The 115343-nt window shown below is 44.9% G+C and carries 122 protein-coding genes and 1 riboswitch (2 of these 123 only partly in view); of the genes, 98 read left to right on the top strand and 24 right to left on the bottom strand.

Features of this window, described 5'->3' with window-relative positions:
• The 7 genes from L3D05_RS14365 to L3D05_RS14335 form a co-directional block, all read left to right on the top strand.
• Window positions 1–249 carry the end of a DUF4269 domain-containing protein gene (locus tag L3D05_RS14365; RefSeq protein ID WP_239616841.1) on the top strand. The gene continues 366 nt to the left of window position 1, outside the view, so only the last 249 of its 615 coding nucleotides appear in the window; its start codon lies beyond the left edge, outside the window; the stop codon is at window positions 247–249.
• A 229-nt stretch (window positions 250–478) separates the two neighbouring features.
• Window positions 479–907, top strand: coding sequence for a hypothetical protein (locus L3D05_RS14360; RefSeq protein WP_239616839.1), 429 nt, complete (start codon window positions 479–481; stop codon window positions 905–907).
• A gap of 1032 nt (window positions 908–1939) precedes the next feature.
• On the top strand, window positions 1940–2671 hold the full coding sequence (locus L3D05_RS14355) for an RDD family protein (RefSeq protein WP_239616837.1): 732 nt from the start codon (window positions 1940–1942) through the stop codon (window positions 2669–2671).
• Between the two features lie 250 nt (window positions 2672–2921).
• Entirely contained in the window at window positions 2922–3251 is a 330-nt protein-coding gene (locus L3D05_RS26895; protein ID WP_239616901.1) for a low molecular weight protein tyrosine phosphatase family protein, read from the top strand.
• Between the two features lie 241 nt (window positions 3252–3492).
• Entirely contained in the window at window positions 3493–3822 is a 330-nt protein-coding gene (locus tag L3D05_RS14345) for a hypothetical protein (protein WP_239616836.1), read from the top strand.
• 148 nt (window positions 3823–3970) lie between these two features.
• Window positions 3971–4492 carry a hypothetical protein gene (locus tag L3D05_RS14340; protein WP_239616834.1) on the top strand — a complete coding sequence of 174 codons (522 nt, stop codon included), beginning with the start codon at window positions 3971–3973 and terminating at the stop codon, window positions 4490–4492.
• A 949-nt stretch (window positions 4493–5441) separates the two neighbouring features.
• Window positions 5442–5807, top strand: a complete 366-nt coding sequence (locus L3D05_RS14335) for a hypothetical protein (protein WP_239616833.1) — start codon at window positions 5442–5444, stop codon at window positions 5805–5807.
• 249 nt (window positions 5808–6056) lie between these two features.
• On the opposite strand, the gene L3D05_RS14330 is transcribed toward L3D05_RS14335, so the two are convergent.
• Window positions 6057–6530 carry a hypothetical protein gene (locus L3D05_RS14330; protein WP_239616832.1) on the bottom strand — a complete coding sequence of 158 codons (474 nt, stop codon included), beginning with the start codon at window positions 6528–6530 and terminating at the stop codon, window positions 6057–6059.
• A 329-nt stretch (window positions 6531–6859) separates the two neighbouring features.
• Here L3D05_RS14330 and L3D05_RS14325 point away from each other — a divergent pair, with 329 nt between their 5' ends.
• The 10 genes from L3D05_RS14325 (at window position 6860) to L3D05_RS14280 (ending at window position 14596) form a co-directional block, all read left to right on the top strand.
• Window positions 6860–7456 (top strand): DUF5071 domain-containing protein, encoded by a 597-nt coding sequence (locus L3D05_RS14325; RefSeq protein ID WP_239616830.1) that lies wholly within the window; start codon window positions 6860–6862, stop codon window positions 7454–7456.
• 260 nt (window positions 7457–7716) lie between these two features.
• Window positions 7717–8208 carry a hypothetical protein gene (locus tag L3D05_RS14320; protein ID WP_239616829.1) on the top strand — a complete coding sequence of 164 codons (492 nt, stop codon included), beginning with the start codon at window positions 7717–7719 and terminating at the stop codon, window positions 8206–8208.
• 250 nt (window positions 8209–8458) lie between these two features.
• Entirely contained in the window at window positions 8459–8932 is a 474-nt protein-coding gene (locus L3D05_RS14315) for a hypothetical protein (protein WP_239616827.1), read from the top strand.
• Window positions 8933–9046: 114 nt separating this feature from the next.
• Window positions 9047–9658, top strand: a complete 612-nt coding sequence (locus L3D05_RS14310; RefSeq protein WP_239616826.1) for a hypothetical protein — start codon at window positions 9047–9049, stop codon at window positions 9656–9658.
• Window positions 9659–9810: 152 nt separating this feature from the next.
• Window positions 9811–10446: a signal peptidase I gene (gene lepB, locus L3D05_RS14305; RefSeq protein ID WP_239616824.1), complete on the top strand. Its 636-nt coding sequence runs from the start codon at window positions 9811–9813 to the stop codon at window positions 10444–10446.
• 37 nt (window positions 10447–10483) lie between these two features.
• Window positions 10484–11098: a hypothetical protein gene (locus L3D05_RS14300; RefSeq protein WP_239616823.1), complete on the top strand. Its 615-nt coding sequence runs from the start codon at window positions 10484–10486 to the stop codon at window positions 11096–11098.
• A gap of 54 nt (window positions 11099–11152) precedes the next feature.
• Complete coding sequence (locus L3D05_RS14295) at window positions 11153–11632, top strand: DinB family protein (protein ID WP_239616822.1); 480 nt, start codon at window positions 11153–11155, stop codon at window positions 11630–11632.
• Window positions 11633–12089: 457 nt separating this feature from the next.
• Window positions 12090–12602 carry a hypothetical protein gene (locus tag L3D05_RS14290; RefSeq protein ID WP_239616821.1) on the top strand — a complete coding sequence of 171 codons (513 nt, stop codon included), beginning with the start codon at window positions 12090–12092 and terminating at the stop codon, window positions 12600–12602.
• A gap of 559 nt (window positions 12603–13161) precedes the next feature.
• Window positions 13162–13686 carry a GNAT family N-acetyltransferase gene (locus tag L3D05_RS14285; protein ID WP_239616820.1) on the top strand — a complete coding sequence of 175 codons (525 nt, stop codon included), beginning with the start codon at window positions 13162–13164 and terminating at the stop codon, window positions 13684–13686.
• 31 nt (window positions 13687–13717) lie between these two features.
• Window positions 13718–14596, top strand: a complete 879-nt coding sequence (locus tag L3D05_RS14280) for a hypothetical protein (RefSeq protein ID WP_239616819.1) — start codon at window positions 13718–13720, stop codon at window positions 14594–14596.
• Here the strand turns inward: L3D05_RS14280 and L3D05_RS14275 are convergent.
• Entirely contained in the window at window positions 14593–15060 is a 468-nt protein-coding gene (locus L3D05_RS14275; RefSeq protein WP_239616818.1) for a hypothetical protein, read from the bottom strand. The genes L3D05_RS14280 and L3D05_RS14275 overlap by 4 nt on opposite strands.
• Before the next feature lie 99 nt (window positions 15061–15159).
• On the opposite strand from L3D05_RS14275, the gene L3D05_RS14270 reads away from it, so the two are divergent.
• The 11 genes from L3D05_RS14270 to L3D05_RS14220 all read left to right on the top strand — a co-directional run bounded on the left by L3D05_RS14270 (window position 15160) and on the right by L3D05_RS14220 (window position 22464).
• Window positions 15160–15687 (top strand): DinB family protein, encoded by a 528-nt coding sequence (locus tag L3D05_RS14270; RefSeq protein WP_439647950.1) that lies wholly within the window; start codon window positions 15160–15162, stop codon window positions 15685–15687.
• A gap of 359 nt (window positions 15688–16046) precedes the next feature.
• Window positions 16047–16544 carry a GNAT family N-acetyltransferase gene (locus tag L3D05_RS14265; protein WP_239616817.1) on the top strand — a complete coding sequence of 166 codons (498 nt, stop codon included), beginning with the start codon at window positions 16047–16049 and terminating at the stop codon, window positions 16542–16544.
• 38 nt (window positions 16545–16582) lie between these two features.
• The gene (locus L3D05_RS14260; RefSeq protein WP_239616816.1) at window positions 16583–17032 is read left to right on the top strand and encodes a hypothetical protein; all 450 of its coding nucleotides are present in this window, start codon (window positions 16583–16585) and stop codon (window positions 17030–17032) included.
• A gap of 705 nt (window positions 17033–17737) precedes the next feature.
• Complete coding sequence (locus tag L3D05_RS14255; protein WP_239616815.1) at window positions 17738–18394, top strand: hypothetical protein; 657 nt, start codon at window positions 17738–17740, stop codon at window positions 18392–18394.
• A 49-nt stretch (window positions 18395–18443) separates the two neighbouring features.
• Complete coding sequence (locus tag L3D05_RS14250) at window positions 18444–18965, top strand: hypothetical protein (RefSeq protein ID WP_239616814.1); 522 nt, start codon at window positions 18444–18446, stop codon at window positions 18963–18965.
• A gap of 47 nt (window positions 18966–19012) precedes the next feature.
• Complete coding sequence (locus tag L3D05_RS14245) at window positions 19013–19519, top strand: DinB family protein (protein WP_239616898.1); 507 nt, start codon at window positions 19013–19015, stop codon at window positions 19517–19519.
• Window positions 19520–19760: 241 nt separating this feature from the next.
• Window positions 19761–20192: a hypothetical protein gene (locus tag L3D05_RS14240; RefSeq protein WP_239616813.1), complete on the top strand. Its 432-nt coding sequence runs from the start codon at window positions 19761–19763 to the stop codon at window positions 20190–20192.
• 37 nt (window positions 20193–20229) lie between these two features.
• Window positions 20230–20598, top strand: coding sequence for a VOC family protein (locus tag L3D05_RS14235; protein ID WP_239616811.1), 369 nt, complete (start codon window positions 20230–20232; stop codon window positions 20596–20598).
• A 43-nt stretch (window positions 20599–20641) separates the two neighbouring features.
• Window positions 20642–21070 carry a hypothetical protein gene (locus L3D05_RS14230; RefSeq protein WP_239616809.1) on the top strand — a complete coding sequence of 143 codons (429 nt, stop codon included), beginning with the start codon at window positions 20642–20644 and terminating at the stop codon, window positions 21068–21070.
• A 46-nt stretch (window positions 21071–21116) separates the two neighbouring features.
• On the top strand, window positions 21117–21761 hold the full coding sequence (locus L3D05_RS14225; RefSeq protein ID WP_239616808.1) for a B-box zinc finger protein: 645 nt from the start codon (window positions 21117–21119) through the stop codon (window positions 21759–21761).
• A gap of 19 nt (window positions 21762–21780) precedes the next feature.
• Window positions 21781–22464, top strand: coding sequence for a hypothetical protein (locus tag L3D05_RS14220; RefSeq protein ID WP_239616806.1), 684 nt, complete (start codon window positions 21781–21783; stop codon window positions 22462–22464).
• Window positions 22465–22507: 43 nt separating this feature from the next.
• Here L3D05_RS14220 and L3D05_RS14215 read toward each other — a convergent pair whose 3' ends face one another.
• Window positions 22508–22876 carry a hypothetical protein gene (locus L3D05_RS14215; RefSeq protein ID WP_239616805.1) on the bottom strand — a complete coding sequence of 123 codons (369 nt, stop codon included), beginning with the start codon at window positions 22874–22876 and terminating at the stop codon, window positions 22508–22510.
• A gap of 328 nt (window positions 22877–23204) precedes the next feature.
• Between L3D05_RS14215 and L3D05_RS14210 the strand changes: the two genes are divergently transcribed.
• The 4 genes from L3D05_RS14210 to L3D05_RS14195 all read left to right on the top strand — a co-directional run bounded on the left by L3D05_RS14210 (window position 23205) and on the right by L3D05_RS14195 (window position 25946).
• A complete protein-coding gene (locus L3D05_RS14210; RefSeq protein ID WP_239616803.1) occupies window positions 23205–23405 on the top strand; it encodes a DUF4177 domain-containing protein in 201 nt (66 codons plus the stop codon).
• 145 nt (window positions 23406–23550) lie between these two features.
• Window positions 23551–24075 carry a hypothetical protein gene (locus L3D05_RS14205; RefSeq protein WP_239616802.1) on the top strand — a complete coding sequence of 175 codons (525 nt, stop codon included), beginning with the start codon at window positions 23551–23553 and terminating at the stop codon, window positions 24073–24075.
• Window positions 24072–24926 carry a phosphotransferase gene (locus L3D05_RS14200; protein WP_239616800.1) on the top strand — a complete coding sequence of 285 codons (855 nt, stop codon included), beginning with the start codon at window positions 24072–24074 and terminating at the stop codon, window positions 24924–24926. The genes L3D05_RS14205 and L3D05_RS14200 overlap by 4 nt, the downstream gene beginning before the upstream one ends.
• Before the next feature lie 33 nt (window positions 24927–24959).
• A complete protein-coding gene (locus L3D05_RS14195) occupies window positions 24960–25946 on the top strand; it encodes a hypothetical protein (RefSeq protein WP_239616798.1) in 987 nt (328 codons plus the stop codon).
• Here the strand turns inward: L3D05_RS14195 and L3D05_RS14190 are convergent, their stop codons facing one another.
• Complete coding sequence (locus L3D05_RS14190) at window positions 25947–26381, bottom strand: hypothetical protein (protein WP_239616797.1); 435 nt, start codon at window positions 26379–26381, stop codon at window positions 25947–25949.
• Window positions 26382–26662: 281 nt separating this feature from the next.
• On the opposite strand from L3D05_RS14190, the gene L3D05_RS14185 reads away from it, so the two are divergent.
• The 20 genes from L3D05_RS14185 (at window position 26663) to L3D05_RS14095 (ending at window position 40798) form a co-directional block, all read left to right on the top strand.
• Complete coding sequence (locus tag L3D05_RS14185) at window positions 26663–27184, top strand: GNAT family N-acetyltransferase (protein ID WP_239616795.1); 522 nt, start codon at window positions 26663–26665, stop codon at window positions 27182–27184.
• Window positions 27185–27301: 117 nt separating this feature from the next.
• Complete coding sequence (locus L3D05_RS14180; protein ID WP_239616794.1) at window positions 27302–27853, top strand: nucleotidyltransferase family protein; 552 nt, start codon at window positions 27302–27304, stop codon at window positions 27851–27853.
• A gap of 106 nt (window positions 27854–27959) precedes the next feature.
• Window positions 27960–28586, top strand: a complete 627-nt coding sequence (locus tag L3D05_RS14175) for a nucleotidyltransferase family protein (protein WP_239616792.1) — start codon at window positions 27960–27962, stop codon at window positions 28584–28586.
• A gap of 46 nt (window positions 28587–28632) precedes the next feature.
• Entirely contained in the window at window positions 28633–29079 is a 447-nt protein-coding gene (locus L3D05_RS14170; protein ID WP_239616791.1) for a VOC family protein, read from the top strand.
• A gap of 198 nt (window positions 29080–29277) precedes the next feature.
• On the top strand, window positions 29278–29976 hold the full coding sequence (locus L3D05_RS14165; RefSeq protein ID WP_239616789.1) for an MBL fold metallo-hydrolase: 699 nt from the start codon (window positions 29278–29280) through the stop codon (window positions 29974–29976).
• A gap of 38 nt (window positions 29977–30014) precedes the next feature.
• Window positions 30015–30626, top strand: coding sequence for a transglutaminase-like domain-containing protein (locus L3D05_RS14160; RefSeq protein WP_239616896.1), 612 nt, complete (start codon window positions 30015–30017; stop codon window positions 30624–30626).
• 59 nt (window positions 30627–30685) lie between these two features.
• Window positions 30686–31141: an SRPBCC family protein gene (locus L3D05_RS14155; RefSeq protein ID WP_239616788.1), complete on the top strand. Its 456-nt coding sequence runs from the start codon at window positions 30686–30688 to the stop codon at window positions 31139–31141.
• Between the two features lie 28 nt (window positions 31142–31169).
• Window positions 31170–31712 (top strand): YfiT family bacillithiol transferase, encoded by a 543-nt coding sequence (locus tag L3D05_RS14150; protein WP_239616786.1) that lies wholly within the window; start codon window positions 31170–31172, stop codon window positions 31710–31712.
• Window positions 31712–31993, top strand: coding sequence for a hypothetical protein (locus tag L3D05_RS14145; RefSeq protein ID WP_239616785.1), 282 nt, complete (start codon window positions 31712–31714; stop codon window positions 31991–31993). Before L3D05_RS14150 ends, L3D05_RS14145 begins: the two co-directional genes overlap by 1 nt.
• 74 nt (window positions 31994–32067) lie before the next feature.
• Window positions 32068–32814 (top strand): YqjF family protein, encoded by a 747-nt coding sequence (locus tag L3D05_RS14140; RefSeq protein WP_239616783.1) that lies wholly within the window; start codon window positions 32068–32070, stop codon window positions 32812–32814.
• Between the two features lie 166 nt (window positions 32815–32980).
• Complete coding sequence (locus L3D05_RS14135; RefSeq protein WP_239616781.1) at window positions 32981–33427, top strand: GNAT family N-acetyltransferase; 447 nt, start codon at window positions 32981–32983, stop codon at window positions 33425–33427.
• Between the two features lie 27 nt (window positions 33428–33454).
• Window positions 33455–34276 (top strand): phosphotransferase, encoded by an 822-nt coding sequence (locus L3D05_RS26755; protein WP_239616779.1) that lies wholly within the window; start codon window positions 33455–33457, stop codon window positions 34274–34276.
• 22 nt (window positions 34277–34298) lie between these two features.
• Window positions 34299–34814 (top strand): DUF2569 domain-containing protein, encoded by a 516-nt coding sequence (locus L3D05_RS26750; RefSeq protein WP_369417976.1) that lies wholly within the window; start codon window positions 34299–34301, stop codon window positions 34812–34814.
• A 59-nt stretch (window positions 34815–34873) separates the two neighbouring features.
• Window positions 34874–35527 (top strand): cysteine hydrolase family protein, encoded by a 654-nt coding sequence (locus L3D05_RS14125; protein ID WP_239616777.1) that lies wholly within the window; start codon window positions 34874–34876, stop codon window positions 35525–35527.
• Window positions 35528–35539: 12 nt separating this feature from the next.
• A complete protein-coding gene (pheA, locus tag L3D05_RS14120) occupies window positions 35540–36352 on the top strand; it encodes a prephenate dehydratase (protein ID WP_239616776.1) in 813 nt (270 codons plus the stop codon).
• A 35-nt stretch (window positions 36353–36387) separates the two neighbouring features.
• On the top strand, window positions 36388–36957 hold the full coding sequence (locus L3D05_RS14115) for a GNAT family N-acetyltransferase (RefSeq protein WP_239616773.1): 570 nt from the start codon (window positions 36388–36390) through the stop codon (window positions 36955–36957).
• 20 nt (window positions 36958–36977) lie between these two features.
• Window positions 36978–37853: an alpha/beta hydrolase gene (locus tag L3D05_RS14110; RefSeq protein ID WP_239616771.1), complete on the top strand. Its 876-nt coding sequence runs from the start codon at window positions 36978–36980 to the stop codon at window positions 37851–37853.
• Window positions 37854–37966: 113 nt separating this feature from the next.
• Window positions 37967–38287 (top strand): DUF4870 domain-containing protein, encoded by a 321-nt coding sequence (locus tag L3D05_RS14105; protein ID WP_239616770.1) that lies wholly within the window; start codon window positions 37967–37969, stop codon window positions 38285–38287.
• A gap of 291 nt (window positions 38288–38578) precedes the next feature.
• Entirely contained in the window at window positions 38579–39094 is a 516-nt protein-coding gene (locus L3D05_RS14100) for a hypothetical protein (RefSeq protein WP_239616769.1), read from the top strand.
• 135 nt (window positions 39095–39229) lie between these two features.
• Window positions 39230–40798 carry a family 10 glycosylhydrolase gene (locus L3D05_RS14095; protein ID WP_239616767.1) on the top strand — a complete coding sequence of 523 codons (1569 nt, stop codon included), beginning with the start codon at window positions 39230–39232 and terminating at the stop codon, window positions 40796–40798.
• A 69-nt stretch (window positions 40799–40867) separates the two neighbouring features.
• On the opposite strand, the gene L3D05_RS14090 is transcribed toward L3D05_RS14095, so the two are convergent.
• Complete coding sequence (locus L3D05_RS14090; protein ID WP_239616765.1) at window positions 40868–41731, bottom strand: alpha/beta hydrolase; 864 nt, start codon at window positions 41729–41731, stop codon at window positions 40868–40870.
• A gap of 179 nt (window positions 41732–41910) precedes the next feature.
• Between L3D05_RS14090 and msrA the strand changes: the two genes are divergently transcribed.
• The 3 genes from msrA (at window position 41911) to L3D05_RS14075 (ending at window position 45035) form a co-directional block, all read left to right on the top strand.
• Entirely contained in the window at window positions 41911–42876 is a 966-nt protein-coding gene (gene msrA / locus L3D05_RS14085; RefSeq protein ID WP_239616764.1) for a peptide-methionine (S)-S-oxide reductase MsrA, read from the top strand.
• 151 nt (window positions 42877–43027) lie between these two features.
• Window positions 43028–43960, top strand: a complete 933-nt coding sequence (locus L3D05_RS14080) for a manganese-dependent inorganic pyrophosphatase (RefSeq protein WP_239616762.1) — start codon at window positions 43028–43030, stop codon at window positions 43958–43960.
• Between the two features lie 79 nt (window positions 43961–44039).
• On the top strand, window positions 44040–45035 hold the full coding sequence (locus tag L3D05_RS14075; protein WP_239616761.1) for an LLM class flavin-dependent oxidoreductase: 996 nt from the start codon (window positions 44040–44042) through the stop codon (window positions 45033–45035).
• Between the two features lie 75 nt (window positions 45036–45110).
• On the opposite strand, the gene L3D05_RS14070 is transcribed toward L3D05_RS14075, so the two are convergent.
• Both L3D05_RS14070 and L3D05_RS14065 read right to left on the bottom strand, forming a co-directional pair.
• Entirely contained in the window at window positions 45111–45713 is a 603-nt protein-coding gene (locus tag L3D05_RS14070) for a hypothetical protein (RefSeq protein ID WP_239616760.1), read from the bottom strand.
• The gene (locus tag L3D05_RS14065) at window positions 45710–46201 is read right to left on the bottom strand and encodes a hypothetical protein (RefSeq protein ID WP_239616758.1); all 492 of its coding nucleotides are present in this window, start codon (window positions 46199–46201) and stop codon (window positions 45710–45712) included. The genes L3D05_RS14070 and L3D05_RS14065 overlap by 4 nt, the downstream gene beginning before the upstream one ends.
• 109 nt (window positions 46202–46310) lie before the next feature.
• Here L3D05_RS14065 and L3D05_RS14060 point away from each other — a divergent pair, with 109 nt between their 5' ends.
• From L3D05_RS14060 to L3D05_RS14045, 4 genes are all read left to right on the top strand, one after another.
• Window positions 46311–46817: a metallophosphoesterase family protein gene (locus tag L3D05_RS14060; RefSeq protein ID WP_239616756.1), complete on the top strand. Its 507-nt coding sequence runs from the start codon at window positions 46311–46313 to the stop codon at window positions 46815–46817.
• Window positions 46818–46886: 69 nt separating this feature from the next.
• Window positions 46887–47765 carry a radical SAM/SPASM domain-containing protein gene (locus L3D05_RS14055; protein WP_239616755.1) on the top strand — a complete coding sequence of 293 codons (879 nt, stop codon included), beginning with the start codon at window positions 46887–46889 and terminating at the stop codon, window positions 47763–47765.
• A gap of 121 nt (window positions 47766–47886) precedes the next feature.
• Window positions 47887–48975: a M42 family metallopeptidase gene (locus tag L3D05_RS14050; RefSeq protein WP_239616753.1), complete on the top strand. Its 1089-nt coding sequence runs from the start codon at window positions 47887–47889 to the stop codon at window positions 48973–48975.
• Window positions 48968–49486, top strand: coding sequence for a DinB family protein (locus L3D05_RS14045; RefSeq protein ID WP_239616752.1), 519 nt, complete (start codon window positions 48968–48970; stop codon window positions 49484–49486). Before L3D05_RS14050 ends, L3D05_RS14045 begins: the two co-directional genes overlap by 8 nt.
• 431 nt (window positions 49487–49917) lie before the next feature.
• Here the strand turns inward: L3D05_RS14045 and rsgA are convergent, their stop codons facing one another.
• Window positions 49918–51027 carry a ribosome small subunit-dependent GTPase A gene (gene rsgA / locus L3D05_RS14040; protein WP_239616750.1) on the bottom strand — a complete coding sequence of 370 codons (1110 nt, stop codon included), beginning with the start codon at window positions 51025–51027 and terminating at the stop codon, window positions 49918–49920.
• 518 nt (window positions 51028–51545) lie between these two features.
• On the opposite strand from rsgA, the gene L3D05_RS14035 reads away from it, so the two are divergent.
• Both L3D05_RS14035 and L3D05_RS14030 read left to right on the top strand, forming a co-directional pair.
• Complete coding sequence (locus tag L3D05_RS14035) at window positions 51546–52970, top strand: MDR family MFS transporter (protein WP_239616894.1); 1425 nt, start codon at window positions 51546–51548, stop codon at window positions 52968–52970.
• Between the two features lie 88 nt (window positions 52971–53058).
• The gene (locus tag L3D05_RS14030) at window positions 53059–54303 is read left to right on the top strand and encodes a DUF445 domain-containing protein (protein ID WP_239616748.1); all 1245 of its coding nucleotides are present in this window, start codon (window positions 53059–53061) and stop codon (window positions 54301–54303) included.
• A gap of 3 nt (window positions 54304–54306) precedes the next feature.
• Here L3D05_RS14030 and L3D05_RS14025 read toward each other — a convergent pair whose 3' ends face one another.
• Window positions 54307–55170 (bottom strand): AraC family transcriptional regulator, encoded by an 864-nt coding sequence (locus L3D05_RS14025; RefSeq protein WP_239616747.1) that lies wholly within the window; start codon window positions 55168–55170, stop codon window positions 54307–54309.
• A 138-nt stretch (window positions 55171–55308) separates the two neighbouring features.
• On the opposite strand from L3D05_RS14025, the gene L3D05_RS14020 reads away from it, so the two are divergent.
• From L3D05_RS14020 to L3D05_RS13995, 6 genes are all read left to right on the top strand, one after another.
• Entirely contained in the window at window positions 55309–56139 is an 831-nt protein-coding gene (locus L3D05_RS14020) for an amidohydrolase family protein (RefSeq protein ID WP_239616745.1), read from the top strand.
• On the top strand, window positions 56136–57632 hold the full coding sequence (locus tag L3D05_RS14015) for a tagaturonate reductase (RefSeq protein ID WP_239616744.1): 1497 nt from the start codon (window positions 56136–56138) through the stop codon (window positions 57630–57632). The genes L3D05_RS14020 and L3D05_RS14015 overlap by 4 nt, the downstream gene beginning before the upstream one ends.
• On the top strand, window positions 57629–59122 hold the full coding sequence (locus L3D05_RS14010; RefSeq protein WP_239616742.1) for a UxaA family hydrolase: 1494 nt from the start codon (window positions 57629–57631) through the stop codon (window positions 59120–59122). The genes L3D05_RS14015 and L3D05_RS14010 overlap by 4 nt, the downstream gene beginning before the upstream one ends.
• A complete protein-coding gene (locus L3D05_RS14005; protein ID WP_239616740.1) occupies window positions 59122–60060 on the top strand; it encodes an aldo/keto reductase in 939 nt (312 codons plus the stop codon). Before L3D05_RS14010 ends, L3D05_RS14005 begins: the two co-directional genes overlap by 1 nt.
• Before the next feature lie 20 nt (window positions 60061–60080).
• Window positions 60081–61094: a zinc-binding alcohol dehydrogenase family protein gene (locus L3D05_RS14000; protein ID WP_239616739.1), complete on the top strand. Its 1014-nt coding sequence runs from the start codon at window positions 60081–60083 to the stop codon at window positions 61092–61094.
• 191 nt (window positions 61095–61285) lie between these two features.
• Window positions 61286–62566 (top strand): ArsB/NhaD family transporter, encoded by a 1281-nt coding sequence (locus L3D05_RS13995; protein WP_239616737.1) that lies wholly within the window; start codon window positions 61286–61288, stop codon window positions 62564–62566.
• A gap of 8 nt (window positions 62567–62574) precedes the next feature.
• Here L3D05_RS13995 and L3D05_RS13990 read toward each other — a convergent pair whose 3' ends face one another.
• Window positions 62575–63486 (bottom strand): DMT family transporter, encoded by a 912-nt coding sequence (locus tag L3D05_RS13990; RefSeq protein ID WP_239616736.1) that lies wholly within the window; start codon window positions 63484–63486, stop codon window positions 62575–62577.
• 292 nt (window positions 63487–63778) lie between these two features.
• On the opposite strand from L3D05_RS13990, the gene L3D05_RS13985 reads away from it, so the two are divergent.
• Window positions 63779–65029 carry an MFS transporter gene (locus tag L3D05_RS13985; protein WP_239616734.1) on the top strand — a complete coding sequence of 417 codons (1251 nt, stop codon included), beginning with the start codon at window positions 63779–63781 and terminating at the stop codon, window positions 65027–65029.
• A 27-nt stretch (window positions 65030–65056) separates the two neighbouring features.
• Complete coding sequence (locus L3D05_RS13980) at window positions 65057–65266, top strand: hypothetical protein (protein WP_239616733.1); 210 nt, start codon at window positions 65057–65059, stop codon at window positions 65264–65266.
• Window positions 65267–65268: 2 nt separating this feature from the next.
• Here the strand turns inward: L3D05_RS13980 and pdxR are convergent, their stop codons facing one another.
• Window positions 65269–66726, bottom strand: a complete 1458-nt coding sequence (pdxR, locus tag L3D05_RS13975; protein ID WP_239616731.1) for a MocR-like pyridoxine biosynthesis transcription factor PdxR — start codon at window positions 66724–66726, stop codon at window positions 65269–65271.
• Window positions 66727–66854: 128 nt separating this feature from the next.
• Window positions 66855–68468 carry an S-layer homology domain-containing protein gene (locus L3D05_RS13970; RefSeq protein ID WP_239616730.1) on the bottom strand — a complete coding sequence of 538 codons (1614 nt, stop codon included), beginning with the start codon at window positions 68466–68468 and terminating at the stop codon, window positions 66855–66857.
• 172 nt (window positions 68469–68640) lie between these two features.
• Here L3D05_RS13970 and L3D05_RS13965 point away from each other — a divergent pair, with 172 nt between their 5' ends.
• The 4 genes from L3D05_RS13965 (at window position 68641) to modB (ending at window position 72871) form a co-directional block, all read left to right on the top strand.
• Entirely contained in the window at window positions 68641–70590 is a 1950-nt protein-coding gene (locus tag L3D05_RS13965; RefSeq protein WP_239616728.1) for an ATP-dependent DNA helicase, read from the top strand.
• A gap of 88 nt (window positions 70591–70678) precedes the next feature.
• The gene (locus tag L3D05_RS13960; protein ID WP_239616893.1) at window positions 70679–71224 is read left to right on the top strand and encodes an NADPH-dependent FMN reductase; all 546 of its coding nucleotides are present in this window, start codon (window positions 70679–70681) and stop codon (window positions 71222–71224) included.
• 178 nt (window positions 71225–71402) lie between these two features.
• Window positions 71403–72179: a molybdate ABC transporter substrate-binding protein gene (modA, locus tag L3D05_RS13955; protein ID WP_239616727.1), complete on the top strand. Its 777-nt coding sequence runs from the start codon at window positions 71403–71405 to the stop codon at window positions 72177–72179.
• Between the two features lie 29 nt (window positions 72180–72208).
• Complete coding sequence (modB, locus tag L3D05_RS13950; protein WP_239616725.1) at window positions 72209–72871, top strand: molybdate ABC transporter permease subunit; 663 nt, start codon at window positions 72209–72211, stop codon at window positions 72869–72871.
• Between the two features lie 73 nt (window positions 72872–72944).
• Here the strand turns inward: modB and L3D05_RS13945 are convergent, their stop codons facing one another.
• Window positions 72945–73913, bottom strand: coding sequence for a substrate-binding domain-containing protein (locus tag L3D05_RS13945; protein ID WP_239616724.1), 969 nt, complete (start codon window positions 73911–73913; stop codon window positions 72945–72947).
• Window positions 73914–74118: 205 nt separating this feature from the next.
• Between L3D05_RS13945 and L3D05_RS13940 the strand changes: the two genes are divergently transcribed.
• The 5 genes from L3D05_RS13940 (at window position 74119) to L3D05_RS13920 (ending at window position 78125) form a co-directional block, all read left to right on the top strand.
• Window positions 74119–74580, top strand: a complete 462-nt coding sequence (locus L3D05_RS13940; RefSeq protein ID WP_239616722.1) for a MarR family winged helix-turn-helix transcriptional regulator — start codon at window positions 74119–74121, stop codon at window positions 74578–74580.
• On the top strand, window positions 74567–76051 hold the full coding sequence (locus L3D05_RS13935; RefSeq protein WP_239616721.1) for a DHA2 family efflux MFS transporter permease subunit: 1485 nt from the start codon (window positions 74567–74569) through the stop codon (window positions 76049–76051). The genes L3D05_RS13940 and L3D05_RS13935 overlap by 14 nt, the downstream gene beginning before the upstream one ends.
• A 175-nt stretch (window positions 76052–76226) precedes the next feature.
• Entirely contained in the window at window positions 76227–77147 is a 921-nt protein-coding gene (locus L3D05_RS13930; RefSeq protein ID WP_239616720.1) for a glycerophosphodiester phosphodiesterase, read from the top strand.
• A 29-nt stretch (window positions 77148–77176) separates the two neighbouring features.
• Complete coding sequence (locus L3D05_RS13925; RefSeq protein ID WP_239616718.1) at window positions 77177–77833, top strand: PIG-L deacetylase family protein; 657 nt, start codon at window positions 77177–77179, stop codon at window positions 77831–77833.
• A 16-nt stretch (window positions 77834–77849) separates the two neighbouring features.
• On the top strand, window positions 77850–78125 hold the full coding sequence (locus L3D05_RS13920; protein WP_239616717.1) for a YqkE family protein: 276 nt from the start codon (window positions 77850–77852) through the stop codon (window positions 78123–78125).
• Here the strand turns inward: L3D05_RS13920 and L3D05_RS13915 are convergent.
• A complete protein-coding gene (locus L3D05_RS13915) occupies window positions 78122–78304 on the bottom strand; it encodes a uracil-DNA glycosylase (RefSeq protein WP_239616715.1) in 183 nt (60 codons plus the stop codon). The genes L3D05_RS13920 and L3D05_RS13915 overlap by 4 nt on opposite strands.
• Before the next feature lie 123 nt (window positions 78305–78427).
• On the opposite strand from L3D05_RS13915, the gene L3D05_RS13910 reads away from it, so the two are divergent.
• The 5 genes from L3D05_RS13910 (at window position 78428) to L3D05_RS13890 (ending at window position 86563) form a co-directional block, all read left to right on the top strand.
• Window positions 78428–79147, top strand: coding sequence for a M15 family metallopeptidase (locus L3D05_RS13910; RefSeq protein ID WP_239616714.1), 720 nt, complete (start codon window positions 78428–78430; stop codon window positions 79145–79147).
• A gap of 95 nt (window positions 79148–79242) precedes the next feature.
• Window positions 79243–79758 (top strand): GNAT family N-acetyltransferase, encoded by a 516-nt coding sequence (locus L3D05_RS13905; RefSeq protein ID WP_239616712.1) that lies wholly within the window; start codon window positions 79243–79245, stop codon window positions 79756–79758.
• A gap of 68 nt (window positions 79759–79826) precedes the next feature.
• Window positions 79827–81566, top strand: coding sequence for an ABC transporter ATP-binding protein (locus tag L3D05_RS13900; RefSeq protein WP_239616711.1), 1740 nt, complete (start codon window positions 79827–79829; stop codon window positions 81564–81566).
• 69 nt (window positions 81567–81635) lie between these two features.
• Entirely contained in the window at window positions 81636–86117 is a 4482-nt protein-coding gene (locus tag L3D05_RS13895) for a DEAD/DEAH box helicase (protein ID WP_239616709.1), read from the top strand.
• Between the two features lie 92 nt (window positions 86118–86209).
• Window positions 86210–86563 (top strand): PH domain-containing protein, encoded by a 354-nt coding sequence (locus L3D05_RS13890; RefSeq protein WP_239616707.1) that lies wholly within the window; start codon window positions 86210–86212, stop codon window positions 86561–86563.
• Window positions 86564–86625: 62 nt separating this feature from the next.
• Here the strand turns inward: L3D05_RS13890 and L3D05_RS13885 are convergent, their stop codons facing one another.
• From L3D05_RS13885 to L3D05_RS13865, 5 genes are all read right to left on the bottom strand, one after another.
• The gene (locus tag L3D05_RS13885) at window positions 86626–87267 is read right to left on the bottom strand and encodes a transposase (protein ID WP_239616706.1); all 642 of its coding nucleotides are present in this window, start codon (window positions 87265–87267) and stop codon (window positions 86626–86628) included.
• 514 nt (window positions 87268–87781) lie between these two features.
• Window positions 87782–88423, bottom strand: coding sequence for a metal-dependent hydrolase (locus tag L3D05_RS13880; RefSeq protein ID WP_239616704.1), 642 nt, complete (start codon window positions 88421–88423; stop codon window positions 87782–87784).
• A 161-nt stretch (window positions 88424–88584) separates the two neighbouring features.
• Entirely contained in the window at window positions 88585–89736 is a 1152-nt protein-coding gene (locus L3D05_RS13875; RefSeq protein WP_239616703.1) for a Ger(x)C family spore germination protein, read from the bottom strand.
• A complete protein-coding gene (locus L3D05_RS13870) occupies window positions 89733–91214 on the bottom strand; it encodes a spore germination protein (protein ID WP_239616701.1) in 1482 nt (493 codons plus the stop codon). The genes L3D05_RS13875 and L3D05_RS13870 overlap by 4 nt, the downstream gene beginning before the upstream one ends.
• Entirely contained in the window at window positions 91211–92305 is a 1095-nt protein-coding gene (locus L3D05_RS13865) for an endospore germination permease (RefSeq protein WP_239616700.1), read from the bottom strand. The genes L3D05_RS13870 and L3D05_RS13865 overlap by 4 nt, the downstream gene beginning before the upstream one ends.
• Before the next feature lie 421 nt (window positions 92306–92726).
• On the opposite strand from L3D05_RS13865, the gene L3D05_RS13860 reads away from it, so the two are divergent.
• A complete protein-coding gene (locus tag L3D05_RS13860) occupies window positions 92727–93536 on the top strand; it encodes a glucosaminidase domain-containing protein (RefSeq protein ID WP_239616698.1) in 810 nt (269 codons plus the stop codon).
• Here L3D05_RS13860 and L3D05_RS13855 read toward each other — a convergent pair.
• From L3D05_RS13855 to desA, 3 genes are all read right to left on the bottom strand, one after another.
• The gene (locus tag L3D05_RS13855; RefSeq protein WP_239616697.1) at window positions 93529–94134 is read right to left on the bottom strand and encodes a response regulator transcription factor; all 606 of its coding nucleotides are present in this window, start codon (window positions 94132–94134) and stop codon (window positions 93529–93531) included. The two genes, L3D05_RS13860 and L3D05_RS13855, sit on opposite strands and share 8 nt — an antisense overlap.
• The gene (locus L3D05_RS13850) at window positions 94131–95276 is read right to left on the bottom strand and encodes a sensor histidine kinase (RefSeq protein ID WP_239616695.1); all 1146 of its coding nucleotides are present in this window, start codon (window positions 95274–95276) and stop codon (window positions 94131–94133) included. The genes L3D05_RS13855 and L3D05_RS13850 overlap by 4 nt, the downstream gene beginning before the upstream one ends.
• A gap of 100 nt (window positions 95277–95376) precedes the next feature.
• Window positions 95377–96447, bottom strand: coding sequence for a Delta(5) desaturase DesA (desA, locus tag L3D05_RS13845; RefSeq protein ID WP_239616693.1), 1071 nt, complete (start codon window positions 96445–96447; stop codon window positions 95377–95379).
• Between the two features lie 214 nt (window positions 96448–96661).
• Here desA and L3D05_RS13840 point away from each other — a divergent pair, with 214 nt between their 5' ends.
• From L3D05_RS13840 to L3D05_RS13820, 5 genes are all read left to right on the top strand, one after another.
• Window positions 96662–98935: an ATP-binding protein gene (locus L3D05_RS13840; RefSeq protein ID WP_239616692.1), complete on the top strand. Its 2274-nt coding sequence runs from the start codon at window positions 96662–96664 to the stop codon at window positions 98933–98935.
• Window positions 98936–99048: 113 nt separating this feature from the next.
• A complete protein-coding gene (locus L3D05_RS13835) occupies window positions 99049–99378 on the top strand; it encodes a metal-sensitive transcriptional regulator (RefSeq protein ID WP_239616690.1) in 330 nt (109 codons plus the stop codon).
• A gap of 17 nt (window positions 99379–99395) precedes the next feature.
• Window positions 99396–99596, top strand: coding sequence for a copper chaperone CopZ (gene copZ, locus L3D05_RS13830; RefSeq protein ID WP_239616688.1), 201 nt, complete (start codon window positions 99396–99398; stop codon window positions 99594–99596).
• A 169-nt stretch (window positions 99597–99765) separates the two neighbouring features.
• Window positions 99766–100149, top strand: a complete 384-nt coding sequence (locus L3D05_RS13825; protein ID WP_239616687.1) for a hypothetical protein — start codon at window positions 99766–99768, stop codon at window positions 100147–100149.
• Window positions 100150–100151: 2 nt separating this feature from the next.
• Window positions 100152–101870 carry an ABC transporter ATP-binding protein gene (locus L3D05_RS13820; RefSeq protein WP_239616686.1) on the top strand — a complete coding sequence of 573 codons (1719 nt, stop codon included), beginning with the start codon at window positions 100152–100154 and terminating at the stop codon, window positions 101868–101870.
• A gap of 49 nt (window positions 101871–101919) precedes the next feature.
• Here L3D05_RS13820 and L3D05_RS13815 read toward each other — a convergent pair whose 3' ends face one another.
• The gene (locus L3D05_RS13815) at window positions 101920–103092 is read right to left on the bottom strand and encodes an AI-2E family transporter (protein WP_239616684.1); all 1173 of its coding nucleotides are present in this window, start codon (window positions 103090–103092) and stop codon (window positions 101920–101922) included.
• Window positions 103093–103238: 146 nt separating this feature from the next.
• Window positions 103239–103379: riboswitch (cyclic di-AMP (ydaO/yuaA leader) on the top strand.
• A gap of 195 nt (window positions 103380–103574) precedes the next feature.
• On the opposite strand from L3D05_RS13815, the gene L3D05_RS13810 reads away from it, so the two are divergent.
• Together L3D05_RS13810 and L3D05_RS13805 are read left to right on the top strand one after the other, a co-directional pair.
• A complete protein-coding gene (locus tag L3D05_RS13810) occupies window positions 103575–104759 on the top strand; it encodes a KamA family radical SAM protein (protein ID WP_239616682.1) in 1185 nt (394 codons plus the stop codon).
• 184 nt (window positions 104760–104943) lie between these two features.
• The gene (locus L3D05_RS13805; RefSeq protein ID WP_239616681.1) at window positions 104944–106434 is read left to right on the top strand and encodes a PQQ-binding-like beta-propeller repeat protein; all 1491 of its coding nucleotides are present in this window, start codon (window positions 104944–104946) and stop codon (window positions 106432–106434) included.
• On the opposite strand, the gene L3D05_RS13800 is transcribed toward L3D05_RS13805, so the two are convergent.
• On the bottom strand, window positions 106413–107597 hold the full coding sequence (locus L3D05_RS13800; protein ID WP_239616679.1) for a hypothetical protein: 1185 nt from the start codon (window positions 107595–107597) through the stop codon (window positions 106413–106415). The genes L3D05_RS13805 and L3D05_RS13800 overlap by 22 nt on opposite strands.
• A gap of 121 nt (window positions 107598–107718) precedes the next feature.
• Between L3D05_RS13800 and L3D05_RS13795 the strand changes: the two genes are divergently transcribed.
• The 7 genes from L3D05_RS13795 to L3D05_RS13765 all read left to right on the top strand — a co-directional run.
• Window positions 107719–107949 carry a small acid-soluble spore protein H gene (locus tag L3D05_RS13795; protein WP_239616678.1) on the top strand — a complete coding sequence of 77 codons (231 nt, stop codon included), beginning with the start codon at window positions 107719–107721 and terminating at the stop codon, window positions 107947–107949.
• Between the two features lie 20 nt (window positions 107950–107969).
• Window positions 107970–108902: a VanW family protein gene (locus L3D05_RS13790; protein WP_239616676.1), complete on the top strand. Its 933-nt coding sequence runs from the start codon at window positions 107970–107972 to the stop codon at window positions 108900–108902.
• A gap of 98 nt (window positions 108903–109000) precedes the next feature.
• Window positions 109001–109819, top strand: a complete 819-nt coding sequence (locus tag L3D05_RS13785) for a DUF2935 domain-containing protein (RefSeq protein ID WP_239616675.1) — start codon at window positions 109001–109003, stop codon at window positions 109817–109819.
• A gap of 173 nt (window positions 109820–109992) precedes the next feature.
• Window positions 109993–111648 (top strand): GAF domain-containing sensor histidine kinase, encoded by a 1656-nt coding sequence (locus tag L3D05_RS13780; protein ID WP_239616674.1) that lies wholly within the window; start codon window positions 109993–109995, stop codon window positions 111646–111648.
• Between the two features lie 8 nt (window positions 111649–111656).
• Window positions 111657–112316, top strand: a complete 660-nt coding sequence (locus L3D05_RS13775) for a response regulator (protein WP_239616672.1) — start codon at window positions 111657–111659, stop codon at window positions 112314–112316.
• A 178-nt stretch (window positions 112317–112494) separates the two neighbouring features.
• On the top strand, window positions 112495–113121 hold the full coding sequence (locus L3D05_RS13770) for an FMN-dependent NADH-azoreductase (protein WP_239616670.1): 627 nt from the start codon (window positions 112495–112497) through the stop codon (window positions 113119–113121).
• Window positions 113122–113256: 135 nt separating this feature from the next.
• Window positions 113257–115343, top strand: partial view of a YhgE/Pip domain-containing protein gene (locus L3D05_RS13765; protein WP_239616668.1) — the 5' portion only. 100 nt of this gene lie beyond the right edge of the window; only the first 2087 of its 2187 coding nucleotides appear in the window; it begins with the start codon at window positions 113257–113259; its stop codon lies off the right edge, out of view.

The raw sequence follows: 115343 nt of genomic DNA, 5'->3' as shown, positions 1-115343 counted from the left end.
CAAAACAAACCAACGACAGAACAAAATGGATATTTACATATGATAATTGAAGATAGAATGTTGACCATGTATGGAAAGAAATTCAATGAACAAATTATACAGTTGAAATCGAAAGGATTGAAAACAGAACCAGCTTTTGCAAAGATATTAAAACTTGAAGGAGATCCTTATTTAAAGCTTATAGAACTTTATAACTGGACAGATGAAGAACTAAGAGATTTGTGGGTAGATTCAAACGACGTCGCCTAACACCATATTCACGCATCGGGGCGATGCCCCTCGGCCCGGTCGGATTTAGATGAGAGATCGAAGAGGTAATTGGAGTAGCAGGAAAGTGAATGCAGCCGGACACATTGGCACCACCTAACCGCATCGCGGCCGCCCTCGTTGGGGCTTAAGGTGGTGGGACGTCGTGAATATAAGAACGTTTTATGAAACTGCTGCAAAGCAAAGAAAAAAATAGGGAGTAGAGTGAATAGTGTCTAGCTCAGAATTAATTGGAATATGGTCCGTTGATGTTATGTATGGACCAGGAGCACAAAGTGATGAAAGAATAATTTTCACTGAAAATGGAAGTGGTTGGCTAGAGTTTTTGAATTGGGATATTATTCAAGTTGAAACTTTTGATTGGTCTCTATCAAGTGATAATAAGTTAAATATTAAGGGAAACGAAGTATATAGTATGTTTGATCCTACTAGAAGTAATTCAGATTTAAGCTTAAAGAACCTCACATATTTAGTGGAAATTAAAAAAACGCCATCGGGTAAAGAAATGAAGACTATAACTTTTTCTGACTCAGTAATACTTAATGACAATGAATTTGGTCTTGAAAAGCCTATTGTAGAATCAAATTATTTAATTGATAGATTAAAGATGATTGAAGACGGATATAAGGGCAATGAGTGAAATAGAGAGCAGATTCGAGGAAGACAGCAGCATTATATAACACAATATTCGCGCTGCGGGCCATTCGGCCCTTGATCTGCCAGGGGAGATTTCGAGGAAGTGGATTCAGGCAGATACATCCATTCCCCTAAGATAGGAGCTATCTAAGGGGAATGGACGTCGCGAATACGACAACGTTATATAAATGATTGGAGTCGCATAAGATGCGGCTTTTTTTGTAGAAACATGTCACTGTCCCTAAAGGAAATGAAAGGAAATTAAAGATTAGTATGGAATAAGTGAAGTGAAGAATCTAAAGAGCGATTCGATTAATACACTCAGGAACCTGAAGAGAAGGGAAGACGGGAAAGACGGGATACATGAATTACTTCTTAATATAGGCGTTGGAAGAATCGGAATGAATTTCGAAGTATTCACGCTTCGGGGCATTCGCCCCTCGGTCCGGCAGAAGCTTAAAGTGGATTGCTATTGAAATGATCTCAGATACAGGGAAGTAGGATCAGCCGGACACATCGATCTTCCTAAGATAGGAGCTTTCTAGGGAAGATCGACGTCGTGAAGAACTTTAAGCGAAATGGATTATTTAAAATCTAATCAGTTTGAGAGATATTTTGAGGAGGAATAATTAGTATGTTGAATATCAAGAAGATTCTCTATTCTATAGCAGTTTTTATTGTTTTATTAATTATTATTCAAGCGATTGTAAACGCGGTAATTTCATCAATCATTTCGGATGTTTATTTAAAGAGCCTTTTAACACTTTTGTTATCAGTGGGACTTTCATTTTATGTGACTAGAGGGATTATTAACAGAAAAACTCAAAAGAAATTGTATTAAATAAAATGTAATAAAACATCGAATGTGGGTTCTGAGACGCAATTGGCAGCAGCAGAGTAGTGGAATCAGCCGGACATATCCGCACCACCCAACCGCATCGCGGTCAGTCACTTCGTTCCTTTAGGGTGGTGGGACGTCGTGAATACAAGAAAGTTATGCGAAAGATCATGAAGAACAAACAAAGGATGGATTTCATTGGAGCAATTGCAAAAGCCATTTATTTTCAGAAGATTAGGTGCATTTTTCATTGATCATATTATTTTTTCTTTTCTTATAGTTATAGTGGCTTTCTTATTTATGAATTTTGATAACTTCGATTTCTCATCGACGTTTATTAGAATGATTATGTGTATGGTAGCTGCATTTATTTTATATTGTTGCAAAGATATCATTAATGGAAGAAGTTTAGGTAAAAGAATGTTTGGGCTTGCTGTCAGAGATGACAATTTTAATATACCTAAGATAAGTAAATTAATTCTCAGGAACATTTTTACTTTTTTATGGCCAGTAGAACTGTTGCTAATTCTGGTAAGTAAACAAAAAAGGAAAATTGGCGATCGTTTAGTTCACACAGATGTCTATTTGGTAAATAATAATAAGGGCATTATTGGAGTGATCATTTCTATTACTTCAGTGATTCTCGTTTTTATATGCATATTGATTATGGGGATAATACAAATTATTAAACAAAGTGATTCCTATAAGGTTGCTACTAACTATATTAAGTTAAGCCCTGAAATAAAAGAGATTGTGGGTAATGATATTACATTTGGCTATTTTCCCATGGGGGGTATCCAATATGAAAATGGCTATGGAAATTCTGAACTAACTATTAAATTAAAGGGAAACAAAGACACTATATCTGTACATATTGTTTTAAAGAAGAATCCAAATAGTAATTGGATTATTGAAGATGTTGATTACTAGAGGGCAATTTCAGGAAGTATGATCCTTCGTATAACACCACATTCACGCTTCGGGGCATTCGTCCCTCGGTCCGGCAGAAGTAAGATGAGGATTAGAAGATGATATAGGCAGTAGCAGGGAAGCGGAATCAGCCGGACACATCGATCATCCTAAGATAGGAGCTATCTAAGGTTAATCGACGTCGTGAACACATGAACTTTAGATGAAATCGGGATAATGCATCAAAACAATTAAAGGACAGGTGAAATAAATCAAATTACTTTTCGTTTGTAGCCGTAACAAGTGGCGTAGCCTGACAGCTGAGAAGATTTTTGACGGAGTAAACGGATATGAAGTTAGATCAGCTGGAACTGAAGAGGGCGCTAGAATTAAAGTGACAGAAGGACATATTGGATGGTCGGATATGATATTTGTAATGGAGAAGAAGCATCTAAGAAGACTTAGAGATAAGTTTTCAAACAAGATAAATTCAAAACAAATAATCGTATTGGACATTCCGGATGACTTTAAGTTTATGGATGAAGATCTTATTGAAATACTGAAATCAAGAGTGTCGGAACATATTGAAATACCAGAATGAAAATTGAGAGCAGTGATAAGAACAATGATAAGAAAATTGAAGGTAACTCAAGAGGATCCCGACATCATCTAACTCCGTATTCACGCTGCGGGGCTTTCGCCCCTTGGTTTTCAGATGTATAATCATGGAAGATATAGCAGACTACACACGACCCAGCCTAAGATAAGAGCTATCTAAGGCTGGGTCGTGTCGTGAATACGAGAGACGTTAAGTGACATTGCCTTAATTCTATGAAAATTAAATGGAAGTAGATGAGAATATTATTTTACTAATTGATTTAATAATTGAATTCTTTGCAGCGCTATTTATTAAGGACTCATCAAAAGATGAACCAAATAGAATAATCAAAATAATGATTAAAGAGCAAGAGTGGTTTGAACATTTTTATAATGATGAAAAGAATAAATTTGTTATTGATAGCGATGAGTCTATACGCTCTCTTTTATTAAACAAGGAATTTTTACATAAATTAAAGACTAAGGAGTCTGAAAGAATCTTTTTTAAGAGAATAGTCATAGATAGACATAAAGATATTTCTAGTTTACTCGAAGAAAAAAGCAACGTCACATAACACCATGTTCACGTATTGGGCCATTCGGCCCTCGGTTTGGAGGGGGTTAGGTAAGAGTTCGAAGAAGTGTTGGCATTAGCAGGGAAGTTGAATCAGCCGGACACATCGATCAGCTTAAGATAGGAGCTATCTAAGGGTAATCGACGTTGTGAACACACGAACGTTATGTGAAACCAGACAACAGCTTAAAGAAGTGAGTGAATACGTAATGAATATTAGAGAACCAATCAGTTTGCTTATTTTTATTTTAATTACTGTTTTAAGCATTACAGCATGCAATGCTAATACCTCAATCACTTCTCAAGAACTGGATAAGATCGACTTGAAAGTTATTAATAGATCTGAACTTCCTGAAGGTATTGCGTATACGATTAAATTAACAAACAACTCGAAACATTCAATCAAACAAAACATTGTATTTATTAGTTACACGATTAAGACCCAGAATGGATCAAAAGGAAATGAGTTCAAAGTAGAAGCCAAAGGTAACAAACTTAATATCAAACCACATGAAGAAGTTATCTTAAATGCTTTTACTCCTATAGAAGAATACCAAGGAAATAATAAGCTAAATTTGAAAGAAGGCTATCTTGATATACAGGGATACATTGATGAAGTAGAAGAGGCCAATCATTTCGGAAAAACCATTGGAATACACTTTGAAAGTTGATCTTCGAAGTGTCCGGCATCACATAACACCACATTCACGCTTCGGGCCATTCGGCCCTCGGTCCGGCAGAAGTCCGATGTGGATTCGTAGAGGCATTTCAGCTGCAGAGTTAGCCGGACACACCCGCTCCATAACCGCATCGCGGCTGTCCCTTCGGGACTTAAGGTGGTAGGGCGTCGTGAATACAAGAATGTTAGCAGAAATCCTCGGGAAGTCTTATTCCAATAGGTTGGAGTTGGTGGAATGCTTATGTATATAGTACTTATTGTTGGTTTTATATTTACGCTTATCACAGTTTTTGTTAGCTTAGAAGATAAAATTAGTGATCTATTGGTTTCATTAATTACCTTTTCACTTTTATACAGTATTGTGCGAATTAATAACTCTTTGAAATTTGTTGTATCCTTAAATACAATTCCAATAAATGTTGCAATACTCATAGCAATGATTTCTTATATGATTTTTCTATTTAGAAAGAATAGCATATGGAGAAAGTAAACCGTAGACCACTTGGATAAAAGCTAACAAGTCAGTTGAAAAAAGTTATTAAGATCGTTAAGCGCGTTGTCTATAAGACCATAGTCGGACACACCCACACTGGCTAACTGCGCAAGAGTAGACAACGACTTCGTCGCCTTAAGCAAATGGATGTCGTAAATATATGAATGTTAGCAGAAATCATCAAAGAGCATACAAGAATTAAATATTAGCAAGCTCAAAGAAACTGAAAGTTAAAGTATTGCTTGAAGAAATGGTTTATAACACCATTTAAATAGAGCGTATTTAAAGAGCATATTTTGCTTGTATGTCGTCTGCCGGGGGGGTTCTCGAGGAAGTTAAGTCAGGCATATACATAGATTCCTCTAAGATAGGAGCTATCTAAGGGGAATGGACGTCGTACAAGAACGTTATAAAATAAGTGAAAATCTAAAGCTTTAAGGAGATCTCAATGGAGCTAATGCAACTAAGATTGCCAGCAGGGTTTGCTGTAACCTACCACAAATTTTATGACATAGATCCAATTTTAGAATCAGACAGTGATTGGTTTATTGAGAACTGGGGATATTTCACTGAGGATTTGCTACAAGTTGTTAAGTTAAATGTTAAAAAAGGGACATGGTATATCCCAGGCAGAGAAACAAATAATTATGTATTGTTCGATTTAGGTTGGTATCCTGACTCAGATATTAACGGGCATTATACATTGGAAATTGTCGACGGGCAATGGAATGTAATAAAAAATATTTCAACTAAAGACCGTTATATTATTAAACAAAAGATAGAAGAATGGTTAGACGAATATCAAAGAGTTTGAAAGTAGCCCGAGAAGTCACTGACTTCACATAACACCATGTTCACGCATCGGGCCATATGGCCCTCGGTCGCAGGAGATAGATGATAATTCCGAGAAGTCATTGGCAGCAGCAAGGAAGCGAAATCAGCCGGACACATCCGCACCGACTAACTGCGCAAGCGCAGCCAGCGACTTCGACGCCTGAAGTAGGTGGGACGTCCTGAACACAAGAATGTTATCGGAAATCTCCAAAACAGATAAATAAACTTATTATTGCAATAAATCAATTATCTTTTTCACTGCTTTTTCAGCTGATCTTTGTTTTATTAATCCTTCTTTAGCAGTACCATAGATATTAATGGATGTGGAATTTGGACTTATTGGAATGAATTCTACACAGACTATGGTGGGATTCATATTCCCTGCCCCACTTCCAATAACTGCTGTTAAATGTGGAGTGGTTAATAGTTCAGAAGTATCAATAAGTTTTCCGTTTCTCGCCAGTATTTTCGCAACGTTTTCCATCGCTGATTGAACATCTTGATGATACAGCAGTTTATCATTATATCCTATTGACTTAAGTAGCTTTGCCCCCCATCTTGCTCCTAATTTCCCGCTTATTGATTGACTGATAATATTCAAGGAACTACCAGTAAGCATTCCAGCTATGGCACCAGAAACTTCTCCGATTTTACCGAGCTCATTAATTAATATTTGATCTTGAATACTCTCATCCAGGTTCATGCCAGTATTCCTCCTTTGGATTGAATTATTAATAAAATCATTCTATAGTTTGTAGTAAATAATTGTAAACAAAGAAATTGAATGTTTAGAGTGAACACTAACGAATATGGAGACTTCCGATAACACCATATTCACGTATCGGGGCATTCGGCCCTCGGTTCGGTAGGAGACTGATGTATTTCGATGAGGCAATTGGCAGGAGCAGGAAGCATAATCAACCGGACACATCGATCTCCCTAAGAGATAGGAGCTATCTAAGGTAGATCGACGTCGTGCACACTAGAAAGTTTTACTACATACACCGAAGTTCAAAGGAGAATTAACAAGTAATGATTAATGATGATCGACTTAAACACATTCTGAAATCAAATAATCTGGAAATATATATACCGGAGCTGCTTGAAGGTATTCAAGATATGAACTGGCCTAATGCAGAGCAAGTAGTAGAAATACTAAAACCACTATCTAAACAATCTATCCCACACGTAAAGGCCGTTCTAAAGACTAACGATACAATATGGATTTATTGGGTCTTAACACAATTGGTTTGTACTTGGCCAAAGGGAATAGTAAAAGAATTAGAATCTGAATTAATAAACCTAAGTAATAAGCTAGATAATGAAGATGAGCTCGATCTGGCTGCCCTTAGGATTTTAGTTGGAATGGATCTTTATAACAAAGCAGAATTATTAAAACTATTTGAGAGTAAATTGAAATCCATTACTAAAGAATTAGAGGCTTTTTCAGAAGAGCAAATTTCAGAGTTTTATGAGATAGAAGTCAAAAGAATAGAAATAATATTATCTAAACCCTCAGGGATCATGGAATTCATTAGAGAAAATTCAATAGTTTTAGAAATTAAAAATAACTATGAAAGGAATAGAAATTACTTAAATGGATTGATGGAGATTAAAGAACTATTCTAATGATAATTCGATGAAGTGGTATACGCCGTATAACACTATATTCACGCTTCGGAGCGTTCGCCTCTCGATCCGGACCGAAATAAGAAGTAGAATCGATGTTGTATATTCGGTAACAGGGAAGTAGAATCAGCCGGACACATCCGCACCACCTAACCGCATCGCTGCCGGCGACTTTGTCGCCTTAAGGTGATGGGACGTCGTGAATACTGAGAAGGATAGGCGAAAGTATTGAAAATGTAAGATTAAGTTAGGGGACTCAGATGGAGATAATCGGAAAGATTCAAAAAATTATTGAAGACGACAACTGTGAATATTCTGATGGTTGTTTGTCGGCATACTTTGAGTTTTTTGAGGTGCCAATAAATGATTCATTTCAATCTGATTTAAGAGCATTTTATGATCAAGAGGCAAAGTCTTGGCTTCCAACAGCTAAAAACGTGAACTATTTCAAACTTATTGAGATTATTAATTGGAAAGTACAAGTAAAATCTGAAATTAAAGATTTTTTTTATTTAAGTGAATATAGTAGACAACCAGAGAAATATAAAGAACAAATTAAAATGATAGTTTTTACAAGAGATCAGAGGATTGAAGGGCTCATCAATTTGATAGAGGAATTACTAAATCAACAAGAGTATGAAGTGTTTGAGTTACTTGTAAGTCTAGACGGATATTATGCATGCTATTCAAAAGATTATGTATTTAAAACGAAGAAAAGCATTTATTTATTGAGAGCTCAAATACATGATTGAGGGTAATTCAAGAAGGCAATATCTTCGCCTAACACCATATTAATGCTTTGGGGCATTCACCCCTCGGGCCCGGACCGGAATTGAAGTGGATTCAATTGTAGTAGTTTCAGATACAGGGAAGCGTAATCAACCGGACACATCCGCACCACCTAACCGCATCGCGGTCGGTCACTTCGTGATCTTAAGGTGGTGGGGCGTCGTGAATACCAGAGCGTTATCGGAAATTATTGCAAAAATAGGAGAATAAATTATGGGTACCATGACTCTTAAGCGTTTCAATGGAACTGAAAAATATAAACTATTAGAATCAAAAGCTTATGTTGTTCGTAAAGATGACGAAACAATAATGATGTGGTTTGAGACTGAAACAGATCCTCAAGCCATTATGTCGGTTGAAGATACTGCTATATTCGAAATAAACCCTAGTGCTGAAGTTACAATTTATCTTGATAAGTTAGTACTTGAAGAATTTGGGACTAAATTGTTTGAACTCTTGCAAGGATATAACGAAAATAATAGGGCTCTAGATGCTAGATTGTATTATTTTGAACATCAAGCTGTAGACGAAAACTTAATAAAATTAGAGTACAGAGGTAATGGGATCTTCTCCCTTCAATGGAGTGGCACAACAATAGATATTAGTTATTATGATGATAGTAAACCAAAGGCAATCCTTGAAATAGAAGGGGAGTTTTTATTAGAGGAATACATCTCGTGGGAATGATACCATCAATCTCCCTAGGATGGGAATATTTAAGGGAGATTGACGTCATGAACACACGAACGTTATAGGAAATTAACGCAATACATGTAAAGATCTCTTGTAGGAGCCTAGATGATGAACATTAAAATAAGAAATATGATTGTGTTTTTTATAGTCATTCTCGGGGTTGTTATAACAATAACTTGGAGAATCGGATTGCTGGGTTTATGGAGTGAAGGGATATCATATATAGCTAATAACACAAGGGATTATAGCGATAAAGATGGCAGTATAATTCAAGAAAGTTATACAATTTCGATTGATCTAGCAGATCTAAAAAGTAATATTGGTAAAGTGTTATACGATGATGGAAATCATAAGATTTATATCGCTTGGGTTAGCAATTCACGCAATATAAACTCGGGCGGCTATAGCATTGGTTTTAGATCAAGCGGTCAATATTCATTGTCAGGTGCGACACTGATTTCTGGAATACATCATATAACTTTAGGGGACCATTCATTTACTACAGAGATGTCAGCAAAAATGACGGCTGAATATAAATCCAAGAAATACTCCAGTTCTACATCTGGAATAAGTGGTTTGAACTACAAAGATGGGGATGATTTTTCATTTTATATATTTCCGTCAACGGCATATGAAGCAAAAGAAGTATCATTAAATGAAACCGGAGAAGTGGATATTACAATATCCAACCTCTTTAAAAATATCTGGATTAGAAGATAAAGTTAGAAATAGAAGTGAATTCGGATGCGCAGCGCATCCGGTGACTCCGTCGCCTTAAGTCGGTGGGGCGTCGTGAATACAAGAATGATATCGGAAATTGCTGAAAGGGTTTAAATGGAAATCTCTTATATCACTTTAAACACTGAGGTGTTATGAAAATCAGAAATTTAATAGGAGCTGTTTGTCTTACATTTATATTAGGTGGCTGTGCGAAAGAAAATGTAATAACCGATCCATATACTTTAGAAAAAATTGAATATGTAGATTTAGAGAGTCCGGATATTGTTATTGATCATAGGGATGATGGTATGGCCAGACAAAGCCTTGAATTTTCGGGTATCAAAGTTGTAGTAAATCCAAATTACTATGATGATCATGAAATCAAAAGAGGAGATATTAGCTTAATTGATATCCCTACTGAAGCAATAGTAGATGAGTTTCAGCAGAAAGAAGACATCATAAGAGTAATTGCATTAGAGGGTGAAAAGATTTCAATTAGAAACAGTCAAATTTATATTAATGGAAGTAGACTGAAGACTTTTTACGGAAAGTTACTTGCTTATGGTTTGGATAAGAATCAATACTCGAAGATAGAATACCCAGGATGTGAAGAAGAATGCCGAAAAAGCTATAGAGATTATTTTGAAACTGAAGTGAAAGAAATCGCTATCCCTACCGGATATATTTTTGTTTTAGGAGATAATTCATTTCGGAGCGTGGGGAGTCTGAACTTCGGTCCTCTTTCAAAATCTTTAGTAAAAGGTAAGGTTATAGGTTATCTCAAATAATAATAAGTAATCATTAGTGCATAAGGGAGACTCGTATATGACTAGTAAAAGCAGGCTTCAAATACTTTGGATATTTATTTTAGCATGCTTAATGTTGTCTGGATGTAATAGGTCAAGCCAGGCAAGCGGTCTGGGAATTGCAGATATTTCAGATGATGATCTTGATGTCAATTACAATGGAATAATATTAAATGATCAAATTTCACTTGAAGAACTAACATCTAATTTACATCTTTCAATTGAGGAGGACAACGAGAGTATATTTACAAGGGTAGCCGGTGAAGTTAATGGTATTGATTATGCTTGGTATCAAGTTTCCTATCCGAATAAAGAGCAAACAGATTTCATTTTTGATTACCTATACAATGCCACAAATAAATCAGGGCGTATTGTATCGATCGAATTAAAGAATGTACCAACAAAACGAGGAATAATCGTTGGAGACTCGTTGGAAAAAATCAAACTTACATATGGAAATAATCTAGTTTCAGAGACTGCGACCGAAACAACAAATGATATTAGCCTTTTAGTCAAAAATAAAGAAATCAGATTTACATATGAAAAGAGAACAGGAAATATAGTAGATATATTCATTGATTACGATTCAAATAAAGCAATGGAGGAAATGGATATTCCTAGTTTAGAAGATTAATAAGGCGGTCCGGCCGGAGTTAGAAGTGGATTCGGGATGTAAAGGGGGAAGATCATGAAAAGTCTCATCCTATATAACTGGGAAGTAAGAGATGAATGGTTTAAGGCTCTTAGTGGTTTGAGTTTTGAAGAGTTTGTAAAGGAGCAAAATGCCGGAGTAGAAACAATTTTACGGACATTATTACATATCATTGATGTTGAATATAGTTGGTTCAGGGCAATAAATAATAAACCTGATATTACTATTAATTTTGATGATTTCACTAAGCTTCAATCTATTATTGAGTTGTCGAACCAGTCTAGGAATGAACTAAAAGAATATTTGATTCAATGGACAGTTGAAAATGAAAATGAAATTGTTAAACCATCTTGGATGACAGAAACCTTTATGAAGGGAGAAATCATAAGACATTTAATTGCTCATGAAATTCATCACATTGGCCAGATATCAGTTTGGGCGAGAGAATTAGGCATTACACCCATTAATTCAAATTTTATTGGAAGGGATATTGAAGAAAAAGTAAAGAATTTGTGAGATAACTCGAGCAGCCGGCGACTTTGTCGCCTTTAGTCGGTGGGACTCGTGAATACAAGAACGTTATACGACATACCTGAAGTGCATAAATATCATAAAGGGAGGTAACAGGAATGTCCTTTAGTTGGTCTACTGTAATCATTCAGTTGTTAAATATAGGAATAATATTCTTGTTATTTTCCTGGTTATATCGGTTTAATAGAAAACGCAAAAGATAATGAAGCATAAATACTTTTTTTATGTCGCCTATAAAGCGACTTTTTTTTGTTTTTCATTGACAAAAATTGATTAGGAAGAGAAAGGAAATCAATACACTTATATGGAATTAAATTAGAATCGTCGTATTTACATTATAAGGCTGTGATTAGCAACCAATTTGAATTCGTTTAGAGAAAAGCGTAATGAGGAACACTTTTAGGTAAAACCCAATAATTGAAATTATAAGAGGTAATTAAACATGTATTTAGTTAAACTTCTTTTAGTATTTGCGTTCAGCCTGCCCTATACCGTTTCTCAGAAAAATTTGGCTGTGTATAAGGATTTTTCTTTTCGCATTGAGGATGAAGCTATTCAAGTTGGTGAGTTAGAGGAACATCTTGACTTAATAAATATACTTGGTAAGGCTAAATACATTGACGATGGAATCCTTGGAGAGGGTGCAGATACCTATGCCGGAATCTATTATAAGAATATTGATTATGAAGACTTGCACTTAGAATTTTTTGGTGGGTCATTAGTAACAGCTATTTTTAAATCTAATAAATATAAAACCTATAGAGGAATAAAAATTGGAGATAGTAAAGATAAAATGCTTTTGTATTATCCTGGGATAATTAATAGAGGCAATGTAACGGATGATCCTAATGTAATTGTATATGAACTAAAAATTAACAATCAGGATTATAGTCTTGATTTTAATGTTAAGAATATGAAAATTATAGAAATTAGAATCGATTATAATTATCAATAATGTGGGAATCGCCTAACACAGTATTCATGCTGAGGGCCATTCAGCCCTCGGTTCGGCAGGCAATATTTCTAGATAACGGGAGGTAGTATTTAGTTATGCAATGGATCAAATTTATGTATAGACAATTCATGAGAGAACCATTGTGGTTTAAAGTGTTTATTTCAGTAACTTTACTTACTTCAATAATATTTAGCAGTTCAAACTTTTCAACCGGGTATTATCATTCAATAGCTAAATTAGCTACAGCTATTTTCTTTTGTATATTCGGGATAAAAATGCGGAGGAATATCAAAGTTTCTGCTCTCTTCTTTGTTGCAGCCGTAATATGTGTTTATCTTTCTTGGAATAGTTTAAGCACTGCTCTAAACTAGCGGGGATCGGTAATTTAATATTTATGATGTTGTTTGTATTCCGAGGGAGCGGAATCAGGCGGACAACTCTGCGAACCTAACCGCGTCACGCTCACCCCGTTGGGGCTTAAGGTTCTCTAGGTCGTGAATACAAGATTGTTATGAGTAATAACTTAGCGCATTTAAGTCAAATTCTTTCGGAGGAATAAATGATACATCAAATACGTTTATTAAAACCAACAAAGGACTTAAAAAATGAGTATTTAGATTTTTATTTTGAATGGAAAGAAAGTGGAGAAGATATGGTTCCCTGGGTCATAAGTAAAGATCCTGAAGATTTTGAGGGAATGGTTAAATGGCTTCTCGATAATGAGAATGGAATAAACCTACGAGATGGATGGGTACCCGATTCGACTTTTTGGTTAGTTTCTGAAGAGAATAGGGTACTAGGAGCAGTGAATATTAGGCATGAATTGACGGAATTTTTAATGAACAGAGGAGGACATATAGGCTATGGTATAAGACCCTCCGAGAGAAGGAAAGGATATGCAACAAAACTTTTGAAATTATCTCTTGAACAAGCAAAGAGATTAGGAATAAATAAAGTACTTGTTGTATGTGATGAAACCAATGTAGCTTCTGAAAAAACCATTATTAATAATAGAGGAATTCCAGATAGTAATTTTATTGAAGAGAATGGGAACATCATAAAGAGATACTGGATAAACAATTGATAGTATAATGAAAAATCCCGGCGGTGAGGGTATGAAGTTAATTAGTATTTCTGTACTTTCAGTACTTATATTTTTGATTGGTTGCAACAGCAATAATACTTCAAATGGTTCAAGTTCACCTTCAAACTCTATGATTGAAACTGAAGAATCAAAAAATATTGATTCTAATAATAGTGAAGAAGTTAAATTGCCTATTATGCCTTACCGAATTAATTTAAACTTTAGTCCGTTGCAATTGGATGAAGTCCTAAGGGGTAAACCTCTACCTGAATGGAAGCATATTAAATCGATTCCATTTGGACGTATAGAAAATAGCAAAGCAGTATTAGATATTTATGAAGTCGATGAATCAGCTAATTCACATCAAAAAAATGGTATTTTAAAATTCAAAGACAATCAGATACTAATCCCGAATTTATCGGCTTCATTAGTTGAAAATGATCAATATAGTTGCCGTGAGGTATGTGTGTTTCAAAAATATTTCTCTAATCAAAATCGGTTTGAATTAATTGGAAGTATCGATGTGTCACTCAATGGCCCGGGCCTAAAAACTTATTTTATCTATGATGAGATCAATAAAAAAGTTATGTCTTTTGATTTATGGGGTGAGCCAAGTTTTATTGACTTAGATGGTGATGGGAATGATGAGTTTATTATCGAATTTGAAGGATTACATTTATCGTGGCCAGATCTATCAGTAATAAAAACAATCAATGGCGAATTGAAGTTAAGCTCATCAGTTTTTGATACAATACAAAAAATTCAAGGGGATTTTGCTAAACTCAAAAAAGATATGAACCCAATAGTAATTAGCCTATCAAATGTGCGTTCTGAGAATGAACCAATCTATGACTATACATATAAAGATGGAATTCTTGAAAGAATCAATAGTATGAATGATAGTCCTTAAGATTTCTTTTTAGTTTTATTGTATATTTCTGTTCCAGTTTCATTTTTGAAGGCGATCCATTGTTGGTTGGCATTTATATTGATTTTTCTTTTAATCCCAAGAGCTCCTGAAAACTCAAAAGTAGCATGGATGTCCATAGACATTCCACGATGTAATGAGAACTGGATTAATTTAACCGGTGGAATGGTAGAATCAGAATTCAACAGATAAAGAACTTTTTGAACAATCAGGTCTTGGTGTAAGTCTAGTCTAGCAGCATAAAAAGGCATGCTTTTTGGTATATTCATTTGTGTACGTTCAACTTCCCATTGAGTCATCTCAATAGCATTAATAATGGAATCTTTTGATTTTATATCGATTAGGGTATCTAAAGCAGCATTTTTTGACATCCAAAGAAACCAGCCAACAATTAGCAATATAAATAAGACCATAAGGAATAGCGTATTTGATTTTATTTTTGACATGAGAACTCCTGCTGGAATTGATATAATTCAATATTAAGTTACTTGATTCAGTTATAAAACGAATAAATTATTCCATTTGCGTATTCACGGAGGAAAAACATGATAAACATGAATAATATCTATCTTATTACCGATATACCTGGTTATTCGCCTCAAATTAGTCGTTTGCTGTCGATGATGAATTATGCAAGATTTACAACATTAGAATCCACAAAAAATTTAACTGTAGATCAATTAGATTTTTTATTAGATTCTGAAAGCAATTCAATAGGTGCATTGTTGTTACATTTCGCAGCGGTAGAATACGCGTATCAACTGGAGACTTTTGAAAAAAGAGAATTGAATGAGGAAGAGATGTCGATCTGGGGGGCTGCTTTGAATCTCGGCGAAGAAGGACGGGAAAAGATTAAGGGAAATGATCTGACTTATTATGTAGATAAATTAAATGAAATTAGAAATCGAACATATGAATTATTTAAAACCGTTGATGATGACTGGTTGTATAAAGAAGAAGAGTTCTGGTATAAAAAACAAGCTAATCATTATTTTATGTGGTTTCATGTTTTTGAAGATGAAATCAATCATAGAGGTCAGATTAGAATGATAAAGAAGAGATTGAAGGTTTAACAAAGAACATTGCAGAGTTGAGAAGAAAACCTGAGGAGATGTAGATCCAAGTGCGGTGGCTAATCATATCTATTATTATCGTTACACTCTTACTAAGCGGTGGATGCAAAAATAACCAAACTCAAATAATTGAATATACTTATGTTGTATTAAATAAAGATATTAAGAGCGATAAGTACGTTCTAGAGATATCAAGTAATGATGGACATATGTATATAGAAATATCTAAAGGGAACTGGAATCAATTAAACATAGGGGATTCAGTAACATTAAATAGTAAAGATGAGCTGATGAAAATAAATAACAAGCCCGTTCACTGATGTAAGTGACTTGTTAGTAATTTCAAAAGGGGGGTACATATGATCGAATCTGATCGTCTTATCTTTCGGAAGTATCATTCGGATGATCTGGATCAATTACTAACGATGGCGAGTGATCCTGATGTCATGAGATATATAGGTCAAGGGACAACTTGGACAAAGGAGCAAGCAAAGGAAAGTCTCGATAAATTTGTTAACTGGTATCAATCAGGCTTAGGATTATATATTGCCCTGGATAAAAGAAGTAACAAGATGGTCGGACATTCTGGACTAGTCCCCCAAACGATAGAAGGAAATAATGAAATAGAAGTCGGCTACTGGGTAGTAAAGGACTATTGGGGACAAGGATATGGACTTGAACAAGCAAAAGTTTGGAAACAATTCGGATTAAGTTCACTGAATAAGAAGAGATTAGTATCTATAATCCAACATGGAAATATTGGATCTATGAAAGTAGCGGAGAAAAATGGGATGAGCTATGAGAAGGATATTGTTTTCAATGGTAAAGAAGTAGCTCTTTACTCAGTGAATCAATAGTAACCACGTTGCAGTATAAAGAAATGGGGATCATTTCAATGAAGAGAAGTAGATACTTAATATTACTTTTAATTTTATGCATAGTGGGCTTGGTATTCAGTAGTCTTAAATACTTTGAAATCCAAAACAAAAACGAAGACCTGCAGAATTCAATTAATAGATCATTCAAATATCAACTTGGTAATGTGCTTAGCAGTTTTAGTATGGAAGTTAATGATTACAATTATCGATCTATGTTGGCTAGTGTTTCCAATGCAGCTTCATTATCGGAACTAACTACATATGAGAAAGACAATGACAGTTTAGATGTTTGTTTGTATAATTTATATTTTTCTTTGAGAGAGGATAAGTCTAAGGATCTTACTCTTTCAAGAATAGATGAATTAAGAGAAATATTCTTTTTACTAGTGCAAGAACCTACAAGTAAAGAAGCTACAGATAAGTTGTCCCAAATTACAAATGAAACCTTCTTTAAGACAGGAAACTAAATGAAAAGGGGGGGAACACGAAATCAAAGTCTCTTTTCAATCCATTTTATACAAGATTATTACAAACAAGATATTCATTTTACTTATACCCATTATTATATTTCTTAGGTTTGAGAGCGTAATGGCTACTTATTTTGATCTTAAGTTTGATGAGCTTGATTTATTATTTATTTATATGATTTCTTTTCTTGCTGGAATACTATTGGTAATCGGCTTGTTTCAAGCAATCTCTAAAACTAGAAAGTTAAATAGTAATGTAGAGAATCTTAATGCAAGCAATTTGAACGTAACTCCAATAAATATATATATCCTTATCGAGGTAATACCCATCGGAGTAATTTATTTTCTTTATCTCTTTATTTACGTCTTAGGAACAGCAATAACAAATGAATATAGGAATTTTTAACACCAAAGCACAGAACTAAATTAATCAACTTAGAAAGTGGTGTAATGAAAAGTCTCTGTCAAATTAATGAGGCGAATGTTCAAAAGTAAATTCGTTCTTCTTTAAGGCCGCGTGCGAATCTGAGGGATTGCGATCCTCTTGGCACCGTGGCTTTTTTTGTTGGTAATCAAAATTAGAATTATGGAGAATTGAAGAGCAGAATTAGAAAGGCTGGGTTATAATACCATTTAAGGTGTGGTTGAAGTTCTTTCTTGGAGTACCTATACCACTGGTTAACATTTATTGTCTGGGGGAGCTTTATGAAAAGAATGATAGGGATTCTGATAATGACTTTATTTATTATTACTGGATGTTCGAATATCCAGAATAGCTCAATAGAATTAAGCAACGATGTAGGTATTGATAACGATAGTGATGAATTATTGAGAAGTTCAATCGTAGAAGATAACAAATCATTGATAGATTGGAAACATATCGTGATCAAACAAGCTGATGGGCAGAGCGGAATGTTTTATCTCGGAATGACATTAAATGACTTAAACTCTTTGGACTTATATAATACTGACAATGAAATAACTGAAACAATTGAACTTGAAGATGGACAGACAGCAGTCTGGACGCCGATTTTGTGCTTAGTATTTAACAAAGAAGGGATTCTGTACAAAATAACCGTCAATGGTGACCTGCCAACTCCGATTGGGCTTAAAAATGGTGATTCAATAGATTTATTAGAAAGTCTACTTGGAAAAAGCGATAACACATATATTTTTGCATCATCAAACGTAGAAGAATATAACGTTGGAGATTTTTATTTTTATGCAAATATAAACGAGGAAACAGTAAGCCTTTGGGGCATTTCATCATATAAATATGATTATAAAGATGAGCAATCAATTGGACATAATTCCGAAATAGTCGAGAATCATTCAGAGACTACTAGCCAAAATAGAATGTAACGATGAAACCGTGGAATCTTCCAAATTAATATATAAAGATGGTGTTAGCATGATTATAAAAGCTAAAGAACTGTTTACTTCTTACGACGGTAATACACTCCAGATGTATCGTGAGGGACGATATGAAGAATACAAACAATATAATATCCCTAAGGAAATAGAAATTGAGTGGTTTAGAGAAATGATTGATCAATATTCAAGGGAACTATCAATCAGGGACTGGAAAGCAGTTTATCGATTAAGTTCAATTGCAAGCAATTATCAAGATGATACTATTCTCAAATGTGTTTTGTCATTTGCTTCAAGAAATGTGATGAGTTCTGACAGCATTGTTAAGCTTATGTATGCGGAAGGGATAATTGAAATCCTTATGAAAACTAAAAAACATTTGGATAACGCCCTTGTAAATGAAGCATATAAATCAACCTATATTATTCTCGAGGATATTATCAAGAAACCATTAATTATTGATCCAGGACATGAACTAGAAAATTACAACTTAAAAGACAAAAGATCATTAAATGATAGAGCCACAAGAAGTATAGAAAAGATAAGGAATGATCTTAGCTAATTTAAGGAAGCGGGATATCGCAAAAAATGAAAGAAAGGGAGTTTTTTATGGAACTTCAAGAAATCAAACAACAATTAAAAGAAACAAGAGACGAATTACTTGGAATTCTTAATGGTTTGAGTAGAGATCAATTAAACAAACAGAAAGACTCAAACAGTTGGAGTATTGGTCAAATATGCCAACATCTAATCAAGACTGAAGAATTATATGCCATAGCAATTAGGAGAGGATTAAAGAGCAAAGAAGAATCATTCATAGAGAAAAAGTCATTAGAGTTTCTACTTGATAGAAGTAAAAAGTTGATAGCACCTGACATTGCTCAACCAACTGATGAAATTTTAGAATATCCGGAAATTGTCGAAAAACTGAATCAATCAAGAGAGAAGTTAAATGAAATATTAAACTCAATTGAAGATCTATCAGTGTTGCATAGGAGACATTTTACACACCCAGTCTTTAAAGAGATGTTATTAATTGAATGGGTTAAATCAATATACTTGCATGAACAAAGACATATTAAACAAATTAATGAAATAATAGATGGGTTTCAGTAGGGCGTTACTTATGAATAAATATAAAAAATCAATACGCTGGTTACTTTTCTCGTCGGTAGCATTTGCATTAATCTCTAGCTCACAAGTATTCATTAATATTTATTATGAGAGTTAGAATTGATTCTAACAAAACGAACGGGTCAAATATTACAAGTCAACGTATCAGCGAATTCAAAGGGATGAACGACGAGAGTATATAAGAATGGTATCAGAAAATTTAGAGATTATTGGAGTTGGTTACATGAAAAAAGTAAGTACTTCCTTTGTATTTTTCACCATAATCTTAGCCTGTTTAGTTGGATGTAATAAAGCTGCTTCAGTGATAAATGAAGTAAATATTGAAGGACTCAATAAGAATGCCAAAATCTTTGTTGATAATATCAAGAACAGCAATGGGTTATATTTATTTTCGCCGATTGATGAAAAACAATACCTAATCGTCAGTTATTCAAACGTACTCCAAGGAGAAGAAGCCAAATTTCTTAGTTCGATTAACGCAGAAGTACAAGATCAAACATTAACTATTAATCTTGAAGAATTAGTTACACAGGATTACCAAGACAAAAGATTAAAGAAACTAACCATTTTTAATCTTGGTAGTGATCAAGAATATGAGAAAATACGAATATTCAAGAACGGAGAAGAGACTCATTTTGATTTAGTGGGTGGATGATGATCCTTGCTGATGTTGAGTGGACTGGAGGTAAGGAATGAAGGTTAAACGGATTGTTACCAACATAGAAACCCAAGATATCAATGCAGCTAGATGCTTTTACCATGACGTGCTCGGCCTCGATATATTGATGGATCATGGTTGGATCGCTACGTACGGTTCGCACGAAGAGATGAGTATCCAAATTAGTTTTGCATCGCAAGGGGGTTCTAACACGCCAGTGCCTGATCTATCCATTGAAGTCGATGATATCTATCCGGTGTTGGAACGTATGGAGAGTGCTGGGTTTCCGATAGAATATGGACCCGTGGATGAGCCTTGGGGTGTTCGGCGTTTCTATGTCCGCGATCCATTTGGCAAACTCATCAACATTCTTGCTCATGTGAATACAATTGACGCGACTTAGATGCCGGCATCAGTATAGGTTATTGAAAGCGAGTGAGTGATAAATGAAGAAAGTTTGCTTAGCTCTAACAATTTTGTCCTTGTTAGTGACCGGTTGTAGCTTGGAAGTTAAGGTAGATAAACAGGATAATGTTCTTGTTTACTTTGCAAAAGGGGAGACTTGGGCTTCAACTTATACTCTAATAGATGCAGGAGATACCCTGTTTGACTCCTTATATATTCAGCATATTGGGAATAGAGAGACGGAACTGAAACCAATCGAATATGTGCTTGAAGGAAACGGAATTAAATCAGCAAGTCAATATCCACAGAAGCTACAGGGAGTAAGAAGTTTTCAAGTTTCCTCTGAGTACAATAAGCAATTAATAGATTTAGAAGATAATGAAGATAAGGAATACAAATTAATAATTAAACAAAACGGAAAGACGGAAGAGCTGACTTTAAGATTAGTCGGAGAAGAGGGCAACTTCTGATAAGAGCCCTGACCAAGTAACAGACTTTGAACTTAAAGAGGTAATTATGAACTGTTATTATCATGAGACTATTGAAGCAACAAAGCCATGCATTCAATGTAAGAAGGCGCTTTGCAATGAGTGTTTTCATTCTGAATATCCGGAATACTGTTGGAGTTGTGGACTTGATCATGATAATAGACTAGGAAATGCGGAATTGGACTTCCAAATCCCCAAGTGGCTTGAAAATACAATTGTTTTTTATATTCTTCATAAATTGTTTTCAGCTCTTGGGTCTTGCTTTATTTTTTCAATTATTATGTGCGTAATATTTGGTTTTTTCAGATTTGACGCAATTCTATTATTCGTAGGATTACTGACTTCAAGTATTGTTTACACCTATGGGATCATTACTTCATTATTAATTGATTTTGCTGCACGATATATGAAAACAATGAGGGTATGGTACTTCAACGGAGGATTATATTTATTGTTTGGCCTGCTATTTCCGTTTATTGAGAAGTTGAATATTGTTATGCCTCTTCATGTGGGGATTGATAAACCTGTTAGTGCAGTTCTTGGAGGATTTGTAGCTTTATTATTTTTTATGCTGCAGACAATTAAAATGAATAAAAAACTAATCATTCTCGGTGGCTTAGTTTCATTTCTTCTATTAGCATTCTTCACAATGATGATACTTATTAATAGATAGAGCTAAAGGAGATTTGTGAATGGAATACATATTTCTTTTAATAAAACTCTTGATAGCTTTAAGTTCAGCTTTTATACAAACTAATACCACTCCATCAAATAAGATTATTCAGAGTATAAACGATTCAGATATTGACCAAGACGGTGAAATTGCTAAAATAATCCTCTTTTATAATACAACTCAAAAAGATGTTGAATTAAAAATTATGAATTCAGAAGTAAGTGTTATTAAAGTCGAAGATGAAAAACAAATATTCAATCCTGAGCCAAGTAATAAATATACATTTCAGATGATGACAAAAGGCAATAAGATTTTAGTTGGTTCTACTTATTCTTATACCAATAAATATGGGTCGACGTCTAAAGTGAATTGTTATCAGTATGAAGATGGAAAGATATCGAAGATATGGTCATCTGATGATGACGATGAAAAGACGTTTTTAGATTTTGTTAAATCTTCTAAGGATAACGGACAATCTAAATTGGAGATAACTTTGATAATTACTCCTGAGTTTAGTTTTTATGATTACAATCATGATGGTGATCAGGAACTCATAACAAAATCAATTATCAGTATTGAAGGAAGTTCAATTTCGAGTGTTTATTATTCAATTTATGAATTCTCTAATGAAGGAGTCAATCAAATTGAAGGCTGGTTTAGTGGTAATAATCCATCGTTAGAAAAGGAAATTCCGTTCAATTAAGGTATATCAATCATCTGGACAATTAAGAGGTGATTTTAATCAACTATTCCTGCATTGTATATAATGCTCTTCCCCAAATCCCAAATAATAGAAAGTCATTATGATCTCGAGATTCCCCATTACTATAAACGATTAATTGATTAGGTCCATCATTATCACTATTTGAATACCTTCCATTTTCGCATTGAACAAAACCAAATTTCATTCCGGGTTCTAATTTCGTGTTCATTTCCATCAACCTGTAACTTTTTCCAAGCCAGTTAAGAAACTTTGGCGGTGCATCACAAGAAGTGGATTTTCCAATGACTGATGGAACTTTTTCAGATATTGAGTCATTGTTTGAACTGCATCCAGTTGAAGCTATTAGGATACATAAAGCAAGATACATAATTAATTTATGAATTGCACTCACTTCCTCTTTAAGCATCTAATAAAATGGACGATAAACATTTTATTAAAGTTCAATCTTAGTATAGTCGAATTAGGTAGTGGGAAATCCGAACAGAATTTGCTATTAAAAGAACGGAAAGTGGATATCGAAAATAGTGGAAGTTAGAATAAACAAACCGTGACCCTTCTGGCGTTACGGCTTTTTTTATTGAAGAACTGAAATCATCATTAATGATAATAGAAGGCAGAAACAGAATTGCTGGGTTATAATACCATTTAAGGTTATGTTGTAAGGTGATTCTATTTTACCGAAGGTATTAACAAACAATAACGATTATGGAGGGTCAGTGATGGAGAGATGGGAGTACAAAACACTCAAATTCAAAATAGGCAGCTTTTGGGGTAGGGTGAAAGTAGATGAGAACGAATTCGAAACGGCACTTAACGCTGCGGGAGATCAAGGCTGGGAGCTAGTGTCCAGCTTGGATACCAATGAATATCAAGGGCAGTCTAAAGAATTAATCGTCATCATGAAAAGAAGGAAGGCATAAGTGTTGATCTGATCATTCCATTTAAAAACAGATTTTAGCGGAATAGATTGATTAAAAGGAACAAATTTACTTTCTAGAACGTCAAATATTATAGGAGAATTGCTATGCGTTCATAAAGAGTTTATGTATAAGGAATGTGATATTCATGCGTAAGAATCTGCTAACTCTGCTTGTCATACTACTCGTATGCGCAGGATGCATAGCGAAACAATCAACGCCGGATCAAGATTCGAGTAGATCATCAGAGTATACGGATGATTCTTTCAAAGTTTCTTTACGCTATCCCTCGGATTGGAATCAAGATACTTCCTATCTACCCTCAGTTAGATACGTTGGGAATGATGGTTTTTTTCAGATCGATGCCGGAGGAACCGGATCAATAACGATTGATGAATTCGCTTCAATCAATGCGAATCATACATTGAATCCTTTTGGGACCAAACCTGAAATCATAAGTTTAGAGATCGATAATCAAGATGCACGATTAATCAAACCATCGAATGATCAACCTGATGACATGAAAGATCAAGCCTGTTTGATTGTTAAATACCCGAATCCGGTAAAAATCGGAGATACACGATATAACTTTGTAATCCTTTACTCGGATTCAAAGTCAATCGAGAAAATCTCCGCTACGCTTACTTTCGATAATGAGGCGAACAACAAATGAGAGTTGAACCGAACATTCAAGAGATCAATGAGATCCTTCGGAAACACAATTTCAAAGATCAAATCACAAATATTCAAAAGATATCCGGAACAACAGATGGTCTCGTCTTGAAACTCGATGATAAGTACATTCTAAAGTTTGATCATCCTGATCAGATCGATTTAGCGGAACAATTGTTGAGTACTTATCAGAGCTCCCATCTGCTGCCAAGGCTTCTCTTTACTGCGTCTGATAAAACTTATTTTCTCTATTCGTATATCAAAGGTACTACTCATTATAATCGTGGCAGGAAGTTGGATTGGTTATCGCTCTTAGTTGAAGAATTATTCAATAAATATATCAAATACGAAAATGCTGACATCTGGGGAAGAATAGAGTATCCCCGTCAATCGTGGCTTGAATTCAATGCAATAAGCGTGGAGGAAGCTCGAACTCTTATTGGAAATACACTAACAACGGAAGACTACCTATATATAAAGTCATTAGTTAATAAGCTGTATGGAGAAAGTGAAGATCAAGGAGAAAGGTTCTTATTGCATGGAGATACTGGAGTACACAACTTTGTGTATGATCAGCATAAATTAATAGGCGTAATAGATCCGTCACCTATGGTAGGTCCTGTGATATATGATTTTCTCTATGCTTTTGTTTCCTCGCCGGATGATATCAACAGGGACACCTTATTTACTACATTTGATTTATTAAAACATAATCAGATGAGCAGGACTAGGTTAATGGAAGAAGCAGCTTTACAGCTTTATTGTCGTATCGGGCTTAGCCGTAAGCATCATCCCGATGATTTAGCTGAATACTTAATCGCATGGGAACGGTGGAAGGGATATTGTAAGTAAGAAGAGGCTTCATATTTGGGAAGGATGATTCAATTGTTAACGGCCAGATCAATACTAACAATACTGATCTTAGCGATAGCTGCTCAACTATCCTCCTGTACTTCTCACAGTAATACATCAGGAGATATGGAATCGCCCACCATAACTACAGAAACTAAACTAGTTGAAGAGACTGAACAAGATGACGACAAAGCAATTGACTATTTGTTCGAGACTGTGACAGAAGCAAGTGATTATCGTAATATGCTTGAAGCCAATAACGCTAAAATGATTATCATGAACAACGGAATTACAGACTTAGCTGACAAACCAGATAAGTACATTGAATTATACATAGGAGAAGATAAAGAAGCCTACACCGTTAGATGGCATACCTTCTATATTAGGGAAGATTACAAGGAAATATTAATTGATAATGTCGTTACGGGTGAAATATTGAGTCTTGAAAGTTGGAGACAAGAAGAAGCTCAATTCGAGTTGAAGGCTCCGCGTGCTGTTGGACAATCCATCTATGGACAATTGCTTATTGAACCGCAATCTGAAGAAAGTATTCATAAACTAGGAGCTCCTAGCTGCTACGGATTAGAAGAAGACTATAGTATCTCTGCTGATTATGAGGTCGTATTTAAGACGGGATCAACTCGAATTCCCATTCAACAATTAACAAGTATTGAAATTATTAATCCTAAAGACGAGACGTTACAGATAAAGAAAGTAAAGATGGGCGATACCGAATTGTTTTATTTTATCCCTAGATATACCGATTGTCATAGTTTAGAGTTCTACCTTTTTGCAATGGATGAACACGGAGCCTATCCAATTACATATCTTGTTGATGATAAAACAATTGATCAATATGTAATCTATCCTAAAGATGAACCGAAGGTCGTTAAGAATAGGTTTGTTTTTAGGGGGGGCTTCGGAGCCGGAATGGATACGGTTTCTGAGTACTCATTCAAATTTGATAGAGAGAATCATCAAATGATATTGGATACGGTGTTACAAGTGAAACCTAATTAATCATTGCAACCAGATATCGCTCAAATTATTCAATCTAATAAACTTCTGAGTGTCATAATCTAACTCAACGATTTTTTGTTTGTGATTATCTAGAAACAATAATGCCTTTGGCTTAATATCGTGCTCTAGGAATAAGTATATCTCGCTGACTTTTGTTGAATAAGAACGGTGAGGAATTTGTACTGGGGTTGTGAAAGGGATATGAACAACTAGTCCATTCGTGGGATTCATCGAAAAGCCCCCAAAAACAACTGGGCAAGACTGGAGAACCTCAAATACAGATTTTTTTAACTCAGGTGTTAAGGGCATGATTTTAGTCACTTTTTCTTGTTTAACATCAAATACAGAAACAGTGGGCAGTTCTTTGGATATAGCTGTTCCCTCCGTAAGAAGAAGAGAAATGACTGACATTAATAAAATTAATTTGAATTTCATAAAATTCACCTCAGGTGGATTATTTCCCGGAAGAGTGAATTTTATAAGCTTTAGGATTAGGTGGATCACGAACAGCACTATAAAATGAATACTTGGAGGGCGAGATGAAAATATTTTTTTAAGAAATATCTAATAAACTTGGAAAGTAAAAAATTCGCAATGGGTTTGCCTGTCTTTTCGACATCGATTACTGTAATGTATAGAGGAAGTAGGGTCGTCGATATTGATGGGAAACTTTCTACAGGAATAAAAAATAAGAAGATTAAAGGTAGGGACATCTAATGACTATTAGCATCCGAACGGAACACTCGAAAGATTATCCTCAAGTTCATTTTCTTAATTTCATTGCTTTTGGAAATCGGCAAGACGAAACAAGAATCGTTGAGAGGATTAGAAAATCATCCTATTTCGTCCGGGATCTCGCGCTTGTTGCCGAAGAAGACGGAGAAATCGTTGGCCAAATGATGATGAGCAAAGCCAAGGTCGTCGATGGTAATCAATCGCAAGAAGTAATCGTGTTAGCTCCGATTGCAGTAATACCACCCAAGCAAAAACAAGGCATTGGCAAATTGTTAATTAACGAAGGCATAAAAAGATGTAAAGAATATGGCTTCGATGTAATCTTTGTTATTGGCCATCCAACGTATTATCCTCAGTTCGGTTTTAAACCAGCAAGGCCTTACGGTGTGGATGTCAAACAATTCGAAGTTTCGGACGACGATTTCATGGTATGCGAGCTGACAGAAAACGCGTTAGATTCAATTAAGGGCGAGTTAGTATATCCGAATTCGTTCTTCGAGTAAATTAAGGATGCCGGCCGGTTTGAGATATTGCGTAAATAGCAATTGATCAAGCCGGTTTATTCCGAACGTTGCAGGATCAATCGACACTTTACTAAAGATTCGAAACAGGTGGGTTTAATGAGCCTTGAGAAGAAACTAATTAGGATATTGTCGACACATCCCAATATTCAGAGAGACTTAGAGCTGGTTACATCATTGAATTTGCCGAATGCGTATATTGCAGCAGGATACATAAGGAACTACGTTTGGGACTATCTTCATAACAACACTAACATCACTGCGTTGAACGATATTGATGTTATTTATTATGAGCAGAAAGACTTATCTGAAGAGACTGAACGCCGTTATGAGAGCCAATTGAAGACTAAGATAGGCGAATATAATTGGTCGGTAAAAAATCAGGCTAGAATGCACTTGAGAAATAACGAAGAACCCTATCTGTCCGTTGAGGATGCGATGAAGCGATGGCCGGAGACAGTAACCGCAATTGGCGTCACCCTTGACCCCGACCATAATTTGTCGATTATAGCCCCTCATGGACTGGATGACCTCTTTAGCTTAACCATTAGACGAAGTCCGAATTTCCAAGATCGTGATTATTATATTGCCAGAGTGAAGAGCAAAAAATGGATGAGTAATTGGCCAAAACTCTTTCAAGTGGATGAGTGAAGTGGTCCTGGCTAAGGCTGAGTCTTTATTTTGAAGAAAAGTTAAGTGTGATTTGAATTATTTCAATTTTCATTATTATCAATCTATTAAAGAAAGGCTACTAATCATGAGCTGGAACAAAGCGCTTAGAACATTTTGCGAACGATATTCTCAATCCAATTTGGATTGCAAATGGATCGTTGTTGGTTCTGTTAGTTCAGTATTGCAGAATGCCGAGATCATTCCGAATGATCTAGATATATATGTTCAGGATATAGAGGATGTGATCAAGATCGCAACCTTGCTCGAGCCGTTTAGTAGGGTAACGAGAAGCGAGCTTTCGTATTTTGACGCAGATTGGTTATCGTCGATCGATGAACCGTATTTTACGCAAACTTTTTCTTCCGGATTCACATGGACTAAAGGGAAATGGGAAATAGATGACTTTAGCGTAGAAGTCGTTCAAATATCAGACTCTGCTGGCATACCTGACTCCGTTACAGGTGATGGAATATGGGAAGGCGGTAAATATATTTGGACACATGCTAAATTTATTGATTTCGAGCATTATACGATTCCTGTAGTCCCGTTAGAAATTCAACTGGAATCCAACATGAGAAGGAATAGGCAAGATCGAGTGGATGCCATCGTGGATGCGTTAAGAACAAACGGGTTTGATAGGGAATTATTGAACAAAGTGATCTCCGACAAGAATTGTGAAATTAAGAACCGATTTAGTAGAGGTGGGTTATAATACCAGTTAGAGAAGGAATGAGCGAATATTCGAAAGGGGATTCGAAATGAGCGGATTGAGAATGGAGCAACAGTTGAAGATGGGAACTGCTTTTCAGGTACGGTTGGTTACCGATTTGAAGAAATCACAACAGTATTATCGCGATGTACTCGGATGTCACGTAGATGATTGGGGCCATGCAGAACGCGATGGATTGAAAATCATCTTGCAGCAAGCTTCCAATCCGGAAGACGTGCGACCCAATGCTCCTTCTCAGAAGCGTTCGGATTATCCTTCGGAATGGGAAGGTCCTGACTATGGTTGGGATTCTTTTGTTCATGTGACGTGGGATGAGTTGGATCTCTTGGTCGATGAAATAAGGGGCAGAGGCGGAAGGATTGCAGTTGAGCCGTTTACGGGTTCTCACGGCAATTGGGAGTTCAAGAACGTGTATATCCAAGACCTTGACCAATATCATATCGTGCTGGGCGCAATGCGTGAAATGGGTCGCTGATGTGGAAGAGAGGATAACGCTCATTGATATTCAGCAGATGGCCGAGTTGCCTAATTATGAAATCGAAGAAATTAAAGCCGTTGATAGATTGCCTGAAGGATTGAACTTTGGAGACATGTTTTACAACTTACATCGTAAATGGAACGAATATAAACATAAAAACACGCAGAGACAGAGTGTGGAAAGGTGAGAAGTTAGATGCAGCTATATGCGATTAAGTTCGGCGAATCCTCATTCAACTCCAAATACGCCTTTCGCGATGTCACTTCCGACGATAAAATGCAAATCTCATGGTCTTATTACTTGGCTAAATTTAACGATAAAACAATCCTATTCGATGTTGGTTTCCGGGACTCCCTTATTGCCGAAGAGTGGGGCATTACTCTAGTGAACGTCAATGAAGAGGTCAATCATTTAATCAACGATGTTCAAGTCGATACCGTATTCATTACGCATAGCCATTTCGACCATATTGATAATGTTGATCTATATCCGGACTCTCAGATCATTATTGCACACGATGATTTCCTAGATGCTCTGAATAACCGAACCCCAGAAGTTAAATCAAGGCTTCTCCGAGACAACGTAATAACGGTTAAAGATGAATACCTATACGATAATAAGTTCAGGTTCAAAGTCATAGGCGGCCATACTGTCGGCTCATCGGTCATCTATTTCGAACATGAGGGGAACAACTTCGTTATTACAGGCGATGAATGCTACAACCGCGATAATATGATTTCTAATAGACCCATTGGTGCTTACATGAATACGGAAAAAAACGAAGCCTTTCTCCAGGATGCGAATCACAAGGGGTACATTCCGTTGCCGTATCATGACCTCTCTGTTTTTCAATCCTATAAACTGGTTTCGAGTCATATTGTTCAGATCTTGTAAAGAGAATAGTAACTTTAGCCGGAAGGGATGCGGTCATGTTGAAGCTAGTATGCGAATCGCCCCATATGCAAGACTACTTAAACGAACTAGAGGAAGTAGATTTTCGTAACCCGAATATTCAACTTAAAATGCATGAACTGTTAGACAAGAAGCCTTTGTCTGAAATGGAGTATATTCGAAAGGCTTATGAGTTTGTCAGAGATGAGATCTCCCACTCCTGGGATATCCTAAGCACAAGAGTTACGAGAACGGCATCGGAAGCGCTTGAGCATAAAGAAGGAATCTGTTACGCGAAATCCAATTTGCTAGCAGCACTATTACGCGCGAATCGTATTCCGACTGGATTTTGTTATCAACGTTTGACTTTAGGGGATACGCCGGACACCGGTTATTGCATTCATGCCTTAAATGCCGTCTATTTATCCGAGTTGAATAGATGGGTTCGGTTGGATGCTCGAGGGAATAAAGCCGGCGTTCATGCTGAATTTTCTACGGATGTTGAACAGCTGGCTTTTCCGGTTCGTGAAGTGTATGCGGAGCAAGACTATCCGACAATTTATACCAAGCCCAATTTGCAAACGATGGAAGTATTGAAAAAGAGCAACGATTGCCAGTATATGTGTTTGAACGAGTTGCCAGTAGAGATTTAATCCAAGTGAATGCAAGACAACTTTCATGCTTATTTTTCTAACGAATCGAGGTAAACCCAATGGTTACGGTCAGAACAGAAGTCATCATAGATGCTCCATTAGAAACGTGCTTCGATTTAGCTAGAGATATTGAAGTTCATACGAGAACGGTCTGGAAACATACGAAGGAACGAGCGATCAATGGAACGACAACGGGAACGATCAATGAGGGAGAAACGGTAACCTTCCAGGCTACTCATTTCTTAATCAGACAGAAATTAACCTCAAGAATCACTGGATTTGAGAAACCCTATTATTTCGTTGATGAAATGGTAAAAGGCGCCTTCAAGAAACTGAGGCACGAGCATCATTTCGAAGATCACAACGGGAAAACGAGAATGGTTGATACATTAACGTTTACCGCTCCTTTAGGAGTTGTGGGATGGATCGTCGAAAGAGTCGTACTGAAGCGATATATGAGAAAATTCCTTGAGCACCGCAACATTCAATTGAAAAAAATTGCAGAGATGAGCTGACATCCAATTAACTAGGGGGAGTCGTGAAGTGGACAATATTCGATTTCCTATCGGCCCGTTTGAAGCCATTAATAAACCTACAGATGAAGACCGGGCCCATATGATCGATCAAATCCCGGAAATTACGAAATCGCTAAGAAATATCGTTAAGGATCTCACGCCGGAACAGCTAAATATTCCTTACCGTCAAGATGGCTGGACGATCAAGCAAATTATCCATCACTTAGCCGATAATGATATGAACGCTTATTTGAGGTTCAAGAGGGCGTTGACCGAAGAGGAACCGATGGGGAGCTCTTACCGGGAAGACTTATGGGCGGAGCTATGCGATTACAAAGATGTCCCTATAGAGAATTCCCTCGTCTTGCTTGAGACGCTCCATAGCCGTTTTCTGACCTTGCTTAAGGGGCTGAAGCCGGACGATTACAGAAGGACGTTAAGAACCCAAGTACTTGGAGCAATCTCCCTAGATGGTGCTCTCCAAAGATTCATATGGCATAACCGGCATCATATTTCGCAAATCGAATCTTTAACGAAAACCAAATTCATCCTCATGAAAGGAGTAGAATAATGAAATTCGCTAAAATAAAGAAGTGGTCGACTGTTGTTATTGTTGCAGGTGCTCTTATCCTTTTGTATGGATTATCGCAGTATTTGCTGGGCTCTTACTCATCCGATACTCCAGAGTCCGTATTCTGGGCCATAACATCAAGACGGATTGCGTTTCCGATATGCGGATTAATCTTGATCATAGTCGGTGTCCTTAACTTAAAGATCATTGATGGAATAGAGGAGGAGATATCTGAAGTCAGATACGAGATCAATAAACTTCGCAGTAAAATTAATGTCTAACTGCCAAAATTTATTGACCTATCGTCATTAGAGGGGTACACTTTTCCAATATTTATAATATTGGAGGTTTTGGCATGTCGTCTTTCATGAAAACGGATCATAGACCTTGGCCAATTCCGTCAAAGCCTTGGAGAATGAAGCAAACTTGGCTTAACTTGCTTTTCGCGCATTGGCCGATCGCGATAGATAAGCTTCAGCCATTCATTCCGAGTCCGTTACAACTCGATCTGTATGAAGGGCAGGCTTGGATCGCTGTCGTGCCTTTCGATATGAGCGGAATTCGATTAAACCACATGCCGGCTATTCCGTTTACGTCGAAATTCGCGGAACTAAACGTGAGAACCTATGTCACCATAGATAATAAACCGGGCGTTTATTTTTTTAGTCTGGATGCGACTAATTTTCTAGCCGTTAAAGGCGCTAGAGCCTTTTACCATTTGCCGTATTACCTGGCGGATATCGATTTGCATAAGGATGCTCAGACCATTACTTACCATAGCAAACGGAGTGGAGCCCGCGGTGATTTTCAATTCCACGGAAAGTACAAGCCCGTCTCGCCCCCCTATACGACCCAACAAGGCACTTTGGAGCATTGGTTAACGGAAAGATACTGCTTGTATACTTCCCATAAGGGACGAACGTATAGATGCGATATTTTACATGATCCATGGCCGTTGCAACATGCCGAAGCGGAAATCTACACCAATACAATGGCTAATTTCAATGGTTTACGACTTCCCGACGAGAAGCCACTTCTGCATTATGCAGAGAGACTAGATGTTTTAACTTGGGGACTGGAAGAAGTCACTCCTAATTATTAATGAAAGGCTGGAAAGCTAATAGGTCCAATGCTTGGACGGTAAAAGATTTGATTGAGATATGTAACGTTATGGTTTAATATGACAAAAATACGGAATAATCCCGTTCTTTCGTAATATGTAATTCAAGCATTCGCTATTCCCATTATTCGCGAGGAGAAGTGTTGGGATGGATTATTTAATACGTAAAGCCAACATCAATGACATCAAGCGCTTATCGGAATTATTCACCGAATTTATCGGAGTCGAATCCAATCCTATCGCTATGAAAGATCAGTTGAATCTCATTTCGAGCAATCCTAACTATTTCGTGGCGGTGGCCTGCGACGGGGATCAAGTCATTGGAACGGCAATGGCTGTTCAATGTTATGACTTGGTTGGGAATTGTAATCCGTTTCTGCTAGTCGAGAATGTAGTCGTCTCCTCCGCTTATCGAGGTAAGGGAACCGGCAAGTTGCTGATGAAGGCCATTGAAGATTTCGGGGAAGAGCGGGAGTGTAGCTACATCATTCTCGTGTCGGGTAATCAACGTATTCAATCTCACGATTTCTATAAAGCCCTGGGATATTCCAGTGAAAACGTCGGATTCAAAAAACGATTAAAACAAATAAGCTAGATCACCGCAGAAAGTAGGTCCCGATAAGTGACAGACGCAACGAAAAACGAGATCATTGCGTTAGGCAGAACTGCTGAAATCTATGCCTATGGCGAGGGACATATATTAAAACTGCTACGACCACAATTGCCCGAGCATGTCATGGATGAGGAATTCAAGATCAGCAAGACGATTTTCAGCTCCGGAATCCCAAGCCCCCAGCCTGTCGATCTTATCTATTACAATGGGCGTAAAGGAATTGTATATGAGAGAATTAACGGCAATACAATGCTCAAATCAATCTCTAGAAAGTTATGGACTGTGAATAAAGAGGCGCTCAGAATGGCCTCTCTACATAAGGCCGTGCACGAGAAGACGGTGGATGATCTCCCCAAACAAAGAGAAATTCTAAACTATCAAATCCAACATGCCCCTCTACTAACGATAGAAGAGAAAGATCAAATACTTAATCTCCTAAGTAATCTAAAGGACGATAACAAGCTTTGCCATGGCGATTTCCATCCTGACAATATCATTATCGGCGAGAGAGAATGGATAATCGATTGGATGACGGGGATGTCAGGTAATCCGGCAGGAGATGTCGCTCGCACGATATTACTTATTCAACATGGGAGTACGCCGGAAAAAACGCCTCGAATCGTCTTAAGCATCTTCTCTCGAGTGAGAAGACAAATTCTCAAACACTATATCCGGGAATATACCCGCGACTCAGTTATTGATAGGAAAGAGATTGACCAATGGATTATTCCTATCGCAGCAGCGCGATTAACGGAGTGGATACCCGAAGAAGAGAAACGGAAGCTTGTTGAATTGATCAGAGAAACGATTATTGTACCAAACCAATCATAACGATGAGAGAGTGTGATTATTCATGGAAAATAGTTCAGTCGAAAAAAATTCAGAAACTCAGAAATACTTGCCTTTAGGTATATCAGGTCTAGGCGGTTGGTTAGTATTGGTTCAAATTGGGCTCTACGCGACGCTTTTATTGCTATTTGTGCAATTTTTCAATACCACGATCCCTGCTTTTTCGCCGGATATTTGGGGAGTGCTGACGGATAAACAATCCGCAGTTTATGATCCTCTATGGGCTCCGGCACTTGTATATGAAGCGTTATATAATGTTCTTATGTTTGCGTTCTGTATCTATTGCTTGATTAATTTGTATAGCAAAAAAACGATTTTCCCTAGACTAATGATTATTGGGTACAGTTCAGGATTGATTTTCGGAATCATAGATTATGTACTCATTACTCAAATCCCGTTGGCTAACGAACTCGAGGACGGTAGCTTAATGAGGAGTATTTTACGAGCAGCTCTATCTTGTGCGATCTGGATCCCTTACCTTCTGAAATCGGAGAGAGTCCATAATACATTCGTGAGGTAATCAATCATAATAATTTTCCAATACGTTGATATGGCATTATGCAGGAGGTCGTTCAACTCATGACGGATAAATATACGAAACCCGATTTCAGTAAGTGCGCGGTTATCACCATAGATACCCAGAACGACTTTAGCTTGCCGGGCGCCGTCGCGGAGATTCAAGGAACCGATGAAGTCGTTCCTCGAATGAAGAGCATTTTAGAAGGTAGCAGAAGCCATTACATTCCGATTATTCATATTATCCGCATCTACAAGGAAGACGGATCTAATGTAGATCTATGCCGGCGAGAACTCGTTGAGTCAGGCGCCGATATCGTCAGACCGGGCTCCGTCGGGGCCGATCTTGTCGATTCCATTAAGCCGATTAACTCCGCGCCGTTGGACTATCAAGCGCTGCTGAACGGCACTATACAATTAATCGGCAGCTCCGAATGGGCCATCTACAAACCTAGATGGGGTGCATTTTACAAGACGGAGCTTGAACGCTTTCTCAAGGACAGAGATATCGATACGCTTGTATTTATCGGCTGCAATTTTCCGAATTGCCCTAGGACAAGCATGTATGAAGCTAGCGAAAGAGACTTTAAGGTAGTCATGGTTGAAGACGCCATTTCTGGAGTCTATGGCAAAGGATTGGACGAAATGAAAAATATCGGCGTTGAAGTGTACAAGACAGAGCAGTTCATACAAGAGATTGGTAGTCGAGAAAGGTAGGAGAAACCGTTTATGAAAGTGGCCTATCTTGGACCGCAAGGGACTTTCTCGGAAGAGGCAGCTTCCCGATATTTCACTTCTGCAGAAACAGAATTTGTAATGTTCGATTCCATTCCGGATGTTGTTGAAGCCATTGGCGAATATCAAGTTGACAAAGCCATCGTCCCTCTAGAGAACACGATAGAGGGTACGATTAATATGACGATAGACTCCTTGATCTCGTATGAGCAGTTATTCATCGAAGGGGAGTATATATTGCCTGTATCATTGCAATTGCTAGCGAATAAGGGGACAATTCGATCTGATATCAAGGAAGCTTGGTCCATCTCGCCGATTCTTACGCAATGCCGGAAGTACATAAGAAGCCTCAATATGAAGAGCGTGCAATACGATAGCTCAGCTTCGGCAGCAACAGCTCTGCAGCTTACGGGAAGAACGGATGCGGCGGCGATCGGGCCTCGCTCACTAGCCACCCTACTGGGCTTAGACATCGTCGAAAGCGATATTCAGGACAACCCCGATAACCAGACTCGGTTTATCGTCGTCAGCAACTATCGGAACATGGATACGGAAACGAAGAAGACGATGTTCATGATCACTCCGGGGCAAGACCAGCCAGGGGTATTATCCGCGATTTTGAATATTTTCACCGCTCTATCCATTAACTTGTCATGGATAGAGTCGCGTCCGACGACAAGGAAATTAGGTGTTTATCGTTTTTTTCTAGAAGCCAATCAAAGCTGTAGCCAAGCGACTGTACATAAAGCCGTAACGATCTTAGAAGCTTTAGGGCACGAGGTTCGTATTATTGGGAGATACCAATAAGTTTGATCAGAATGAATTTAAAGTGAGGAATTTTGATGTATCATTTTACCGGATTAGAGGGGGAAAGAGTCCGATTAATCCCTCTGGAAAGATCGCATGCGATCCCCTTATTCAATTGCTCCAGGGATCCGGAAATCTGGTCCAGCTATCCCGTCAAGATCAAAAGTCTTGAGGATATGAATAAGTTTATTGACAAAGCGCTGGACGGCCTTGAACGAAAGGAACAGTTTCCGTTCGCCGTGTTCGACAAGCTGCACAACGAAATCGTTGGCTCCACTAGATTCCTCAGAATATCAGAGGAGCATAACAACATGAATATTGGATCGACTTGGTATTCTTCGAAAGTATGGAGAACAAGCGTGAACACGGAAACCAAATACATGATGTTGAAGTATGCCTTTGAGACGTTAAATACCGATCGGGTCGAGATCGTAACCTCTACGGACAATGTCCGATCGCAAAAAGCAATCGAAAGGTTAGGGGCCGTGAAGGAAGGAATTCTGAGGAAGAAATATTACAATCTGGACTATGTCATTTATAGCATTATCCAGAGTGAATGGTCAGACATTCGGAACAAGCTTGAAGGTTATCTTAGCAGGGATTAATTCTTAATCGGGAGAATAAGATGAGAACAACTTTGACCTATAAACAAGTAAAGGATTGTACCCTATCCGCCGATGTCATTATTCATGAGAGGAAATCGCCTGTTCTCATCTATCTCCATAGCGGTGGACTCATTTTCGGCACGAGAAAATGGTTAAGCGAGGATCAAATCGACTTCTACGCAAATGCAGGATATAACCTCGTTGCCATTGATTATAGGCTGGCTCCGGAAACTAAACTGACGGAGATTATCGAGGATATCCGGGACGCTATAAATTGGGTTCGTACGAGCATTTGCCCGTCCTATGGTATTAATTCAGATCGTATTGCTCTCCTCGGTTGTTCTGCCGGTGCTTATCTTAGCTTGTTGATAGGGACGATGGACATACGTCCGCAGGCAATCGTGTCCTTCTATGGATACGGAGATATCCTTGGAGATTGGATTGCCAAGCCAAGCCCTTATTACTGTCAGCGACCGAAAGTTAATCCAACTCTTGTTCGCGAGCTCGTTGGGAAATCAGAGCTAACGGAAGGCGACTGGAGCCGTTTCGAATATTATCTCTATTGCCGTCAGAATGGGATCTGGCTTGAAGAAGTCACCGGCTTAGATCGCGATCGGGATGAATGGTTGTTGAATTCATTGAACCCGATCCATTTACTGACGAATCAGTTTCCGCCGACATTGTTCCTACATGGAGATCAAGATACGGATGTTCCCTATGAGCAGTCCGTGGCCATGAATCAAGCGTTGCAGAAGCTCGGCGTGGATTCCGAGTTGATCACGATTGAAGGCGCAGACCACGTTTTCGATCAGCATTTTAACGATCCCGCAGTCCGGGAAGCCTTCGAGCAAATCAGGCTTTTCTTAGACCGGGTATTTAACAAAGTAGGAACTTAGGACCTATCAGATCATGACAACTCATGTCCAAATCAATGACGAAAGTCACTAGTTAGATAGGCTTGCTTGGAATATACTGGTGATAATCAAAGCGAATGGATGAGGTGTTGATCATGCAACGACATGAAGTAACAAGCGAGAACGATATTCAGCAAAACAAAGGGATGGCTATCTTAGCCTATATTTTATTTTTCATACCTTTGCTTGCCGCGAAAGAATCTCCGTTTGCCCAATTTCATGCGAAACAAGGCTTGAACTTGTTCTTGCTCGGGCTCGCGATATATATCGTATCTGTAATTATCCCATTTCTTGGGGCGCTTTACTCCCTTGCCGATCTTGGGGTTCTAGCCCTGGCAATCTACGGTATCGTTAATGCCGTCAACGGTCGAATGAAGCCATTGCCGTTGATCGGGCAAATCGTGATATTGAAGTAATCTGTACAATAATAAAGAGAATGCCCTGACCCCATCGAAGGATGGGGTTTTGTTCTGATCGGATCTTGGGCAAGTTTAATAAGAATTTAACGATTGTAACAAGCCACCCTAGACTAAACGCTTCATTCACGCAATAGGCTATCGTATAGGCGTTGGAAGGGGATATGCAAAGGTTAAAAAAATTTAATTTTTGTACTCGGGACATGTAACTTTCCGTTTGGTTTAAACGTCTAATGGGTATAGGTTTTCGTAAAGGCTATGGGCACAAGCCCTGAAGGAGAGAATGCGGTTATGATTAACAAATTACTAGTCAGCTTTGTCGCCGTATTGTTAGGTATCATGTCTCTCGGAGATATTAAAGCCAATACGAATGACTATACGCCAGTTCCGCAAGATTCGAATTCGAGGGCTGCTTTCATTGACCGAATCTATCAACAGGATGGCAAAGATTATATTCAGGCGGATTTCATAGAATGGTACGAGGGAGAGGAAGCGAACAAAGTGTTCCGCGAGAGAGAGCCGGATTCAGGAATGACCGAAGCTCCGGACGGATACTATATCGTGAATGATGACTCTCAGCTCGAAACCGTAGAAATCGCCCAAGACGTGAAAGTCTACATGCAAATCTATAACCGCAATGGAAAAGTGGAAGAAGCAGACACCGTATGGAATGAACAGATTAGCTTGGATCAATTCGTCGCCATGATGTCAGATAACGAATCGGAGATGAATTTGAAGGAATTCCCCTATCATTTAATGATGGAAAAAGGCAAAATTATTAAGATTACGCAACAATTTATTCCTTAATGCGACATCTTTAAGCGTTTTCTCTATCGAGGAAGCGCTTTTTTTGCGTTTTACTGCAACTACTGCCCTATTAATACGTCTAATGGTTACAATGTTCTATTAACATGAGTACAGCAATCGCGGAGGAACTTGATTATGCGTGTCGGCAACAGGCTATTATTATTTTTGCTAGGAATTACACTTCTTGTATCCTTGTTCGGTCAAGCAGCGTCGGCTGCGAAGCCGTCTACGATTAGTATTTATCTGGACGGGAATAAGATCAACTCGGACGTTCCTCCATTCATTACGAAATCGAATGTCACGATGGTACCTCTCAGCGTCATCAGCAAAAATCTCGGAGCGGGAGTCTCGTGGGTGCAAAGCACGAAGACCGCTACGATTAAGTACGAGGGGTTGACTTTATCTATGACGATCGGGCAGCAATATGCTCTAGTGAACGGATCGCAAGTCGCATTAGACGCAACCGTACAGTCGATAAGTGGCAGGGTTATGGTGCCGATTAGATTCGTAAGCGAACAGATGAAATTGCTCGTCACGTGGGTTCAATCCGCGCAGACGATTAAGCTTCAAAGGCAAAACAGTCCAGAGGTTCCGTCGGACAAATCGCTGAGAGGCGCTTGGGTTTCGACCGTATATAACCTGGATTGGCCGTCCGACAAATCTTATGGAAAATCACAGCAGCAACAACTTGAGTACATACAATTATTGGATGAGTTGCAGGGGATGGGACTCAATACGGTGTTCGTACAACTGCGTCCGGCCGCGGATAGCTTCTATCCATCCGATCTCGTTCCTTGGTCTAAATACATAACAGGGAAACAAGGAGTAGCGCCGGACTATGACCCTCTGGCGTTCATGATCGAAGAAACCCATCGCCGCGGAATGGAGTTTCATGCTTGGTTTAATCCTTTTAGAGCGAGCATGGATGCCAAAATTGAGAATCTAGCCTCTAACCATGTCGCGATTACGCATCCGGATTGGATCGTCAAATCAGGCACGATTTCGTACATTAATCCGGGAATTCCCGAAGCGCGCCAACATATTATCGACGTCATTCTTGAAGTCGTTAACAAATATGAGATCGATGGCGTTCATCTAGACGATTACTTCTATCCTTCGAATGGCGTATTCGCGGATGATGCGACGTACTTGGCTTATAACGCCAACAAGCTGACGAATAAAGCCGATTGGCGGAGAGATAACATCAATCAGTTTGTCGAACAGTTAGGCAAATCCATACACAAGGCCAAACCACAGGTTAAATTCGGGATTAGTCCATTCGGCGTATGGCGCAATCAAGACGTCGATGCAACCGGTTCGGACTCGAAGGCAAGCGTAACCGCGTACGATAGCATGTACGCCGACGTTCGCACTTGGATCAAGAGCGAATGGGTCGATTACATAGTGCCTCAGATTTATTGGAGCATGTCTCTGAAGATCGCTCAGTACGATAAGTTGGTCGATTGGTGGGCAAACGAAGTGAGAGGGACGAACGTTGATCTCTATATCGGGCATGCCCCTTATAAGTTGGGCACCAAGGAAGCCGGTTGGGATAATGCGCAAGAGATTATCAACCAGTTGAAATACAATGAGAAGCTTGTCGAAGTCAAAGGAGATATTTATTTCAGCGCCAAGGATTTACGGAGAAATCCGTTGGGCCTCGTACCGCTCTTGAAAGCATATTATCAAGTAACAGGCTCTTAACCCTAATAGCTCTTTCAACCAACGAACCCCTGAAGCCGACATCGTGTCGATGCCATTCAGGGGTTCGTGTTATCCATTCATCTTGTCGGTTGTCTTGCCCAACTGATCGTTCAGCCAATCGCGAATGACCTGAAATACTTCTTCTCGTCCAATCTCATTCATGACCTCGTGCTTGAAGCCCGGCCATGCTCGCCAAGTAACAAGAGGGCCCAATTGGTCCGCGAATTGCTTGCTAGCATGCAAGGAAGTTACTTTATCGTCTCCGCCATGCATGAGGAGCAGAGGGATTTTCCACTCCTTGGCGTGCTTAAGCGCCCAGAGTCCCGCGCTTTGAACGCCGAAAAAAAACCTAGCCGTAATCTGTCCGTGTCCTAGAGGATCGTTTAAGTAACGTTCGATCATGACGGGATCCGTCGTTAAGCTGTCTGCCACCATGGGCCGATTATTGGTGTATTTCGGGTAAATCTTCTCAATGAATTTGCCGATAATCGCTTGCAAAGAAGGGGGTCTGAATGCCAGCTTCAGCCATGGTCCGGTCACGATCGCCCCGGCGATATCCGGTTGTCTTCGCAACACGTAGTTAAGCGTCACGTTGCCGCCCATACTGTGCCCTAATAAGTAGAAGGGAATATTCGGGTAATTCCGCTTGGCCTCGGTTACAAGCTTGTCAACGCCTTCCAGAAGTCCCTCGTACTCGCTTACGTGGCCTCGTTTGCCTTCCGTTCGTCCATGGCCCCTTTGATCGAATCCGATCACGGCGTAACCTTCGGCATTCAGCATCTCAGCAACATGAGAATATCGTTCCACGTGTTCGCCCATCCCGTGAACAATTCCGATTACGGCTTTAATGGCTACTTGGGATTCGGGGCGCCATTCGCAAGCATGCATCAGGGCGCCATCCGCGCATCTCCACTCCAACGTATTGCGGTTCATGCATTGATCCTCCTTAACGGTAGAACGATCTGTTAGCCATGCCCTTATCATAAACGATTTTATGCTATCGCACCGTATTTTCCGCAAATCAATGTGCTGAATTGGAATAGGAAGCGATTATTGTTTACAATAGAACGATAAGCAATTGCTTCGTAACAAGTAAGGGAAGGGGTATGAACATGAACAAAGACGATCAATCATCGTTACAATTAGCCACATTCGCGGGCGGCTGCTTCTGGTGTATGGTAACGCCATTCGAAGAGTTGCCGGGAATTCATGGAATCGTATCAGGTTATACAGGCGGTCACATCGTCAATCCGACCTATGAGGAAGTGTGCTCGGAAACGACAGGCCATGCCGAAGCCGTTCAAATCACGTATGACCCAGAGTTATTCCCCTATCGTAAACTGCTAGATATTTTCTGGCGTTCCGTTGATCCGACCGATGGAGAAGGTCAATTTCACGACAGGGGTTCATCCTATCGCCCGGCGATCTTCTACCACGATGATAAGCAACGCGAGGAAGCTCAAGCGTCTAAGGATGAGTTGCAGCTAAGCGGAAGATTCCATCAACCGATTGCTGTGACGATCGAGCCTGCCAGCGAATTCTATCCGGCGGAAGAATATCACCAGGATTACCATCAGAAGAACCCTCTTAGATATAAATATTACCGCCATGGCTCAGGCCGGGATGCGTTCCTTCAGCAGCATTGGAACACGCCTAAGGATAAGGAAGAGCTACGTAAACGACTGACTCCGATGCAATTCGAAGTTACGCAGAACAAAGGAACAGAGCCGCCGTTCCGCAACGAATTTTATAACAATACGGAGCCTGGCTTGTACGTGGACATTGTATCGGGCGAGCCTCTGTTCAGCTCAAGGGATCAATTCGACGCTGGATGCGGATGGCCTAGCTTCTCTCAACCGCTTCATGGCGGCAGTATACAGGAGCATCAGGACTTCTCTCACGGCATGTTCCGCGTTGAAGTGAGAAGCCGCGAAGCGGACTCTCACCTCGGGCACGTATTCGATGACGGCCCTAAGCCAGGCGGACTGAGATATTGCATTAACTCGGCATCGCTACGGTTTATTCCTAAGGATCAATTGGAGAAAGAAGGCTACGGCAAGTATTTATCCGAGATTTAAGCAGAGTTTCTGGCGCACGAATTCCGTTGATTGGAAGAGGAATTCGTAAACATTCTGTAAGCCTATCGGAATAGATTGTGGAATTCCTTGATTATGACTACTCTTTTGAGGTATACTTTTCTCGCCAAAATAATAGATGAGGAGCAAGAAAATGAGCAAAGTATTGATCTTCGGTCACAAAAATCCGGACACGGATACGATTTGTTCCGCAATTGCCTATGCAGATTTGAAGAAACAGCTGGGAGAAGACGTGGAAGCTGTTCGTCTGGGCGCTGTAAGCGGCGAAACCCAATTCGCGCTTGATAAATTCGGTTTTCAAGCACCGCGTCTCGTAGAGACGGTTGCTAACGAAGTAAAAGGCGTTATTCTCGTGGATCACAACGAGCGCCAACAAAGCGTATCCGATATTGATCAAGTTACGGTTCTTGAAGTCATCGACCATCACCGTATTGCCAATTTCGAGACTAGCGCTCCGTTATATTACCGTGCTGAACCTGTTGGTTGCACGGCTACTATTCTTAACAAGCTGTACAAAGAAAACGGAAAATCCGTTCCTAAAAACATCGCAGGTTTGATGCTTTCCGCGATCATCTCCGATTCGTTATTATTCAAATCTCCGACTTGCACGGCGCAAGACGTTGCTGCAGCTCGCGAGCTGGCAGACATCGCCGGCGTTGATGCGGACAGCTACGGTCTAGATATGCTGAAAGCCGGCGCAGACCTGAGCGACAAAACAATCGCGCAGTTGATCTCCTTGGATGCGAAAGAATTCCAAATGGGCAGCGCGAAAGTCGAAATCGCACAAGTTAACGCAGTGGACGTGAACGATGTTCTGTCCAAACAAGCCGAGCTTGAAGATGCGCTTACGAATATTATCAACGCTAAAGGTCTGGATCTGTTCCTGTTCGTCGTTACGGATATCCTTAACAACGACTCGGTCGGCTTAGCGATCGGTAGCGCTGCGGATGCGGTTGAACAAGCGTACAACGTGAAGCTGCAGGATAACAAAGCGGTCTTGAAAGGCGTTGTATCGCGCAAATCGCAGATCGTACCGGTATTGACGGACATTTTCAACAAACGTTAAATCGCATAGAGTGAGCCCGCGCCTTTGCGGGCTTTTTTTACATACAGAGGCAAACAGGGGAAGGAGAAGTAGGGGAGCTATGAAATTAAGCGTGCTGGAACATTCGCATGTCAATGAAGGTAGAAGCGTGAAGCAAACGCTGGACGAGACGGTCGCGCTGGCTCAGGAGACGGAGAAACTCGGATATACTCGCTTCTGGGTATCCGAGCATCATGGCTCCGCTGCGTTAGCCTCCTCTAGTCCGGAAATTCTGATCGGTCACATTGCTTCCCATACGAGTACAATTCGCGTAGGCTCCGGCGGCATTATGCTTGCGCATTACAGCTCGTATAAAGTAGCCGAAAATTTCAAGCTGCTCGAAGCTTTGCATCCTGGTCGAATCGATGTCGGTTTAGGGCGCGCCCCCGGAGGAATGCCTATTGCCACGAAGGCGCTACAGGAGCATAAACGCGTAGATATCGATCTGTACCCGCAACAAGTTATGGATCTGAACGCTTATCTTCACGATGATAATCCGGCTAACCATCGTTTTCCGGGGTTAAGGGCCTTTCCGCAAACGGAGAACGTACCGGAATTGTGGCTGCTAGGTTCCAGCGACGGAAGCGCGAATATCGCCGCGCAGCTCGGAACGCCATATGCATTCGCGCAGTTTTTCGGAATGGCTGGCGATGAAGCGTTACATCAATACTTTGCTTATTTCCGTCCATCGGAATATTGCAGTAAACCGGTTGCGCTAGCGGCCGTAATGGCGATCTGCGCCGATACGGAGGAGGAAGCCCGCCAATTGGCCAAGAGCAACGAGTTGTACTTCGTCAAGCTTCTATCCGGACAGGAACTTGGTTATCTTCCCTCGGTTAAGACGGCATCGGAGTATCCGTACTCGCCTATGGAACTTCAGATGATCGAGCAGATGAAAGCCCGCCGATTTATCGGCACGCCAGGCCAAGTCAAGGAAGCGCTTAAGCGTTACGCGGACCGCATGCATTTGGATGAACTAATGATCGTATCGCATATTCATGACTACGAGAAACGGACACGCTCCTATCGCTATATCGCCGAAGCTTTCGGTATATGAGGGATGTACTAACCACAACAAAACCGATGAATCGCGTTCGGGAAGAACGGAATCATCGGTTTTGTTGATCATTAATTAATTCAGAGTTTGTTCGTACAGAACATTCCCCTCAGAGTCTAAACCTTGCAACGATTTCCACGTGTATCTGATTTCGGCTTCGTTCCACAGAAATAGGAACATTCGGTCTTCCGTAATCGACTGCTTCAAAACCGTCATTTTTTGCGTATCGTCTTTCGAATCCGTTTGTTTGCCTTCGTTAATGACGTCCATGTTAAGAACGACCGAGGTGATACGCGGATCGGATACGTAACCGTAAAATTTGGCGATCCAACGCTCCTTCTTATAACGGGAGATTTCCCAACTGTAGGATACAGCTTTGCTCTTATCGATTTCAACGCCGCCGACTCCTCCTCCAGGAAACCATCTCCATCCCTTTTTGACCGAGGTGTCGGCTGAGAACCAGTTCTTGTAAGTGCTTAAGAAGATGACGATATCATTGCGATATTGAATTTCCTTAATGGTCTGGGATGGACCGTAATGATAGCTGCGCTCCGACCTTTCGTGCGCTTCGGCGGCGCTGCCACTGCCTATCGTGAATGGTCCGTCACTGAAGAACAAGAATACCAATAAGACGGCAAGGGCCCATTCCAACGTCATCACGATTGTTTTTCTTTTCATTGCTCCTCACCTTCCTTCTGGATAGGGAAAGTGAGCTCGATATTCCGGTCATACCAATCGTATACAAGCCTCATGCTCGTCGTAGGCTCTATCAAAGCGCTATAGTTGATAAAACCGGTCGAACCCCATGGAGTGCCGCTGCTAGAGGAACCGCTATAGCGTAACTCGTTACCGCTTGAATCGTATAATTTAAAGGCGTTTTCAGGTAATGACCAGCCAGCTGTGCCTTTCGGACGGTAAGTGTAGCGAAGGACGACTTGTTTAGGAGTCGAATAAATTTCGTTTACCGTAAATCGGTCTTGATCGAGCAACATCGACTGATGGATATCGTATTTGACGACGGGGCCATCCTTTTCCAGTGCTTTAATGTTTTCCTTGTCGCCCCTGTTGTCGGGTATTAACGTTAATATACGAGGAAGGAGCAGGATCGCGAACACAATGATGATGATCCTGCGAATGATCGTTGCGGCCAACTTGACGCGAATCACGGAATAACCTCCTTTTATATACATAACGTGATTTTTTATGGAAAGTTACTCTAATTCATCGAACATTTGGATAAAAATATAAAATCCTATAGAATCGAGGTCGGTGCGGATGAAAATCGTCGTCGTATCCGATACGCATATGCCTAGGATGAACAAGAAGTTGCCTGAGAGACTTATACGCGAGCTTGTGAACGCCGATGAGATCATTCATGCAGGCGACTGGACGAATCTGGCCGTCTACGAAGAGTTGGCTAAATATACTACGACCCATGGCGTCGCGGGAAACAATGATGGGGAAGACATCATTAAGCAGTTCGGCTATCGCAAGGTGCTTAAGTTCGAAGGCTATCGAATCGGCATTGTTCATGGACATGGGGCGGTTAAGAGAAAGGCAACGGAATCGCATGCTATCGACACCTTCAAGGGTGTGCGGTTGGATGCGCTTGTGTATGGCCATTCCCATATCCCCGTCCTGAAGCGTATCGGGGGACTGCTCGTGTTTAATCCGGGATCGCCGACGGATAAGAGGCGACAGTCCTTATATTCTTTCGGAATCTTGAGAGTCGAGGAAGGGCTATTATCCGCTAAACATGTGTTCTATTCAGACAAAACATGAGCTAAGCCCGCAGCCTGTGTTATACTAAAGGCATCATTGACTGAGCTAGACCGATTGGAGCACTCTAAATTGAAGAAATTCAAAAAATTTTACATCGAGATCACTAGCATCTGTAACTTAGCTTGCAGCTTCTGTCCACCGACTAAGCGCCAAGCGAATTTCATTAAAGTCGATGCCTTTACGAATACGTTGGATCAGATCCAGGGGCATGCCGAATATATTTATTTTCACGTGAAAGGCGAACCGCTGCTTCATCCTAAGATCGATGAACTGCTGGACATCAGCCATGCCAAAGGGTTCAAAGTGAATCTGACTTCCAACGGCACTCTATTGCATAAAGCCAAGTCCAAAATATTGGGGAAACCCGCGCTTCGGCAAATCAATTTCTCTCTGCATAGCTTCGACGGACATGAAGGCTCCGTAGATAAAGAAGGATATGTCTCGAGCGTGTTGGAATTTGCCAAAGAAGCGGTCGCAACTTCGAATGTTCTCATTTCATTGCGCTTATGGAATTTGACTCCGGACAATGAGACTAACTTGCAGAACGATCGAAACCGGGAAATTCTCGAACAAATCGAGAAAGCATTTGATCTCGACTATAAGATCGAGGAGCACTTTGTCCGTGGCAAGGGCATCAAGATTGCGGACCGGATTTACTTGAATCATGAAGAAGAGTTTAAGTGGCCGGACTTGAAGGAAGAGGAAGACGAGAGCAAGGGCTTCTGCCATGCGCTTCGCAATCAAGCCGGCGTGCTCGTAGATGGAACGGTGATTCCTTGTTGCTTGGACGGGGAAGGCGTCATTAACCTTGGCAACATCAACAACACTCCTTTCTCCGAAATTATCGAAGGCGAGAGGGCGACTAAGTTGTACGATGGATTTTCGAGAAGAGAAGTGGTCGAGGAATTGTGCAGAAAATGCGGCTATCGCCAAAGGTTCAACGCCTAAAAGAGATAAGCCTATGAACGAGTCGCGGAAACGCGACTTTTTTTGCAGGATTTTACTCGAAACGTTATGATCAATAGAGGATTTGTAATTTCGCATTTCTGAGTAAAGGAGATTTGTTGAAATGTCTGCAAACGTGAACTCTAGGTTCAATCGCGACTATATCGTCGAATTGCTTAAAGCCTTGTTAGCTACTCCGAGTCCTAGCGGATTCTGTATGGAGATCATGAAGCTGATTAGGGAGGAGACGTCTAAGCTCGGTTATGAGCTTGAGATGACGCCCAAAGGAAACGCGATTATCACGATTCCGGGAACGACAGGCGTAGCGGGAGACGGTGCGGAGAAGGTTATCGCTCTTACCGCGCATGTCGACACTTTAGGGGCGATGGTTCGTTCGGTTAAACCTAACGGGATGTTACGGTTTACACCCGTTGGCAGTTATGCGATGCATACGGTTGAAGGGGAATACTGCCTCGTACATACGCGCGAAGGCAAAACTTACGAAGGTACCGTATTGTCGACGAAACCATCTGTTCATGTTCACTCCGATATGCGAGAATTAAAGCGCGAGGAAGCGAACATGGAAATCCGTATCGATGAGCTCGTACATACGAAGGAAGACGCAGAGAAGCTTGGGATAAGCCCCGGCGATTTCGTCTCTTGGGATCCACGAACGCGAATTGTTCCTAACGGTTGGATTAAGTCGCGGCATCTGGACGATAAGGCTAGCGTTGCCGCATTGTTCGGATTAATGGAATGGATGAAGCGAGAGGGCAAAAGCCCGGTTCATACGGTTAAGGTGATTCTATCCACTTATGAAGAAGTAGGCCATGGTAGCTCTTATATTCCACCTGAGATTACCGAATTGATCGCGGTAGACATGGGGGCCATCGGAGATGATCTCACGACGACGGAGATGGACGTGTCGATATGCGCCAAGGACTCTTCCGGTCCGTACGATTACGAGATGACCTCGAAGTTAATAGAGCTAGCAAAGAGAGAAAAGATTGCTTATGCTATCGATATCTATCCTCATTACGGCTCTGATGCTTCAGCTGCCTTACGTGGAGGAAGCAACATCCGAGCCGCTCTTGTCGGGCCGGGCGTACATGCATCGCATGGCATGGAACGAACGCATATTGAGGCTATCGTGAATACGGCAGTATTGCTAAGTGCTTATATTATAGATCAGGGAGAGTGTACAAATGAATAATCGTCCAGCGCAAAATGAGTATGGTGCTTATTATCATCAATACGTGAGTTTGGTTCCGGATGGCGACATTCAGGATATTCTGGCGGGTTTGCTTGAGCATATGTCCGCGTACTTATCCGATATCCCCGAGACTCAGGGCAATTATCGTTACGCGCCGGGGAAATGGAGCATTAAGGAAGTCATCGGCCATATCAACGATAACGAACGCATTATGAGCTATCGGCTGCTGCGGATCGCAAGGGGAGATCAGACGCCGCTTGCCGGATATGATCAGGATGAGTTCATGCAAGGGGTCGACTTTGATTCCTCGTCCTTAGCCGATTTAATCGAAGATTACATCTCCGTGCGCAGAGCAACGCTCACTTTGCTTCGCGGATTGTCGGAAGAAGCGTGGACAAGAAGCGGGTCCGCCAACAATTGTGTATTATCCGCAAGATCGCTGGCTTACATCATCGCCGGACATGAGATTCACCACTTGAACATTATTAAAGAGAGATATATCGCGGGATAATTTTCTTCAAGTTCAATAGATCTTATTCGCACAAAGAGCATTAGTACCGCCTCGCGGTACTAATGCTCTTCATATTGACCGGAGGAATGGATTAGATTAGTGCCGTGAGGCGGTACTAATGAGCTGAAAAGCGCCATCTGGGATGAAATAGTGCCGCGAGGCGGTACTAATTAGCTGCAAAGTGCAATTTGAGATGAAATAGTGCCGCGAGGCGGTACTAATGAGTTGTAAAGTGCAATTTGGGATGGAATAGTGACGCGAGGCGGTACTAATGAGCTACAAAATGCAATTTGGGATGGAATAGTGCCGCGAGGCGGTACTAATGAGCTACAAAATGCAATTTGCGATGAAATAGTGCCGCGAGGCGGTACTATTCCATCCAGCCACTAGCCAAGTCACCCCCCGCCCCCCCGCCACATGGACCTAATTCATCACTCCTCCGACATAAACGCTTGCCGGTTCGGTCTAGTCTGCGACTTGTTCGATTTTGAGCGAGCCGTTTTTTTGCTTGCCTTGGCAGTGCCCAATTGATCTTTGCGGGCAAGGTGCGCAAGCTCACGAGCTGTTTTCTTATAATTTGCCAGTCGTTTCGGCTCCAGATTTCCGGCGTTTACCGCGTCGATGACCGCGCAGCCTTGATCGTGATCATGCTTGCAATCGCGATATCGGCATTGCGTAGCCAGCTCCTCGATATCGGCAAAAGCGTGCTGCCACCCGTCATTCGCATCCCATAGCTGAAGCTCGCGCATGCCCGGCGTATCCATCACGAGCGCCCCGTTGCCTAGCAGGAAGAGCTCCCGGTGAGTCGTCGTATGTCTGCCTCTTGCGTCGTTTTCCCGAATTCCTTGAACATGCTGGAGTTCCTTATCCGCAAGCCAGTTCAGCAGCGTAGACTTGCCAACGCCCGAAGATCCGGTGATGCCAATGGTGACTCCGGGCTTCAAGTAGGCGTTCAGATCGTCTTTGCCTTGACCTAGCAGAGCGCTAATGAAATGCACGGGTACGCCCGGAGCGACGGTCTCGACTTCCATGACGAATCTCGCCGGCTGCTCGCACAAATCCGCTTTCGTGAGCAAGACGACGGGCTGAGCCCCGCTTTCCCAAGCCGCGATGAGATATCTTTCGATTTTACGAACGTTGAAATCTTGATTAAGCGCGTTCACGATGAACAGATAGTCAAGGTTCGCGCCGATGATCTGATCTTCGATCACATTGCCGGCCGCTTTGCGGATCATCGCGGTTCGCCGCGGCAGCACGGCATGGATGACGGAACGGTTCTCGTTAGGAAGTCGTTCGACCATGACCCAGTCGCCGACTGCCGGGAAATCCCCGCGGCTGGTCGCGTTGAATTCGAACTTGCCCGACACGTTGGCGCTATGCTCGCCGGATTCCGTCATGACGTTATAGGAGTGGGAAAATTGCGCGACTACGCGAGCCGGCGACAATTGCTGGATATTTGATTTTTGTTGAGAGAGGGCTTGATCCCAATTCGGATTCCAACCATAGGCGTGCATAATTTCATTCGGACGTTCATTACTCAAAGTGGATAACCCCTTATTTTCGAATGGTGAGATAAACAAACAACCGCAGGGAATCCCTGCGGCTTTAATTGCGCGTTCGAGAAAAACGCGCACAAAAAAACCGCTCAGAGACACAACGGTCTCTGGCGGCAAATGACGAAGAGCGAGCGGATAGCGATGCTCGCTTATCCAATCCCGACTAACGTTACTGCACTACAATCCGTAGAGACCGTACAATATGCACTTGTGAACCCATCGATACAATCTGCATGTTCATTAAGTTAGACATATTACATCAGCCTCCTCGTTAATAATGATGTTATTATAAGGACTACGGAAATGGTTGTCAATAAACATACAGAAGGAAATGGGGATACGTCGCTAGACCGATATCTTAACCGCAATCGGTTCTGTAAAATAGAGTAAGCTAACGAGCATTTGAAGAAAATAATTTCGGATGCTATAGTGAATATCTACACATATTGAATTTTGGAGGTACATAAGTGAATCCCGCTAATGCAGCTGCGAGTCCGCAGCCTATGGATCTGGGGAATATTAAGCGCTTGCCGATCTTGATAACGCTTGTCATCGGCGCCTTTTTCTCCATCCTCAACGAAACTTTATTGAACATTGCTTATGTCGACCTGACGATCGATCTTAACGTATCGTACACGACGATCCAATGGTTATCGACGAGCTATATGCTTGTCGTAGGGATACTGATCCCAATTTCTGCGTTACTGGTGCAATGGTTTACGACCAGGCAGATGTTCTTAGGCGCTATGATCTTATTTTCCGCCGGGACGCTAGTATGCGCGCTCGCTCCTGAATTTTCGGTGCTGCTGATCGGTCGTATTATTCAAGCGTTCGGTACCGGATTAATGCTTCCGGTCATGATGAATACGATCCTCGTTCTGTATCCGCCAGAAAAGCGCGGAGCGGCAATGGGGAGTATCGGACTTGTTATTATGTTTGCACCGGCCATCGGGCCGACATTGTCCGGGCTCATTCTGGAATCGTTAGACTGGCGTTGGTTGTTTTATCTCGTATTCCCGTTCGGCGTTATTTCCGTTATTATCGCAGCCATTTATTTGAAAAATGTATCCCAAGTAACGAAACCTAAAGTAGACATTCTTTCGATCATTTTATCTACGATCGGATTCGGCGGCATCGTGTATGGATTCAGTAGCGCTGGCGGTGAGAACACCGGCTGGTCTAGCCCTGAAGTATATCTCACACTCATCGCCGGCGGAATAGCTTTGTTGCTGTTCGTATGGCGACAGCTGGTGTCTAAAATGCCGATTCTTGATCTTCGTGCGTTTAAGTTTCCAATGTTCTCGTTAACTACGATATTGCTCATCATCGTTATGATGGCGTTGTTCTCCACCTTAATGTTATTGCCCATTTTCCTGCAAAAGGGCCTACTGTTCACGGCATTTGCTTCCGGTCTCGTTTTACTTCCGGGGGGCATTCTAAACGGATTCCTATCCCCAATTACGGGCAAGCTGTTCGATAAATTCGGACCGCGAGTACTCGTCATTCCGGGAGCTGCGATTCTTGTCGCCGTCATGTGGTTGTTCACGCAGATCGATCTGGAGACGAGCAAAGGAACACTTATCCTGTACCATTGCATTATGATGGTCGCCATTTCCATGATTATGATGCCCGCGCAGACGAACAGTCTGAACGAGTTGCCTAAAAAATACTACCCTCACGGGACAGCGATTCTGAACACGCTGCAGCAAGTATCCGGTGCGATCGGCGTCGCCTTCTTCATCAGCATGATGTCGGCGGGGATGAAGGACTACTTGACTAAGTCCACCGATCCTTCAGCGCCAATCGAGCAGGCGCTCGCGTTAAATGCGGGTATTCATAACGCCTTCTACATCGGAATGTTTTTCGCGATCGTCGGGTTGGTTTTAACGTTCTTCGTTAAACGCTCGCACGCTCCGAAAGAGGAATAAGATCTGATATCTTGGAGTCAAATCAGAGAAACCGCTGCAGCTTATGCGCGGTTTTTCTGCCACCTATTACTTAACGAGGTTAACAATCATGAGAACAAGATATATAGCCGCTCTTTCCTTAGTCGTTATGGGCGTCGGATTCGTCACGACATTATTTCTGCCCGATCACCCGATCGTACAGCTGCTGAAGGGCGGGTTCGAAGCGGGACTAGTGGGCGGGTTCGCGGACTGGTTCGCGGTCACGGCATTGTTCCGCCATCCGCTAGGCATTCCGATTCCGCATACATCCTTGCTCTTGAAGAACAGGGATAAGATCTCCAAGTCATTAATCTCCGCATTAGAGAACGAGTTGCTCAACAAAGAAAGCATTACGCGCAAGCTCAAGCAGTTCCAACTGCTGAAGGTCGCCGGTTCCGCCGTGACAAGGTTGGTAAGCAAGCGGAGCAATCGGGTAGGCGCGTTAAATTTTGTTCGAACGTTATTGACTAAGCTTTCGCTGGATTCGATCGTTCCTCACATTCAGTCGGGAATCGTCTCCATGATCCGTCATATGGATGCTAAGCCCCTTGCGGAGAAATTGCTGCATTCGGCCGTGGAAGGCCGCTGGGATGAACGTGCGCTTGATTATGCGCTGAATCAGGGGAGGATTTGGGTAAGCAAGCCCGAAACCGGATATTTACTCGGATCGATCGCTCAACAGAAGCTGCAGGAAGCCAAAGTCGGCGGCCTGATGGGTTTTGCGGTACAAGCTTTCGCCGGATTCATGAACGAGGATAAGCTAGGGACGATGATCCAGCAGCTTCTGCTGTCGAGTATTCAAGATTTAAGCCGATCGGGTAACGCCAGCCGTGAGAAGCTGCTTGAAGAAATTCGTCATCAATTGCATCACGTCGCGGGCGATGAGGAGCTGCTGGGCCGCGGGAAGCAATGGCTTATAGAGAAAGCCTCTCATCCCGATAGCGGGAAGTTCCTGCAGGAGCGTATGGAGGATATTCGAGCTTCCCTGTTGACCGCATTAGAGAAGGAGATGGCTAGCGGAGGCCGGAAAGTCGTTACCGTTGTACGGTATGCAATCCGCAAACTACAAGCGGAGAAGGAGCTCGCGGATAATGCGGAGCGCAAAATCCTTTCCTTCGTCGTCGATTTCGTCGAGGCGAATCATTACCGCGTAGGTCTATTGTTGAAAGACAACATCGATCAGATGAATGATAAGGAACTGGTAAGGATGCTGGAAGAGAAGGTCGGCGGGGACCTTCAATGGATTCGCGTCAACGGTGCGTTATGCGGCTTCCTGATCGGATTAATTCTGACGAGCATCCAATGGCTGAGCTGAGGCTCAGCCTTTTCTTCTTTTATAAGCTCCTGGAGTTTGACCGGTAATTCTCTTAAAAATGCGATGAAAGTGAGGGAGGCTCTCGAACCCGCATTGTTCGGCAATTGAACCGATGCTTTCGTCGGTTTCGTGGAGAAGCTCTTTGGCTTGCACGATTCGTTTGGCGTTCACGTAGTCGGTGACGTTCATTCCGGTTAATTGCTTAAACACGCGCGAGAAATGGGCGGCCGTCACCGAGGCTTGCTGCGCTAACGCCGACAGCCCTAAGTCCTCATTCGGATGGGTCGCGATATAATTGAGAATTTCCTTCATCCACTGAGGTCCGATTCTTGAATCTTCGCTTTCTTCCGAATCCGTCGGAAACGCATAGCGGTTCATGCGAAGCAGCCATTGCTGAAGTTGGAGAGAGATCGCATGCCGATATCCAGGTATCTTTAATTCAAGTTCCGAGCGGATATCCTCCAATACGTTTTCGGTATAATTTTGGAGCAACTCTGTCGTTTCGAGCTTGTACTGTTTTCTTTTTCTGGCCAACTCAAAGCAACGTAAGTTGTTATAAGAATCATCGAGATTTTCGGAAGAGATCATACTCGGCGCGAAAAATACGGCCGTGGACGTAACCGGTTCATGCGGGTCCGGGAATGCCCGATGGATCGAGTTGCCGGGAATGAGGAAGAGATCGCCTTTAGCCATGTCGTAGAATTTCTGGTCGACAAACATCCTGCCTTTGCCTGCATATACATAGATCCATTCATATCGATCGTGAAGATGGTCCGGCAGCTCTCGTTCCGGGCTTTTCGTATCTTTAAATACCAGATCAAACGGAAATAACGGATCGTTAGAGAACGATTTGCGAACCGGGTTCATTCGGCATTCCTCCATCCTTCATTAGCTACCTCTAAAATATCAAAATAGAGTACAATCGTGCAAATATAAACTCTATTTATGTTGAAAATAGCTGATAAAATAGAAGCATAAGCTGAACGCAAAGGAGAATGCTCGGTTATGAGACTGGATGCCCATCAGCATTATTGGACCATGTCCCGTAAGGATTATGGCTGGATTACGCCCGAGCTGCCAACGCTTTATCGCGATTATTTGCCGGAGCACCTCGTTCCCCATTTGGCAGACCATCGGCTGGATGGAACGATTCTCGTGCAAGCCGCGCCTACAATAGAGGAAACGGATTATATTCTTAAGCTTGCGGATGAGTCCGATTCGATCGTCGGCGTCGTCGGTTGGCTCGATTTGAACGACCCGGACCATCGCACCCATTTCGAACGATTCCGTAAACATCCGAAATTCGTCGGTTTCCGCATCATGATCCAAGAGATGCCGGATGCTTCGGCGATTCTTGAGCCGCATTTCGTGAAAGCGCTTCGCTCCTACGCGGAGGAAGACTTTCCTATTGATCTGCTTGTCGTGGCCCATCAGCTCGAACCGCTCGCCGAGCTGCTCGATCAAGTGCCGGGTTTGAGAGGCGTCATCGATCATATCGGCAAGCCGCGAATCGCCGCCGGCGAGATGGAGCCATGGCTCAGCCAGATGAAGAGAATTGCCGGGCATCCTGGAATGTATTGCAAGCTGTCCGGAATGGTAACCGAAGCCGATCATCGGCAATGGGAGCCGGAACATTTTACGCCGTATATTCAACATGTGCTTGAATTGTTCGGATCGAACCGCGTGATGTTCGGCAGTGACTGGCCGGTTTGTTTGTTGTCCGCCACTTACGACCAGGTCGTCGACGTGCTTGAACAAGCGCTGCCGAATGGCTGGGGCGAACGTGAACGAGCCGCTTTGTTCGGATTAAACGCGAAGGAGTTCTATAAACGATGAAAACTTTAGATCGATCGGCGCTTCAACCTATAGAAGCACGACTGCTGGATGAGACATGCGCAAGCCCGATAACTGTACTGCAGATCGGCGAAGGTAATTTCCTGCGCGGTTTCTTCGATTGGATGGTTTACGAATCCCGCAAGCAAGGCTTATTCCAAGGAAGCGTAGCGGTGACGCAGCCGCGGCCATCCGGGAAACCTAAGATCGACACGTTAGCCGGGCAAGACGGCTTATATACGCTTGTCATTCGCGGACTGGAGAACGGAGCAAGCGTCGAACGCAAAGAAGTCATTTCGGTATTTGCCGATGCTTTCGATCCGTACAGCGAATGGGCTAGATTAGTTGAAATAGCGGAAAGTCCGGAATTGCGGTTTATCGTATCCAATACGACCGAAGCAGGGCTCGTGTATCGGCCTGAAGCGTTAACGGAAGGCACGCCTATCGTATCGTTCCCTGGTAAAGTCGCTTATCTGCTCTATCGAAGGTACTTAAAGTTCGAAGGGGCGGCAGACCGCGGGCTTATTCTGCTTCCTTGCGAGTTATTGGAGAGGAACGGGGACGCGCTTAAGGAAGCAGTCATAAAATATGCAACGGATTGGGAGCTGCCGGCATCTTTCTTGGAGTGGGTGCGCAACCATAATCGGTTCCTTAATTCGCTCGTCGATCGAATCGTAACCGGATATCCGGACAGAGAGCAAGCGGAACAATGGTTCTCGGAATGGGGATATCAAGACGACCTGCTGTGCACGGCCGAGCCCTATCATCTATGGGCGATAGAAGGCGAGTCCGAGCTGGATTCGGAGCTTCCCTTCAATCGTGCGGGTCTTAACGTACATTGGGTCGATGACCTGAAGCCCTACCAGCAACGAAAGGTGCGTATACTGAACGGGGCGCACACGTTAATGACCCCGATCGGCATCCTCCATGGGATTGAACACGTACGAGAGCTAATGGAGCATGAGTCGCTTGGTGCTTTCGTCCGGACGACGGTCGAAGAGGAGATCATCCCATCGTTGCCGTATCCGGAGCGGGAAATGAAAGATTACGCGGAAGCCGTGTTCGAACGATATTTGAACCCCTATATTCGCCATAGGCTCTCGGACATCGCGATGAATAGCATTAGCAAGTTCAAGACGCGTCTCCTTCCATCGCTTGCGTATTACGCGGAGCATGGAGAGCAAGTGCCAGCGGGAATGCTCCAGGGTCTTGCGGGGTTAGTGCGCTATTATAAAGTAATACGCAACGGCGAACAGTACGAGGGCCGTATGTTGAACGGACAAACTTATCTCGTTCGCGACGACGCGAAAGCACTGGAGACGATTGCCGAAATATGGGTGGACGCGGAGCTCGCCAGCGAGCCACTGATCGATACGGTGACTCGGATCTTGTCGGAGAAATCCCTCTGGGGCGAAGATCTAACGAGATGGAGCGGAGTCGCGGGTAAAGTAACGGAACTAATGATAGATTGGCAAGCGAAGGAGGAGCGGCAATGAGCGATTGGATAAGATTATCGGCTAACGATCAAGTGGTGATCGCCCTTAGAGAGTTTTCTACGGGAGAGGCGATTACTCTTGAGGACGGATTGACTATTACCTTGTCGGGCGATGTCCCTAAAGGGCATAAGATCTTGACCAAACCGGTCGCAGAAGGGCAGGACGTGCTCAAGTTCGGTTATTCCATCGGTAAAGCGAAGGAAAATTTATTGCCCGGCGTATGGATTCACACGCACAATCTTAGAACCGGACTTAAAGGTTTCTTAGAATATAACTACGAGCCGACCCCGCCTGTCGCGAAGGCACAGCATCCGCTTAGACAGACGTTTCAAGGTTATGTGCGTCCTAACGGACAAGTCGGGATTCGGAATGAAATATGGATCATCAACACGGTAGGCTGTATTAACAAAACGTGCGAAGTGATCGCGAACCGGGCTAATTCGCAGCATCGGGGCAGAGTGGACGGCATATATCATTTCTCCCATCCGTTCGGGTGTTCACAGCTCGGAGACGATCTGAAACATACGCAGAAGCTGCTTGCTTCGCTTGCCAACCATCCGAATGCGGCGGGCGTCTTGGTCGTTGGCCTTGGCTGCGAGAACAACCAGATTGATTCTTTCAAGCAAGCTATCGGCGATTTTGATCCGAATCGGATCAAGTTCATGAGATCCCAAGACGTGGAGGATGAACTCGAGGAAGGTCTCGCTCTCATCGAGGAGCTTGTCGATTACGCCGAACGGTTCGAGCGCGAGACCGTACCCGCATCTAAGCTGAAGCTAGGCTTGAAGTGCGGAGGCTCCGACGGGCTGTCGGGCATTACGGCCAACCCGCTTGTCGGGACGGTATCGGACAGGCTGATCGCTACGGGCGGAACGGCGATCTTGACCGAAGTGCCCGAGATGTTCGGAGCGGAGACGATACTAATGAACCGGGCGAAAGACGAAGAAGTGTTCGGGCGGATCGTCTCGCTCGTGAACGATTTCAAACAATATTTCATTCGGCACGATCAAGAAATATACGAGAATCCATCCCCGGGTAACAAGGCGGGCGGGATCAGTACGCTTGAAGAGAAGTCGCTAGGCTGCACGCAGAAGGGCGGACATTCGATCGTCACCGACGTTATCCCATATGGCGAAAGAGTTCATAAGGAAGGGCTTAACTTGCTCGAAGCGCCCGGTAACGACCTCGTCTCCGTTACGGCGCTGTCTGCCGGAGGCGCGCATATCGTTCTATTCACGACGGGCAGAGGAACGCCGTTCGGCGGTCCGGTACCGACCGTCAAAATCTCGACGAACAGCGAGCTTGCAGGACGCAAGAAAAATTGGATCGACTACGATGCCGGACAACTTCTGAACGGCAAAGGAATGGATCAATTAACGGATGAGCTATGGAATCGGTTGCTCGATATCGCTTCGGGCGACGTGCAAACGAACAACGAGGCGAACGGATTCCGAGAAATCGCAATATTCAAAGATGGAGTGATCCTGTAATGAAATATCGTTCGCTTGGCCAGACAGGACTGGATGTGTCCGTACTTAGCTTTGGAGCTTCCTCGCTAGGATCGGTATTTCGCGAGACGAATGAATCGGAAGCGATCCGTACCGTGCATGAGGCGTTGGATTCGGGGATCAATTACATCGATGTGTCTCCCTATTATGGGCTAACGAAGGCCGAGACGGTATTAGGCAAAGCGATTAAGGAGCTTGCTCGCGATCGATTTCTATTATCGACGAAAGCGGGACGTTACGGGGTAAACCAATTCGATTTCAGTGCAAAGCGGATTACTTCCAGCTTGGAAGAAAGCTTTGCTCGCCTGAATACCGACTACGTCGATATCCTTTACTTACACGACATCGAGTTTGTTTCCTCCGACATCATTGTGGAAGAAGCGATTCCGGCGCTGCAACGGTTGAAGGCGGAAGGGAAAATTCGTCACTACGGCATTTGCGGACTACCGATCTCCTTGTTCGAGTCGCTTCTTCCTCGGATCGAAGTGGACGCGATAATATCCTATTGCCATTATTCCTTGAACGATACCGCCTTGCTCGGTTTGCTGCCTTTACTGGAGCAGAAAGGGATCGGACTCGTGAATGCTTCTCCCTTGTCGATGGGGCTGCTTAGCACGAGAGGAACGCCGGACTGGCATTTGGCTAGCCCGGAATTGAAAGCGACTTGTTTACAGGCTGCACAATTATGCGCTAGCCGCGGCTTCGATATCGCCAAGCTGGCGGTACAGTATTCAACTGCCAACGCTCGGATTCCAACGACGCTAGTGAGTACGGCGAATCCTGATAATATTCGCAAGAACGCGACATGGACGGACGAGCCGATCGACGAAGAGCTGCTTAAGGACGTTTTGGCTATTCTTGAGCCTGTCCATAATCAAACTTGGGCAAGCGGCAGGACGGAATACAACAAAGGAATCTAAATTCGAAGGGGTGGTTATCGATGCGAGGAATCGTGTGCGAAGAGATCGATCGGTTTAACTTGGTAGAGCTTCCCGAACCTACTATCGTAGAGGGAGAAGCGATTGTACGTATTCGTCGCGTAGGCATCTGCGGAACGGATCTGCATGCCTTCAAGGGCAATCAGCCGTTCTTCACCTATCCGCGCGTGCTGGGGCACGAATTGGCAGGCATTATTGAACGGATCGGCGACAACGAAGCGGGGCTTGCGGTAGGAGATCAAGTTAGCGTGATCCCTTATATGCACTGCGGACAGTGCGTAGCATGCCGGAATGGCAAAACCAACTGCTGTACTTCGATGAAGGTGCTTGGCGTTCATATCGATGGGGGAATGCGGGAGAGAATTTCCGTTCCGGTTACTCATTTGATTCAAACGAACGGCTTGACGCTAGACCAAACGGCCGTTTTGGAGCCGCTTAGCATCGGAGCCCATGCGGTCAGAAGATCCGGCCTGCTTAAAGGCGAGACGGCTCTAGTCATCGGTGGAGGCCCTATTGGATTAGGCGTAATGGCTTTCGCTAAATACGCGGGAGCCCGAGTTATCGCGATGGATATTAACGATGAGAGGCTTGCCTTCTCCCGTTCGTGGGCCAACGTCGACGATACCGTCAATGCCTTGCATAATCCGCAAGAGAAGCTGGCGGAGCTTACGGGAGGGGATTTCCCGACGGTCGTATTCGACGCGACCGGGAATGCTCGCTCGATGACGGATGCTTTCGGCTGGGTCGCTCATGGCGGCCGGCTCGTGTACGTCGGATTAGTGAAAGCGGATATCGCGTTTCATGATCCGGAATTCCATAAACGCGAGCTAACGCTTATGGGAAGCCGCAACGCTACCAAAGAGGATTTCGCTAACGTCTACGCCGCCATGAAGAGCGGAGGCATCGACGTGGACAGCTATATCACGCACCGTTCATCGTTCGAAGATATGATCGGACAATTCGATACTTGGCTGAAGCCGGAATCGAAAGTCATCAAAGCGATGGTTGAGCTATAGACAACCGAACGTGAAATCAGCTATGATAGTCGAAGTGATGAACTAAATACGAACGACCGGAGGAGCCTGCCACCAGCAGGCTCTTTTTTGCTTTTTTTATAGTTACAATATGTATCGATTCTGCTGGTGAGCGCGGATGGCTCTGCCTAAATTTGGACATCATGAGGTCATTCATATTCTAGGAGGAAATTATGGGACAGCAAGCACTATGGGCAATCGGTATCTTTTTAGTCATTTACGCCCTTATCGTCTCGGAGAAAATCCATCGCACGATCGTGGCGATGATCGGCGGCATTCTAATGGTCGCCCTGGGGATCGTAGACCAAGAAACGGCGTTGCATCATATCGATTTCAATACGCTAGGTTTATTAATCGGTATGATGATCATCGTTAGCGTAACGGCAGAAACGGGTTTATTTAAAGCCATCGCGGTGTACGCGGCTAAGAAAGCGAAGGGCGAGCCTGTTCGTATTCTCGTCTCGCTAACTTTAATTACTGCAGTTGGCTCGGCATTTCTGGACAACGTGACGACCGTACTCCTGATGGTTCCTGTTACGTTCAGTATCACGAGACAGTTGAAGGTGAATCCGATCCCGTACCTGATCACGCAGATTATGGCATCCAATATCGGGGGAACCGCGACGTTGATCGGAGATCCGCCGAACATTATGATCGGCAGCGCGGTTAAGGAGCTTAGCTTCATCGATTTTATCGTGAACTTAGCGCCCGTCGTAGCCATCGTCATGATTGTCACGATCCCTATATTCATCTGGTTGTATCGCAAAAGCATCCGAACGACGGATGAACTCAAGCGAGGAATTATGGAGCTGGACGAGAAAAAGATGATCACGGATACTAAGCTGTTGAACAAGTGCTTGGTCGTTCTAGCCTTGACGATACTCGGATTTTTCACCCATCAGCTTCTTCATCTGGAGTCCGCAACGGTTGCTTTAACAGGCGCATTCTTACTGCTGCTTCTAACGGGAGAGCATAAAATGGAGGAAGCTTTCGCTAAAGTCGAGTGGATGACGATATTTTTCTTCGTCGGTTTGTTCGTGCTTGTTTCCGGATTAGTAGAGACCGGAGTCATCTCGCAATTGGCGGGGAAAGCGATCGAATGGACGGGAGGAGATTTGACGGCCACCTCGATGTTGATCTTATGGCTTAGCGCGATTGCTTCGGCTTTTCTCGACAACATTCCATTCGTCGCGACTATGATTCCAATGATTCAGGAAATGGGTTTGATGGGTATTGATAACTTAGAACCGCTATGGTGGAGCTTGGCGCTCGGAGCTTGCTTAGGCGGGAACGGCGCGCTGATTGGAGCTAGCGCCAATCTGATCGTCGCCGGAATGGCTGCTAAGGAAGGGTATCCGATTTCATTCATAAAATATTTAAGGGTCGGGTTTCCGATCATGATCCTATCGGTTATCATAGCGAGCATCTACATGTACCTAAGGTATTTATTGTAACCGATAGTCTAGGCGGCTTCGGCTTGCGAATCAACAACCGGCTTGGCGGCGTATTCCGTTCTCATATAGAGGAGCAGACCCACGATGATGAACGCGCCGCCCGCCAGTTGGAACGTCGTCACCATTTCCCGGAACAGAAGCATACCGAGTAAGCTAGCGCCAACGGGCTCCGCGAACACCGAGATGGATATCGTAGTCGGTTTGACGTACTGTAGCAGCCAATTAAAGATCATGTGTCCGAATACGGTCGGCACAATCGCCAAAGTCAAGAAGATAGACCACTCCCGGGCAGGGTACCCACCGAATTCGTAACCTACAACTAGGTTGTATACGGCAAAACAGAGAAATGCGATCGCGAAGACGATTAAGCTGTACGAATAGGAAGATACGCGGGTTAGAATCTGTTTGGCGATCAACATGTTCACGGCTACGGCGACTGTACCGAGCAACGATAGCATATCGCCCTTGAAAGCCGTACCGGATAAGCTAATGTCGCCCGATCCGACGAAGAATGCACCGATTAACGCAATCGTCAGTCCAATCAAGGCGATCTTCCCGATCCGGTCTTTGAAGACGAAATAGGCACCGATCATGACGAACACAGGTTCCAAAGCGAGAATAATCGTAGAGCTCGCGATTGACGTATAGTTAAGGGATTCCATCCACAACAAGAAATGTAGAGCCAAGAAGAATCCGGCAAGAGTTAGCAGTATCCAATCTTTACGAGAGATAGAGCGCATCGTTCTTAGCTGGCGGGTTCCGAATGGGAGCATGATGATAACGGTGAACAGCATGCGATACATGCCTTGAACGGCAGCTGGCGCATCTGAGTACCGAACGAAAATTGGAGCGAAGGAAATGGCGATCATGCCTACGATGAGGGGAATGAGCGTCGGGATAGGCGGCGATGATGGTTTCACGTGTAAGTCACTTCCTGTTCTAATGCGCAATTAAGCTATTGTAATGCCGAATATCGTAAAGATCAACCTGCGTAGGGGTGTGAAAATTTGACATCTAGAGACCATTATCCGACGTGTTAAACCATTCGTCCTCTTATAGATAATCAACATTAATACCCTGCGGGAATTTCCTGGTAGGGTATTAATGTTGTTCTTTAATAAATATTTTATAGACAAATACATTAATTGTTTATATATTAATAAACGTAAATACAATTTGTTTGTTTTTAAGTTAAGGGAGGAAGCTGTAAACATGTTCGCCAATCGTTATGTTCGAACGATCGTAATGTCGAGTTTTTTGCTGCAACTGGGAATCTGGGTTAGGAATTTCGCAATTCTGCTATACGTAACCGATATTACAAACGATGATCCGCTATATGTATCGTTGATTTCCGTAGCGGGATTCGCGCCTATTTTCTTGTTCGCAATCATCGGAGGTACTTTCGCTGACCGATGGAAGCCAAAGCGTACGATGGTTGCGAGCGATTTCTTGTCGGCCGCCTCCATTTTCGTCGTCATGTTGGTGGTTGCCTATGGTTCATGGAAAGCTTTATTCTTTGCGACGCTTGTATCGGCGATTATGTCTCAATTCTCGCAACCCTCCGTGATGAAGCTGTTTAAGCAGCATGTGCCGGAAGAACAATTGCAAGGCGTCATGGCTATGTTTCAATCGATGATGGCTTTTTTCATGGTCATCGGTCCGATAATCGGCGCGTTCGTCTACACTCATTTCGGGATTGAAGTTTCTCTAGGCGTCATGGGAGCGATGTTCATTGCCTCAGGGTTAGTTCTTACGTCTCTTCCGAAAGACTTGGAGGAGAAGAATGCGAAACAACGTCAAAGTTTTAAGCAGGATTTGAAGGATGGATTCCGGTATGTATTTAAGAACCGAGAGCTGAGAACGCTTGGAGGTACGTTCTTAGTGTCCGGTTTAGCGGTCGGGTTGATTCAGCCTCTCATGATTTTTATTACGATGGAGAATTTGGGTCAGGATAAAACGTACCTTCAGTGGTTGCTTACCGCGAATGGAGCGGCGATGCTAGTTGGAGGAGCCGTTATGATGAGTTTCGCGAAAAAGGTACAACCGCAATTTCTACTGATGGTCGGTTTGCTGGCGAGCACGCTAGGCACGTTTGTAATCGGGTGGTCGACAAGTATCATGCTGACTCTGCTGTTTCAGATCATTAACGGATTCTGTTATCCGATGATCCATATTGGGATGAACACGATGATTCTGAAAAACACGAGCGCGGAACTCATTGGACGAGTAGGGGGAGTGCTTACGCCGATGTTCATGGGTATGATGGTCATCGGGATGTCGCTGGGCGGTGCATGGAAGGAGGTATCGTCGCTCATGTTCGTATTTAGCGTAGCGGCGATCTTGTTTTTCGTTGGCGCATTGTTGACCAGTATGCTGCTTCACAAAAAAAGCCACGTCCTAGTCGGAGTGGATGGTTCGCAAATGGTTGAAATGGATGGTGTCAGATACGACCAAAAAGGTTAAAATGAGCACAAAGGGCGGTGCGAATTTATGACCACTAACATCTTGTTAATCTCGACGCTAATTATTATGGCCGTTGCCGTCATATTGACGATTAAGGTTGGTTCTTCACTGGGCAACAAGGAAGCTAACAATACCTATTCCGTTAATCCCGGGCGTAAGCTTGGCAGGCTGCTGTCCTATTATCTTATCGTAATCGTCGCTGTACTGATCGTGTTTATCGTCATAATGCGCAGTTAAATTCAGCGCGACGCGTTAACTGAACGCAATGAGCGGAAGGCTTCCGCGAATTTCCGGATACCTGGCGCGATCAGATGATCGTCCACCTTGCTGAAGGTAAGCCGAACATGGCCAGGCTGCGAGCCTAGCGTCGATCCCGGCGTGAAGACGACGCCATTGTCGATCGCCTTGTTGAAGAGTCGGAGCTCATTCCAGTCTCCCGGCAATTCACACCACAAATGAATTCCCCCGAGCGGGGCTTGGAAACGAACGTCGTCTCCAAGCTCCGCTCGCAGCGCGTTTACCGTCAACTCAAGTTTAACCTTCAATCCGATCCGCAGCTTCGTCAGATGGTTGTCCAATTCCTTGGAAGAGAGAAGCTGGGACGCTATCCACTGCGGGATATTCGAATGTCCGAAATCCAATTGCTGTTTAGCATCGGTCAGACGTTGGATAACCGATTGCGGGCCAGTAATCCAGCCGATGCGAAGTCCAGAGGATACGATCTTGGATAAGGAGCTCACATAGAGCACGGAACCATCCTGATCCATCGACTTCAAGGTGCTCACCGGACTGTGGTCGTAGCTTGTCAGGCTGTAAGGATCGTCCTCAACGATGCCAATTCCGTATTTGGTAGAAATCTCCAGAAGCCTTTTTCTTCGTTCGAAGCTCAAGGTCGTGCCGGTCGGATTATGGTATATCGGGCTCACGAACACCATCTTAATCCGGTGCTCCTTGTATAGCGATACGATTTGCTCGGGATCGATTCCTTCCTGTTCTATCGGCAATCGATACGTTCTAAGACCGGCGGAATGGAAAATGGGCAGGGAGTAAAAATAGGAAGGATCCTCGATCGCGATGGCGTCCCCCGGCTGAAGCAAACATTGAATGATGAGCTGTAGTGCCTGCTGAGCCCCTGACGTCACTAGCACGGATGAAGCGGTGGAAGGGATATTCCGATATTGCCGCAGGTGATCGGAGATGGTTTCCCTTAGCCTGAGGTTACCCTGAATATGCTCATAGCCTAAGTATTGGCTCAGTTCAAGCTGGCTGTGCGCTTCCTGCATGAGTTTAACCGGGAATAGATCGGGGCTTAGCTCGCCGATCGCAAAGTTGATGTAGGGCTTGTCCGTTCCGACGATCTTATGTATTTGCCTAGTGATCGGATCGTTGAGCTGCCTCATTCCGCCTTTGACGTATTCCTCCCAATTCGGCACCCGTTTCACGTTGCCTTCCTCCGAATGATGCAACGTAACAACGGTGCCGAAGCCTTTAATTCTCGTCACGATTCCAAGAGAACTCAATTGGTCATATGCGGATACAATGGTGCTTCGATTTACGTCGAGTTGAGAAGCAAGCGCCCTTTCGGACGGGAGAGAGCTTCCGGACGGATATTCGCCGTTCAGAATTCGAGTTTCGAAATAATTGGATATCTGTATGTAAACCGGGACTTGCAACGACTTATCTGGTTTCCACTCCATGCTGCGGTTGCGCCTCCTGATCCAAGTGCAATGTTCATATCCCATTGATTATAGCATATGAACGTGAGCGAATAACGTTGCCTTATCGCTACGTTCAAACATAGTGCAACATTATCCGCTTAGCTTCATTAGAATCGATAGTGCTCGAATTTCAACGCATTGCGCATACTAGTCCACATATCCAAGCTTTCTCCGCCCATATACCAATATCCGTAGCCTGCTACGGAATAGGACTCGCCAAGCCCGACTTTGCGGGTTAAAGATCTCCCGTCCTCCAGCCATATCCAGTGCTTAATGCCGTTCTTAGTATACGTGACCGTATATTGGCCTAGAGAATCGTTCCAGTTTAGTTTTAGTTTATTCGCTTGCACGAAGCTATTCTGCTGTATCAGGCTCCATTCGGCGGAGTGCATGCCGCTCGCATTCGAATACCAATCTCTTGTATATAACGGGAGCGCCAGTATCGTTTTGCGTGCAGGGACTTGGGAAAGCAAAGTCTTCAAGCCGGATTCGAGCCAGGGTAGGGAGGACACCGAGCCTGCTACCGATCCTCCGCCCCAATGCTCGTCATATCCCATCAGGACTATATAATCCGCGTATTTGCCAAGGGATGCATAATCGAATGCCTCCGTCCAATCCGTTCCTAGGTCGGGGGATACGTTAACCGACAGCACCGCTTGAACACCGTGAAGTGATGCGGCTAACTCTTTAATGAATAACGTGAATGTTTGTCGATCCTCAGGTCCGACATTCTCGAAATCGATGTTTAATCCGTCGATGCCATATCGTTTAACGGCGTCAGTTAGCTTAGTAATATAGCTGCTTCGCGATGCGGAAGTGTTCAACAAGAGATGGGTATTCGCCAGATCGGATCGGTTGCCTACCATCGCCCATACTTTATTGCCGCGCTGATGCGCCCATGTCAGGAGAGAAAGGTCGGTGCTGTCGTCCAGCGCACCGGATTTCCCGAGGAAAAACCAGCGGGGAGACAAGGTGTTGATCGCGGATGCCGCAACCTGTTGTTCGAACTGTTTGGTCGTTTGCCCGTATTGCCATCCGAGTTGGATGGTTGCGCCCGGTTGCTGTTGAATTTGTTGCGCCCATTGACCGTGCTGAAGGACGCGCTCCAACAATACGGCCGCTTCCTGTTTGGTGATTGGCGCTTGCGGCCGGAAATTTCCTTGTGCGTCTCCTTCCATCATAGCGAGTTGGTACAGACGCGAAACAAAGGGAGCCGCCCACGAATCGATCTGATCGCTATCCGCGTAGTAGTTCAAGGATTGATATTTGTCGGATTGCTTTAAGGCTCTGGCCATGAGTACGGCAGCCTCTTGCCTCGTAACCTTCTGGTTAGGAGCGAATAAGTTAGGCGAAATGCCTTGAACGATGCCAAGCTGGATGCCGGACTGTACCCAACCATAGAACCAAGCGGCCTTAGGAACATCCGAGTAGCCATTCATTGCGCTATTCACAGGAGCTATCGCGAATAACTTGTCGAGCATCGTAACGAACTCCGCCCTTGTGATCGCTTTTGTCGGTTCGAATTTCCGATTTCCCGTACCGTTGATGATATTCAGCTGAGAAAGATGAATAATGGCTTCTGTCGCGTAATTTTGCGTGATATCGTCAAAAGGTAATTCAGCTTGCGCTCCTGCCGCTGCCGCTACATCTTGCTGAGCGAAACTGGTCAAACTTATTATTAAGGCAAGCAGTAAGCTGCTTAAGGCTCTTAATCGAAGCATTGTTCTCTCGACTCGCTTTCATGAAACAATAGAGTAGATTCCATCCCTCTATCGTAATGAATTTCCGAGAACATACCTATCTTCAATTATTGGTAATCTCAATTTAACTTTGCTTTTAGAAGACGATCATGTAATAATGTCACGGACTACATGAAGCGGAGGCATCATCCTATTGAGCCGATATCCTTTTGAATACGAGCATTCGAAACCTTTTTTGCAGCAAGTGGGGGAATGGGTAGCGGATGTATTCTATGACATTCTGCCCGAAGCGGGCTTCGAAGTTCGTGACGAACAAATATATATGGCATTCCAGCTAGAGCGGGCGTTCGCGGAGAAACAGACCATCTTCGCCGAAGCAGGCGTCGGCACGGGCAAAACGTTAGTGTATTTGCTGTATGCAATATGTTATGCGCGTTATCACCGCAAACCGGTCATCGTAGCTTGCGCGGACGAGTCGTTGATCGAACAGCTCGTGAAGCCGCAAGGAGATATCGCGAAGCTTGCCCGGCATCTAGAACTGGCTATCGATGCGAGATTGGGAAAGTCCCAGGATCGGTACCTCTGTCTGGCGAAACTGGACCATGCACGCACGGATTATGAAGACGTCGAGGTCTATAAGGCTTTATTTGAAGAGTTACCTTCTTTCGTCCATAAGAGCGAGGGAATGCAGTCGTTCTTCGCCTATGGGGATCGCAAACAATATCCGCACCTAAGCGACACTCAGTGGGATAGGATCAATTGGGATCCTTACCAGGATTGTTTCGTATGCGATAAGCGGCATCGTTGCGGACAAACGCTATCCAGAGAGCATTACCGCCAATCTACGGATTTGATCATCTGCTCGCACGACTTCTACATGGAGCATGTTTGGACCTATGAAGGGCGGAAAAGAGAAGGCCAGCTTCCTTTGCTGCCGGACCATTGCGCGGTCGTCTTCGATGAAGGGCATCTGCTCGAATCGGCAGCGCAGAAAGCGTTAACTTACCGCATTAAGCACTCGATTTTTGAACAATTGATTACTCGCTTGCTGAAGAACGAGATACGCGAATCGCTTGCTGTTCTTATCGACGAGGCTATCGATGGAAGCGAAGCGATGTTTGAGCTGCTGGAACGCCAAAGCCAAGCGATTCAAGGCTCCGATAGAAGGCAGATCGTTCTGAACGATCGGCTTGTGCAGCATGTAGCCAAGCTACGCTCCACTCTGGACGGAATAGAAGAGGAGCTTGTTTTCGAGAGCGAGCTTTTCAACTTGGATAGTTATCAACTGCGCATCGTGGAAGAACATCTGGAGATGATGCAGAAGGCGCTGAGCTTATTCCAGAATTCGAATTCTTTGATCTGTTGGGCGACGGAGAGCCCGACCGGTCTTACGCTTGTCATTATGCCGAAAGCGGTTAAGGAGGTTCTTCGCGAGCGCGTATTCTCCACGAAGATGCCGGTCATCTTCTCATCCGCAACGTTATCGGTTAACGGATCGTTCGATTTCTTGGCGTATAGTCTCGGCATCGAGAACTATTTGTCCTTCAGCGTCGAGTCTCCCTATGAGTACGATAGTCGAATGGAAGTACTTGTCCCTGCTTGGAAGGATGGAGCCACCTTCGCGGAGAAAATGAAGACGGCTGTACAGATGCTGCAACGAACCGAAGGCAGAGCATTGATCTTATTCCCTTCCAAAGAAGAGCTAAGGCAGTTCAAAGAGGCGATTGTTTCTTATCCTGAGGTTAGCGCGCTAAGTTTCGGCTTCGAGGGAGACCGGGAGATCAGCCATTTGATCGCGGATTTCCAGCGGGACGAGACTAGCGTTCTGTGCGCCGTTACGTTATGGGAAGGGTTAGACATTCCGGGGCCTTCCTTATCGAACGTAATCGTATGGTCGCTTCCTTTTCCTCCGCAAGATCCGGTGTTCGCTTCCAAGCGGCAAGAAGCGGATTCCGCTTACGAAGAAGTGGATTTACCCTACATGCTGCTTAGGCTTAAGCAAGGGATCGGCCGCTTGATTCGTACTCGGGAGGATTCCGGGATCATCGTCATTCTGAGCGAAGAAATCCATAGGGACTCCTCTCTTCGGGATCAAATTCAGAGTCTGCTGCCGGAAGGTGTCGAGCTGAAACTCGATTGTTGACGAAGGGTTCTCGAAGCATTTGTTCTTTAGGGGCTGGCGGTGCTAAAATAGAAGAAAGAATCAATTAAGAGGAGGTTGTGATCGAATGCTGAAAATCGCCGTACTTATCGGAAGTCTTAGACAAGGTTCCTACAATCTGCAACTGGCCCACACGATGAAGGAACGTTATATTAACAAATTAGACCTTGAAATCGCAGACATTCGATCTCTTCCGTTTTTTGATCAAGACATCGAATTAAATCCGCCGACTGTCGTAAAGGAGCTGCTAAGTAAAGTTACGTCAGCGGACGGCGTGTTCATTATCACTCCGGAATACAACTGGTCGGTTCCGGGCGTGCTTAAGAACGCGATCGACTGGTTGTCTCGCGGAGATAAGGTGCTCATCGGCAAACCGGTATTGACGGCAGGCGTATCTCCGGGAATGATGGGGACGATCAGAGCCCAGCTTCATCTGCGCGAAATTCTGGCAAGCCCGGGCATTCAAGCGAAGCTTCTGCCTCCGGCAGGCAATGAAATTTATATTAGCTCCGCCGGACTGAAATTCGATGAAACGACTAACCGGCTTGTGGACGAATCGACCCTTCGATTCATCGACCGCGTAGTGGACAAGTTTATCGAATTCGCGGACAAATAATGCTTAAGAAGAAGGTTCAGCTCCTATTCCGAAAGGAATTTGAGCGAACCTTCTTTTTTTGTAATCAATCAATATTAATTATATTCAATTATATCTAAATAGGTTTAAACATGAAGATGAATATGGTATGCTCCTACCATTCATAATGAGTATAATAAAATGATAGAGGAGAATAAGGATGTTGAGAAAAAGTTTACTAGTCACCGCAGCCCTTCTATTAAGCGTGAGTTTATTTGCTTTGCCTGCAAAGCCGACAAGCGCGGCATCCAAAACGACATTGCTCGTATCCGCGGCCGCAAGCCTGAAAGACGGGCTGGACGAAATTGAGAAATTGTACGAGAAAGCGCATCCGGACGTCGATTTGCAATTTAACCTAGGCTCTTCGGGTACTCTCCAGAAACAAATCGAGCAAGGAGCTCCGGCGGACTTGTTCCTATCGGCGGGCCAGAAACAAATGGATGCTTTAATAGACGGTAAACTCGTGTCCAAGAGCAAGTTGCTGCTTAAGAACGATCTTGTGCTGGTCGTTCCTAGCGACTCTAAAACCGAGATTAAAGCGGTGGCGCAATTAACGGACAAATCCTTCAAGAAAATCGCGATCGGTCAACCGGAATCGGTGCCGGCCGGACAATATGCGAAAGAAACGCTGACCGTGCGCAAAGTATGGGAGCCCCTGCAAGATAAACTCGTCTACGCCAAAGACGTACGTCAAGTCTTGACTTACGTGGAGAGCGGCAACGTCGAAGCGGGATTCGTCTATCGCACGGATGCCCTTAGCTCCAACAAAGTTAAAATCGCGTTAAAAGTTCATTCTATGTCGCATAAGCCGATCGTATATCCGGCTGCCGTCCTTAAGCAGACGAAGAACGAAAAAGAAGCCAATGCTTTCTACGATTACCTGCAATCGAGCGAGGCGAAAGCCGTATTCGTGAAATACGGATTCAAATTGCCATAACGATAGCCAGCTAAAGAGGTGACTGAACGTTGGACGGGCAACAATTTATGGACCCGATCATTCTGTCGGTAAAAATATCGGCGATCGCGAGCATCTTGGTGTTCGGTTTAGCCGCGCTGTTCGCGCGGTGGATGGCGAGGGCGAGATTTATCGGCAAAAGCCTCGTAGAGACGCTGCTGCTGCTTCCGCTGGTGTTGCCGCCAACGGTCATTGGTTTTATACTCCTTGTCGCGCTAGGTAGAAGGAGCTTAATCGGAGAATGGTACGAGAAGCTATTCAACGGCCCCATTTTATTTACATGGGGTGTGGCGGTTATTGCGGCTATCGTGATCGCTTTCCCTCTCGCTTATCGCACGATGAGAGCGGGATTCGAGGGGGTGGATCGCGATTTGGAAGATGCGGCTAGAGCGCAGGGAGCTTCGGAGTGGCAAGTATTCCGACATGTGACCATGCCGCTTGCCGCGAATTCATTACGGGCGGGATATGTTCTCGGTTTTGCCCGCGCGCTTGGCGAGTTCGGTGCGACATTAATGGTAGCCGGCAATATTCCCGGCCGCACCCAGACGATCCCCACAGCGATCTATGTTGCCGTTGACGGGGGAAGCATGACAATGGCATGGTCGTGGGCTGCGGTGATGATCTTGCTGGCGTTCGTCATGCTGCTCGTGGCCAATCGTTATTCGAAAACTTAAGATAAAGCCCTCCGCGCTTACGACAAGCGTGGAGGGCTTTATGGGTGTTATAGAGTCATTTATTATTCGTTCGCTAAGTATCGAGCAGAATTTGTCCCGTCTGGGATAGATCGTACCCTTGAATCATTCGAAGCTCGTTTAGGAATGCATCAGAGCGAATGATATGGATAACGGAATCAATCCAATGTTTATTTTCCGGACGCTTGAGCATGACGATATCGTACATCTCTTGAATGAGCGGAATGTAATCGATCCCGCCAACAAGCTGAGCGGCTTTTTCTATGCCTACTCCCGCATTCGCCTCCCCGGCAGCGACTTTCCCTGCTATCGCGAGATGGGTATTTTCCTCTTGATCATAGCCCAACAGACGAGTCGGATCGCAACCGAGAATCCGCAATTGCTCGTCCAGCAAGACGCGGGCGCCCGAGCCCATCTCTCGATTGACGATACGAATACCTGGCTTCAGTAGGTCATCCCACTGCGTTATGTTGTATGGATTCCCTTTTTGGACATAAAGGCCCGCCGAGCGCGAGAGGAGCCGGACGACGACGTATGCTTGTCCTACGAACAGCTTGCGTATATAAGGTAAGTTATATTGTCCGGTATCCCCGTCCAGAAGGTGAGTGCTAACGATATCCGATTCTCCGCGATACATCGAGACGAGACTGTCCATGCTGCCGTTATAGGAGCGGAGGGGACGCGTCCCCGCGGAATGTTTCTCCATATGTTTGGACAGGATGTCCAAGCTGAGATCTTGGCCGGTAATGACCAGGGCCCTATCCGTCGTTGACGTTGTGGGAGTAGATTGCTGTGACATTGCTGAAGTCATGTGGAGGGAGTTCAATTGAATGTTTTCCCTGATGGGAGCATTCATTCCTTTGGCGCGCAGTTTGAAGGCTTCAAGATCGGAGGCGTCGACACGCATTTGTTTGCCTACCCGATAGGAGGGGAGATCGCCTTTTTTCAGTAAATCGTAGACGGTTAGTTTGGAAATTTTCAGTAATTTCGCAACTTCCTCGGTCGTATAGGACTCGTTACTCATCGGTATCCTCCGAACTGGCGTAGCATTTGTCCCATCAGTATAGCATAAGACGATATTCATCTTTGCTACATTTAGTTTTGTCATTTTTTATGTCCATAATAACATATGTCAACATTGACATAAGATTAAAAAGAGAGTATTTTAGTTCGTATGCGAAATATTCCGCTGCGAATAATAACCGGAAAGGAGAGAGGGGGAATTTCCTGTGGACGAACGACAAAGAATAGAAAATATATTCGCGTCCTTCCGCGAAGTAAACCAAGCTTTTCATCAGTCGATGTTACAGTTGACACAGCATCTGGGCATCACTGCGATACAATATTTCGTGCTGAAAGTCGTGGTTCTGAATCCGGGAATCGGTCTCAACGAACTTTCTGAGAAGATTCATTCGGTGACAAGTTCGACAAGCGGTATCGTGGACAGAATGGTTAAGGCAGGGTGGTTGTTACGCGAACGGCCGGTAAGTAATCGCCGAGCCATCTGTTTAACCGCAACAGAGGAAGGAATATCGTTGTGGCGAACCGTAAGCGATATGCGAGTATCGCAGCTTTCGGTTTCTCTTCTGAGTTTGTCGGAAGAGGATGAGCATCAATTGCTACGTATACACAAAGAGATAGTGAACATCATACAGAGACAGAGAGAGGAAGAGAAACATGAGTCATACTAATTCAACGTTGAAGAGAGGTCCGATCGTTGCCGCGCTGTTAATCGGGGCGTTCGTCGCGATTCTCGCTCAAACGTTACTGAACGTAGCGTTGCCTAAAATGATGATCGACCTAGGCATCAGCGCGAACACGATCCAATGGCTGGCTACGGGATACTTGCTCGTGAACGGTGTCTTAATTCCGGTAAGTGCTTATTTGATCGATCGATTTTCGACCCGTCAGCTTTTCATTACGGCAGTCGGATTATTTACTTTTGGTACCCTAATGTGCGCTGTCGCCCCGAACTTTGAGGTGCTGCTAAGCGGCCGTCTCATACAAGCTGCAGGCGCGGGTATCCTTATGCCGCTTATGTCAATCATCTTCTTGACGATCTTCCCGATTCAAGAACGCGGGAAAGCGATGGGGATGATGGGTCTAGCCATGATCTTCGCACCGGCAATCGGTCCGACGCTGTCGGGCTGGGTCGTGGAGCATTATAATTGGAGAGTTTTGTTCTATATCGTTCTGCCGATTTCCTTATTTGCATTAATCTACGGTGCGTTTGCGATGAAGAACGTTACCAAGACGTCTTCGCCTAAGCTTGATGCGCTCGGTATCATTTTATCGACGCTTGGATTCGGCGGTTTGTTGTACGGATTCAGCGATGCCGGACATGACGGTTGGGATAGTCCTCGCGTCGTAGCTAGTATAGTCATCGGCGCAATCTCGCTCGTGCTGTTCTTCTGGAGAGAATGGACGGTCGACAAGCCGATCTTGGAATTCCGCGTGTTCAAATACAATATGTATTCCTTAACGACCGTCATCAATATGATCATTACGATGTCGATGTATTCCGGGATGATCCTGTTGCCGATTTATTTACAAACAATTCGCGGTTTCACGCCTCTCGAAGCGGGTCTACTGTTATTGCCGGGCGCGATCCTAATGGGCATTATGTCCCCGATTACGGGTATTATTTTCGATAAAATCGGTGCGCGTTGGCTGTCGGTTGTCGGATTGATCATTACGGTGATCACGACTTACGAATTCAGCAAACTGACGATCGATACGACGTACACGCACATGATTCTTATGTACACATTAAGGATGTTCGGGATGTCCATGCTCATGATGCCGATTCAGACCGCGGGTATGAACCAGTTGCCGCAACGCTTGAATGCGCATGGCTCCGCCATGTCCCAAACCTTGCGTAACGTAGCCGGTGCGTTAGGTACCGCATTCCTCGTGACGATCATGACGAATACGGCCGCGGACCGTGTGAAGCATTTGATGATTCAAGGCCAAATCGCGGAAACCGACAAAGCTGGAATTCTGGAAGCGACGCAACAAGGAACGATCTACGGAATTAATCATTCCTTCGTTATTGCGACGTGGATGACGGTGGCTGCCCTTGTGCTGGCATTCTTCATTAAGAAAGTAAAACCTCATTCGGAGACGATAACGTCTGCGCAATTGGAGAAGCAAGGCAGCTAATTCGATACGGGCATAGAGCAGCCAGGACAACCTTCTAAGGAGGGTTGTCCTCGTTTTATTCTGAACTTAATTGGAGATGTCACGAGATTGAGCGAGAGAAATTTCGGCAAAAGTGGTATCATTTAAAGAACGGTACCCTGAGCTATGGAAGCTCAGTCAGACATCAGGAGGTTCTATGCTCAGTAAATGGCTCAAGCCGATGGAAATCCCGCGATTGTATTTTTACGCCATGCACTTTTTTCTCCTCTTATCCTTGACGGGAGTCGTGCTGTGGTTGACAGGAAATGAGGCCCCTCTGAACAAGGTGTTGTCCAAAGAAAGCGAGATTATGACTGTCGCGCATCGCGGAGCTTCCGGTTATGCGCCGGAAAGTACGTTGTCATCGTATCGGATGGGCTTGCGTATGAACGCGGATTACATCGAGATCGATTTACAGTTGACCAAGGACGGAGAGATCATCGCGCTTCACGATGAGACCGTAAATCGGACGACGAACGGATCTGGGTGGGTCAAGAATATGACTTTGGCGGAGATTAAAGCTTTGGACGCCGGAACATGGTTTAACGTGAAACATCAGATTTATGCCAGACAGGAATATGCGAACGAGAAGATCCCTACGCTACGCGAAATTTTCGAAGCCTTCGGCAAAGACGCGCATTATATGCTTGAGACCAAGTCGCCGGCAGAGAATCCGGGCCTCGAAGAGAAAATGTGGGCTTTAGTCGAGGAATTTGATCTAGTAGACCATGTCGCAGTACAATCATTCAGCAAGGAAAGCCTACAGAAGATTAGAGCATGGAACAAGGATATCGTATTGTTCCAGTTGCTTTGGTATAACAGACCGGCTTCGATCTCGGAATCCTTTCTAGCCGAAATCGGCGGTTATGCCAACGGAGTCGGGGCTAACTTCTTAAGAATCAACGAAAATTACGTGCACAAAGTGAAAGAAGCAGGTTTGCTTATGTACGTTTATACAGTCAACTATCAGGTCAATATGGACAAGGCGTTAAGGTGGGGCGTAGATGGCGTTCACACGGACTATCCCGATCGCTTCAAGGAAGTGATCGAAGAGGATCTCGACCCTTCGGGAATATAAGACGATTAAAGAAAAAGGAGGGGACTCCCATGTACCCAGAAGGACGCTCGGCGTTCATATATGCTCACCCGGATGACGAGACTTTCATGAGCGGATGTTTGATTAGACAATTAGCGGATGAAAGCCTGAAACCTGTTCTGCTGCTCGCGACTAGAGGAGATGCGGGTTATAAGAACGGCGATTACGCGGATGCATCCCGTGAGGAATTAGCCGCCATCCGCGATGGGGAGATGGAGGAAGCAGCGGCTATTCTAGGCTTGGATGCCTTGCAACAGTTAGGCTATCCGGACGGAAAGCTAAACGAGATCGATACGACTCGACTTGCTTCGCAAATCGCTGAGTTTGCTAACACGTATGCCGTGGAGTCCTTATTTACGTTTCCTCCCGATGGCGGCAATGGTCATCCGGACCATGTAGCGATCTCTCGGGCGACGACGTTGGCTTTCGAATCCGGGTTGTGCCGATCGGTACGCCGTTTGTATTATTCGTTGTCCCCGGCAATGGCTTTAGAGGGAAGAACGCCGGATTTGACACTGGAAGTCGCGAAACAATGGAAAGTCAAGGCGGCTGCGCTGCGAGCCCATGATTCGCAGAAATACGCGATAGAGCGATATTTCGGCAACCTTGGAGAAGAAGTGCAGATGAGCAGGCGTTACGAGCAATTCGTCGTTATTTACAAAAAATGAAGGAGCTTGAAAAGGTATGGCGAACAACAAGAAGAAGGAAGAGCGAAGGCAATCCGCTCAAGCGGCAACGGATTTCGTAGATAAGCCGGTTACGCTCAAGGACAGACTCGGGGCGGATACTTTGGCCAAGCTGAAGCTACAAGCGGAGACGATGAAGCAGGAGGAAGCGATGCGCCAAGAGGCGAAGCGTAAGGAAGCGGAGCTAGCGCGTCAAGCCGAGCAGAAGCTTAAGGATAACGACTTCGAATATCTGCTCAACAATAGCTCTGCGAGCGGGCGGAAATACAACTAGGTTTTGCGTTCTTTGGGTTCGAAATTCATACAAGCTTTGCCTGAAGAGGACAGAACGGTTAGGCTAGGCATCGTGTGGGATTTGAAACCGAATGCTTTGCAGCCTCGGGGGAAATTGGGATCCCATGTCACGAAATAATAACGGCATTTCATGCAATCGACGCGATTCGTATCCGACACAACCGTTCCTCCCTTTTGGGCTAGAGCCAAAACTATGATAACGCATCTCATTATATCTTTGAGAGGGAAGCGGGGCAATAACGAACGATGATCTTACAGGTGAGAACAAATGGGTTAATTGTTATGATCGTTGCGTGTTTGTTAGCTATCGGGCTTGCTCAGCCACCGGCGGTAACCGCCGCGGATACGAAAGTGAATGTTGACGAAGCGGCATCCGTCGTTAAACGGGGAAAGCTGCCTAAAGGTTTTGTTTACTTGGACGAGACTATTCCCGAAGCTAAATTCGAGATTCGTTATTTTACGGATTATAACTTCGTGGGCGAGAGAATTGACGGATACGAAGCCCCCGTTCCGATACTATCGGCCGAAGCCGCTAACGCGCTTAAGAAAGTCAACGACGATTTAAAGCGTCAAGGGTACTTGCTGCTCGTCTATGATGCGTACCGTCCTCAGAAGGCGGTTAACCATTTTATACGATGGGCTAAGGACGCTAAGGATACGAAGATGAAAAAAGAATTTTATCCAGAGGTCGACAAGACCAAAGTATTTAAGCTTGGGTATGTGGCTTCCAAATCGGGGCATTCGCGCGGAAGCACGGTGGATTTGACGCTCGTCTACGAGAAAACGGGAAAACCCGTCGACATGGGGAGTCCTTACGACTTTTTCGGAGCGATCTCCAGCCACGGGACGAAGCTGATCACCGCGAAGCAAACCGCGAATCGCAATATACTCAAGAAGGCCATGATGAAGTACGGCTTCAAGCCGTATGACAAAGAATGGTGGCATTATACGCTTAAGGATGAGCCCTTTCCGAAAAAGTACTTTGATTTTAATGTGGAATAAGCCGTGAGTTGGTTTATCCATACGCAACACGGGTAAGATAACACAAGTTAAATTCCCGAATATTCGCCAATAAACCCATACTCAGGAGGTAACATATGACCTTTTTTACTAGCATCACACGTGCCGAACCGGAAGATACGCAAGAGATCATGCGTTTGCTCGTCAACACTGCCGAATGGCTTCTCAGCAAAGGTTCCAATCAATGGAACGCGCTATTAAGAGGAGAAGATTCGCATAACACGCCGGAATCGATCAATAAGGGTGAAGTATACATTTTCCGTCAGGATCCGAAGATCGTCGGCATGGTTATCCTGCTGCAGCAACCGAACGCATGGGATCTGGATTTATGGGGAGAACGTACGAAAGACAATTCTGCCATCTATCTTCATAGACTTGCGATCAATCGTAAGTTCGCGGGGAAAGGCGTCGGCAAAAATATAATGAACTGGGTAGATACCGAGGCTCCGAAATTGGGGAAACGAGTAATTCGACTTGATTGCCTAGCGAATAACGAGGTGCTTAACGGTTTCTATAGAAGTCTCGGTTATGAATTCGTGGGGAAAGCCTCCAATTCCAGTGGAGAGTTCAGCAAGTACGAGAAAAAAGTATAAATAGGAACATCCACGTGAACAGCTTGACTCGCGAGAGTTGAGCTGTTTTCTAGATAAGGGGACAACCGATGAAGGAATTTCGCATGTATCTCAGGTTCGTTAAGCCTTATCGCGCGTTAGTCGCCGTTACGCTACTCATCGGTATGCTTAAATTCGCGATTCCGCTTGCCGTGCCTCTTTTTCTGCAATACGCGGTAGATAATATATTGCTAGCGGATCTCTCTCAGGAGGTTAAGCTAGAGCGTTTAGCGCAATTGATCGGGGTGTCGTTCGTATTATTCGTGGTCATTCGTTATCCGATTGAATATTATCGTCAATACTTTGCCCAATTGACTACGAGCCGAATCCTATTCGACCTACGGAACAAACTCTATGGCCATTTGCAGCGCTTGTCGTTGCGATTCTATCAGGAACGTAAATCCGGAGAGATTATCTCAAGAATGATCAACGATGCCGAGCAGACGAAAGCGATCGTCGAGACGGGCATGATGAACGTGTGGCTGGATTTATTCACGCTGACGATCGCCCTAGGAATCATGTTATATATGAATGCAACTCTGACTTTGTTCGCCATCCTTATTTTACCTTTCTATGGATTGGCCGTCGTTAAGCTATATAAGAGGCTTCGGTCCTATGCTCGTTCCCGCTCGGCGGCGCTTGCGGATATGCAAGGTTATCTTAACGAGCACGTCGCAGGCATGCCGGTCGTGAAGAGCTTTACTCTGGAACAATACGAGCAGAAGCAATTCGGAATTAAGAACGGGAAATTTCTTGAACGCGCGCTTGCGCTTACCCGATGGAATGCTTTAACGAACGCCATCATTAATACGTTAACGGAAATCGCGCCTTTGATTATTTTGTTCGGAGGCGGATACATGGTCATCACGAAAGGATTAACGATCGGGGAATTCATAGCTTTCTATGCTTATCTCGATCGACTGTATACGCCGCTTCGTCGCCTGGTGAGCGCATCTACGGAGCTTACCCAAGCGTCTGCTTCCTTGGAGCGGGTAATGGAGCTGCTGAATGAGCCGATAGGCATTCAAGACGATCAGGAGGCCAAGCCGCTCAAGAAAGTTACGGGAAGGATTGAATTCGACAATGTCTCTTTCCGTTATCGTGAAGAGACCGAAGACGTGCTGCGCGACATCGAGCTGACGATTGACCCGGGCCAGACGGTTGCATTCGTAGGTATGAGCGGCGGTGGGAAATCATCGCTAATAAGCTTGTTGCCGCGCTTCTACGATATCCAGCAAGGCAGCATACGAATTGACGGCCAGGATATTTCGAAGGTTACGCAGATTAGCTTGCGTTCGCAGATTGGCATGGTGCTGCAAGATAATATCTTGTTCAGCGGCAGCGTGAGAGAAAATATTTTGCTAGGCAATCCGGAGCAATCGGAGGAGCTTATGATCGATGCCGCGAAGCGTGCCAATGCGCATGACTTTATTATGGGGTTACCGCAAGGGTACGACACCGAGATCGGAGAGCGAGGGGTTAAGCTGTCCGGCGGCCAGAAGCAACGGATCGCGATCGCGCGAGTGTTCCTGAAAGATCCAGCCATCCTAGTGCTAGACGAGGCGACTTCGGCGCTTGATCTGGAATCCGAGCACCTGATCCAAGAATCCTTGCAGGCGTTAACGAACAATAGGACAACGCTTGTCGTGGCGCATCGTCTCTCTACCATCACCCATGCCGATCAGATTGTCGTCATCGAGCAGGGAGAGATCGTCGAGAGAGGAACCCACGAGTCGTTAATGGCGCGAGATGGGGTTTATGCAAGGCTATATAATGTGCAAAATCTATAAGTAGCGGCCCATCGTGGCCTAAGGGACATCGGATCGAAGGATTCCGTTAATAAGGAGCCGTTATACGATATGGATTTGAATACGAGAGTGCCGTTTCATTCCGTACTATCCGCCTGGTTCACGCAATCGTTCGGAGAACCGACTAACGTGCAACAACATGCATGGCAAGCGATCGGGGAGGGTCGCCATACGCTGATTGCCGCACCAACCGGTTCAGGCAAAACATTGGCTGCATTACTCCCTTGTCTGGATAAGCTTGTTCGGACGCGGTCTCGCGCGGCGGAGGCTGGCGTGCGAATCCTTTATCTGACCCCTCTGAAAGCCTTAAATAACGATATTCATCATCATGTGTTGCAATTTGTAGATCAGTTGCAAGTGCTTGCTACAGAACGAGGGCTCGAATGGCCAGGCATTCGTTGCGAATTACGGACGGGAGATACGAGTCAGAGCAAGCGGAACGCCATGTTGCGTAATCCTCCTGACGTCTTGATCACGACACCGGAATCTCTCTTTTTATTGCTGTCCTCCGACAGAGGGCGCGCGATGCTGGAGACGGTCGAACAAGTGATCATCGATGAGATACACGACTTAGCCGCAGATAAAAGAGGCGCCCACTTGTCGCTGTCGCTTGAGAGATTGTCCTATCGCTGCGCAAGTGAGCCTCAGCGCATCGGCGTGTCGGCGACCCAGAAACCGCTGGACAGGGTAGCTCGGTTTCTCGCAGGCTGGGAATGTCCTGACAAACGTCCGGAAGTTGCTGGTCCAGTTGTTGGAGAAGAAGGGGAGATGCATCCGCGTCCCGTGACGATCATCGAGAGCGCGATGAGCAAGAGCATAACCGTAAATATCTCGATGCCGGATCAGAGTAAACCCGCTGCGACAAGGGAAGCCGTATGGCTACCGTTGCTGGACCGAATCGTGCAAGCGATGGAAGGCTGCCGGTCGGTGATTTTATTCGTCAATAGCAGACGGTTATGCGAGCGGGTATGTTTGCGGCTCAACGACCATGTCGGTTACGAGATGGCCCGATCCCATCACGGCAGCATCTCGCGCGAACGGCGCTTGGAAGTCGAGCGGTTGCTGAAGGAAGGGAATCTGCGGTGTATCGTAGCCACCTCATCGCTCGAGCTGGGTATTGACGTCGGCTATATCGACCTTGTCATTCAATTGGATTCTCCTTTGGAAGCCGCGCGCGGCATCCAAAGAATCGGACGTGCTGGCCACGCCGTGGGGGAAGCGAGCCGCGGATTGCTGCTTGCTAGGCAAAAGGCGATTTTGCCAGAGCTTGCAGTATTGTGCAAGCAGATCTCTAATCGCGAGATCGAGGAAATCCGTATTCCGCATAATCCAATGGATGTTCTTTCCCAGCACATCGTTTCAATGGTGGCGATGGATGACTGGGAGATCGGCTCATTGTTCCGGCTCATCGTTCATAGCGACAGTTATCATACTTTCCAGCAAGATCTGTTGCTCAGCATGCTTCAAGTGCTTTCGGGGTTCTATCCGTTCGCCAAACCTTTGATAGATTGGGATCGCGATACGCAAGTGCTGTCCAAACGAAAAAATACCGCTATGGCTGCGATAACGGGAGTCGGCACGATCCCCCAGAGCGGCAACTATCCGGTTCACCATTTGGATAGCCGCGCTCATCTTGGCGAACTGGACGAGGAATTCGTTCAAGAGAGCCGCGTCGGTGACGTCTTTCAGCTTGGGACGAGTTCGTGGATGATCCGGGACATCCGTAATGATCGAGTTTACGTATCTGAAGCGGGTAACCGGTTCAGCGAGATTCCGTTCTGGCGCAATGAAGCCGGCAGCCGGTCCTTTGAATTGGGATCGAAGATCGGAGCGTTCATACGTGAAATCTCAGAGCGACTTGAGCTAGGAAATGAGTCGGGCATGGAGGCGAATGAATCCGAGATTAACGATCGGGTCTATGAGTGGGTACACAGAAACTACGGAATGGACCGGTACTCGGCAGAAGAACTATTCAGCTTCATTAGGTCGCAGCATCGAGCTTGCGCCTTGCCGACGGATAGGCAAATCGTCATTGAGCATTATCGCGATGTGATGAACCAAACGCATGTTATCATTCACAATCATTGCGGTCGAACAGTTAATCGGACATGGCTTCTGGCGATCGAGAGACAATTCGAGCAATTGCTGCCCTATCGGTTATATGGGAATGCGAAGGATAACGGCATCGAATTCGTGATTCCGGAGTGGGACTCCTCATGGCTTCGGATTATGAATCAGGTCACGCCCGCGAATCTTGAGTCTTTGCTGATCGAAGCGGTTACGGGATCTCCTCTGCTTGGAATCGCTTTTCGGAGAATTGCCGAAAATTCGCTTCTGTTATCGAGAAGCTTCACTCGGACTCCATTGTGGCAGAAGAGGCTTCGAAGCGAGGAGCTTCTACGAGGAGCTTTGCCTTATGCGGAGCAATTTCCTTATTTGCGGGAAGCGATGTCGGAATGCCTTCATGACTATTTAGGTTACGCTGATCTTAAGAAATTACTGGAACAGCTCGTATCGGGACAGATGATAATTCTGGTTAAAGAGACCCCGTTTCCTTCTCCATTCGCAGCTCAATTCATCGCGGAATACGTGAATATGCGGGTATACGAGGGTGACGGTTTGGATGAATCGACTCGTCTTCAGCTGTTGAACGTGAGCAAGGAGCTCGCCGGTCAGTTGTTCGATTCTAATGCTATGGACGATTCGTTCAGTCGCGAAGCTATTGAAGCTGTTAGCCAGCGGTTGAGCGTAACCGAATATCCTCCGAGAAACGAAAACGAGCTTGTCGCGCTTCTGAAGAGCCGAGGAGATTCGACCGCAATGGAGATCGGCAAACTTGCCGGAGAGCCGGCGCTGAAGTGGTTGCAGTCGTTGCATGCTGCCAATAAAGTCGTACCTCTTGACCTAACCGATGACGGTGAATTTCGTTGGATTGCAGCGGATGAACGCGATATTTATGCTGATTTTCCGAATACGCCGGCCTCCGTCAACTTCGTGCTTGGAAGGTATGCCGATCATGTCATTTCGTTCACGGAAGCCGAATTATGCGAGAGATATCCGTCATTGACGCTGGACAAGGCAAAGGATGCCGTCGAGCAATTGCTCGGCAATGATAGGATCGAGAGAGCCCCTTATGCGGCAGACGACTCGGAACGAATCTGGTCGAGCTCCAAAGTGGCTTCACGTATCGTAAAATTATCGATATCGCATGCCCGCGAACGGGCCGAGCCTGTTGATCCGGCGCGCTGGTGCAATCAGATCGCCTTCATGCAGCATGCCCTTCAAGGTTCGCAGCAGCAGGGGAGCGAAGGCTTACTGACGGTAATAGAGAAGCTTCAAGGTTTATTTCTCCCCTTGTCGCATTGGGAGACGATCATCTTCCCTACACGCTTATCTATCTATCGTAAAGAGCAATTAGATGCACTATGCGCTACGGGAGAAGTGCTATGGATTGGGCGTAAAGATGAGGAGGATCAGGAGGGCAAGATCGCTTTTTTCCTTGCTAGCTCTAAGTCTTTAATGGCGCCATTCTTAGATGGATCTAATCCATTGCAAACGAAGCATCCTCGATTGCTGAAGCTTTTAGAAGAAGGCGGAGCAAGCTTCCTAACGCGGTTAAGTCGGGAGGTGGACAAGCCGCCTTCCGATTTGCTCATGGATTTGCTTGATTTGGCCTGGGAAGGTCGAGTCTCTAATGACCAGTTCGCTCCGCTGCGCCTTCAGACCAACAAGAAACACGCAAACTGGACCAGAACGGGCTCAGGGCTGGGGCGTTGGTATGCCACGAGCGCATTGCTAGAAGCAACCTCGACCCCAGGTCTGGACAGCACGCAAAAGGGCCTTGGAGCCAATCCGACTTCCGCTCAGCTTAGTTCAGCGGAGAAAGGATCCCCCGTATTAAGCTGGGCGCACCACCTTGTGCAAGTGTACGGTTTAATTAACAAGGAACTGGTAGCCAAATCAACTCCTTATTCCTGGGATACGTTCTATCCCGTGTTAAAGAGATTGGAAGAATGGGGTGTTCTCACGAGAGGGACGTTCATTCGAGGAATGTCGACCTTGCAGTTTACTACGCGAGAGCTGAGCGAGACGGTCCGAAAGCCGCTTCCGATCGTAGTCGAATCAAGTCCGACGGTTCTGTCCTCCGCTGATCCGGCGAATCCCTTCGGCATGCTAATCGACTGGCCGCAAAGCGGAAGAGGGGTTTCATACGCTAGAAAGCCAGGTAATTTCCTTGTGCTCGAAGGCGAACAGTGGTTATTGTGGATTGAGAATAACGGGAAGCGCGTATTTACCTTGCCGAGACCGGACAATTCAAAACCATTGACCTCCGATAGGAAGGACCAAACGGCTGAACAACATGCAACATTACTCAAATCCGCCTTCCAATCCATTATTCGCAAACGCAAGCTTGTCAAAATCAAAGTCGAGACATGGAATGGCGAACCGATCGCCGAATCGGAAATCGGCGATTACCTATTGAAACTTGGGGCTGAACGCGATCTTCGATCTCTTGTCTTTTGGTCTAATTAGAGATCGAACCCAAGATTGTATTATTGAAGCCAAAGCCGCTTTTCTAGTGTACAATAGCGGTAGAATCCATCGATATTTAGGGAGATGTTGAGATGCTGAACGAAAACGTGTTATGGGAGGGTAAACCCTTCAATTACGGAATTCCGAGTTTTACCCGTTACCAGATAACGGAGCGTAGAGTCATCGTGGAGAGAGGCATCTTTACCAAAAGACGCGAGGAAATCCAATTGTACCGCATCCGGGATATTTCCTTGAAACGGAATTTGCTCGAAAGAATGTTAAAGTTCGGAGACATTACGGTTTTCTCAACCGACACGACTTCTCCTACTTATACGCTCAAGAATATTCGGGACAGCGTTCAAGTGTCCGATCTTCTCGGCCAGGCCGCGGAGAACGCAAGATTAAAATACAAAGCGCAGGAACTTACTGAAGTTCAAGTTCAATAGAAACTAGTTAGAACAAAGAAATAACTTAAACAGACGGCGTATAATGCCGTCTGTTTTTATTTTTATCGATAGGGATCCTTGTAATTCATCGTTCTATACTCATGGATGGTGTACATGGTAGAAGCGCCGCTGGTGATGAGCTTTGCGATTGCTTCTATTGAATCGCGGTGGATGCTTCGGAATCGGTATTCGCTGAAATAGAGATGTCTGTTCCGTTCGGAGATTCGTCGGTAATGCTTGTGGATGAATCTTTCTGCTTTCTTCACCATTCTGTGTTTAGCTTTCATTACGATTGGGGGGAACTCAGGCTTGTTCGGTAGCCAGAATGCGTACAGTCCGTCGAACTCCGCTCTAAACATAGCGTATCTAACGTTGTGAAGTAGACGCAACGCGGTTCTGTAATTGAGCTTGAGCGTTTTAGCGATTGAGCGTGCGGAGCAGCGAACGCCGGAGCCTACCCAGTAGAATGTGAACAGCCAATATTGCAGCGGCAGCTTCGTTCGGTGCATAACGGTTCCAGAAGTGGTGGAGGTTTGAGTCTTGCAATAAGCGCATTCAAATAAATTTCTAGTTCTGATTACGCTATATTTGCTCTCCCCGCATTTCGTGCAGATGAACCCGCGCGGCCAACGAATATGGAAGAGATACTCTCGGCAAGCTCGCTCATTAGGGAAGCGTTCCATAAATTTTCGAATGGACAACACGATGGTCATCTCCTATATAGGGAACATTTGTTCTTGTTTAAATTATACAGAACATTTGTTCTGCTTTCAATCTATTTTGGTAAAAAAATCAAGGTGTCTCCATCTATATCTCCATTTTTTGTATCCTGAGCCAAGTACACATATCAATTATTTAAGTGATATGTGTACTTGGCTCAGGAGAGTTTGTGAGTAGGTACGGTAGTTTTATGCTCAAAATGGTTGTATATGGTAAAACCGTAGTGAATGGATAGAGTTTGATTGATACAGGAGAGGAATCGGTAAGAGGTAGAATAATATGAGCTAGGTTATTCGGGGCAAGCAATAGGAGTAGTTAGGTAGGTATATTGAGGAGACAGAAGCTAGAAAGGAGAAAAGAGGAGGCAAAGTGAAAAAGAGAGGTGAAAGAAGAGTGTTAGGTGAAGAGAGGAGGGAGAACTGCAGCGGAGAACTGCAGTTGAGGACTATAAAAGTAACAGTTTTTCGGGAATAAGATTATATGGTGCTATCAAAATCGTTAATGCACTTTGATGGATTTTTTGTAGAAAGGATAGAGCCATTTGACGCCGTTGGGTGTTAAGGTGTCTGCAATCAGGTGAGAGGCGTAACCGGCAGCGGCGACGGTCGTTATTCCGACGATACCGAGTTGCTTCTCCAGTCCTTGGCCGATTGCTCCCCAGAGTAGAAGTGCCCAAACGGTATGAGTCATTCCGCGGTGCTTAAACCATGGAGCGCAAACGATGAACAAGCCGAACCCGATTAGCCAGTATTGCTGAGAGGACCAACCGGAATAGAGGAGCGCGCACCCGATAAGGCTAACGAGAATGTCGCGAATCGTACCTTCTTTGGTAATCAACCCTAGTATGAACATGGCGACAGCGATGGTGGAGAAGATCGGATAGATTCGATCCATCGTTAAATACAGATAAGCGAAAACAGCGATAAAGCCGATTCCCGTCCATAAAGCGACGTTGCGCAACAAACGGGATAAAGCGCTCAGTTTACCGCTTAAGAGGCTAGGTCCATCCAAATCGGCGCTTAAGGCGGAGAAACCGGCGATAGAAAGGTAAAGCGCGGAATGAGTGAAGCTGAAGGGGTAATACAAACAGGCGGCAACGCCAATGGCCCCGCCGATAGCAAGATGAGTCGTTCCTTTCATTATATCCTCCGTTGACTGCTCTCGTTGTCAAATAAGTATGCTGAGAGTATATAAAGTATGCAAACATATGTTTGCTTAGCAATTATACAGACGGAGGGGACAATTCACATCCTACCAAGAGACTAAAAAGCCGGGAAGGCTTCTCCTTGGGACGACTCATTTTACGATTTTGTTACTCTTCCTTTGTATTTACCCGAATTAATCAGATTGACCTTAACATTTATGGATTTTAAGCTGTCGTGATTTAATATATATTTTTTATCTTTGTGCAGGGCATGCCATTGTTTCGGGCGATTACGGTAGAGGGCTTCTTCTAAGCGCAATACGTCGATCTTCCTGTCGATCCCTAATCTGAAACAGCTCATGATCTCGTCCTTGACGACGGTCTCGGCTAGTTGCTCCAACTTCCGAATCGACGAATCCTCCTCCATCTCATCGAGAGTGGCATCTAACTTCAAGTGAATATCGAATAACACTTCCCCGTTCTTAATCACGAAATCCACTTTATATTTCGGATTAATGAGAACTATTGAAGCAATAGTCGGTCCCTCGGCAGGAACATTAATAAGAGAACGCTTTAACTGCTTTTGCGTCCAGCGGGCTCCTGCGAGCTCAGCCTCGGAAAGCCAAGCAGCCATTTTATCGCCATGAAAGAAGTACGCACCGTCGATCTGCAACATCGATTTGTTTTTTTTGTCTTCCTTCCATACCCTTCGATTAATGGACAGAGAAGGCAACATGGCGGGTTCTCCCGGTTCATTTATTTCCGCGATAAAGCGGTTGCCGGAAATGGATAGAATGGACGAACGTTGAGCATAAATTTGTTCGGGAGTAAACATAATCGTGTCAAGCGGAGATAGATTAAAGATGGACTTCTGGACAAAGATATCTTCAAGATTTTCTTTCGTTCCATAGATGAGGATGTTGTAACGGACTTCCCCGAACCGATTCATCGCGTTATACGCTTCTTCAACCCCATGTTTCAATAAATTTTCCGAACAAACAATCGACTTGACGTGGCCCCAGAAAATCCGCATTTGAGAGGTCGAGTAAATAGACGACAACGATTGGCTAACGGTTTTCCCTTCTCCGCGGCCGATCCAGATGGGAACGATTTTTCCTACCTCTACGGTCTCGGACCGGCCTACGTTAGTGAAGTTGAGCACTTGGACGTATGTGATATATTTTCCATTCAAGTAATCCAACCCAATGGCGGTCACGTAATCTAAATTTTGTATGTCCTTAGAGTTCCAGCAACCGGACAAGGATAAGAGGCAGATTAAGCAAATGGTCTTAAGCCCATGTTTGATCATGGCTTCTGTTCGCCTTGATGGTCAGGATCATTCGGTTGCAACGTCGAGGGTCGGTTCCTCAGCTTATACCAAGGCAGTCTTAAATAAGAGCCGATCAAATCTTTAAAATGGAGGGGCGTCAGAGGCGCCAAGTACGGCACGCCAAAGGACTTGAGCCTGGAAAGATAGGCGACAAAAAGAATGAGGCTAAGGATTACCCCGTACATACCGACAAAGGAAGCTACAAGAAATATCACCAGGCGGAGGACGCTAACAACCGTGCTCAGAGATTGGTTTACCAAAGTCACCGAGGTTACGGCAGTGATCGCGCCAACGACGACGACCGAAGGGGATACAAATCCGGCGCGAATCGACGCATCGCCAATAATAAGACCGCCAACAACCGTTAACGTCTGCCCAATGTAACTGGGAAGGCGAACACCGGCTTCGCGGAATATTTCCAGCAGCAGCAAGAGGATAAACATTTCCATCTGCGCCGACAAAGGAAGGCCTAAGCGGGTACCGGATATGGTAGCCATCATCCGGAATGGAATCTGGTCTTGATGGAATGCCGCGAGAGATACCCAGAAGCCGGGCAGGACTACGGAAAGAAACAAGCTGATTTGTCGGATAATGCGGGCAAATGAGACATAAACGTAATTAAAATGAATATCTTCGGGTGATTTCATCAGTAGCGATAACGTAGCAGGGCCGATCATCACCATAGGAATGCCATCGACGATTAACACAAACCTTCCTGCAAGAAGACTGTTCACCGCATAATCCGGCCTTCCCGTAATGGCAAACAACGGAAGAATGGAAGCTTTGGAGCTGGAGAGCAGCTCTTCCATCTGATTAATGCTATAGATGCCGTCAATCTCGATGTCGGTGATTTTTGACCGGACTTCAATCAAGGTTTTCGGCGCTAGAATGTCGCGAATATACAATAGCCCGATCCTTGTTTTCGTTCTTGAACCTACCGTAAAAGTTTCATAACTTAAACACGAGCTACGGATTCTTTTACGGATTAATGCCACGTTCGTGACCACATCCTCGGTGAAGCCGTCTCTTGGTCCCTTTATAGATATTTCCGTGCTGGAATCCTGCGGCGTACGTTGAGGGCGATTACAAATATTCATCTTGAACATACTTGCATTCGCCGTAAATAAGAACAATAAGTCTCCTTGAAATACGAATTCGGCAAGCGCATCGGAGGATTCGTCTTCTTCGATCGGGATCAAAGGCAAAGATCCAGTTAACGCTCCTGATTGCACATCGAAATGTCCGTATTTACGATGTATTTGCCCGAGCTCAGGGAGCACGACTTTCCCAAGTTGGGACGAATCGCATAAACCTTCGGCATAGATCAGAATTACCTCAGCTTGGGCATCCTCGCTGAATTGGCATGGCTGAATTTGCACGTCCGCGGAATTCGCGAAGAGTTCCCGTAATTTGGTGTCGTTCCAGCGATTCCTATCCGCTTGCGTTGACTTAGTCATGATGCGCCTCCTCTGTTTGGCTTGACGATTAAGGACACGATGAACCATACGAGGGAAACCGATAATGCAATCGTGAGCGATATCGGGAAGTAATAGCGATACATCCATAGATAGAAGGAATACTCGTTTATCTTTAACATGGCGGAAAGAATAAAAGCTAGCGCGATCAGCCATACTATTTTGTTCTTGTGCTTAATTTGGCGAGGGGGGAGAAAATCAACCAACAGGAAAATGGACATGCTTATTCGAATGCTTGCGCCCGCCAACCATTGATAGATGGAGAAGAAGTCAACATGTTCTATATAGTTTCCGATTTTTACGAGCCGCCATTGCTCATAGGGGGAAACCATTTGCTTGGCCGCTTCTAGCGGACCGAACTCCGTAATCGCTCCAATAAGCGGCCCTAACATAATATAGATCGAAAATATCGCATAGAGGAGCAATGGGAAGACGCGAATTTTCTTTTGAAGCCTATGCTGCATCGCAACGAGCACGATAAGCTCGACGAACCCGCCCCCGGCATAGAGCATCCCATCCCAAACGGGATTCCAGCCATGCTCTACGTATGGTTTTAACAGACTATAGTTTTTCTCGGGGATATTGGTCACGCTAGCGAAAATCCCGAGCAAGACGACGATGGGAAGAAAAAAACCGGCCGCTATCGCGATGACTCGAATACCCCATATCGCGAATAGAGCACATGGAATAACTAATACGAGCGCAAGAACGAGCTTAGGCGTCATAGGCAAATAATTAGTGATCGTCCAAGTTACGGTATGAACGACCGTCATCCAACCGATCATGAGCAATTGAACATAGAGGGGAATGGTTAGAACCCATGCGACGATCGGATGGGTACGTTCGGCCAGCCACGGCTGCAGTTTCTGTTGCCCCGATTTCCTCATGATGTATAAGAGGAGCAGGCACCAAGGAATAAAGAGAATGCCCGTCGTCAAGACGGAAATCCAGGAATCTCTTCCCGCAGCGTCCAGCAGCATCGGATTGATGGTCACGTGATTGGTTAGTCCGTTCATCAGGAGAAGGATCATGCCGGTTTGCAAAAAATTGATTTTATCGCCGGATGCAGTCAAGTCGAAACCACCTAAGCAGTTGGTAAAGTTTGTAACATAAATAAGATGCACATTTTCACCGTTTTTATGTAAACTTCAAACTCGACAAAATTATTTTTTTTATTCACTTAAAGAATGACAAGCTTTTCATCCGCATATATGTACAATCTAACCTATATTACTGCGAATAGCCTTCACCATTAACGAAAGAGGTGTAGTCATGCGTAGGAAATTCATGAGTCGGTTAATAGTATGCGGATTAGGAGTCGCTTTGATGTTGACCTTGGGGATGCGATTCAAGCCCTCAGTTGACCTAAGTTTTCAATCCCAATCATTCCAATCATCCCAGTCCCTGTCTTCCAATTCCCAACCTTCCCAATCCTTAACTGCCCCGATCCCCTTACCGATGATCTCTGCTCCCCCCATAACCGCCCCCCAGCTTGTGGCTAAAGACATAGCCAAGGATGCTAGCAATGAAGTACATATTTCCGCAGCGCCAACGACGATTCAAACCTACGAAGTAACTGCGTATTACCTCAATGTGCGCGCGAATGGCTACCCGAAATCCAAGGTGCTTAAAGTCGTCGAGAAGGGTACGATGCTGGAAGTGTCGCGTAAGACGGACAATGGTTGGCTGAGATTAAAAGGAGGGGGATACGTGCATGGAGATTACGCGAAGTTAATTCAAGAAATTGAGCCTTCACAAGCTGTTGAACCTTCACAAGCTATTGAGCCTCTACAAGAAACTGAGCCATCAACAGACGTCGATCCGTCCTTGAATGAAGATAATACGGACCAAACGAACCCGGTAAAGCCGACTTCAGCAGTGGGAACGGAATCAGGGCTGTCGGAAGAGGATATTAAACTGATCTTCGATGGAACGGATCTTGCAGGAAACGGACTAGAGGAGACGATCTTGGAAGTCGAGCAGGAGTATGGGATTAACGCGTTGTTTACGATTGCGGTCATGAAGCTGGAGAGCGGCAACGGCAGCAGCCGGTTAGCCAAGAACAAGAATAATCTGTTCGGACTTAACGCTTCGGGCGATAATGCCCATAAGAGAGCGTTCAGCTTTGAAACGAAGGGGGACAGCGTTCGGAAATTCGGACAACTTCTCTCAGACCACTATGTCGACAAAGGGTATACGACGATCGAGAAAATCGCGACGAAATATTGTCCTGCGAATTCCAAATGGTCCGGTTTAGTTAAAAATATTATGAAGAAGGACTTCGGAAAGCTGAACGTTATTTGAACCAGCCTTTTTCATTGAAACGTTTGATCGCTTCGACGCGATTACTGACGTTCAGCTTGTCCAAGATGATGGAGATATAATTCCTTATCGTTCCCGTCGTGAGATATAGCTCGGTCGCGATTTCTTTCGTATTCTTGCCGTCCGCGATCAGTCCCAATACTTCCGTCTCACGGTCCGTTAATGGATTCTCGTTATCGCCGCTGTAAGCTTCGTCTACTAATTCCGCCGCGTAAATTCGCCGTCCGGCCAGAACGCTGCGGATCGTGTGGGCAAGTTCCTCGCTGGGGCTATCCTTAAGTAAATAACCGCTTACGCCTGCTTTGATGGCCCGTTCGAAATAACCAGTACGGGCGAAGGTCGTCAAGATAATGACTTTACAAGATAACTCCTTCAGCTCTTCCGCGACTTCAAGACCGCTTTTGCCTGGCATTTCGATATCCATGATGCAAATATCGGGCTGATGAAGACGGGCGAGCTCGATGGCCTTCTCGCCATCGGAAGCTTTACCTACGACTATCATATCTTCTTCTAGATCGAGAAGAGAGCCAAGCGCGCCAAGGAGCATACGTTGGTCTTCGGCGATTACGATTCGAATCATTGGTGATCCTCCTTATCCGGATGTTTCTTAATATGAGGGATCCTTGCCAGAATAGTCGTTCCTTCCGCCAATGAAATTTCCAGGGTGCCGTTAACGAATTCCAGCCGTTCCTTCATGCCCTGTAAGCCATGTCCTTTCTGGAAGTTCAATTCGTTCGTATGGCTTGTGCCGTTATCATGGACTTTCATGATAACTTCCGTGGAAGTTTGGCTGATGGATAACGAACAGGCAGTGGCGCCGCTATGCTTAACGACATTGGTCACGGCTTCTTTAAGGCACATGCTTAGCACGTTCTCGGAGAGGAGCGAGACGCCGTTCAGCGTTTGATGGCCTTCCGCCGTGAATTCGATCTGCGCGGCTTTGAGAATTTGCTTGATTCGAATGATCTCGTCTTCAAGCTTAGTTCCCCGCATTCGCGAGACGAGCAATCGGACTTCCTGCAAGGCGGTTCTGGCGGTTTGTTGAACGTCTTTCATTTCCGCGCGCGCACGTTCCGGACTTTTGGCGATAAGCTTATGGGCTAGATCGCTCTTGAGTCCGATGAGAGACAGCTTCTGTCCTAAGGTGTCATGCAAGTCTCTGGCGATACGCTGCCGTTCCTCTAGTTTAACCAGTTCGGAGATTCGCATGTTGGCATCCTTGAGCTGTTCTTGCAGCTCGCCACGCTTATTGCGATTGTAATTGCCGAGCGGAAGAAGGATGACGGCGAGCAAGCTGATGAGAATAAACGGGGTTTGCGTGACGAAAAATTTATCCTGCAGAATAAAGCCTAGGTTAACGGTAATAAAGCTACTGACGATATGGATCGTATACAACGTGATAAATCCGGCTTTATTCTGGATATTCCCAATGAAGAAAGCCAAGAAGAAAGCGAAGTAGGTATAACCGAAAATAAGCGTCATCGCGATGGATATAGCGATCTGAACGCTCGTCCCGACGTAAACCGGCCAACCCTTGGAGTTCAAGGTTAGCCGGTAGCATAGGAAGAATAGGATGATCATCAGAATTCCGGAGACGATCTCGATATCGGTGGAAGCTCGAAAGATGAAATAAAAGGGCAAGATGCTGAACATCAGCCATACATAAGGGCTTACGCCCGTGCTTTTCGGGAAAATCTGAATTTTTTTGAACGTCTTGAACATCGGTAACTCTCCTATGTCGGGATACTGGGCTTACGCCTAGTTTATCATAAACGAGAGCCGATGTTGCTCTAGCGCTCAAGGGAAGAAGACAATGCGACAGCTATGCAACTTCACCGTTAAGCTTGGAATCCGACTTTCCGCGAGGCTTGTTAGAGTTAGGCGGCATTCCGGGCTTGCCGATAAGGTGCCTGATTTGCTTGAAGCTAACGAAAGCTTTGTTCTGTTCATCCCACAATTTAAAACGAAGGGCTTTAAAGCTCGTTCTTAAAGTAACGGTCGTCGCGTGCTGCAACGGAGGAACGGCAGTGTGAGCATCCTCCAGATGATAATTAGGCACTCTCGGGCTCAAATGGTGAACGTGGTGAAAGCCGATGTTGCCGGTAAGCCACTGTAATACTGTAGGAAGCTTATAATAAGAACTCCCCTCAACGGCTGCCTTCACGTAACTCCATTCTTCTTCGTTCTCGAAATAAGAATCCTCGAACTGATGCTGTACGTAGAACAACCAAATGCCCATCACGCCCGAGATCCAGAAAATAGGCGCTTGTACAAGTAAGAAATTTTGCCAGCCGAGCGCCCACATGAGCACCCCGTATAGAACGATTATGCCGGCATTCGTTATCCAAGTGTTGATTTTTTCCGCACGACGGGCACCTTTGGTGTTAAAGCGATATTCAATTAGGAATATGGCGATCGGACCGATTCCGAACATGACGATCGGACTACGGTAAATCCGATAATACGTTCTTTTCCACCAGGAAGCTTCCAGGTATTCGTCTATCGTCATCAACCACATGTCGCCGATTCCGCGTTTATCGAGATTGCTGCTCGTGGAGTGATGGATGGAATGACTATGCTTCCACTGTTGATAAGGAAAGAGGGTAAGAATTCCCGTGATCGTGCCGAGTATTTCGTTCGCTTTGCGGCTCTTGAAGAACGATTGATGGCAACAGTCATGAAAAATAATAAAGGTGCGGATAACGAATCCTGCAGCTAAAAGGATAAAGGGAAGCGCGAGCCAATAGGATACGGACAAGCTCAAGTATGCCGCGGCCCACAGGATGAAAAAAGGCGGCAAAGTGTTCAGAAGCTGCTTAATGCTCGTTTTTATATTCGATTTTTCATAAGGAGCGACACCTTTTTTTAATTGCGCATGATTGTGACTGGACATAGTTTCCTCCTTATGGGGTTTGCATAGGTCGTATTTATGGATTACGGGTAATAACTCTATTATATGGAAGGAAGATGATTGCCGTTAGTCATAAGTGTCAGTAACCTCATATGACATTTGTCATGTACCTAAGCAATAATGTCGAAAAATAAAGGATTTTGTCGAACATCTGTCTAATTAGTAGTGATCACCTTAGTTCTGGAGGCAGGTCGTCTTGTCCATTAAAGCTAAGCTATCGCTGCTTATTTCCATAATTGTTACTTTGATCTTGAGCTTAAACATATCCATATACTATTACTCCTCCAAGAACGAGTTGGAGGGTAACGTAAGGCAAGAGATGATTACGATTGCCAAACAGATCGGGACAAGTCTCGATGCCGCGGAGAAATCCAAGAGATTTATGGAAGACACTATAGGAGAGAAGCTTCGATCGGCAGCCGTAGCGGCTAAAAGCGAATTAGATCCGGAGCTCGTTAACGTCACTAATGAGGAGCTAGCTAGGCTAAGCCGTGAGCTAGGGGTCGATCACATTTCTCTCTGGCAGAGGACGAAGGACGATATCGTCGTAATGAGATCGTCGGAACCTAGCGAACTCAATATGGGATCCAAAAGCTGGGACTATTGGTTCACGGCTTTTAACCAACTGCTGGATGATCATGAAGTAACAGTCCCACAAGGGCAGAAACTCCTGAATTATTGGTCGGGTCCGTATCAATATGCTTCATCGGATCCCGAGCACGTGAACAAATGGGGCTATTATTACGATGGGACGACGGATTACATCATTAATCCGTACATTAATGCCCAAGTGTTCCTCGACTACGAGAATAAAATCGGTACTACCTCGCTCATTTCCCATTTGTTAGAGGACAACGCGGACATTGTAAGCATTACGGGCTTTGATACGCGTTTTTTTGGTAAACCTCAAATCGTTAAATTTAAAAAAGGGAAGGCCGTCTATAACTTGGACGTGCGCGACATCCCGTTCGGAGATTATACATTTCAGGATAGGGACAATGATATTAAGAACGTCCAACAGGCTGCCCGAAGCGGGAAAATCGTAACGACGACCTTTTTGCAAGACGACATGGAAGTGATCAAGAGCTTTATCCCGTTAAGTGACGAGACGCCCTACGTGATTAGCGTGAATTTCGATTACGGTGCAATTAAAAACGCTTTGAACCGGCAGTTGTTCATCCACTCGGTTATCTCGATCAGCTTGATCGTGGCTTCGTGGTTTGTCAGCTACTTTATATCCGGAGTGCTCATCCGGCCGCTTCATCAAATATTGGATCACGTTAATGAGATTGCAGAGGGGAAATTCGGCAGTAATATACCGATTCGCAGTCAAGATGAGCTAGGCGTGCTCTCTTCGAGGGTGAATGCCATGGCGGATAATTTGCAAACGTTCATGGGCCGACTGCGCGATTCCGCCGAAGAATTGCGAAACACGAAGGAGTATTTGGAATCGTTCGTCAATCATACTTCCGACGCTATTCACGTAACGAATTTGCAAGGACGCATCATACAGGTTAACAATGCTTATGAATCGATGTACGGTTGGAACCGGGAAGAAGCATTGAACGAGCCTCTTCAACACATTCCCGAAGGCTTGCAGCAAGAGTATGAGGAGTTGAAGCAGCGCATCGATCAGGGATATTCGGTTGCCGATTTCGAGACCGTTCGGATGAGGAAAGATCACCAGTCGATAGACGTCAGTATTACGGTATCCCCGATACGCGATGAGGAAGATCGGATTGTTGCCTACGCCGAAATATCCCGTAACATCACGACGCGTAAACATACGGAAGAAGTGATCCGTAGAACCGAGAAGTTGTCTGTCATCGGACAGCTGGCTGCCGGAGTGGCGCATGAAATCCGTAATCCGTTGACAACGTTAAGAGGTTTCGTCCAATTGAATAAGCAGCAGGGGGGGATATCCGATGTTTACTTGGATATTATGCTCTCCGAGCTGGACCGGATTAATTTCATCGTAAGCGAATTTCTGATATTGGCTAAACCGCAAGTAGGCCAATTTATGCCAATCGACATTCAAAGTTTGCTGTACGATATGATTGTCTTACTCGATTCGCAAGCGAGCCTGATCAACGCAAGCTTCGAAACTCGTTTCTCCTACGGCATTCCACAGTTAAACGGGGAAGCGAATCAACTCAAGCAAGTATTTATTAATGTTATTAAGAATAGCTTGGAAGCAATGGAAGACGGCGGCGGAACGATTACCGTAGAGTTGGATTACGATAGTTCGGATGAAACCGTAGTTATTCGCTTCAGAGATGAAGGCCGTGGCATATCGAATGAGGATTTGCCTAAGCTGGGTGAACCGTTCTTCACAAGCAAATCTTCCGGTAATGGGCTAGGCCTAATGGTCAGCCAGAGAATTATCGCTAACCATAAGGGGAGCATTAGCTTCAGCAGTACGTTGGGAGAAGGCACTTGCGTAGAGATCCGTCTACCTGCACGCGGATAATGCTAGTTGACAATTATACTACAGGGGGGTATATTAGAATTACCCCATACCCACCAGGGGTATAATAAAGTCGAATTCGAATAGGATTACAATAGGAAAGAGGTGACACGCTATTGGAAAATCATACGGAAGTCGCTCACGAGCCTTGTTGTACGGACGATAATGAAAGAAAAAGCCATCATTCGGACAAGATGAAATCGAACCTAATTTCGCGATTAAACCGAATAGAAGGGCAAATTCGGGGAATAAAAGGGCTTATCGATAAGGATACTTACTGCGATGACGTCCTGAATCAAATTGCTGCCGCTCAATCCGCGCTTAACAGCGTAGGTAAGCTTCTGCTTGAAGGACATATGAAGAGCTGTGTCATCGATCGAATTCAATCCGGTGATCATGAAGTCATCGACGAACTGCTGATTACGGTTAATAAATTAATGAAATAATTAATGGAGGGATTCCTATGAGCCATATTACATTAAACGTCCAAGGGATGTCTTGCGGTCATTGCGTTAACTCAGTAGAAGGCGCGCTCAAAAATCTAGGAGCTGCCGCTAAAGTCGATCTGGCCAAAGGTGCGGTTACCGTTGATTATGATGAGTCCAAAACATCGCTAGCGGCAATCAAGGAAGCGATCGAGGACCAAGGGTACGATGTTGTCTAATCTAGATGAACATAACTAAGACAATAACACCCTGTTCGTGAAAGTAGCGGGCTGGGTGTTTTTTTGTGCTCATTTATCTTCTTGCACTTGACATGGATGGGAGTTGAGTATACATTTGTATACAATAGGATTAAGTATACAAATGTATACGCGAAAGGTGCGATGAACGATGGAAGAGCGTGCAAATAGAGGCGTCAGAGATGATAACGAAGGCAGAGGAGGACGTGGACACCGGGGCGAAGGACGAGGGGGACATCATGGGGAACACCATGGGGAACACCGTGGAGGGCGTCATAAGGGAAACGGAGCACAAACTTTTCGTAGGGGACGAATTTTAGTCTTCTTAGAGCAGCTGAGAGTTAAACGGGCCACATTGGTTCGCCAGCTCAAGGAGCCTGAATTTCAGTCGATACAGCAGGTCATATGCGGCGAGCTTAAGGCGCTGGATCAAGTGATCGAGGAGTATATTCATTTATTTGAACTTCAAGATAGCGGCACGGAATCGGAGGTAGGCGACAGGGCTCCGGGAGACAGCAGAGGAGAGATTAATTAACGATGCTACGGCGGTTTTTTTCTTATTATCGTCCTTATAAAGGACTGTTCGTATTGGATTTCTCATGCGCGGTTATCGCCGGACTATTAGAACTGGCATTTCCGTTAGCCGTCAGCACGTTCATCGATGACTTGCTGCCGAGCGGTAATTGGCAGATGATCGTGTTAGCATGTGTTGGTTTGTTAAGCATATATGCCTTGAATACCGTGTTGAATTATGTCGTGACTTACTGGGGACATATGTTAGGAATAAACATCGAAACCGACATGCGGCGGAAAATGTTCGAGCACATTCAGAAGCTGTCATTCCGTTTTTTCGACAACCATAAGACGGGACATTTGGTCGGAAGGGTAACTAACGACTTGAACGATATCGGAGAGATCGCTCACCACGGGCCCGAAGATGTCTTTATCGCCATCATGACGCTAGCAGGATCTTTTTCCCTCATGGCCTATATTAACTTGGAGCTTGCTTTGCTTACATTTATCATCATTCCGCTCATGGCATGGCTGATCATCGTATTCGGCAGTAAGATGACGAGTACGTATCGGAGATTGTTCGGGAACGTCGGCAATTTCAACGCTCGCATTGAGGAGAACGTAGGGGGCATTCGCGTCGTGCAATCGTTCGCTAACGAGGAGCATGAGAAGAAGCTGTTCGCGGTAGATAACAAGGACTTCCGGGAGACGAAGCTGCTTGCCTATAAGACAATGGCCAAAAGTATTTCGGTTAGTTACATGTTGATGCGCCTGATTACGGTATTCGTCATGATTTGCGGTGCTTGGTTCTTCATACAAGGGAAGCTGGAGCTTGGCGAATTCATGGCGTTCCTTCTTCTATCTAATATTTTCTTCCGACCGATCGAGAAGATCAATTCGGTCATCGAGAGTTATCCGAAAGGGATCGCCGGTTTCAAACGGTATACCGAAATCATGGATACCGAGCCGGACATTGCCGATGTTAAAGACGCGGTGGCTGTAGATTCCTTACGCGGAGATATCCGATTTGAGAACGTCACTTTCGGATACGAGCCGGGCAGGAACATATTAAACGGAATCGATTTATCGATCAGGGCAGGAGAAACGATCGCATTCGTCGGACCATCCGGTGCGGGTAAAACGACGATCTGCAGCTTGCTTCCCAGATTCTATGACGTCATCGAAGGAAAGATCACGGTAGACGGGATAGACATTCGGGACATGAAGCTTCAATCTTTGCGCAAGCATATCGGCATCGTTCAGCAGGACGTATTCCTCTTCGCCGGAACGATTAGAGAAAATATCGCTTACGGGGATCTGCGGGCGACGGAAGAACAAATCTGGGAAGCGGCTAAACGGGCTTCGTTGGAGGATATGATCCGGCAATTGCCGGAAGGAATGGATACGGTCATAGGAGAGCGTGGCGTTAAGCTTTCCGGCGGACAGAAACAGCGGATGGCCATCGCGAGGATGTTCCTGAAGAACCCTCCGATCCTCATTCTTGACGAGGCGACCTCGGCGCTGGATACCGAGACCGAAGCAGCTATCCAGCAATCGCTATCCGATCTATCGGTCGGACGGACGACGCTCGTCATTGCCCACCGGCTCGCGACGATCAAGAACGCCGACAGGATCATCGTCGTCGACGAGAGCGGAATCGCGGAACAAGGCAGACATCAAGATCTCGTTCATGCCGGAGGTATCTATAGCCGGCTTCATCAAGCTCAATATCAACATGCTTAACACACAGTAGACGAAAGAAACCGCCCCTGCATTAGGGGCGGTTTCGCTTTTACTCCGAGCGTTCCGCGGCTTCCTCTTGTTCCTCTTCGGGCGGATCGTACAGCCCTGTTCTAGCCTTGAACCAGCGGAACAAGTGAGTAGTGATGACCTTAAGGATGGCATACCCCGGAACGGCCAAGATGATTCCGATTATCCCGAATAAGTTACCGGCGACGATAATGACGAAGATGATGGTTATCGGATGGACATGCATCGATTTGCCCATAATTTGCGGCGAGATGAATTTACCTTCGATAAGCTGCACGATCGTCCAGATGACGAGCATTTTCAGTAACATGATCGGCGACGTCATCATAGCTACGATCAACGCTGGCGTGATCGCGATGGCTGGTCCCAAGTAAGGGACAATGCTCGTGCACGCCGCGATTACGGCAAGGACAAGGGAATAATCCAAGCCGATAATCAGATAGCCGATATAGAGGAGAACTCCGATGCAGAAGCTGATGACGATCTGGCCGCGAATGTAGGAACTGATCTGATGGTTCATCTCCAACATGACGCCGAGCGACCGCTGACGTAAAGAAGTAGGCACGAAGCTGAGGACGAAAGGCGTTAGCTTCCTGCGATCCTTCAGTAAGTAGAACAGAATGAAAGGTACGGTAATGATAGCCAGCAAGGTTTCCGTGATTCTGCCGACTAGACTTCCGATCCCCGTCCAAGCATTGTTCATGAGCGTTGAGGCGCGTCCCGAGAAATCATTGACCAGCTTCGCGGAATCAATGCCTAACATGTCCTGTAATTGATTGAAATATTCGTTCCCGATCAGTTCCTCGAACTTCAACTGAGCCCCTTGGCTATAACTCGGAAACTGGACAATTAAGCTAGTGATCTGTTCGCTCAGGAGCGGGATGACTTTCATAACGACCAACGTCACGACCGTAATGATCAATAAGTATAGGATGATAATGGAATAGACCCGGCGGATGTTCCGCCTTTCTAAGTATTCGACGATAGGATTAAGCAAGTAAAAAGCTACCCCGGTAAGCAAGAACGGCAGGAACACCGTATCTACCAAGACGATAAACGGATGAAAGACGTAGGAGATTTTGTCGAGCACCCAAATATTTAAACTGATTAACAAAATGACGACAAGAAATACGATCAATTTCTGGTTCAGCAGCATCCATTTGATCTTGTCGGACCATCGGCTATTAGTGGACATGGTACTTCCTCCTTCACGGTACTTCCTATTTTAACCGACTTCGATTATCGAGAACAATGCCTAGCGCATAGGCTTCCTCCATACGGAATAGGACGCTAATCCTAGATGCTTATCCATGTATTGACATCAACGTGGGAGTCATCTATAGTAACCCTATGCTTAGTTTCCGGTTTTGGCCGGAAAGCGGGGGAACCACCTTTTCTGGGGCGAATCATTCTATCCGAATGTAGGGAACCATCTATCCCGAGTCCGTCAGCTAACCTCGTCAGCGTTGGATGGGTCGGACTGTCATGCGCAGATAAACTGCTCATTCTTTTGACCCGAACAAGGGTCTTTTTTGTTTTCTTCAGGCCCTATATGCAGAAGGGATGGTCTTCTGCCTTGTCGGGTCTATTTATTTTGGACGGAAGGGGGAGTCGCAGGGGCTTGGAAAGGATTCGTTCTCGAATTCGACCGAATATACGTTGAGGAGGAATAAAGCAATGCCGCAACCCAAGTATATTACCGATATCGGAAAAATCACTCACATCCCCGAGCAACAACGTGAGAAACTGAATCAAATCACTCAGAAGTTCGTATTTCGCGTGAATGACTATTACTTGAACTTGATCGATTGGAATGACCCCGATGATCCCATTCGCAAGCTCGTCATTCCCAATGAGGGCGAATTGCGAGAGTATGGCAGATGGGATGCTTCGGACGAAGACACGAACTACGTGGTGAAGGGGTGCCAGCATAAGTACTCGTCTACCGCGTTGCTTATCGTGTCGGAGGTATGCGGAGCTTACTGCCGGTATTGCTTCCGCAAACGGTTATTTCGTAATGACGTCAAGGAAGCGACCTCGGATATTGAACCGGGCTTGCAATACATCGCCGATCATCCGGAAATCAGCAACGTACTGCTGACCGGAGGGGACAGCTTGATTCTCGCCACCGCGAAACTGCGCGCAATCTTGCATAGATTAAGAGAAATCGATCACGTTCAGATTATCAGGCTAGGCTCGAAGATTCCGGTATTCAATCCGATGCGAATCTACGAAGACGAACATTTGCTGGAAGCGATACGCGAATTCTCCAGCGCTAAGAAGAGAATCTATGTCATGGCGCACATCAATCATCCTAGAGAGATTACGAAGGAAGCCATTCAAGGGTTTCAAGCATTGCACGATGCGGGAGCGATAGTCGTAAACCAAACCCCGATATTGCGAGGGATCAACGATGATCCCAATGTGCTCGGTGAATTGTTAGACAAGCTCTCTTGTGCAGGGGTCACGCCTTATTATTTTTTCATTAACAGGCCTGTAGCAGGCAATGGGGATTTCGTTCTGCCACTAGCCGAAGTATATGACATCGTTGAGAAAGCCAAAGCCCGGACTTCCGGTCTTGGTAAACGAGTGCGGTTATCGATGAGCCATACGTCGGGCAAGATTGAAATTCTTGCCATTGAGAACGGGAAAGCTTATTTAAAATATCATCAATCTCGGGACGGTCATTACGGACGTTTCATGACGCTCGATTGTCCGGACGAAGCCGCATGGTTCGACGATTTGCCAGGCAATGAGAAGTATTGGGTGAAACCGAAGAAGAAGACGGATGCCGTCGTGTCCGTTAATGATATGCCTGACCACCCGCAAATAAGAGCGAATAAAACGATAATGCTGAAATAAGAAAGCCGCATACGACAAGAAATACCGCCGCGAGGCGGTATTTTTTAATAGGTGCTCCTTGATCCGATTCAATGTCGGGTATTATGACAAATCCTCCTGAATTACTCGCTGATCGTTTGACAAGCTTCTCGTAGAGTGGCGGGTACAATCTATTTATTCGAACCGTTGGAGGGAATAAATAGAGATGTCCCGAGGGAAAAAGACTTTGATCCTAGCCCTAATCCTCATCTGTCTGTACCAAGGAATCGCACAAGCAGGAAGTCAATACTCCTCGCAATGGAATGAAAAGCCTAAGCCTTCGCAAAATTTCCCGGCACAATATACGGATGTCGAAGGGATATTGACCTTCCGCGGCAATCAAGAGCGTAGCGCGCCCTCTTATGGGACGACGGACATGAAGCAGTTTCGGCCGAAGATCGTATGGGAGAAAAAAACGAAGTCGAGCTCATGGGGTGGCGGAGCAGGCTGGACTGGACAACCGGCCATCGTTAGGTGGGCGCCGGAAGTTCTTAAGACGATGAACGTGAAGGCGAAGTTTCTATCCAAACCCGATTTTACGGAAGTAATCTATGCTTCGCTGGATGGATATGTTTACTTCCTGGATCTAGAGACCGGCGAAGAGACGCGTAACCCGATCAAGATCGGCAATCCGATTAAGGGGAGCGTCTCGGTGGATGCTCGTGGGTATCCGTTGCTCTACGTTGGGGAAGGTATTCCCGAGAAGGGAACGATCGGCTTTAATTTATTCAGCCTAACCGATCAGAAGCTTCTGCTTCACGTGTCAGGCAAGGATCCATTCGCTTATCGGACATGGGGCGCTTTCGATAGCTCGGCGATGTTTAACCGGGAGGACGATTCGCTAATCGTGGGCGGGGAAAATGGGCTTGTCTATTATCTTAAACTAAACACGGTCTTCAAACCGTCAGAGAAAACGATTACGATCAACCCGATTATTAGCAAATACCGTTACAAGATTGCCGGTAATTCTTATCAAGGAATCGAAAACTCGCTCGCCATTCATGGCAATCTGGCTTTTTTCGCGGATAACGGCGGCAGCGTGCAAGCTTTGAACTTAACGACGTATACCTCTGAGTGGGCGCTTCCTCCGGTTGACGATACCGATGCCACGATCGTGCTGGAAACAGAGGGCGGTGTGCCTTATTTGTACACCGGAACCGAGGTGGACAAGCAAGGGACAACGGGAAACTCGTATATTCGTAAAATAAACGGACTAACCGGCGAAGTGGTGTGGCAGAACCAATATAAGAGCTTCTCCCTGCTCGGAGCGCATCCGGTCAACGGCGGCTTGCTGGCGACTCCTGTACTTGGGAAACAGGAAATATCCAATCTAGTGATCTTCACGATAGCGAGGTTCGGTACTTTCAGTGGGGGGCTGATGGTCGCATTAAATAAATCTACTGGAAAAGAAGCATGGAGACTTCCGATGAAAAACTACGCTTGGTCGTCTCCGGTCGACGTTTACGATCAATCAGGTAAAGCTTATCTTATTCAAGCGGATTCCGTAGGTAAGATTTCCGTTATCTCGGCTAGCAACGGACTAGAAGTGGGATGCTTGAATATCGGAACGAATATCGAAGCCTCCCCGGCGGTATTTAACAATTACGCCGTAGTAGCCTCGCGCGGAGGCAAGATCTATGGCATTAAGCTCGAATGATTTGCCGATTTTCCAGATGCAACAATATCTATGATCTGCCATGGAGATTGCGGATTATCTCTCATGAAGCTGAACGAGTAATGGGTGTTTCGATCCGCTTGACCCGTCTGCCCCATCTTGATCGGCACTCTGAACTCGGCGGTGACTGCGTCCTTATCGATAGTGGGCTGAAGGGGCTGTTTTTTCGATTGCCGGATTTGAATGAACTTCAGCGATGATAATTGAGCAAAGAAACCGTCCTGTCTGTCATGAGGCATTCGTTCCATTAGTTGCCGTAGCATATCGGCATCCTGCTGATTCATTGCTTCCACGAAGCTTAATGTTAGAAGAAGCGGTGAAGCGGCTTTGAAATAGTCGTCTAATTGTCCGGCGGCTTTGTATACCATGAGTTGATGCGCTGGATCGGGAATTGTGGAACGATGCGAGGTGCTTTCTTGGAAATGGACGCAGAAATGGCCGGAGAAGCCGTTATCCGGTATGCCGTCCCCGCCATGGGGCATGCCGTTCATCGATGCGGCGAGTCGATTTCGTCCCGATTGGACAAGGATCGCTTTACGCTTCCAACTCCATTGACCGTTATAGATTTGATGCATGATTTTGGAATCTTCTTTCGATATCGGCTGCACGTCCGCGTGTTGGCTGCCTGCTCGGCGTTGAACTTTGAAGGAAAGGCCGGTTTCCAAATCCGTTAGGGTGAAGATGCTCTTGCGTTGCACGATATTCCGGGCCTGTTCCCAGCTCAATAATTTTCCGTAATGATTCGCACGCAGCGCTACCGCATAGTTCCGTAATCGTTGGTTTAGAGAGGTGGATAATACAAGCTTTCGCGGGACGGACTGCTCGGATGTTTCCCAGAAGTGCCCGGCGCGATCTAGACGATAATAGGTTTGTAACTGTCCATGCGTGATATTCACTGCTATATCCGAATAGAAGGGAGCCTCGTCGAGGGCTTCCTTTTTTGCTTGAAGTAAAGCTTTCGTCAGTTTAGGGTCAATGATCTCCAGAGTACTGTACATTTGGGAGGCTGAACTGGATCTTACGCTCATCGTGATTTTGTCTGCGGGCGACGCAGCGGATGCTAATGCAGGAAAACGATGCTCGGTTACGAGAAAGAAAATCGTGAGTGCCATCAATATTATTGTACATTTGACCGTACGGGACATCATCATCCCTCCTTTCCCTTTATTTTATTCTCGACAAGGGGACAAATAATTATGTAAGGGGCTGGGGGACATTATGAAGGGTATGTAGAAGATGATCCAACCTTATAGGAGGTATGTTCCCATGAACAAACAAAGAGCTGCGGAGATCGCCGCATCACCCGTAATGGCTAACGTGATTTATGGAGAAAAGCCTGTTTACATTCAACGCGTAGACGAAGAAAATGATACCGCCAGAATATACCCTTTAGATCAACCCGAACAGGAACAAGAAGTGCCGATTAACATGCTCGTCGAGCAAGGAGAAGAAGCGAGCCAGATATCTATGCCGATAGGTTGTCCGAGTAAATCATGATGTATAGGAGGTAAACTGGCTTGGGATTTCATTGGATCGTCAGCGTGAGCTTGCTCCTGCAACAAGCTTATCTACCGGATCACTTAATCGTCGGGGAGCTAGATCATCCCATTGTTAAAATAAAGCGTTCCGAATATATAGTTCCCCATCAAAGCTTGCCTTTCGTATACGAAGATAAGCTGCAAAAACTTACGGAGGAGGTTCAAAGAAAAGTTTATCAGCCGCCCGTTAACGCGGGATTAGATGAACGGGGAAGAATCACTCCGGAGCAGATGGGCAGCGAACTTGATCGGAATAAATTCGTTGATCGGATATTCAGTTTCATCGTCGAGGGTACTCCTTCCCACATTCAAGCGCCGCAGCGATTAATTCATCCGAAAGTGGACAGTGAGCTGTTAGACTCCATAAGAGAGAAGATGATCGGCCAATACTCGACGTATTTTAATTCAAACAATAAGAACCGTTCGAACAATATAAGACTTGCGGCCAAAGCCATTAACAACCAATATGTGTTTCCGGGGGAAACTTTTTCATTTAACCAGGTCGTAGGAGAGCGTTCCGTCCAGAAAGGTTATCAACGAGCCAAAGTAATCGTGCGGGGAGAAGTGTCCGAAGGAATCGGAGGCGGGATCTGTCAAATATCTTCAACGCTGTTCAATGCAGCGGACCGGGCAGGTCTTCAAATCGTTCAACGATACTCCCATAGTCGGCGTGTTCCCTACGTCCCGCCGGGACGTGATGCAACCGTAAGTTGGTACGGCCCGGATTTTGTATTTCAGAACAAGTATGAATATCCCGTTTTGGTTAGGGCAGTCGTATACGGAGGTCAAATCACCATTTCCTTGTATTCCACAGAAGAAATCAAGAACAAACCGCGAGGGGTTCCGAGCGCTTCGAAACGGCTTCCGGAAGAAGTGCCTGCGGACAAAGACGTTCACCTTATCGAACCGTAGCGTAGGTAAGCGTAAAATTACCCATCAATGGGCACACACCCATTCGTATCTTCGCACATAAGTTGTGCATGAGAAGATACGACGAGAGGGGAAACGGTGTGTCCATTGAATTTGTAGCAAGGTCGTTGGATGAAGTCAGATTCTGGTCGCGTATCATGAAAGAGCATTCTTTATTCCTAATGCTAGGATTTCGATGCGAGGATACGCAGTTAATTAATGAGGCTAATCAATTTTATGCCCTATTTGAAGGCATTGAGAACAAAGCAAATGCGTTTACGACGGAGACGGATCCACGAAGCATCCAGCGCTTTAATTCAGAAGTTCACAACGCGGTGTCCCATATTTGGGCTTTCAAGAGAAAAGTATTGGGATTGATTCTGCGCTGCCAACTTCCCGGAGCAAATAACTTTCCATTGCTGGTAGACCACACAAGCAGGGAAGCCTTTTACTTCAGAAATCGGCTGGAGGAACTGAATTCAGGAAAACTGGAGTCGCTGCCTGATGCGATCATCCATGAAAATGTGTTTTTCTTGCGCATTATGGCCGATCACGCGAAATTTATTAGCCATCTCCTCGATCCATCGGAGCGGCAACTCGTTGAACAAGCTAGAGACTTCAGCCATGATTTTGACCAGCTGTTATTCCAAGCAAAGGATCTGGAGAGCATGAGCCCGCAATCCCAGACGGTTCCGCTTCTAGATCAGTTCTTGGATGAGAATAGAGTATCCGTCAAATCATTGCGCGATTTCAAGCAAACGGCCCGCGATCTCATTAACGCTTGTCGAATTAAGAGCATCATTCATCCTTTGCTTGCAGATCACGTTTTCCGCGAAGCGGAGAGATTTCTATCGATTATCGATATGTTCGAACAGCATTTAAACGGAAATCAAGTGAGTGTTCAGCTTTTACAGCACTGATTAAGGCCAACGTAAAGTTAAAGTAGTCATGTCGCCTATTGGATGATTTACTCCGATAGGCGGTTTTTACGCGTCCATCTTTGTTCGAGAGGCTGCGATTAAAAGAAGGAGTTGCCTCAGGAGTGAATCAAGTTCAGAATGAGGAGAGAAAATGGTGAAATAGGAGGAGAAAGATGCCACGGGAAATTCGTGCTAACGAGCTGCTAGCGCTCAAAGAAATCGCGGAAATGCTGAACACGACCAATGAATTGGATCCTATGCTCGACGATGTGCTGAAGAAGCTGCTGCAAGTTACGGGCTTCACGACGGGCTGGATCTTTCTCCTCAATGACCAACCGGGCAACGAATGCGCGGCTTCGCAAAATCTTCCTTCCGCATTGACGGCGGGTAACTATGCGCTGATGTGCGGCGAGGATTGTTCCTGTATTCAGAGTTATCGCCAAAATAAGCTTGAACACGCCATCAACATCATTGAATGTAAGCGAATTACATATGCTATCGTCCACAAGATCGGAGATACGGAAGGAATTACGCACCACGCGACCGTGCCTCTTAAAGCTGGACATGAGCGGTTTGGACTGTTAAACGTGGCAACGGCGGGGAAGGAATGGTTCTCCGAGGACGAGCTAGCTTTGCTGCAGGCGGTTGCTTTGCAGATTGGTACGGCGATCAAACGAATACGCCTCTATCAAGCGCAGGAACGAAATGCGATCTTGTACGCCAAGTTAGGCGATGTCATTCAACAAATCAACCTCATCCCGGATATGAAGTTGCTGCCCGTCAAAGCCGTTCGCATCATCGGCGACACGTTTAATTGGCCCTATGTTTCTTTATTCATACAAAACCAACATGGGCTGTCGCTTCGCGCGCAGTATAAGGACAATCAGGTGGACGAGATGTGGCAGTCTCTGGCGATGGATCAAGCGGGTCTCGTTAGTACCGCGTATCTCCACAACCGTCTAGTCATCGAGTCATGTTCTGAGAAAGGACAATGCGACGAGATCCGTTCGATGATCGGCATTCCTCCCATAGGCTCCGCAGCAGCCATTCCGCTACGGGTTAGAGGCTGCCCTTTCGGCGTGCTTCTGATCAATAGTCCCAACAACAAACATTTCGATGAGTATCACGAAGACTTTATGTATTCTCTCGGCGATCATTTCACGCTAAGCATCGAAAATTTACGGATTTACGAACAACGGAGCGAGCTTGCTTTGTTGGAGGAACGGAACCGGATGGCTCGCGATCTGCATGATTCCGTCATTCAGAAGATGTTCTCTCTTTCTTTTATGGCTAAAGGGGCAGAGTCGGTGTTGGACGGCAAGGACGCTGTTATCGCTCAGTCTTTGAAGGAAATCGGACAGCTATCTCGGGAAGTGTTGAAGGAAATGAGAGCGTTGATCTGGCAGCTTCGTCCGGCCGGCTTGGAGAATGGCTTGTTACCCGCGCTTAAGCAATACGGCCAAAGACTGGATTTGACCGTGTACGAGCAGGCTGAAGGTGTGATGGAGTTGCCGCGAGCCGTTGAGGAAGCGTTCTGGCGGATCGGACAGGAAGCTCTTAACAACGTGAAGAAACACGCAGGAACGAATGTCGCTTACATCCGCCTGGTCAAATCGGAGAAGGAAACCAGCCTGGAAATCACGGATCGGGGTTCCGGATTTACAACCGAGAGGAAAGCAGGTAAGCTGACAATGGGAATGATGTCCATGAGAGAGAGAGCGGAAGCGCTAGGCGGCGAGATTACGATTACAAGCGGCAAAGGTAAAGCTTCAACGGTCAAAGTAACGATTCCGATGCCTAACATAGAACATAAACAGCACGAGGAGTAGGATGAACGGTGAAAATCAAATTATTGTTAGCGGATGACCATCAAATCGTGCTCAAGGGAATATCGTTCTTCCTGGCTATGCAGCCCGATTTCGAAATTGTCGGCGAAGCCCATAATGGGCAAGAGGCGGTCGAGCTGGCCGGTGAACTGCAGCCGGATATCGTCTTGATGGATTTGAATATGCCCATAATGGATGGGATCGAGGCTAGCCGTTTAATTAAGCAGCAGTACCCGGACGTGAAGGTTCTCGTACTAACGAGCTTCTCGGACCGCAGTCATATCGTTCCGGCGTTGCAGGCCGGAGCCATCGGCTACATGCTGAAGGAAGTGGAACCGGATCAGCTCGTCGAGGCGATCCGCAGCGCCTATAAAGGCAACATCCAGCTCCATCCAGACATTTCGAACGCGCTACTGTCCCAGTTATCGCCGTTTCCTATTGAACCTAAGAGAGTAGCCGGCAAAGAGGCATTGGAGTTGTTAACGCCTAGAGAGTTAGAAGTGCTGGAGCAGTTGACGAAAGGGTTAAGCAACAAAGAAATCGCGCAAATTCTTGTCGTCGCGGAGAAAACGGTGAAAACGCACGTAAGCAGCATACTAAGCAAGTTGAATTTAACCGACCGCACCCAAGCCGCCTTATTCGCGGTACAACTGTTCCATGCGAACGAGTAGCCATTTTCTTCTCTTATCACCTAAGCCATAAGTCGTAAGACTAGTCCTCCGCCTATGGCGGATTTTTTTGTGCGCGGATTTCGGCCTAATTACCGATGTGAACACTGAGAAAACTGTATATAGTAATGGTAGTTACTTTAAGTTACTAACTAAATAAAAAAAGTGGAGGTTTTACAATATGAGTACCGTACTGTTCGTTAAAGCAAATGATCGCGCAATTGAGCAAGCCGTTAGCGTAAAGTTATATCAAGCGTTCTTGGATAGCTACAAAAAAAGCCATCCTGAAGATACGGTTGTCGAGCTCGACCTTTTCCAAGAAACATTGCCTTACCTGAACGCGAATATGATCAACGGCAGCTTCAAAGCAGCCCGCGGTTATGATCTGACTCCTGAAGAGCAAGCTGCTGTTGCAGTAAAAAGCAAATATCTCGAGCAATTTTTGGCTGCAGACAAAGTCGTATTCGGATTCCCGCTGTGGAACCTGACAATCCCTGCCGTTCTTCACACCTATATCGATTATATCTACGAAGCCGGCAAAACGTTCCAATACACAGCAGAAGGCCCTGTTGGTCTGATTCCGGACAAAAAAATCGCATTGCTTAACGCTCGCGGAGGCGTTTATTCCGAAGGCCCTGCAGCTGCTGCGGAAATGTCCTTCAACTACATCCGTAATATCATGTCGTTCTTCGGCGTGACGAACTTCGAGAACATCATCGTCGAAGGTCATAACCAAATGCCGGACAAAGCCGAAGCTATCGTTGCCGAAGGCATTGCGAAAGCGGAAAAAGCAGCCGCAGGATTCTAATAAACGATATCCTCCTCGATATTTGATCATAGGGAGGCCGACAATCGCGTCATGCGGTTGTCGGCTTCTTCGTGCATCGGAAGAAGGAAATTGTTACATACTACCACCGACTCGTTATCCAATCGGAGGTACCTTATGCGCCCTTTTCAAGTGTTTAAGATGGCATTCAGCCATTTTATCCATCACCCGATGCTAGTCGTTTCGTTCGTTGCGGTTGCCTTTATTCCGATCTTATACAGCGGGTTCCTGATCAAAGGGACTTGGGATCCGTACGGCCAACTGAGCAACCTTCCCGTGGCGATCGTTAACTTGGATCAAGGCGGTTACTATGAAGGCAAAACGATGACCGTCGGGCAAGATTTCGTAAACGAGTTAAAAGATAACCACAGCTTCGACTGGCGTTTCGTTACCGAGGATGAAGCGAACACCGGGATGAAAGGCAATCGTTACTACGCTACGATCACGATCCCGGCTAATTTCTCGCAAGAAGTGGCTTCACTGTCTAGCGATCACCCTAAGCAGGCGGAAATCATTTTCGAATCCAACAGCTACTATAACTTCGTTGCCGGACAGATTAGCGAGAACGCCACAAAAGAGTTAAAGGAGAAGCTTTCCCACAATCTTACGGAGGCCTACTCTAGAAGCATTTACTCGCAATTCGAAACGTTATCGAGCGGATTTAGCGCGGCAAGCGAGGGAGCGGCACAATTAAATACGGGGGCTGCTCAGGTGCGGGATGGGATGACTAAAGTGAAGGGGAGCCTATCGGAGCTGGCAGGCGGCGGGACGCAACTCAGCAGTAAAGTCGGCTTACTCGTTGATGGCGCGGGAAGAGTACGCGATGGCGCTTCTAAGGTCAGCAGCGGAGCAACCGATCTTACGTCAGGGGCACAGAAGCTGTCGGCAGCTGGCCTGAAGCTGCAAGAAGGCGCATCGAAAGCAGAGCAAGCCCCATCGGCATTACGTGCGGGAGTGCAAGCTTCCAAAGACGGAGCAGATCAATTGACGGCTGGCTTGCAAAGCACGGTAACGGGCTCTAAGCAATTGAAAGATGGACTAGAGAGCTCCGTATCGTCTATCGAACAACTGGCCGGAGGAAGCTCGCAGATCGCTGCCAGCATCAAGAAGATCATGGACGACAATGCGGATCTCGCTTCGGATACTCAGATGAAACAGCTGCTTGCCGCTAGCCAAGAGCTGTCTAATGGAACCAAATCCCTACTGAGCGGGCAGAAAAAACTCGTTTCCGGCAGCCAAACGTTATATTCGGGCCAGCAGAAATTGTTGGCTGGCAGTCAAACGTTAAGCGACGGGCAAAGCCGGTTGCTCCAAGGGGTCAACGAACTTGAAGGGGGACAGAAACAGCTGACGGCTGGCTTGAAACAATTTAATGCCAGCTTCGCCCGACTCGTAAGCAGCACCGGCCAACTGTCTCAAGGAGCTAGCCAAGTGAGCGACGGGGCCGTTCAGCTTCATTCCGGATTAGGACAAATGGGCGATGGGATCGGCAAGCTCGCAAGCGGCGCCACGCAATTGAATGATGGCGTTGCTCCGCTAGTCGAAGGGTCCGTTAAGCTTGTGGAGGGCTCCCTGGAGCTAGCAACCAAACTAAGCGATGCGACTCAGAAAACGTCAACCATTCAAGCCAACGATCAAATGATCCAGATGCTCGCCCAACCCGTGACGATTAAGACGAATGAGGAACGTAAGGTTAAGCTGTACGGGAACGGAATAGCTCCATACTTTATATCGATGGCTTTGTTTGCGGGAGCGCTCGTATTCACGACGATCATCTCCGCTCGAAGCACGGTCGTAGACAACGCGAACGGTTTCCCGTTATTTGTTTGCAAATTCTTAACGTTCGGGTTAATCAGCGTAGCTCAGTCTCTAATCGTGGTCACGATTCTCGTGCTCTTCCTCGGATTGGAAGTCCAGAGCATTCCGCTGTTCTATCTATACACCGTTATTGTCGGACTCACCTTTATGTTTATCGTTCAAGCGATCGTCACTTGGTTTGACTTACCGGGGCGGTTCATCGTACTGTTGCTTATGATCTTCCAGCTGGCCTCGAGCGCCGGCACGTTTCCCGTTGAGCTGCTGCCGGGCTGGGCGAAGGCGATGAACCCATGGCTCCCGATGACCTATAGCATACGAGGCTTCAGGGACGTCATAAACAGCGGAGATTACGGAGAAATGTGGAATCAGACTGCTTATTTGCTAGC

This window comes from Cohnella mopanensis (assembly GCF_022352055.1).
Taxonomy (GTDB): domain Bacteria; phylum Bacillota; class Bacilli; order Paenibacillales; family Paenibacillaceae; genus Cohnella; species Cohnella mopanensis.
The sequence above is the reverse complement of the archived record's forward strand: the minus strand, read 5'-3'. Positions and strand labels throughout refer to the sequence as shown.

Coding starts and splice junctions, on each gene's coding strand:
- L3D05_RS14090 (WP_239616765.1), bottom strand. CDS start 41,731: ATGAACCGCAATACGTTGGAGTGGAGATGCGCGGATGGCGCCCTGATG.
- L3D05_RS14060 (WP_239616756.1), top strand. CDS start 46,311: ATGAAAATCGTCGTCGTATCCGATACGCATATGCCTAGGATGAACAAG.
- copZ (WP_239616688.1), top strand. CDS start 99,396: ATGAGCCATATTACATTAAACGTCCAAGGGATGTCTTGCGGTCATTGC.
- L3D05_RS14255 (WP_239616815.1), top strand. CDS start 17,738: ATGAAAAGAATGATAGGGATTCTGATAATGACTTTATTTATTATTACT.
- L3D05_RS14325 (WP_239616830.1), top strand. CDS start 6,860: ATGATTAATGATGATCGACTTAAACACATTCTGAAATCAAATAATCTG.
- L3D05_RS14170 (WP_239616791.1), top strand. CDS start 28,633: ATGAGCGGATTGAGAATGGAGCAACAGTTGAAGATGGGAACTGCTTTT.
- L3D05_RS13880 (WP_239616704.1), bottom strand. CDS start 88,423: ATGAAAGGAACGACTCATCTTGCTATCGGCGGGGCCATTGGCGTTGCC.
- L3D05_RS14105 (WP_239616770.1), top strand. CDS start 37,967: ATGCAACGACATGAAGTAACAAGCGAGAACGATATTCAGCAAAACAAA.
- L3D05_RS13920 (WP_239616717.1), top strand. CDS start 77,850: ATGGCGAACAACAAGAAGAAGGAAGAGCGAAGGCAATCCGCTCAAGCG.
- L3D05_RS13850 (WP_239616695.1), bottom strand. CDS start 95,276: ATGTTCAAGACGTTCAAAAAAATTCAGATTTTCCCGAAAAGCACGGGC.
- L3D05_RS14205 (WP_239616802.1), top strand. CDS start 23,551: ATGCGTAAGAATCTGCTAACTCTGCTTGTCATACTACTCGTATGCGCA.
- L3D05_RS14155 (WP_239616788.1), top strand. CDS start 30,686: ATGGTTACGGTCAGAACAGAAGTCATCATAGATGCTCCATTAGAAACG.
- L3D05_RS14135 (WP_239616781.1), top strand. CDS start 32,981: ATGGATTATTTAATACGTAAAGCCAACATCAATGACATCAAGCGCTTA.
- L3D05_RS14185 (WP_239616795.1), top strand. CDS start 26,663: ATGACTATTAGCATCCGAACGGAACACTCGAAAGATTATCCTCAAGTT.
- L3D05_RS13770 (WP_239616670.1), top strand. CDS start 112,495: ATGAGTACCGTACTGTTCGTTAAAGCAAATGATCGCGCAATTGAGCAA.
- L3D05_RS13805 (WP_239616681.1), top strand. CDS start 104,944: ATGTCCCGAGGGAAAAAGACTTTGATCCTAGCCCTAATCCTCATCTGT.
- L3D05_RS13900 (WP_239616711.1), top strand. CDS start 79,827: ATGAAGGAATTTCGCATGTATCTCAGGTTCGTTAAGCCTTATCGCGCG.
- pheA (WP_239616776.1), top strand. CDS start 35,540: ATGAAAGTGGCCTATCTTGGACCGCAAGGGACTTTCTCGGAAGAGGCA.
- modA (WP_239616727.1), top strand. CDS start 71,403: ATGTTGAGAAAAAGTTTACTAGTCACCGCAGCCCTTCTATTAAGCGTG.
- L3D05_RS14285 (WP_239616820.1), top strand. CDS start 13,162: ATGATACATCAAATACGTTTATTAAAACCAACAAAGGACTTAAAAAAT.
- L3D05_RS14125 (WP_239616777.1), top strand. CDS start 34,874: ATGACGGATAAATATACGAAACCCGATTTCAGTAAGTGCGCGGTTATC.
- L3D05_RS14045 (WP_239616752.1), top strand. CDS start 48,968: ATGAATAATCGTCCAGCGCAAAATGAGTATGGTGCTTATTATCATCAA.
- L3D05_RS14075 (WP_239616761.1), top strand. CDS start 44,040: ATGAAATTAAGCGTGCTGGAACATTCGCATGTCAATGAAGGTAGAAGC.
- L3D05_RS14175 (WP_239616792.1), top strand. CDS start 27,960: ATGAGCTGGAACAAAGCGCTTAGAACATTTTGCGAACGATATTCTCAA.
- L3D05_RS14230 (WP_239616809.1), top strand. CDS start 20,642: ATGAAGAAAGTTTGCTTAGCTCTAACAATTTTGTCCTTGTTAGTGACC.
- L3D05_RS13800 (WP_239616679.1), bottom strand. CDS start 107,597: ATGTCCCGTACGGTCAAATGTACAATAATATTGATGGCACTCACGATT.
- L3D05_RS13935 (WP_239616721.1), top strand. CDS start 74,567: ATGAGTCATACTAATTCAACGTTGAAGAGAGGTCCGATCGTTGCCGCG.
- pdxR (WP_239616731.1), bottom strand. CDS start 66,726: ATGGAGTGGAAACCAGATAAGTCGTTGCAAGTCCCGGTTTACATACAG.
- L3D05_RS14275 (WP_239616818.1), bottom strand. CDS start 15,060: ATGTCAAAAATAAAATCAAATACGCTATTCCTTATGGTCTTATTTATA.
- L3D05_RS14165 (WP_239616789.1), top strand. CDS start 29,278: ATGCAGCTATATGCGATTAAGTTCGGCGAATCCTCATTCAACTCCAAA.
- L3D05_RS26750 (WP_369417976.1), top strand. CDS start 34,299: ATGGAAAATAGTTCAGTCGAAAAAAATTCAGAAACTCAGAAATACTTG.
- L3D05_RS13910 (WP_239616714.1), top strand. CDS start 78,428: ATGATCGTTGCGTGTTTGTTAGCTATCGGGCTTGCTCAGCCACCGGCG.
- L3D05_RS14320 (WP_239616829.1), top strand. CDS start 7,717: ATGGAGATAATCGGAAAGATTCAAAAAATTATTGAAGACGACAACTGT.
- L3D05_RS13945 (WP_239616724.1), bottom strand. CDS start 73,913: ATGAGTAACGAGTCCTATACGACCGAGGAAGTTGCGAAATTACTGAAA.
- L3D05_RS14050 (WP_239616753.1), top strand. CDS start 47,887: ATGTCTGCAAACGTGAACTCTAGGTTCAATCGCGACTATATCGTCGAA.
- L3D05_RS14240 (WP_239616813.1), top strand. CDS start 19,761: ATGAAAAAAGTAAGTACTTCCTTTGTATTTTTCACCATAATCTTAGCC.
- L3D05_RS13820 (WP_239616686.1), top strand. CDS start 100,152: ATGCTACGGCGGTTTTTTTCTTATTATCGTCCTTATAAAGGACTGTTC.
- L3D05_RS14015 (WP_239616744.1), top strand. CDS start 56,136: ATGAAAACTTTAGATCGATCGGCGCTTCAACCTATAGAAGCACGACTG.
- L3D05_RS14070 (WP_239616760.1), bottom strand. CDS start 45,713: ATGAAAAGAAAAACAATCGTGATGACGTTGGAATGGGCCCTTGCCGTC.
- lepB (WP_239616824.1), top strand. CDS start 9,811: ATGAAAATCAGAAATTTAATAGGAGCTGTTTGTCTTACATTTATATTA.
- L3D05_RS14210 (WP_239616803.1), top strand. CDS start 23,205: ATGGAGAGATGGGAGTACAAAACACTCAAATTCAAAATAGGCAGCTTT.
- L3D05_RS14030 (WP_239616748.1), top strand. CDS start 53,059: ATGAGAACAAGATATATAGCCGCTCTTTCCTTAGTCGTTATGGGCGTC.
- L3D05_RS14095 (WP_239616767.1), top strand. CDS start 39,230: ATGCGTGTCGGCAACAGGCTATTATTATTTTTGCTAGGAATTACACTT.
- L3D05_RS14010 (WP_239616742.1), top strand. CDS start 57,629: ATGAGCGATTGGATAAGATTATCGGCTAACGATCAAGTGGTGATCGCC.
- L3D05_RS14225 (WP_239616808.1), top strand. CDS start 21,117: ATGAACTGTTATTATCATGAGACTATTGAAGCAACAAAGCCATGCATT.
- L3D05_RS14260 (WP_239616816.1), top strand. CDS start 16,583: ATGAAGAGAAGTAGATACTTAATATTACTTTTAATTTTATGCATAGTG.
- L3D05_RS13895 (WP_239616709.1), top strand. CDS start 81,636: ATGGATTTGAATACGAGAGTGCCGTTTCATTCCGTACTATCCGCCTGG.
- L3D05_RS14270 (WP_439647950.1), top strand. CDS start 15,160: ATGATAAACATGAATAATATCTATCTTATTACCGATATACCTGGTTAT.
- L3D05_RS13985 (WP_239616734.1), top strand. CDS start 63,779: ATGTTCGCCAATCGTTATGTTCGAACGATCGTAATGTCGAGTTTTTTG.
- L3D05_RS13825 (WP_239616687.1), top strand. CDS start 99,766: ATGGAAGAGCGTGCAAATAGAGGCGTCAGAGATGATAACGAAGGCAGA.
- L3D05_RS14335 (WP_239616833.1), top strand. CDS start 5,442: ATGGAGCTAATGCAACTAAGATTGCCAGCAGGGTTTGCTGTAACCTAC.
- L3D05_RS13905 (WP_239616712.1), top strand. CDS start 79,243: ATGACCTTTTTTACTAGCATCACACGTGCCGAACCGGAAGATACGCAA.
- L3D05_RS13890 (WP_239616707.1), top strand. CDS start 86,210: ATGCTGAACGAAAACGTGTTATGGGAGGGTAAACCCTTCAATTACGGA.
- L3D05_RS14140 (WP_239616783.1), top strand. CDS start 32,068: ATGTCGTCTTTCATGAAAACGGATCATAGACCTTGGCCAATTCCGTCA.
- L3D05_RS14330 (WP_239616832.1), bottom strand. CDS start 6,530: ATGAACCTGGATGAGAGTATTCAAGATCAAATATTAATTAATGAGCTC.
- L3D05_RS14345 (WP_239616836.1), top strand. CDS start 3,493: ATGGAAGTAGATGAGAATATTATTTTACTAATTGATTTAATAATTGAA.
- L3D05_RS14315 (WP_239616827.1), top strand. CDS start 8,459: ATGGGTACCATGACTCTTAAGCGTTTCAATGGAACTGAAAAATATAAA.
- L3D05_RS14190 (WP_239616797.1), bottom strand. CDS start 26,381: ATGAAATTCAAATTAATTTTATTAATGTCAGTCATTTCTCTTCTTCTT.
- desA (WP_239616693.1), bottom strand. CDS start 96,447: ATGTCCAGTCACAATCATGCGCAATTAAAAAAAGGTGTCGCTCCTTAT.
- L3D05_RS13970 (WP_239616730.1), bottom strand. CDS start 68,468: ATGCTTCGATTAAGAGCCTTAAGCAGCTTACTGCTTGCCTTAATAATA.
- L3D05_RS14310 (WP_239616826.1), top strand. CDS start 9,047: ATGAACATTAAAATAAGAAATATGATTGTGTTTTTTATAGTCATTCTC.
- L3D05_RS14235 (WP_239616811.1), top strand. CDS start 20,230: ATGAAGGTTAAACGGATTGTTACCAACATAGAAACCCAAGATATCAAT.
- L3D05_RS14115 (WP_239616773.1), top strand. CDS start 36,388: ATGTATCATTTTACCGGATTAGAGGGGGAAAGAGTCCGATTAATCCCT.
- L3D05_RS14025 (WP_239616747.1), bottom strand. CDS start 55,170: ATGAACCCGGTTCGCAAATCGTTCTCTAACGATCCGTTATTTCCGTTT.
- L3D05_RS14020 (WP_239616745.1), top strand. CDS start 55,309: ATGAGACTGGATGCCCATCAGCATTATTGGACCATGTCCCGTAAGGAT.
- L3D05_RS14200 (WP_239616800.1), top strand. CDS start 24,072: ATGAGAGTTGAACCGAACATTCAAGAGATCAATGAGATCCTTCGGAAA.
- L3D05_RS14290 (WP_239616821.1), top strand. CDS start 12,090: ATGTATTTAGTTAAACTTCTTTTAGTATTTGCGTTCAGCCTGCCCTAT.
- L3D05_RS13815 (WP_239616684.1), bottom strand. CDS start 103,092: ATGTCCACTAATAGCCGATGGTCCGACAAGATCAAATGGATGCTGCTG.
- L3D05_RS14250 (WP_239616814.1), top strand. CDS start 18,444: ATGATTATAAAAGCTAAAGAACTGTTTACTTCTTACGACGGTAATACA.
- L3D05_RS13875 (WP_239616703.1), bottom strand. CDS start 89,736: ATGATCAAACATGGGCTTAAGACCATTTGCTTAATCTGCCTCTTATCC.
- L3D05_RS14220 (WP_239616806.1), top strand. CDS start 21,781: ATGGAATACATATTTCTTTTAATAAAACTCTTGATAGCTTTAAGTTCA.
- L3D05_RS14000 (WP_239616739.1), top strand. CDS start 60,081: ATGCGAGGAATCGTGTGCGAAGAGATCGATCGGTTTAACTTGGTAGAG.
- L3D05_RS14295 (WP_239616822.1), top strand. CDS start 11,153: ATGAAAAGTCTCATCCTATATAACTGGGAAGTAAGAGATGAATGGTTT.
- L3D05_RS14180 (WP_239616794.1), top strand. CDS start 27,302: ATGAGCCTTGAGAAGAAACTAATTAGGATATTGTCGACACATCCCAAT.
- msrA (WP_239616764.1), top strand. CDS start 41,911: ATGAACAAAGACGATCAATCATCGTTACAATTAGCCACATTCGCGGGC.
- L3D05_RS14035 (WP_239616894.1), top strand. CDS start 51,546: ATGGATCTGGGGAATATTAAGCGCTTGCCGATCTTGATAACGCTTGTC.
- L3D05_RS13930 (WP_239616720.1), top strand. CDS start 76,227: ATGCTCAGTAAATGGCTCAAGCCGATGGAAATCCCGCGATTGTATTTT.
- L3D05_RS14080 (WP_239616762.1), top strand. CDS start 43,028: ATGAGCAAAGTATTGATCTTCGGTCACAAAAATCCGGACACGGATACG.
- L3D05_RS14265 (WP_239616817.1), top strand. CDS start 16,047: ATGATCGAATCTGATCGTCTTATCTTTCGGAAGTATCATTCGGATGAT.
- L3D05_RS14280 (WP_239616819.1), top strand. CDS start 13,718: ATGAAGTTAATTAGTATTTCTGTACTTTCAGTACTTATATTTTTGATT.
- L3D05_RS14300 (WP_239616823.1), top strand. CDS start 10,484: ATGACTAGTAAAAGCAGGCTTCAAATACTTTGGATATTTATTTTAGCA.
- L3D05_RS14110 (WP_239616771.1), top strand. CDS start 36,978: ATGAGAACAACTTTGACCTATAAACAAGTAAAGGATTGTACCCTATCC.
- L3D05_RS13980 (WP_239616733.1), top strand. CDS start 65,057: ATGACCACTAACATCTTGTTAATCTCGACGCTAATTATTATGGCCGTT.
- L3D05_RS13810 (WP_239616682.1), top strand. CDS start 103,575: ATGCCGCAACCCAAGTATATTACCGATATCGGAAAAATCACTCACATC.
- L3D05_RS13870 (WP_239616701.1), bottom strand. CDS start 91,214: ATGACTAAGTCAACGCAAGCGGATAGGAATCGCTGGAACGACACCAAA.
- L3D05_RS13855 (WP_239616697.1), bottom strand. CDS start 94,134: ATGATTCGAATCGTAATCGCCGAAGACCAACGTATGCTCCTTGGCGCG.
- L3D05_RS13780 (WP_239616674.1), top strand. CDS start 109,993: ATGCCACGGGAAATTCGTGCTAACGAGCTGCTAGCGCTCAAAGAAATC.
- L3D05_RS14100 (WP_239616769.1), top strand. CDS start 38,579: ATGATTAACAAATTACTAGTCAGCTTTGTCGCCGTATTGTTAGGTATC.
- L3D05_RS13925 (WP_239616718.1), top strand. CDS start 77,177: ATGTACCCAGAAGGACGCTCGGCGTTCATATATGCTCACCCGGATGAC.
- L3D05_RS14245 (WP_239616898.1), top strand. CDS start 19,013: ATGGAACTTCAAGAAATCAAACAACAATTAAAAGAAACAAGAGACGAA.
- L3D05_RS13995 (WP_239616737.1), top strand. CDS start 61,286: ATGGGACAGCAAGCACTATGGGCAATCGGTATCTTTTTAGTCATTTAC.
- L3D05_RS13795 (WP_239616678.1), top strand. CDS start 107,719: ATGAACAAACAAAGAGCTGCGGAGATCGCCGCATCACCCGTAATGGCT.
- L3D05_RS14005 (WP_239616740.1), top strand. CDS start 59,122: ATGAAATATCGTTCGCTTGGCCAGACAGGACTGGATGTGTCCGTACTT.
- L3D05_RS14145 (WP_239616785.1), top strand. CDS start 31,712: ATGAAATTCGCTAAAATAAAGAAGTGGTCGACTGTTGTTATTGTTGCA.